Annotated in this window: 77 protein-coding genes, 1 other RNA gene and 2 pseudogenes (1 of these 80 running past the window's edge); 55 read left to right on the forward strand and 25 right to left on the reverse strand. The window is 63.5% G+C overall.

Annotated elements, in window-relative coordinates; translation table 11 throughout:
* From LB543_RS10700 to LB543_RS10720, 5 genes are all read left to right on the forward strand, one after another.
* Positions 1–699: the 3' portion of an NAD(P)-dependent oxidoreductase gene (locus LB543_RS10700; protein ID WP_224614070.1), read on the forward strand. Its footprint begins 666 nt before the window's first position; the window shows 699 of its 1,365 coding nt (coding positions 667–1,365); the start codon falls outside the window, past its left edge; the stop codon is at positions 697–699.
* 2 nt (positions 700–701) lie between these two features.
* On the forward strand, positions 702–2,015 hold the full coding sequence (preA, locus tag LB543_RS10705; protein ID WP_224614071.1) for an NAD-dependent dihydropyrimidine dehydrogenase subunit PreA: 1,314 nt from the start codon (positions 702–704) through the stop codon (positions 2,013–2,015).
* Positions 2,016–2,128: 113 nt separating this feature from the next.
* A complete protein-coding gene (locus LB543_RS10710; protein ID WP_140811959.1) occupies positions 2,129–2,647 on the forward strand; it encodes an RrF2 family transcriptional regulator in 519 nt (172 codons plus the stop codon).
* A 28-nt stretch (positions 2,648–2,675) separates the two neighbouring features.
* Positions 2,676–3,134: a carboxymuconolactone decarboxylase family protein gene (locus LB543_RS10715; protein WP_224614072.1), complete on the forward strand. Its 459-nt coding sequence runs from the start codon at positions 2,676–2,678 to the stop codon at positions 3,132–3,134.
* A gap of 109 nt (positions 3,135–3,243) precedes the next feature.
* Positions 3,244–3,771: a DUF3592 domain-containing protein gene (locus tag LB543_RS10720; protein ID WP_224614073.1), complete on the forward strand. Its 528-nt coding sequence runs from the start codon at positions 3,244–3,246 to the stop codon at positions 3,769–3,771.
* An 11-nt stretch (positions 3,772–3,782) separates the two neighbouring features.
* On the opposite strand, the gene LB543_RS10725 is transcribed toward LB543_RS10720, so the two are convergent.
* Together LB543_RS10725 and LB543_RS10730 are read right to left on the reverse strand one after the other, a co-directional pair.
* Positions 3,783–4,505: an SDR family oxidoreductase gene (locus LB543_RS10725; protein WP_224614074.1), complete on the reverse strand. Its 723-nt coding sequence runs from the start codon at positions 4,503–4,505 to the stop codon at positions 3,783–3,785.
* Positions 4,502–5,341: an SDR family NAD(P)-dependent oxidoreductase gene (locus LB543_RS10730; RefSeq protein ID WP_224614075.1), complete on the reverse strand. Its 840-nt coding sequence runs from the start codon at positions 5,339–5,341 to the stop codon at positions 4,502–4,504. Before LB543_RS10730 ends, LB543_RS10725 begins: the two co-directional genes overlap by 4 nt.
* A gap of 103 nt (positions 5,342–5,444) precedes the next feature.
* On the opposite strand from LB543_RS10730, the gene LB543_RS10735 reads away from it, so the two are divergent.
* Positions 5,445–6,326, forward strand: coding sequence for a helix-turn-helix transcriptional regulator (locus LB543_RS10735; protein WP_224614076.1), 882 nt, complete (start codon positions 5,445–5,447; stop codon positions 6,324–6,326).
* 209 nt (positions 6,327–6,535) lie between these two features.
* Here LB543_RS10735 and LB543_RS10740 read toward each other — a convergent pair whose 3' ends face one another.
* Positions 6,536–7,171, reverse strand: coding sequence for a TetR family transcriptional regulator C-terminal domain-containing protein (locus tag LB543_RS10740; protein ID WP_224614077.1), 636 nt, complete (start codon positions 7,169–7,171; stop codon positions 6,536–6,538).
* A 226-nt stretch (positions 7,172–7,397) separates the two neighbouring features.
* Between LB543_RS10740 and LB543_RS10745 the strand changes: the two genes are divergently transcribed.
* Positions 7,398–8,726, forward strand: coding sequence for an aspartate aminotransferase family protein (locus tag LB543_RS10745; RefSeq protein WP_140759012.1), 1,329 nt, complete (start codon positions 7,398–7,400; stop codon positions 8,724–8,726).
* 107 nt (positions 8,727–8,833) lie between these two features.
* Here LB543_RS10745 and LB543_RS10750 read toward each other — a convergent pair whose 3' ends face one another.
* Positions 8,834–9,472 carry a TetR/AcrR family transcriptional regulator gene (locus LB543_RS10750; protein WP_224614078.1) on the reverse strand — a complete coding sequence of 213 codons (639 nt, stop codon included), beginning with the start codon at positions 9,470–9,472 and terminating at the stop codon, positions 8,834–8,836.
* A gap of 121 nt (positions 9,473–9,593) precedes the next feature.
* Between LB543_RS10750 and LB543_RS10755 the strand changes: the two genes are divergently transcribed.
* Entirely contained in the window at positions 9,594–10,844 is a 1,251-nt protein-coding gene (locus LB543_RS10755) for a Zn-dependent hydrolase (protein WP_224614079.1), read from the forward strand.
* A 66-nt stretch (positions 10,845–10,910) separates the two neighbouring features.
* Positions 10,911–12,362, forward strand: coding sequence for a dihydropyrimidinase (hydA, locus tag LB543_RS10760; RefSeq protein WP_224614080.1), 1,452 nt, complete (start codon positions 10,911–10,913; stop codon positions 12,360–12,362).
* A gap of 346 nt (positions 12,363–12,708) precedes the next feature.
* On the opposite strand, the pseudogene LB543_RS10765 reads toward hydA, so the two are convergent.
* Positions 12,709–13,112, reverse strand: a pseudogene (locus LB543_RS10765) (cupin domain-containing protein).
* 139 nt (positions 13,113–13,251) lie between these two features.
* Between LB543_RS10765 and LB543_RS10770 the strand changes: the two are divergent.
* From LB543_RS10770 to LB543_RS10795, 6 genes are all read left to right on the forward strand, one after another.
* Complete coding sequence (locus LB543_RS10770) at positions 13,252–14,043, forward strand: ABC transporter ATP-binding protein (RefSeq protein WP_140759008.1); 792 nt, start codon at positions 13,252–13,254, stop codon at positions 14,041–14,043.
* Entirely contained in the window at positions 14,036–14,569 is a 534-nt protein-coding gene (locus tag LB543_RS10775) for an endonuclease domain-containing protein (protein WP_411908758.1), read from the forward strand. Before LB543_RS10770 ends, LB543_RS10775 begins: the two co-directional genes overlap by 8 nt.
* Positions 14,570–15,448, forward strand: coding sequence for an ABC transporter permease (locus tag LB543_RS10780; protein ID WP_224614081.1), 879 nt, complete (start codon positions 14,570–14,572; stop codon positions 15,446–15,448).
* On the forward strand, positions 15,445–16,599 hold the full coding sequence (locus LB543_RS10785) for an ABC transporter permease (protein ID WP_224614082.1): 1,155 nt from the start codon (positions 15,445–15,447) through the stop codon (positions 16,597–16,599). The genes LB543_RS10780 and LB543_RS10785 overlap by 4 nt, the downstream gene beginning before the upstream one ends.
* A 40-nt stretch (positions 16,600–16,639) precedes the next feature.
* On the forward strand, positions 16,640–17,611 hold the full coding sequence (locus LB543_RS10790) for an ABC transporter substrate-binding protein (RefSeq protein WP_224614083.1): 972 nt from the start codon (positions 16,640–16,642) through the stop codon (positions 17,609–17,611).
* Positions 17,612–17,806: 195 nt separating this feature from the next.
* Positions 17,807–18,250 (forward strand): CHRD domain-containing protein, encoded by a 444-nt coding sequence (locus LB543_RS10795; RefSeq protein ID WP_140759003.1) that lies wholly within the window; start codon positions 17,807–17,809, stop codon positions 18,248–18,250.
* Positions 18,251–18,317: 67 nt separating this feature from the next.
* Here the strand turns inward: LB543_RS10795 and LB543_RS10800 are convergent, their stop codons facing one another.
* From LB543_RS10800 to LB543_RS10810, 3 genes are all read right to left on the reverse strand, one after another.
* Positions 18,318–19,967 (reverse strand): thiamine pyrophosphate-binding protein, encoded by a 1,650-nt coding sequence (locus LB543_RS10800; protein WP_224614084.1) that lies wholly within the window; start codon positions 19,965–19,967, stop codon positions 18,318–18,320.
* Positions 19,964–21,139 carry a CaiB/BaiF CoA transferase family protein gene (locus LB543_RS10805; RefSeq protein ID WP_224614085.1) on the reverse strand — a complete coding sequence of 392 codons (1,176 nt, stop codon included), beginning with the start codon at positions 21,137–21,139 and terminating at the stop codon, positions 19,964–19,966. Before LB543_RS10805 ends, LB543_RS10800 begins: the two co-directional genes overlap by 4 nt.
* A 99-nt stretch (positions 21,140–21,238) precedes the next feature.
* Positions 21,239–22,171 (reverse strand): alpha/beta fold hydrolase, encoded by a 933-nt coding sequence (locus LB543_RS10810; RefSeq protein ID WP_224614086.1) that lies wholly within the window; start codon positions 22,169–22,171, stop codon positions 21,239–21,241.
* Positions 22,172–22,356: 185 nt separating this feature from the next.
* Here LB543_RS10810 and LB543_RS10815 point away from each other — a divergent pair, with 185 nt between their 5' ends.
* Positions 22,357–23,364, forward strand: coding sequence for a ribonuclease T2 family protein (locus LB543_RS10815; protein ID WP_224614087.1), 1,008 nt, complete (start codon positions 22,357–22,359; stop codon positions 23,362–23,364).
* Between the two features lie 40 nt (positions 23,365–23,404).
* Here the strand turns inward: LB543_RS10815 and LB543_RS10820 are convergent, their stop codons facing one another.
* Positions 23,405–24,691, reverse strand: coding sequence for a sensor domain-containing diguanylate cyclase (locus LB543_RS10820; protein WP_224614116.1), 1,287 nt, complete (start codon positions 24,689–24,691; stop codon positions 23,405–23,407).
* 256 nt (positions 24,692–24,947) lie between these two features.
* Between LB543_RS10820 and ettA the strand changes: the two genes are divergently transcribed.
* The 3 genes from ettA to LB543_RS10835 all read left to right on the forward strand — a co-directional run bounded on the left by ettA (position 24,948) and on the right by LB543_RS10835 (position 28,655).
* Positions 24,948–26,597, forward strand: a complete 1,650-nt coding sequence (gene ettA, locus LB543_RS10825) for an energy-dependent translational throttle protein EttA (RefSeq protein WP_140758998.1) — start codon at positions 24,948–24,950, stop codon at positions 26,595–26,597.
* 47 nt (positions 26,598–26,644) lie between these two features.
* Positions 26,645–27,415 (forward strand): trans-aconitate 2-methyltransferase, encoded by a 771-nt coding sequence (gene tam / locus LB543_RS10830; RefSeq protein WP_224614088.1) that lies wholly within the window; start codon positions 26,645–26,647, stop codon positions 27,413–27,415.
* A gap of 118 nt (positions 27,416–27,533) precedes the next feature.
* Positions 27,534–28,655, forward strand: coding sequence for a beta-ketoacyl-ACP synthase III (locus tag LB543_RS10835; protein ID WP_224614089.1), 1,122 nt, complete (start codon positions 27,534–27,536; stop codon positions 28,653–28,655).
* Between the two features lie 17 nt (positions 28,656–28,672).
* Here LB543_RS10835 and LB543_RS10840 read toward each other — a convergent pair whose 3' ends face one another.
* The 3 genes from LB543_RS10840 to LB543_RS10850 all read right to left on the reverse strand — a co-directional run bounded on the left by LB543_RS10840 (position 28,673) and on the right by LB543_RS10850 (position 30,206).
* On the reverse strand, positions 28,673–29,239 hold the full coding sequence (locus LB543_RS10840; protein WP_224614090.1) for a methyltransferase family protein: 567 nt from the start codon (positions 29,237–29,239) through the stop codon (positions 28,673–28,675).
* Between the two features lie 116 nt (positions 29,240–29,355).
* Positions 29,356–29,772 carry a glyoxalase/bleomycin resistance/extradiol dioxygenase family protein gene (locus tag LB543_RS10845; RefSeq protein ID WP_224614091.1) on the reverse strand — a complete coding sequence of 139 codons (417 nt, stop codon included), beginning with the start codon at positions 29,770–29,772 and terminating at the stop codon, positions 29,356–29,358.
* Positions 29,773–29,783: 11 nt separating this feature from the next.
* Positions 29,784–30,206 carry a hypothetical protein gene (locus tag LB543_RS10850; RefSeq protein ID WP_224592100.1) on the reverse strand — a complete coding sequence of 141 codons (423 nt, stop codon included), beginning with the start codon at positions 30,204–30,206 and terminating at the stop codon, positions 29,784–29,786.
* Between the two features lie 119 nt (positions 30,207–30,325).
* On the opposite strand from LB543_RS10850, the gene LB543_RS10855 reads away from it, so the two are divergent.
* Together LB543_RS10855 and LB543_RS10860 are read left to right on the forward strand one after the other, a co-directional pair.
* Positions 30,326–30,967: a TetR/AcrR family transcriptional regulator gene (locus LB543_RS10855; RefSeq protein WP_224614092.1), complete on the forward strand. Its 642-nt coding sequence runs from the start codon at positions 30,326–30,328 to the stop codon at positions 30,965–30,967.
* 4 nt (positions 30,968–30,971) lie between these two features.
* Positions 30,972–31,589: an MOSC domain-containing protein gene (locus LB543_RS10860; RefSeq protein WP_140758992.1), complete on the forward strand. Its 618-nt coding sequence runs from the start codon at positions 30,972–30,974 to the stop codon at positions 31,587–31,589.
* 72 nt (positions 31,590–31,661) lie between these two features.
* Here LB543_RS10860 and LB543_RS10865 read toward each other — a convergent pair whose 3' ends face one another.
* The 4 genes and pseudogenes from LB543_RS10865 to tsaA all read right to left on the reverse strand — a co-directional run bounded on the left by LB543_RS10865 (position 31,662) and on the right by tsaA (position 33,955).
* Positions 31,662–32,501, reverse strand: coding sequence for an SDR family oxidoreductase (locus tag LB543_RS10865; protein ID WP_224614093.1), 840 nt, complete (start codon positions 32,499–32,501; stop codon positions 31,662–31,664).
* Positions 32,502–32,654: 153 nt separating this feature from the next.
* Positions 32,655–32,927: pseudogene (locus tag LB543_RS10870) on the reverse strand (aminotransferase class IV); the annotation flags it as partial.
* Positions 32,928–33,119: 192 nt separating this feature from the next.
* A complete protein-coding gene (locus LB543_RS10875) occupies positions 33,120–33,434 on the reverse strand; it encodes a DUF2293 domain-containing protein (protein ID WP_140758989.1) in 315 nt (104 codons plus the stop codon).
* Positions 33,431–33,955, reverse strand: a complete 525-nt coding sequence (tsaA, locus tag LB543_RS10880; RefSeq protein WP_224592108.1) for a tRNA (N6-threonylcarbamoyladenosine(37)-N6)-methyltransferase TrmO — start codon at positions 33,953–33,955, stop codon at positions 33,431–33,433. Before tsaA ends, LB543_RS10875 begins: the two co-directional genes overlap by 4 nt.
* Before the next feature lie 175 nt (positions 33,956–34,130).
* Here tsaA and LB543_RS10885 point away from each other — a divergent pair, with 175 nt between their 5' ends.
* Together LB543_RS10885 and metF are read left to right on the forward strand one after the other, a co-directional pair.
* On the forward strand, positions 34,131–35,153 hold the full coding sequence (locus LB543_RS10885; protein WP_140811934.1) for an ArsR/SmtB family transcription factor: 1,023 nt from the start codon (positions 34,131–34,133) through the stop codon (positions 35,151–35,153).
* Positions 35,153–36,070: a methylenetetrahydrofolate reductase [NAD(P)H] gene (metF, locus tag LB543_RS10890; protein ID WP_140758986.1), complete on the forward strand. Its 918-nt coding sequence runs from the start codon at positions 35,153–35,155 to the stop codon at positions 36,068–36,070. The genes LB543_RS10885 and metF overlap by 1 nt, the downstream gene beginning before the upstream one ends.
* A 432-nt stretch (positions 36,071–36,502) precedes the next feature.
* On the opposite strand, the gene LB543_RS10895 is transcribed toward metF, so the two are convergent.
* A complete protein-coding gene (locus LB543_RS10895) occupies positions 36,503–37,420 on the reverse strand; it encodes a DMT family transporter (RefSeq protein WP_224614094.1) in 918 nt (305 codons plus the stop codon).
* A gap of 251 nt (positions 37,421–37,671) precedes the next feature.
* Here LB543_RS10895 and LB543_RS10900 point away from each other — a divergent pair, with 251 nt between their 5' ends.
* Positions 37,672–38,892 carry an alanine racemase gene (locus LB543_RS10900; RefSeq protein WP_224614095.1) on the forward strand — a complete coding sequence of 407 codons (1,221 nt, stop codon included), beginning with the start codon at positions 37,672–37,674 and terminating at the stop codon, positions 38,890–38,892.
* A gap of 125 nt (positions 38,893–39,017) precedes the next feature.
* Here LB543_RS10900 and LB543_RS10905 read toward each other — a convergent pair whose 3' ends face one another.
* A complete protein-coding gene (locus LB543_RS10905; protein WP_224614096.1) occupies positions 39,018–40,196 on the reverse strand; it encodes a lytic murein transglycosylase in 1,179 nt (392 codons plus the stop codon).
* Positions 40,197–40,489: 293 nt separating this feature from the next.
* Positions 40,490–41,290 (reverse strand): GH25 family lysozyme, encoded by an 801-nt coding sequence (locus LB543_RS10910; RefSeq protein ID WP_224614097.1) that lies wholly within the window; start codon positions 41,288–41,290, stop codon positions 40,490–40,492.
* A 287-nt stretch (positions 41,291–41,577) separates the two neighbouring features.
* Here LB543_RS10910 and LB543_RS10915 point away from each other — a divergent pair, with 287 nt between their 5' ends.
* Positions 41,578–42,957 (forward strand): serine hydrolase domain-containing protein, encoded by a 1,380-nt coding sequence (locus LB543_RS10915; protein WP_224614098.1) that lies wholly within the window; start codon positions 41,578–41,580, stop codon positions 42,955–42,957.
* 27 nt (positions 42,958–42,984) lie between these two features.
* Here LB543_RS10915 and LB543_RS10920 read toward each other — a convergent pair whose 3' ends face one another.
* The 5 genes from LB543_RS10920 to LB543_RS10940 form a co-directional block, all read right to left on the reverse strand.
* Positions 42,985–43,293 (reverse strand): HigA family addiction module antitoxin, encoded by a 309-nt coding sequence (locus LB543_RS10920; RefSeq protein WP_140758980.1) that lies wholly within the window; start codon positions 43,291–43,293, stop codon positions 42,985–42,987.
* An 8-nt stretch (positions 43,294–43,301) separates the two neighbouring features.
* On the reverse strand, positions 43,302–43,598 hold the full coding sequence (locus tag LB543_RS10925; protein WP_140758979.1) for a type II toxin-antitoxin system RelE/ParE family toxin: 297 nt from the start codon (positions 43,596–43,598) through the stop codon (positions 43,302–43,304).
* 132 nt (positions 43,599–43,730) lie between these two features.
* Positions 43,731–44,396 carry a class I SAM-dependent methyltransferase gene (locus LB543_RS10930; RefSeq protein WP_224614099.1) on the reverse strand — a complete coding sequence of 222 codons (666 nt, stop codon included), beginning with the start codon at positions 44,394–44,396 and terminating at the stop codon, positions 43,731–43,733.
* The gene (locus tag LB543_RS10935) at positions 44,393–45,640 is read right to left on the reverse strand and encodes a DUF3419 family protein (RefSeq protein ID WP_224614100.1); all 1,248 of its coding nucleotides are present in this window, start codon (positions 45,638–45,640) and stop codon (positions 44,393–44,395) included. Before LB543_RS10935 ends, LB543_RS10930 begins: the two co-directional genes overlap by 4 nt.
* Positions 45,641–45,723: 83 nt before the next feature.
* Positions 45,724–49,356 (reverse strand): hydantoinase B/oxoprolinase family protein, encoded by a 3,633-nt coding sequence (locus LB543_RS10940; RefSeq protein WP_224614101.1) that lies wholly within the window; start codon positions 49,354–49,356, stop codon positions 45,724–45,726.
* A 184-nt stretch (positions 49,357–49,540) separates the two neighbouring features.
* On the opposite strand from LB543_RS10940, the gene LB543_RS10945 reads away from it, so the two are divergent.
* The 7 genes from LB543_RS10945 (at position 49,541) to LB543_RS10980 (ending at position 53,513) form a co-directional block, all read left to right on the forward strand.
* Positions 49,541–49,747, forward strand: a complete 207-nt coding sequence (locus LB543_RS10945; RefSeq protein WP_140758975.1) for a hypothetical protein — start codon at positions 49,541–49,543, stop codon at positions 49,745–49,747.
* Positions 49,748–49,906: 159 nt separating this feature from the next.
* The gene (locus LB543_RS10950) at positions 49,907–50,626 is read left to right on the forward strand and encodes a J domain-containing protein (protein ID WP_140758974.1); all 720 of its coding nucleotides are present in this window, start codon (positions 49,907–49,909) and stop codon (positions 50,624–50,626) included.
* Positions 50,623–51,378, forward strand: coding sequence for an N-acetylmuramoyl-L-alanine amidase (locus tag LB543_RS10955; RefSeq protein ID WP_224614102.1), 756 nt, complete (start codon positions 50,623–50,625; stop codon positions 51,376–51,378). Before LB543_RS10950 ends, LB543_RS10955 begins: the two co-directional genes overlap by 4 nt.
* A gap of 212 nt (positions 51,379–51,590) precedes the next feature.
* Positions 51,591–52,310: a transglycosylase SLT domain-containing protein gene (locus tag LB543_RS10965; RefSeq protein ID WP_263498662.1), complete on the forward strand. Its 720-nt coding sequence runs from the start codon at positions 51,591–51,593 to the stop codon at positions 52,308–52,310.
* A gap of 65 nt (positions 52,311–52,375) precedes the next feature.
* An RNA gene (gene rnpB, locus LB543_RS10970) (RNase P RNA component class A) lies at positions 52,376–52,775 on the forward strand.
* 177 nt (positions 52,776–52,952) lie between these two features.
* Positions 52,953–53,237, forward strand: coding sequence for a type II toxin-antitoxin system ParD family antitoxin (locus LB543_RS10975; protein ID WP_140812654.1), 285 nt, complete (start codon positions 52,953–52,955; stop codon positions 53,235–53,237).
* 42 nt (positions 53,238–53,279) lie between these two features.
* A complete protein-coding gene (locus LB543_RS10980; protein ID WP_224592141.1) occupies positions 53,280–53,513 on the forward strand; it encodes a type II toxin-antitoxin system RelE/ParE family toxin in 234 nt (77 codons plus the stop codon).
* An 8-nt stretch (positions 53,514–53,521) separates the two neighbouring features.
* On the opposite strand, the gene LB543_RS10985 is transcribed toward LB543_RS10980, so the two are convergent.
* Positions 53,522–54,637, reverse strand: a complete 1,116-nt coding sequence (locus LB543_RS10985) for a cystathionine gamma-lyase (RefSeq protein ID WP_224592144.1) — start codon at positions 54,635–54,637, stop codon at positions 53,522–53,524.
* A 407-nt stretch (positions 54,638–55,044) separates the two neighbouring features.
* Between LB543_RS10985 and mraZ the strand changes: the two genes are divergently transcribed.
* The 23 genes from mraZ (at position 55,045) to LB543_RS11100 (ending at position 82,404) form a co-directional block, all read left to right on the forward strand.
* On the forward strand, positions 55,045–55,518 hold the full coding sequence (gene mraZ / locus LB543_RS10990; RefSeq protein WP_140758165.1) for a division/cell wall cluster transcriptional repressor MraZ: 474 nt from the start codon (positions 55,045–55,047) through the stop codon (positions 55,516–55,518).
* The gene (gene rsmH / locus LB543_RS10995; RefSeq protein WP_224592146.1) at positions 55,515–56,531 is read left to right on the forward strand and encodes a 16S rRNA (cytosine(1402)-N(4))-methyltransferase RsmH; all 1,017 of its coding nucleotides are present in this window, start codon (positions 55,515–55,517) and stop codon (positions 56,529–56,531) included. Before mraZ ends, rsmH begins: the two co-directional genes overlap by 4 nt.
* A 4-nt stretch (positions 56,532–56,535) precedes the next feature.
* Positions 56,536–56,931: a hypothetical protein gene (locus LB543_RS11000; protein ID WP_140758163.1), complete on the forward strand. Its 396-nt coding sequence runs from the start codon at positions 56,536–56,538 to the stop codon at positions 56,929–56,931.
* Positions 56,928–58,652 carry a peptidoglycan D,D-transpeptidase FtsI family protein gene (locus LB543_RS11005; protein ID WP_140758162.1) on the forward strand — a complete coding sequence of 575 codons (1,725 nt, stop codon included), beginning with the start codon at positions 56,928–56,930 and terminating at the stop codon, positions 58,650–58,652. The genes LB543_RS11000 and LB543_RS11005 overlap by 4 nt, the downstream gene beginning before the upstream one ends.
* A 54-nt stretch (positions 58,653–58,706) precedes the next feature.
* On the forward strand, positions 58,707–60,155 hold the full coding sequence (locus LB543_RS11010; protein ID WP_224592150.1) for a UDP-N-acetylmuramoyl-L-alanyl-D-glutamate--2,6-diaminopimelate ligase: 1,449 nt from the start codon (positions 58,707–58,709) through the stop codon (positions 60,153–60,155).
* A complete protein-coding gene (locus LB543_RS11015; RefSeq protein ID WP_224614103.1) occupies positions 60,152–61,609 on the forward strand; it encodes a UDP-N-acetylmuramoylalanyl-D-glutamyl-2,6-diaminopimelate--D-alanyl-D-alanine ligase in 1,458 nt (485 codons plus the stop codon). Before LB543_RS11010 ends, LB543_RS11015 begins: the two co-directional genes overlap by 4 nt.
* A 17-nt stretch (positions 61,610–61,626) precedes the next feature.
* A complete protein-coding gene (mraY, locus tag LB543_RS11020; RefSeq protein ID WP_140758159.1) occupies positions 61,627–62,709 on the forward strand; it encodes a phospho-N-acetylmuramoyl-pentapeptide-transferase in 1,083 nt (360 codons plus the stop codon).
* 8 nt (positions 62,710–62,717) lie between these two features.
* On the forward strand, positions 62,718–64,118 hold the full coding sequence (gene murD, locus LB543_RS11025; protein ID WP_224614104.1) for a UDP-N-acetylmuramoyl-L-alanine--D-glutamate ligase: 1,401 nt from the start codon (positions 62,718–62,720) through the stop codon (positions 64,116–64,118).
* Positions 64,118–65,269, forward strand: a complete 1,152-nt coding sequence (gene ftsW, locus LB543_RS11030) for a putative lipid II flippase FtsW (protein WP_140812646.1) — start codon at positions 64,118–64,120, stop codon at positions 65,267–65,269. The genes murD and ftsW overlap by 1 nt, the downstream gene beginning before the upstream one ends.
* Before the next feature lies 1 nt (position 65,270).
* Complete coding sequence (gene murG / locus LB543_RS11035; protein ID WP_224614105.1) at positions 65,271–66,398, forward strand: undecaprenyldiphospho-muramoylpentapeptide beta-N-acetylglucosaminyltransferase; 1,128 nt, start codon at positions 65,271–65,273, stop codon at positions 66,396–66,398.
* Complete coding sequence (gene murC, locus LB543_RS11040) at positions 66,395–67,795, forward strand: UDP-N-acetylmuramate--L-alanine ligase (protein ID WP_140758156.1); 1,401 nt, start codon at positions 66,395–66,397, stop codon at positions 67,793–67,795. The genes murG and murC overlap by 4 nt, the downstream gene beginning before the upstream one ends.
* A complete protein-coding gene (gene murB, locus LB543_RS11045; protein ID WP_224614106.1) occupies positions 67,792–68,757 on the forward strand; it encodes a UDP-N-acetylmuramate dehydrogenase in 966 nt (321 codons plus the stop codon). The genes murC and murB overlap by 4 nt, the downstream gene beginning before the upstream one ends.
* Positions 68,758–69,057: 300 nt before the next feature.
* Complete coding sequence (locus LB543_RS11050) at positions 69,058–69,984, forward strand: D-alanine--D-alanine ligase (protein WP_224614107.1); 927 nt, start codon at positions 69,058–69,060, stop codon at positions 69,982–69,984.
* Positions 69,972–70,913, forward strand: coding sequence for a cell division protein FtsQ/DivIB (locus LB543_RS11055; RefSeq protein WP_224614108.1), 942 nt, complete (start codon positions 69,972–69,974; stop codon positions 70,911–70,913). The genes LB543_RS11050 and LB543_RS11055 overlap by 13 nt, the downstream gene beginning before the upstream one ends.
* Complete coding sequence (gene ftsA, locus LB543_RS11060) at positions 70,910–72,217, forward strand: cell division protein FtsA (protein WP_140758152.1); 1,308 nt, start codon at positions 70,910–70,912, stop codon at positions 72,215–72,217. The genes LB543_RS11055 and ftsA overlap by 4 nt, the downstream gene beginning before the upstream one ends.
* A gap of 66 nt (positions 72,218–72,283) precedes the next feature.
* A complete protein-coding gene (gene ftsZ, locus LB543_RS11065) occupies positions 72,284–73,969 on the forward strand; it encodes a cell division protein FtsZ (RefSeq protein ID WP_140812639.1) in 1,686 nt (561 codons plus the stop codon).
* Positions 73,970–74,248: 279 nt separating this feature from the next.
* The gene (lpxC, locus tag LB543_RS11070) at positions 74,249–75,199 is read left to right on the forward strand and encodes a UDP-3-O-acyl-N-acetylglucosamine deacetylase (RefSeq protein ID WP_140812638.1); all 951 of its coding nucleotides are present in this window, start codon (positions 74,249–74,251) and stop codon (positions 75,197–75,199) included.
* A gap of 262 nt (positions 75,200–75,461) precedes the next feature.
* Positions 75,462–76,331 (forward strand): outer membrane protein assembly factor BamD, encoded by an 870-nt coding sequence (locus LB543_RS11075; protein ID WP_140758149.1) that lies wholly within the window; start codon positions 75,462–75,464, stop codon positions 76,329–76,331.
* A 176-nt stretch (positions 76,332–76,507) separates the two neighbouring features.
* Entirely contained in the window at positions 76,508–78,181 is a 1,674-nt protein-coding gene (gene recN, locus LB543_RS11080) for a DNA repair protein RecN (protein WP_224614109.1), read from the forward strand.
* 134 nt (positions 78,182–78,315) lie between these two features.
* The gene (gene ligA / locus LB543_RS11085) at positions 78,316–80,520 is read left to right on the forward strand and encodes an NAD-dependent DNA ligase LigA (protein ID WP_224614110.1); all 2,205 of its coding nucleotides are present in this window, start codon (positions 78,316–78,318) and stop codon (positions 80,518–80,520) included.
* Positions 80,517–81,212 carry a DUF2461 domain-containing protein gene (locus LB543_RS11090; protein WP_140812634.1) on the forward strand — a complete coding sequence of 232 codons (696 nt, stop codon included), beginning with the start codon at positions 80,517–80,519 and terminating at the stop codon, positions 81,210–81,212. The genes ligA and LB543_RS11090 overlap by 4 nt, the downstream gene beginning before the upstream one ends.
* 170 nt (positions 81,213–81,382) lie before the next feature.
* Positions 81,383–82,111, forward strand: coding sequence for an AzlC family ABC transporter permease (locus tag LB543_RS11095; protein WP_224614111.1), 729 nt, complete (start codon positions 81,383–81,385; stop codon positions 82,109–82,111).
* Positions 82,108–82,404, forward strand: a complete 297-nt coding sequence (locus LB543_RS11100; RefSeq protein WP_224614112.1) for an AzlD family protein — start codon at positions 82,108–82,110, stop codon at positions 82,402–82,404. Before LB543_RS11095 ends, LB543_RS11100 begins: the two co-directional genes overlap by 4 nt.
* Positions 82,405–82,642: the final 238 nt, after the last annotated feature.

Consider the following 82,642-nt stretch of genomic DNA (forward strand, 5'->3'; position numbering starts at 1 on the left):
TCCGACCTGATCCGCAATTACGATGCGGTGTTCCTCGGCATGGGGCTGGGCGGCGTCAACGCGCTGCGCGCCGATGGCGAGGATGCGGCCGGCGTCACCAACGCGGTCGAATTCATTGCCGAACTGCGCCAGGCCAGCGACCTCTCTGGTCTGCCGGTCGGCCGCCGCGTCGTCGTCATCGGTGGCGGCATGACGGCGATCGATGCCGCCGTCCAGTCGAAGCTGCTTGGCGCCGAAGAGGTGACGATCTGCTACCGGCGCGGCCAGGAGCATATGAACGCCTCCGAATTCGAGCAGGACCTGGCCGCCGCCAACGGCGTCACCATCCGTCATTGGCTGCAACCGAAGCGGGTGATTGCCGAAGGTGGCAAGGTGTCGGGCATCGAACTCGAATACACCGCCCTCGACGGTGACAAGCTTGCCGGCACCGGCGAGACGCTGACACTGGTTGCCGACCAGGTGTTCAAGGCGATCGGCCAGAGTTTTGTGCCGGTCGCACTCAACGGCAGTGGGGCGTCGATCGACCTCGAAGCCGGCCGCATCAAGGTTGACGAGGAGGGGCGCACCTCGCTGGCCAAGGTCTGGGCCGGCGGCGATTGTATTTTTGGTGGTGATGACCTGACGGTCTCAGCCGTTGCGCAAGGACGCGATGCGGCGGAATCGATCAACCGGGCACTGGCATCGAACGGGAGGGCATGAGCATGGCAGATATCAGAAACAATTTCGTCGGCATCAAATCGCCAAATCCGTTCTGGCTGGCCTCGGCTCCGCCGACCGACAAGGCCTACAACGTCGTTCGTGCCTTCAAGGCCGGCTGGGGCGGTGTCGTCTGGAAGACGCTGGGCGAGGAAGGCCCTCCGGTGGTCAACGTCAACGGCCCGCGCTATGGCGCCATCTGGGGTGCCGACCGGCGCCTGCTCGGCCTCAACAACATCGAGCTGATCACCGACCGCGATTTGCAGACCAATCTGCGCGAGATGAAGCAGGTCAAGATGGACTGGCCCGACCGCGCGCTGATCGCATCAATCATGGTGCCTTGCGTCGAGGAAAGCTGGAAATCCATCCTGCCGCTGGTCGAGGAGACCGGCGCCGACGGCATCGAGCTCAATTTCGGCTGCCCACACGGCATGTCGGAGCGCGGCATGGGCGCGGCCGTCGGCCAGGTGCCTGAATACATCGAAATGGTGGTGCGCTGGTGCAAGCAGTACACGCGCATGCCCGTCATCACCAAGCTGACGCCCAACATCACCGATATCCGCAAGCCGGCGCGGGCCGCACATGCCGGTGGCACCGACGCGGTATCGCTGATCAACACCATCAACTCGATCACCGGGGTCGACCTCGACAGTTTCGCACCGATGCCGACCATCGACGGCAAGGGTTCGCATGGCGGCTATTGCGGGCCGGCGGTGAAGCCGATCGCCATGAACATGGTGGCCGAGATCGCCCGCGACCCCGAAACCCGCGGCCTGCCGATTTCCGGCATCGGCGGTATCACCACATGGCGGGACGCCGCCGAATTCATGGCGCTGGGCGCCGGCAATGTGCAGGTCTGCACGGCGGCGATGACCTACGGCTTCAAGATCGTGCAGGAGATGATCGCCGGTCTCGAAAACTGGATGGACGAGAAGGGCCACCGCTCGCTCGACGACGTCATCGGCCGCGCCACGCCCAATGTCACCGACTGGCAGTACCTCAACCTCAACTATGTCGCCAAAGCGCATATCGACCAGGACGCCTGCATCAAATGCGGCCGCTGCCACATCGCCTGCGAGGACACTTCGCACCAGGCGATCACCAGCATGGTCAACGGCGTCAGGCATTTCGAGGTGATCGAGGCCGAATGCGTCGGCTGCAATTTGTGCGTCAATGTCTGCCCGGTCGACAATTGCATCACCATGGAGCCGCTGGCGGCGGGCGTGATGGACGAGCGCACCGGCAGACCCGTGTCGCCGGTCTACGCCAACTGGACGACACACCCGAACAACCCGATGGCCAAGGTGGCGGCGGAGTAGCGAGCAGATATTCGACGAAAAAAGCGGCGCCTTCGGGCGCCGTTTTTTCAGTTCCCTATTGCAGATAAAGTTTATCCACGATAAAAGATATCCATGAATTGGAGATTGGCATCATGAAGCTGGGCGAGGGCGTTGAGGCGGCCATCCACTGCGCGGCCACCCTGGCGAGCGTCGACGGCAACAGCACCATGCCGGGCGCTGCGCTGGCGGAATCCTTTGGCCTATCGGCGAGCTATTTGCTGAAGCATCTCAACATGCTGACGGCGTCCGGTGTTCTGGAATCGGTGCCGGGTCCGGCCGGTGGCTACCGGCTGGCACGGCCTGCCGAGCGCATAACACTGCTTGACATCGTGCTGGCCATCGAAGGGCGCGAGCCGGCGTTTCGCTGCGGCGAGATCCGCCGCAACGGTCCGGTCAAGATCGATGCCTCGGCCTATGTCAAACCTTGCGGCATCAACGCCGCGATGTTGAAGGCGGAGCGCGCCTACCGGGCAGCGCTGGCCGAGGTGAAGTTGTCTGACATCGTGGCGGATTACGCAGCGGAAGGCGACCCCAGATCGTTTGCCGCGAGCTGCGCCTTCGTGGAGCGCCATCAGCGGCCGCAGAAATCCAGTTCAACCAACCAAGCCTAACCTCCCCAAGGATGCGAAAGGAAAGACGATGAAACAGAGAATGCAGTTTTTCGCCAAGGCGCCGGAAATCATGAAGGCGGTGTCGGCGCTCAACAAGGCGGTCGACGAATGCGGACTGGAGGTGAGCCTGCTGCACCTGATCAAGCTCAGGGCCTCGCAGATCAATGGCTGTTCCTTCTGCGTCGAGATGCACAGCCGCGAGGCCAGGCGCGACGGTGAGACCGAACAGCGGCTCTATCTGATCGCCGCCTGGAAGGAATCGCCGCTCTTCTCCGAGCGGGAACGCGCCGCCCTCGCCTGGACCGAGGCAGTGACGCTGATCGCCAAAAATGGTGTGCCGGACCAGCTTTACATCCGCACGCTGGAGCATTTGTCGGAAGAGGAACTGGTCAAGCTGTCCGTCGCGGTCGGCATGATCAACACCTGGAACCGGCTTTGCATCCCGTTCCATGCCATCCATCCGATGCCGGCCGCCAAGGCGGCCTGATCGTTCCATAATCATGCGGGTCTGTTGAGGGCCCGCCTCGCTTTGATCTCCGGCGGATTCGGCGCATATGATGGCTCTGCGTTAATCGCTCTGTCGCGATTGTCCTGTATTGGCAAATACAGGTTCGCCCGTCGGAGCGTTCATTGAGCAGAGCGGGACTGCATTCTGGGCACGCGTTTCGGAAGCCTTCCATCAGGCGCTGTTTCCGTTCCGAGCTGTTGCGGAAGCCGTTGGCGGGCATCCGAGCGATATTCAGATATGGTGCTTCCTGTGTGGCGTCTTCTTCCTGGTGCTCGTCGCCATACAGACCTATGGTGACATCGTGCTCAGGCGACGCGGCGCCTTTGCCACCGGCAAGGTGGTCAGGATCGACAAATCGAGCGATGGGCCGGATACGCCGGTCATCGAATTCACCGATCGGCTGGGCAAGACGTGGCGTTTCGAGTCGCATCTGCCAGTCAACACAACGACCAGGAATGTCGGCGCGCTGGTCGAGGTAATGTACGATCCCCTTCACCCAAAGCGGGCACGCGAAGTGGGCCGCTCGTTGACGAAGGCAGTTCACCTCGTTGTCTGGTATGCGGTCGTTGCCGGGCTGATGGTGCTTGCCTTCTTGCCCGGCCTCATTTCCAATTAACTGTTGGCGGTTCAAGCGGCAAACCGCAGGCCGCCGTCGCAGGTCAGCACCTGGCCGGTCATGAAGCTGTTGGAGACGAGGAAGGCTATCGCCGAGGCGACGTCCTCGGCGCGGCCGATGCGGCCGACCGGTGTTTTTTCGGCATATTCGGCAAAGACCGCCTGCCGCTGCTCAGCGGGCAGAAAATCCCACCATGGCGTGTCGATGACGCCGGGCGCCACGACATTGACGCGTAGCGGCTTCAGTTCTACCGCCAGGATCGGCGCGACGGTCAGCAGCATGCCGTTGATGGCGCCGATGCCGGCGACGCCCGGCATCGCGACTTGAGCCGACACCGCCGAAATGAAGGTGACCGATCCCGATTTGTTCAGCGTCGGCAAGGCAGCCTGCAGGCAGGACAGTTGCGGCCGCACCTTCTCGTCGACGCCGCCGCCGATGTCTGCAAGGTCGAGCGTCTCGAACGGGCCAAGACCCTTGCCGCCGCTCGCCGCCAGAACGAGGTGGTCGAACGGACCGAGCCGGCCGAAGAACTGGCGCACCTCATCCGGCTTCGAAGCGTCGAAGGCGGCCTTGTCGGCGGCGCCGCCAAGGCTTTTCCAGGCGCTGACGAGCTTGTCCTGGTTGCGTCCGGTGATGGTGACCTTCATGCCCGGGCCGAGCAGTTTGCGCGCTGTCGCCAGGCCGATGCCGGACGAGCCGCCGATGATGACTGTGTGTTCGGTCCTGCTGGTCATGATTGTTCTTCCTTCGATTTTGGCGAAGCCAACCCGACGAGGTCGAGGCTCAGGCTGCGCAATTGACGTCTTGCCCTGGCGTCATAGGCCTGGGCGTCGGCGCGGGATTCGCGCAGGCCGTCGAAATAGAGGCCGCTGCGCCCTTCGAGCGCGGATGAGGTGGCGAGGTTCAAGATGGCGTCGCCGCCGGTTTCGACCGAACTCCATGGCGTCACGCCCGCCTGTCGGACCATGGTGGTGTTCATGTAGCTCGCCGGATGCAGCGCGTTGACGGTGACGCCGCTGCCTTTCAACTGCTCGGCCAGATCGACGGTGAACAGGATCTGCGCCAGTTTGCTCTGGCAGTAGGCGCGCACGCCGCTATAGCCGTGGGTCAGCATGACGTCGTCGAAATCGATCGCCTGCTGGCCGGCGGACGCGACGTTGACGATGCGCGCCGGGGCGCTTGCCCTGAGCAGCGGCAGCAGTTCCGAGGCCAGCAGGAAGCCGGCGAGATAATTGACGGCGAAGCGCAGTTCGTAGCCATCGGCGCTTGTCTGTCGCTTGTCGCCAGCAGTGCCGACGCCGGCATTGTTGATGAGGATGTCGAGGCGGGTTGTGCTGCTGCGCACGGCCTCGGCGAGGCGTCTTACCTCCGCCAGCGAAGCGAGATCGGCCGCGAAAAACTCGGCCTTGCCGCCGGCGGCTTCGATCTCGGCGACAACAGTCTTGCCGCGTGTGGCATCGCGGCCATGCACCAGCACGCGTGCGCCGGCGGCACCCAGCCTTTGCGCCACGACCCTGCCGACGCCGTCGGTCGAGCCGGTGATGAGGATGGTCTTGTCTTTCAATTCCATGTTCAGAGCCTCCTGTTGTCGCTCTGAACGCAAGATGGGGCGCTTTGCCCGTGGCAAACAGTTCAAACTTTATCCTGGTATCAATACTGCTATAATAGCCGGCATGGACGTTCCCGCTGCCTCCACCCGATCAACCGACGAGAGCCGCCGGCGCGAACTCGGCGCCTTCCTGCGTTCGCGCCGGGAAAGGCTGACGCCATCGGCCACCGGCATCGCGACAGGTCCGCGACGGCGCACGCCGGGTCTGCGGCGTGAGGAAGTGGCGATGATCGCCGGTGTCGGCACCACCTGGTACACCTGGCTCGAACAGGGCAGGGACGTGCGGCCCTCGGTGGAAGTGCTGGTGGCGCTCTGCGAGGCTTTGCGCCTCGACGCCGTCGAGAAGCGGCATCTGTTCATTCTGGCCGGCCGCCAGCAGCCGGAACGTCGTGTGGCGGCGCCCGAGAAGGTCGACGCCACGCTGTTGCATATGCTGCAAAGCCTGGTGCTGCAGCCCGCCTATGTCGTCGGCCGGCGTTGGGACGTTCTTGCCTGGAACGAAGCGGCCGTGGCGGTGTTCGGCGACTATGGCCTGCTGGAGGGCGATAGCAGAAATATCGTCCACATTGTGTTCACCAACCCGCACCACCGCCGCCTGCTGGTCGACTGGGAAGAACTCGCCCGCGTGGTGCTCGCCTCGTTTCGTGCCGAAAGCGCCAAATATGTCGGCGATCCCGATTTCGACAGGCTGATCGCGCTGATGATGAACTCAAGTCCCGAGTTCCGCGACTGGTGGCCCCGGCGCGATGTGGCGCGAAAACTGACCGGCGTGAAGCACGTCCGGCATCCCAAGGCAGGCTTGATGGCTTTCGAGCATATGAGCCTGTCGATCGACGACGGCTCGGACATGCGGCTGATCGTCTACACGCCGCTCGCCGAGCAGAACTCGATCGCCAAGCTGCAACAATTGCTCGACGCGATGCCGGCCGAACGGCGCAGCGCCTGAGATCCCTCAGCGTCGTCATCCATGGGCGGAGCGGGAGCAAAGCGCCGTCGCGGAGACCCTGGGATCCATGCCGCGACCCAGATTGAAGAGCGCGGCGGAGCAGAATTCTGGATCCGTTGTGCCGCTTTAAAGTCAAGGCATGGATCCTATGGTCTGAGCCGCGTCGCTTCGCTCCTTGCTCCGCCATAGGATGACGAAAAGACGAGACCTCAGTTTTTAGGCTTCAGCCCATCGAGGAACAATTGCTCGAGGAAGCGGGCAGCGTCCTCGAAGCGACCGTCGCCGCCGCGGTTTGGTCCCAGCACGGCGCGGACCTGGACGTCGAAATCGGCATAATGCTGCGTCGTCGCCCAGATCGAGAAGATCAGGTGCCAGGGATCGGTCCGGGCGATCTTGCCGGCGCGCATCCAGCCCTTGATGACGGCGGCTTTCTCGTCGACCAATGTCTTCAACTCGCCCACCAGCAACGGCATGATGCGCGGCGCCCCCTGCAGGATCTCGTTGGCGAACAGCCGGCTCTCGCGCGGAAAATCGCGCGCCATTTCCAGCTTGCGCCTGATATAGCTCCTGAGTTCGGTCATCGGATCGCCGATGTCGTCAAGTTCCCTGAGCGGCGCCAGCCAGGTTTCGAGCAGCCGCTCCATCAATGTCTCGTGAATGTCTTCCTTGCGGCGGAAATAGTAGAGCAAGTTCGGCTTCGACATGCCGGCGGCTTCGGCGATCTGGTCGATGGTCGAGCCGCGGAAGCCGTTGGTGGAGAACACTTCGAGCGCGGCCTCCAGGATCAGTTCGCGCTTTTCCTGCTGGATGCGGGTGCGGCGAGGGGCTTGCGTGCTCGTGGTCACCGTTGCGGCCCCTCGCATAGACGGTCATCTGGACCAATTCTCTGGACCAGTTTTTCTCCAGCCTGTGGAACGCACTTCAGGAGCCGCATTTCCGCTAGTAATCCATTGACCGCCGACAGGGCGGTGCTAACGTTTGTCCAATCGGTCAAAATTTGCGTAGCATGAATGCGCGGCAAAGACCAAGCGTTGGACGCAGCGAAACAGGTTACAAGGGGAAGTCTTGGTCATGTCCAACCGGCTGAAAGTCACGCCGAACGATCTCAGCGCATTCTGGATGCCGTTCACGGCAAACCGGCAGTTCAAGCAGGCGCCGCGCATGTTCGTGTCCGCCAAGGACATGCATTACACGACCAGCGACGGCCGCAAGGTGCTGGACGGCACCGCCGGCCTGTGGTGCGTCAATGCCGGCCATTGCCGTCCGAAGATCACGGAGGCGATCCAGCAACAGGCCGCCGAACTCGACTACGCCCCGGCCTTCCAGATGGGTCATCCGATCGTGTTCGAGCTGGCCAACCGCCTGGTCGATGTCGCGCCCAAGGGCATGGACCATGTGTTCTTCACCAATTCCGGTTCGGAATCGGTCGAGACGGCGCTGAAGATGGCGATCGCCTATCACCGCGTGAAGGGCGAGGGCTCACGCACCCGCCTCATTGGTCGCGAGCGCGGTTATCACGGTGTCAATTTCGGTGGCATCTCGGTCGGCGGCATCGTCACCAACCGCAAGATGTTCGGCACGCTGCTGGGCGGCGTCGACCACATGCCGCACACGCACCTGCCGGAGAAGAATGCCTTCTCCAAGGGCGTGCCGGAGCATGGCGCGGAACTCGCCAACGAGCTGGAGCGTATCGTCGCTTTGCATGATGCCTCGACCATCGCCGCCGTCATCGTCGAACCGGTCGCCGGCTCCACCGGCGTCATCCTGCCGCCGAAGGGCTATCTCGAGAAGCTGCGCGAAATCTGCACCAAGCACGGCATCCTGTTGATCTTCGACGAGGTCATCACCGGTTTCGGCCGTCTCGGCGCACCGTTCGCCGCCGACTATTTCGGCGTCACGCCCGACATCATGACCACCGCCAAGGGTGTCTCCAACGGCGTCATCCCGATGGGTGCCGTGTTCGTGAAGAAGGAAATCCACGACGCCTTCATGACCGGCCCGGAGCACATGATCGAGTTCTTCCACGGCTACACCTATTCGGGCAATCCGATCGCCTGCGCCGCCGCACTCGGCACGCTCGACACCTACAAGGAAGAGGGCCTGCTGACGCGTGGCGAGGAGCTGGCGCCTTATTGGGAAGACGCGCTGCATTCGCTGAAGGGCGAGCCGCATGTCATCGACATCAGGAACATCGGCCTGATCGGTGCGATCGAGCTGGCGCCGATCGCCGGCAGCCCGACCAAGCGGGCCTTCTCGGCCTTCGTCAAGGCGTTCGAGCGCGGCGCGCTGATCCGCACCACCGGCGACATCATCGCGCTGTCGCCGCCGCTGATCATCACCAAGGGCCAGATCAACGAACTGATCGACCATGTGCGCGAAGTGCTGCGGTCGATCGACTGAGGCACTACCGCGGCCACCCTCCCGACGCAGGCGAGAGTCGCCGCAAACCGGCAGGTCAGCGCGGCGCCGCGCTGACCCGAACCTATTGTGGCAAAGGGCGGCCGCGGTCAGGCGGGCTGTGCGCCGATTCCGGTCAGGATCACCCGTTTGATATTTTCCTTGGCTTCCCGCCATTGCCGGTCGGACAGAGGCTTGCCGCCGTTGAGCGTCTCGATCTGATGGCCGAAATCGGCATAATGCTGGGTCGCCGCCCAAAGCATGTAGAGCAGGTGGCGCGGATCCACCGGGTCCATCTTGCGTTCCTCGATCCAGCGCCGGATGATCTCGACGCGGCCGTCGGTCCATTCGCGCAGCGTCGATTCCATATAGTCCTGAAGCACCGGCGCACCGTGCATCACTTCGGAAGCCCAGACCTTGGAGCCGTCCGGATGGCGGCGCGATATCTCCATCTTGGCGTCGATATAGGCACTGATGCCGTCTATCGGCCCGCGCGCCGCGTCGAAGCAATTGGCGGCCTGTAGCCAGATTTCAAAAATGTTCTGGACGACGGATCGGTAGAGCTCTTCCTTGGTGGCGAAATAGTAGTGGAGATTTGCCTTTGGCAAACCCGCCAGATCGGCGATCAACTGCATCGTGGCGCCGCCAAACCCCGCCTCGGCGAATACCTTTTCGGCGGCGACGAGAATGGCTTTTTCGTTCTCCCGGCGGATGTCCTGGCGCCGCATGGGGCGGGTGGCTTCGGTCATGTCTTCCCCAAGATTCTAGTTGACCGCTTGGTCAGGTTGTGTACTCTGAAAGCTGACCATACGGTCAGGATGCAAATCACTCAAGGGGCGACAAGACTCCTGGTGTAGATGGGAACTCGAGATGGCCGCACCCGGCGAAAATCTGCGAATCAATTCAGACCGCTTGTGGGATTCCATCATGGAGATGGCGAAGATCGGCCCCGGCATTGCCGGCGGCAACAATCGCCAGACCGTGACCGACGAGGACGGCGAGGGCCGGCACCTGTTCAAGCGCTGGTGCGATGCGGCCGGGCTCGAAATGGGCGTCGACGAGATGGGCACCATGTTTGCCCGCCGCGAAGGCACCGACCCCAGCCTGCCGCCGGTCTATGTCGGCAGCCATCTCGATACGCAGCCGACCGGCGGCAAGTATGACGGCGTTCTCGGCGTTCTCGGCGGCCTGGAGATCGTGCGCTCGCTCAACGATCTCGGCATCAAGACGAAACATCCGATCGTCGTCACCAACTGGACCAACGAGGAAGGCGCGCGCTTCGCCCCTGCGATGATGGCCTCCGGCGTGTTCGCCGGCGTGCTCGACCAGGCCGATGTCTACGAGCATGCCGACAAGAACGGCAAGAAATTCGGCGAGGAACTGGAGCGCATCGGCTGGAAGGGCACCGAGAAGGTCGGCGACCGCAAGATTCACGCCTTCTTCGAACTGCATATCGAACAGGGCCCGATCCTGGAGGACGAAGGCATCGACATCGGTGTCGTCACCCATGGCCAAGGGCTGAAATGGCTGCAGGTGACGCTGACCGGCAAGGAGGCGCATACAGGCTCGACGCCGATGCCCAAGCGCCGCAACGCCGGGCTCGGCATGGCTCGTGTAATCGAACTGGTGCACGAGATCGCCATGGACTACCAGCCCGATGCCGTCGGCGCGGTCGGCCACATGGAGGTCTATCCCAACTCGCGCAATATCATCGCCGGGCGCACCGTCTTCACCATCGACATCCGCTCGCCGGAGAAGGAAGTGCTCGACGCCATGGATGGCCGCATCCGCGAAGGCATCGACACGATCTGCGACGCGCTCGACATCCGATACGAGATCGAGCAGGTCGGTCATTTCGATCCGGTCACTTTCGACAAGGGCTGCGTCAAAGCGATCCGCGATGCCGCCGATCGGCTCGGCTATACGCACCGCAACATCGTCTCAGGTGCCGGCCACGACGCCTGCTGGATCAATCGCGTCGCGCCGACCGCCATGGTGATGTGCCCTTGCGTGGATGGGTTGAGCCACAACGAGGCGGAAGAGATCACCAAGGAATGGGCCGCGGCCGGAGCCGACGTTCTGTTCCACGCGGTGGTGGAGACGGCCGTCATCGTGGAGTGAGCCAAGAGATTTACCTTCAAACGTCGCTCACCAAGAAGCGCGAAGAGAAGAACAGGGAACAGCAAAATGACCAAAGTCATCAAGAACGGCACCATCGTCACCGCCGATCGCACGTGGAAGGCCGACGTGCTGATGCAGCACGGCAAGATCGTCGCCATCGGCTCGGGCCTGCATGGCGACCATGAGTATGATGCCACCGGTTGCTATGTGATGCCGGGTGGCATCGATCCGCATACCCATCTCGAAATGCCGTTCATGGGCACCTATTCCGCCGATGATTTCGAATCCGGCACGCGCGCGGCCCTTGCCGGCGGCACCACCATGGTGGTCGATTTCTGCCTGCCGTCCCCACAGCAATCGCTGCTCGAGGCCTTGCAGATGTGGGACAACAAGACCTCGAAGGCTGCCTGCGATTATTCCTTCCACATGGCGATCACCTGGTGGGGCAAGCAGGTGTTCGACGAGATGGCCACCGTCGTCGACAAGGGCATCACCTCGTTCAAGCACTTCATGGCTTACAAGGGCGCGCTGATGGTCGACGACGACGAGATGTACGCGTCGTTCCAGCGCTGCGCCGACCTCGGCGCACTGCCGCTGGTGCATGCCGAGAATGGCGATGTGGTCGCCGCTCTGTCGCAGAAGCTGCTCGCCGCCGGGAACAATGGCCCCGAAGGGCATGCCTATTCTCGCCCACCGGAAGTGGAGGGCGAGGCGACCAATCGCGCCATCATGATCGCCGACATGGCCGGCGTGCCGCTTTATGTCGTGCACGTCTCCTGCGAGCAGAGCCACGAGGCGATCCGCCGGGCGCGCCAGAAAGGCATGCGGGTATTCGGCGAGCCTCTGATCCAGCACCTGACGCTCGACGAGAGCGAGTATTTCGACAAGGACTGGGACCATGCCGCGCGTCGCGTGATGAGCCCGCCCTTCCGCAACAAGCTGCACCAGGATTCGCTGTGGGCCGGCCTGCAGGCAGGTTCGCTGCAGGTGGTGGCGACCGATCATTGCGCCTTCACCACCGAGCAGAAGCGCTTCGGCGTCGGCAATTTCACCAAGATCCCCAACGGCACAGGCGGCCTCGAGGACCGGCTGCCGGTGCTGTGGACCAAGGGCGTCAACACCGGGCGGCTGACGATGAACGAGTTCGTCGCCGTGACCTCGACCAACATCGCCAAGATCCTCAACATGTATCCGAAAAAGGGCGCCATCGTCGAAGGTGCCGATGCCGACATCATCGTCTGGGATCCTAGCGCCAAGAAGACGATTTCTTCGAAGAAGCAGCAGTCTGTCATCGACTACAACGTCTTCGAAGGCGTCGAGGTGACGGGTCTGCCGCGCTTCGTCTTCTCGCGCGGCGAGTTGTCGATCGAGGAAGCCGAGGTGAAGGCGAAGCCCGGCCATGGCCAGTTCGTCGGCCGCGAGCCGAACGCCGCGGTCAACCGGGCGCTGTCGACCTGGAAAGAGATCACCGCGCCGCGCAAGGTCGAGCGGACCGGCATTCCGGCGACCGGGGTTTGAGGATGCGGACTCTTGCTCCCGCGATGGCGGCAACCGCGATACTGACCTTGGATGGCAACACCCATATGGAAATGTCTCGGTGCCGATGATTGCCGAGGTCGGCGCCGCCCCTCATCTGCCTGCCGGCATCTTCTCCCCGTATAGAGACGGGGAGAAGGACGCCGTCGCGAAGGATTTCGCCAATCGCCTGCGTTGCCAGAAAGAGCACCGAGGTCGCACTCATCGCCCTTCTCCCCGTCACTATACGGGGAGAAGTGCCCGGCAGGGCAATGAGGGGCGGCGCCGGCCTGAGGCAATTGTTCTACCTGCATTCCCCATGCGGACTGCCCACCGGCCAATGCCGGTCTCAGGCGACCAGCGCATCCAGTTCCGGCAACAGGACGACGCTTTCCTGTTCGTTGGGGTCGGTGCGGGCGATGACGGCGGAGGAGGGGCGTTGCTCAGATTGGCAGGCAAATGCGGCACCCCTGCGGGAATGTAGAAGAGGTCACCGGCCTTGACGACGATGTGATGCTCCAGCCGGTCGCCATACCAGGTATGGACCTCGCCGGACAGCACGTAGATCGCCGTTTCATGGTTCTCGTGCAGATGCGCCTTGGCGCGGGCGCCGGGCGGCATGGTGAGCACGTGCATGCAGATGCCGGAAGAGCCGACCGACTCGGTGGCGATGCCGGCGAAATAGGTCAGACCCTGCTTGCCTTCATAAGTGCTTTCAGGGCGGATAAGATGACAAGTGGGTTTAGGCGACATCGGGAAACTCCGGGCGTCGGTTGAGTGGAACAAAGTCAGCAGGACTGAAGGCCAATGGGACGGGTCGAATGGAAAACAACATCGCGATAAAAGCAATCGGAATCGGGACGGCGCCGCGGGAACAGGCAGGCCGCAACCGATGACGGGAACTTCGCCAGCCGTCGTTTCGGCAAACAAACTTGGCCTCACCTTCCAGACCAATGACGGGCCGGTGCAGGCGCTGTCCAATGTCGACCTGACCATCGGCAAGGGTGAGTTCGTCTCCTTCATCGGGCCGTCGGGCTGCGGCAAGACCACTTTGCTGCGCGTCATCGCCGATCTGGAAAAGCCGACCTCGGGGGCGATTTCGGTCAACGGCATGACGCCGGAACAGGCGCGCGAGAAACGCGCCTATGGCTATGTCTTCCAGGCAGCCGCCCTATTTCCCTGGCGCACCATCGAACGCAATGTCGCGCTGCCGCTGGAGATCATGGGCCTGTCCAGGGCCGAGCAGGCGGAGCGCATCAAGCGCACGCTCGACCTCGTCAATCTCAGTGGCTTCGAGAAGAAGTATCCCTGGCAGCTTTCCGGCGGCATGCAGCAGCGCGCCTCGATCGCGCGTGCGCTCGCCTTCGACGCCGACCTCCTGCTGATGGACGAGCCGTTCGGCGCGCTGGACGAGATCGTGCGCGACCACCTCAACGAGCAATTGCTTGAACTGTGGGGACGGACGAACAAGACCATCTGCTTCGTCACCCATTCCATTCCGGAAGCCGTCTACCTGTCGACGCGCATCGTCGTCATGTCGCCGCGTCCGGGCCGGGTCAGCGATGTCATCGAATCGACGCTGCCGAAGGAGCGGCCGCTCGACATCCGCGAGACGCCGGAGTTCCTGGCGATCGCCGCGCGCGTGCGCGATGGGCTGCGGGCAGGGCATAGCTATGATGATTGAGTGGGGGCAGCATGAGCTTCCTCCTCTCCCCCACGGGGAGAGGGTGGCCGGAGCGAAGCGGAGGTCGGGTGAGGGGGCAGCGCCGACAGATCCGACCAAAAGGAAGGTCGGGGCAACCGAACGCGCCCGAAGGCTGCGGGTTGACGAGACCGAGGCTGAATACAGACTTTGGGGCGAACTGAGAGGCCGTCATCTCAACGGTTACAAATTTGTGAGGCAAGTGCCTCTCGGCCCCTTCATCGCCGATTTCGTTTGCCGCGAGAACGGCCTGATTGTCGAACTTGACGGCAGCCAGCACGCGGATTCCCCAGCCGATGCCGTGAGAACCGCTTGGCTGAACGGCCAAGGGTATTCCGTTCTGAGATTCTGGAACCACGAAGTGTTGGCCGAGCGCCGAGCGGTCCTTGATACGATCTTGGCTTGCCTTGACGGAAAGATTTCTACCCCCTCACCCGACCTCCGCTTCGCTCCGGCCACCCTCTCCCCGTTGGGGAGAGGAGGGCGCCAGCCCGGCGAGGATCGCTAGATGGACACCTTCCGCGACAAACTCATCCCGGTCACCTCGATCCTCGCCGGCGTCATCGTGCTCTGGTACGTTTTCGCCGTCATCCTCAACGCGCCGTTTCAGCGCGATCTCGACACCCGCGCAAAAGAAACGCCAGGCACTGTCGAATTCATCGGCAAGACGCTGTCGCAGCCGAAGCCGACGCTGCCGGCACCGCATCAGGTGGCGGTGAATTTCTTCGAGAACACTTTTCTGCGGCCCGTCACCTCGAACCGCAGCCTGGTCTACAACGCCTGGGTAACGCTGTCGTCGACGCTGCTCGGCTTTGCCTTCGGCACCGCGCTCGGCATCGTCATCGCCGTCGGCATCGTCCATGTGGCGACGCTCGACCGCAGCCTGATGCCGTGGATCATCGCCTCGCAGACCATTCCGATCCTGGCGGTGGCGCCGATGATCATCGTCGTGCTGGCGGCCATCGGCATCACTGGCCTGATCCCGAAGGCGATGATCTCGACCTATTTGTCGTTCTTCCCGGTCACCGTCGGCATGGTGAAGGGGCTGCGCTCGCCCGAACTTATGCATCTCGACCTGATGCATACCTACAATGCCAGCCGCGCGCAGACCTTTTGGAAATTGCGCGTGCCGGCCTCGGTGCCGTTCCTGTTCACCTCGATGAAGGTGGCGGTGGCGGCGAGCCTAGTCGGCGCCATCGTCGGCGAACTGCCGACCGGCGCGGTCGCCGGCATCGGCGCCAAGCTGTTGGCAGGCGCCTATTACAGCCAGTCCATCGACATCTGGTCGGCGCTGGTCGCCGGCTCCATCGTGGCGGCGCTGCTGGTGATGGTGGTTGGCATCGCCGGGCGCATTGTTGACAGCGCGATGGGCGGGAGGCCGGCATGAACCGGCTGAAACCTTCCTGGCAAGCGGCGTTGGCGATCCTGCTGTGCCTTATCGCGGTTGCGCTCGGAGCGATCGCGGCGCCAAAAGTGGATCCGCTGGCGCAGCCCGCGGGGACGTTGATCTATCCCTATGCAGCCACGAGCTGGCTGATCTTTGGCGCGCTGCTTCTCGCCGCTTTGATCCCGATGGCCAAAGTACCGTCCGTGGTCGAAGCCGTCGTGCTTTTCATCGGTGCGCATCTGGCGGCCTGGTTGCTCATCGGCGGCATTGCCGGCTTCGAAGGTCTGGCGCGGGCGCCATATTTCCTGCTGCTCGGGGCCGGCTGGCTGCTTGGCTGGCGTTGCGTCGCGGTCTTGTCTGGACTGCGCCCTACGGCAAGCTGGGCACGGACCGCGCTGCGCCTGATCATCCCTGCAATCTTCGGCGCGTGGATCCTGATCATCTGGGAGGCCGTCACGCGGGGCGCCGGCATTCCCTTCATCCTGTTGCCGCCGCCGAGCGCCATCGGCGCGCGCATCGCCAGTTCGCTGCCGGTGCTCGGTGCCGATGTCCGGCAGACCATCTTCAAGGCGGTGCTCTTCGGTTATGTCGTGGGCAGCGGCGCGGGCTTCGTCACCGCTGTTCTCGCCGACCGCGTGGCGTTCCTGCGGCGCGGGCTCTTGCCGATCGGCAACATGGTCTCGGCGCTGCCGATCATCGGCGTGGCGCCGATCATGGTCATGTGGTTCGGTTTCGACTGGCAGTCCAAGGCGGCTGTGGTCATCATCATGACCTTCTTTCCTATGCTGGTGAACACCGTCGCCGGGCTCGCCGCGTCCGGCCATATGGAGCGCGACCTGATGCGCACCTATGCGTCCGGCTATTGGCCGACGCTCGTCAAGCTGCGGCTGCCGGCGGCGGCGCCTTTCATCTTCAACGCGCTGAAGATCAATTCGACGCTGGCGCTGATCGGCGCCATCGTCGCCGAGTTCTTCGGCACGCCAGTCGTCGGCATGGGATTCCGCATTTCGACCGAGGTCGGGCGGATGAACATCGACATGGTCTGGGCCGAAATCGCAGTTGCAGCACTTGCGGGTTCGGTCTTTTATGGCGTGGTCGCCCTTGTCGAAAGGGCCGTCACGTTTTGGCATCCCTCTGTCCGTGGTGGATAGGGGCGGTGGGTTTAAGGCACTAACTTCAGAGGGTAAAAAAATGAAAAGACTTATTATTCCAGTTCTGGCCGGCGCGATGTCGCTGGCCGCTTTCCAGGCAATGGCCGCCGACAAGGTGACCTTGCAGCTGAAATGGGTCACGCAGGCGCAGTTTGCCGGCTACTATGTCGCCAAGGCCAAGGGTTTCTATGACGCCGAAGGCCTCGACGTCGACATCAAGCCGGGTGGCCCCGATATCGCGCCAGAGCAGGTGATCGCCGGCGGCGGCGCCGATGTGATCGTCGACTGGATGGGCGGCGCGCTCGCCGCGCGCGAAAAGGGCGTGCCACTGGTCAACATCGCCCAGCCGTTCAAGAAGGCTGGCATGGAGCTGGTCTGCCCGAAGGACGGCCCGATCAAGAGCGAAGCCGACTTCAAGGGTCATACGCTGGGCGTCTGGTTCTTCGGCAACGAGTATCCGTTCTACGCCTGGATGAACAAGCTTGGCCTAAAGACCGATGGCGGCCCCGATGGCGTCACCGTTCTCAAGCAGAGTTTCGACGTGCAGCCGCTCATCCAGAAGCAGGCCGACTGCATCTCGGTCATGACCTACAATGAGTACTGGCAGCTGATCGACGCCGGCTACAAGCCCGAACAACTCACCGTCTTCAACTACTCGGCCATGGGCAACGACCTGCTCGAGGACGGGCTCTATGCGTCGGAAGACAAGCTCAAGGATCCAGCCTTCGAGGACAAGATGGTGCGTTTCGTGCGCGCTTCGATGAAGGGCTGGAAATACGCCATCGACCACAATGACGAGGCTGCTGGCATCGTCATGGATGGCGGCGGCCAGGACGAGAACCACCAGAAGCGGATGATGAGCGAAGTCGCCAAGCTGATCGACAATGCCGATGGCAAGCTCGATCCGGCGACCTACGAGCGCACCGCCAAGGCGCTGCTCGACCAGAAGATCATCACCAAGGAGCCGACCGGCGCCTACACCACCGCCATCACCGACAAGGCGGTCAAATAAGCCCGGCAGGCGCGATCAACAGCGCCTGCGACCGTTTTGACGGCTGACACCAAAAGGGGGCGGGCGACCGCCCCTTTCCATTCGCTCCGATCACAAAACCGTGTGCGGGGATACATTATGCCAACCAGCCGTTGCATTGAAGCATGCGCGCGTCGGGGGACCGTGACGGATGCTTGTTGCAATCGGAGGTTCTTCATGCGCGCACACTCCTTCCTGCCGGCGCTATCGGCGCTCGCCATTTCCACCGCTTTCCTGTTCGCATCACCGGCCATGGCCGAGATGGTAAAATACAAGGCGACCCTGGATGGCGGCCAGCAGAGCCCGCCCGTCACCACCAAGGGCAAGGGGACGGCCACTCTCACCTTCGACACCACGAAGAAGAAGCTCAGCTGGAACGTGAAGTATTCCGGCCTCAGCGGCCCGGCGGTGGCCGCGCATATCCACGGCCCGGCGGCAATGGGTGAAAACGCGGACCCCGTGATCCCGTTCAAAGGCAAGCTCAAGAGCCCGATCAAGGGGTCGGCGACGCTGACGGATGCGCAGGCCGCTGATCTGGAGGCCGGCAAATATTACGTCAACGTGCATACGGCGGCCCACAAGGACGGCGAGATCCGCGGTCAGATCGAAAAGGCGATGTAGGAGGAGCCGAAGGAGCCGAAGCCCAGCGGGACTGACGGGCGCGCCAGGGAATTCAGCCTGGCGGCCCTCAAACCTTGTCGCGTATCTGGGTCATCGTCCGGGTCGGCGTGATTGCTTCGGGATCGAGCCTAATCTCGACGATCGCCGGCTTGCCGCTGGTTCGCGCGCGCTCGAAGGCAGGCGCGAAATCAGCTGTCTTCTCGACCGTCTCGCCATGGCCGCCATAGGCGCGGGCAAGTGCCGCGAAATCGGGGTTCTTCAGATCGGTGCCGACGACACGCCCGGGATATTCGCGCTCCTGGTGCATGCGGATGGTGCCGTAAATGCCGTTGTTGACGACAATCACGATGATCGGCAGGTTGTACTGTACGGCGGTGGCGAATTCCTGGCCGTTCATCAGGAAGCAGCCGTCGCCGGCAAACGCAACCACGGTGCGCTCCGGATAAAGCGCCTTGGCGGCGACCGCCGCCGGCGTGCCGTAACCCATCGAGCCCGACGTCGGCGCGGCCTGCGTGCCGAAGCGGCGGGAACGGTGGAAGCGATGAACCCAAGTCGCATAATTGCCGGCGCCATTGGTCAGGATGGTATCGTCGGGCAACACTTTTTCCAGATAGTCCATGATCGGACCCATCTGCACCGCGCCGGGGCCGGTCTGTGGTGGCGTCGACCATTCGAGATAGGCAGCGTGATGCCTGGGTGTCTCGGCCGCCCATGATGGCGTTCCGGCCGGCTTGCGCTTGGCGAAGGCCTCGACGAAAGCCGCTGGCGAGGCGTTGATCGCCAGCGTCGGGCGGTAGACCCGGCCGAGTTCGCCGGCATCGGCATGGACATGCACCAGTGCCTGGTCGGGATAGGGGCTTTTCAGCAGCGTGTAGTCGGAAGAGGGCATCTCGCCCATGCGGCCTCCGATCAGCAGCACGAGGTCCGCCTGCTTGATCGCTGTCGCCAGCTTCGGATTGATGCCGATGCCGACATCGCCGGCATAGTTCGGATGGAGGTGGTCGAACAGCATCTGGCGCCGGAAGGAACAGCCGACAGGAAGCGACCAGGCCTCGGCAATCTCATGCATCCGCGCCACGGCGTCAGCGTTCCAGCGCGTGCCGCCAAGGATGACGATGGGACGCTTCGCGCCGGCAAGCAGCGTCTCCAGTGCGTCGAGTTCGGCCTCGCCGGGATAGGTCTCGACCGGCGTGTGCGGAAGTGCTTGCGGCGCTTCGACGATGCTGGTCAGCATATCCTCCGGCAGCGAGACGACGACCGGGCCGGGGCGGCCCGACGTCGCTATCGCGAAGGCGCGGGTAACGAATTCGGGGATGCGCGAGGCGTCGTCGATCTCGACCACCCATTTGGCGATGTCGCCGAAGAACCTGACGTAATCAACCTCCTGGAACGCTTCGCGCTCCTTGGCGTGGCTGGCGACCTGGCCGATGAACAGGATGAGCGGAACCGAATCCTGCATGGCGATGTGGATGCCGGCGGAAGCGTTGGTGGCGCCGGGGCCGCGGGTGACGAAGCAGATACCGGGCTTGCCGGTCAGCCGGCCCTGGCAGTCGGCCATCATGGCGGCGCCGCCTTCCTGGCGGCAGACGATGGTGCGGATCGAGGAGTCATGCAGCGCGTCGAGCACCGCAAGGTAGGATTCGCCCGGCACGCAGAAGATACGGTCGGTGCCGTTGGCTTCGAGGGCGTCGACGATCAGTTGTCCACCGGTCTTCATTTCCCAGACTTCTCCAGTTCGGCAAGGATTTCGTCAGTGTGCTCGCCAAGGCGCGGCGAGGGGCGCTCGTAGACGAGCGGCGTTTCGGACAGCACCATCGGCGCGCGCACCGACGGCAGGCGATTGCCATGACCGTCGTCGAGATCGAGCCGCATGCCGCGGGCAATGGTCTGCGGATCGGCGAACATCTGGCCGATCGTGTTGATCGGGCTTGCCGGCACGCTGGCGGCTTCGAGCTTCGCCAGCAGCGGATCGCGATCAAAAATCTTCAGCGCCTCGATGATGCGTGCGCGAAGTTCCACGCGGTGGGCGACGCGGGCCGGATTGGTGGTGAAATCGGGATTGGCCGGCAAATCGTCCAGCCCGACCGCAGCGCAGAATTTGGCGAACTGGCCGTCATTGCCGACAGCCAGGATGATGTGGCCGTCCCTGACAGGAAGCACTTCGTAGGGGGCAATGTTCATATGCGCATTGCCCATCTGCACCGGCGACTTGCCGGAAACGAGATAGTTGAGGTTCTGGTTGCCGAGCGCTGAGATTTGCGTGTCGAACAGCGCCATGTCGATGTGCTGGCCTTCGCCGGTCTGTTCGGCATGGCGAAGCGCGGCCTGGATGGCGATGACCGAATAAAGGCCGGTGAAGATATCCGAGATGGCGACGCCGGCCTTCTGCGGCTCGCGGCCGGGCTCGCCGGTGATCGACATCATGCCGGCCATGGCCTGGATGATGAAGTCGTAGCCCGCGCGTGGCGCATAGGGCCCGTCCTGGCCGAAGCCGGTGATGGAGCAGTAGACCAGGCGAGGGTTGATCTTGCGAAGGCTGTCATGGTCGAGTCCGTATTTCTTCAGGCCGCCGAGCTTGAAGTTCTCGATCAGCACATCCGCCGTCGCGACCAGCCGGCGCACGGTCTCGGCGCCTTCCGGCGTCGAGAAATCGATGGCGATGGAGCGCTTGCCGCGATTGCAGGAATGGTAATAGGCGGCCGACAGGTTCTCGCCGTCATGGCTCATGACGAAGGGCGGACCCCATTTGCGAGTGTCGTCGCCGCCGTCGGGGCTCTCGACCTTGATGACATCGGCTCCGAGATCGGCAAGCAACTGCCCGGCCCAGGGCCCGGCAAGAATGCGGGCGAGTTCGACGACGCGGACGCCTTTCAGCGGGGGTTCGGCCATAAATCACCGTGTTTGCCGCAATCATCCTGATTGCTGCGAAAGCAGAGCCTCTATCAAGCCCGGCAGCGGCTGTCACGGTCCTTGCAATGGGCCAACCCGTCACGCTTTCAAGACAGTGTCCGCCCAGGCGGCGAAATCGTCCATGATGACGTCCCGGTTCACGTCGTTCAGGCTTTCGTGGCGGGTGTCGGCGTAAACCTTTGAAACCAGATTCGAAAAGCCTATCCTGCGCATGCGGCTGGCGAGATGGCTGATGCCTTTGCCGTAGTCCGAGGCCGGGTCCTTTTCGCCGCCGACGATGGCGACAGGGATGTCGCGGCGAATGGCGGCGAAGCCTGCATCCTTGCCGCCGTTCAGCGCCATGGCGATCACATCGCGCCACATCGAAATGGAGGCATCCCAGCCGCAGAGTGGATCGGCGATGTATTTCGCCACCTCCGCCTCGTCGCGCGACAGCCAGTCGAACAGCGTGCGATGGTTGGGCACCGCCTTGCCCCAGGCCTGGAAAGTCAGTTTCGGCAGCAGGCGCGACGGGACATCGGAGCCCAGCCGCATCCGTTCCCAGGCGAGAATACCGAGCGCCACCTGGCCGAGCAGGCCTTGCGAGAAATTGCCGTTCCAGATCGCCGCCGCATGAACGCGGCCAGAGTGGCGTAACAGGTAGTTCAGCGCCACGGACGCGCCCATCGAGTGGCCGAAAAGGATCACCGGCAGGTCAGGCTGCTCCCGGGCGATGAGATCGTGGACGGCGTCGACATCGGCGACCACCTTGGCCGGGCCGTCCATGTCGGCGAATCTGCCGAGCGGCGCATCGGGCGCCTTGGTCGCGCCATGGCCACGGTGGTCATGAACATAGACATGGAAGCCCTGGGCGGCCAGGAAACCGGCGAAGCGGTCGTAGCGCGCGGCATGTTCGGCCAGGCCATGATTGATCTGGACCACCGCGCGTGGAGAACTGTCGGCCTGCCGGACGAACAGATTGAGGTCGGCGCCGGTCGGCGAGCGAACCACGCGCTGCTGGCTGAATGGCATGCCCGCTGGTCTCCCCCTGGCTCCGCCCTCGTGATGTCCAACCTGTGCGCCGGTGCCAGATTTGCGTCAATCGGACCTGCCGACTTTTCCGCGACGATCTTTCTTGCCACCGGCCTGCAAAATATCGCAATTCTGACATGGAGACAGCTTCAGTCTGTCGCCCACTTTCCAGCAGGGGATTCTCCATGCGCGTTGCTGCTGTTTTCGGATTGGCCTTGCTGGCGGGATCGCTGGCAGGCGCGGCGCATGCCGACGTCAAGATGAGCGGCACCTTCGTGGCCGACGCTGCCTGTCCGGCGACGCAGGCGATCAAGAACGGCAAGAACCCCGGCAGTGTCTCGACCGATGCGGGCAAGACCTACCAATTGCTGGCCGGCAACAAGGACGCTCCGACCCACTACCTCATCCTGGTGCCGGGCGCCGATCCCGAGCGCCGCTGGGTGAAGGTGAGCTGCGGTCATCTCTCGGGCAGCAGTGCCGCGACCGTGCCGGCTGCACCGAGCGGGCAAGGCAAGCCCGCGCCCGCGGGAAAGCCCGAATATGTCTTCGCGTTGAGCTGGCAGCCGGCCTTCTGCGAGACCAAGTCGAACAAGACCGAATGCAAGGCGCAAAATCCCAGCGAGTTTGATGCCACCAATTTCACACTGCACGGCCTGTGGCCGCAGCCGAACGGCAATTTCTATTGCCAGGCTTCGGCCAGCGACAAGGCCAATGACAGTCCGGCCCACTGGCAGGACCTGCCACCGGTCAACCTCGATGCGGACACCCGCACCGAGCTCGACAAGGTGATGCCGGGCACCGCCTCGAAGCTGGAACGGCATGAATGGATCAAGCACGGCACCTGCTACGGCAAAAGCCAGCAGGAGTATTTTTCCGACGCCCTCCATCTGATGCGTGAGGTCAACAGCTCGCCTGTGCGCGACCTCTTCGCCAAAAATATCGGTGGCAAGCTGACAGCGGATCAGATCCGCGGTGCCTTCGACCAGGCCTTCGGCGCAGGGGCGGGGGACCGGGTGCGTGTGTCCTGCCTTATCGATCCGTCGAGTGGCCGGCGGCTGATCGGCGAACTGACGCTCGGCCTTGCCGGTCCGATCGGCCCCAACAGCTCGCTCAAGGACCTGCTGCTGGCCTCGGTGCCGACCAACAAGGCCGGTTGCCCGACCGGCACGGTTGATCCGATCGGCTTCCAGTAAGCGCGGGATCGCCAATTCCGGGAAGCCGTCGCGGAGGGAGCTAGACCTGAGCGGACCTGGTCCAGGCAATGGCGGCGTCGGCCCCATGCCCACCAGGTTCACCGACGACGCGGTCGCGACCGGTCGATTTCGCCTTGTAGAGGCGCTGGTCGGCAAGCGCGAACAGGTCGGCCAGGCACTGTGTCGTTTCGCTGACGGTGGAAACACCGGCGCTAACGGTCAGTTCGAAGCGGCTGGTGGCGGCCGATGCCTTGAGCGCGGTGCGGACGCTTTCGCCAAACAGCCTGGCGACGGAATGCGGACGCGAACTCAGGATGGCGAATTCCTCGCCGCCGATCCGGAACACCTGATCCTCGGCGCTCGCCGCTTCGCAAAGTACGCCTGCGACCGCCTTCAGCACCTTGTCGCCTTCGGCATGGCCGAATCGGTCGTTGATCGACTTGAAGTGATCGACATCGACGATGAGCAGGCTGAGCGGCCTCGCCGTGCGCAGGCTGGACTGGACGGCGGCTTCACCGTCGGCATCGAAGCGTCCCCTATGCAGCAGGCCGGTGAGGCCATCGCGGCCGACATGCTCGACCAACGCCTCATAGCGTTCGCGATAGGTCAGCGTCTCGAAAATGTCGGTCAGCCCGCGCGGCATCTGGACGTCCCGGACCTCGAACCATTTGAGATAGGCGACCAGCATGGCGCTGAAAGTCAGCGCCGCCGCCATCTTGGCGAACCAGCCGCCGAAGAAGACGGCGATCGGCGCGCCGGCAACGAAATGCAGCGCGGTGAAGAAGCCGGCCTGATCGAAGGTAAGCACGCAGGCGACCGAAACCAGAATGCGCGCGAACTGCGCCTTGCGCAAAGTGCGCCCAAGTTTTTCGTAGAGCAGGATGATCAGGATGGCGTCGATGACCAGCAGCGTCGTGCCCCACACCATCAGCCAGCCCATCTCGTCGATGAAGCCGATGTCGGGGAGCCGGCCATCGGGAAGTGGTGCGACGGCGTGCAGGCGAAGCAGCAGCACTAGCCCGATCATCAGCACATTGCCGAGCAGCAGGCCGTAGATCGGTTGGCGCACGGTGGCGGCGTCTTCCTTGATGTAAAGCAGAAGCAGCATGACCAGCTTTCCCGAAAACATGACCGCTGAGCCTGGCGAGACCAGGCCGAACGGCAGGGCGACGTAAAAGACGCTGGCGAGATAGGTTTCCAGGAAATGCATGACGCCGAGGGCGCAGACGAAGACGCCAAGGCCGATGCGCTTACGGAACCGGAAAAGCGTCACCATGACGCTGAAGTAGACGACCGCTTCGGCAAGGAGCAGGAAACTGTTCAGCAATGCCGTCGATCCGATCTCTCTCTCGAAATCGCGGCAAGCCGGCGATTCCAAACCCGATCCTTTTTTGACCCGCAAGGGTTAACCGGAGATTTCCGTGCGCCATCGACCGGTTGAAAACTTGGCTGTCGGTGCACACATGTCCGTGTGGTTGGCTCGACGTGGCAAAAGCGATTGCCGTTCGGCGCCGCATCGCCTACATAGCGGCCAACCTCCATTCAATTCGGCAAATCCAGTCAGTTTTTCAGGGAAAGCGCGCGTGGCACGCCAGTTCATCTATCACATGTCCGGCCTGTCGAAGGCCTACGGCACCAAGAAGGTGCTCGATAACGTTCATCTGTCCTTCTATCCGGACGCCAAGATCGGCATCCTCGGCCCCAACGGCTCGGGCAAGTCCACGATCCTGCGCATCATGGCCGGGCTTGACAAAGAGTTCCAGGGCGAGGCCTGGCTGGCTGAGGGCGCGACCGTGGGCTACCTCGCGCAGGAACCGCAGCTCGACAACAGCAAGACCGTGATGGAAAACGTCATGGACGGCGTTGCCAGGAAGACCGCCATCATCGAGCGCTACAACGAGCTGATGATGAACTATTCCGACGAGACGGCTGACGAGTCCGCCAAGCTCCAGGATGAGATGGACCGGCTCAATTTGTGGGATCTCGAGCAGCAGGTCGAGATGGCTATGGACGCGCTGCAGTGCCCGCCGCCGGATTCCGAGGTGACCAACCTGTCCGGCGGCGAGCGTCGCCGCGTGGCGCTGTGCCGGCTGCTTCTGCAACAGCCCGATCTGCTTCTGCTCGACGAACCGACCAACCATCTCGACGCCGAGACTACTGCCTGGCTGGAAAAGCACCTACGCGACTATCCGGGCTCGGTGCTGATCATCACCCACGACCGCTACTTCCTCGACAACGTCACCGGCTGGATTCTCGAACTCGATCGTGGCCGCGGCATCCCGTACGAGGGCAACTACACCAGATATCTCGACGCCAAGGCCAAGCGCCTGATCCAGGAAGGCCGCGAGGACGACGCCCGCCAGAAGTCGATCTGGCGCGAGCGCGAGTGGATCCAGTCCTCGCCGAAGGCCCGGCAGACCAAGTCCAAGGCGCGTATCAAGGCCTATGAGGAACTGGTCGAGCAGTCACAGAACCGCAAGCCGACCGACACGCAGATAGTCATTCCGTCGAGCGAGCGTCTCGGCAATGTCGTCATCGAGGTCGAAGGCCTCAATAAGGGCTTTGGCGACGAGCTCCTGATCGAGGATCTGTCGTTCAGGTTGCCGCCGGGCGGCATTGTCGGCGTCATCGGCCCGAACGGCGCCGGCAAGACGACGCTGTTCAAGACGTTCACCGGCCAGGAGAAGCCGGACGCGGGCACCGTCCGCATCGGCGAGACGGTCAGGCTCGGCTATGTCGACCAGAGCCGCGACGCACTCGATGCCAACAAGACGGTGTGGGAAGAGATATCCGGCGGCGCCGAGATCATCAAGCTCGGCAAGCACGAGGTCAACAGCCGCGCCTACTGCTCCTCCTTCAACTTCCGTGGCGGCGACCAGCAGCAGAAGGTCGGTAATCTCTCGGGCGGCCAGCGCAATCGCGTGCACCTGGCCAAGATGCTGAAGACCGGCGGCAATGTGCTGCTGCTCGACGAACCGACCAACGACCTTGATACGGAAACGCTGAGCGCGCTGGAAGACGCGCTGGAAGCCTATGCCGGCTGCGCGGTCATCATCAGCCACGATCGCATGTTCCTCGACCGCATGGCCACCCACATGCTTGCCTTCGAGGGCGACGCGCATGTCGAATGGTTCGAAGGCAATTTCGAGGAATACGAGAAGGACAAGCTGCGCCGCATGGGCGCGGAAGCGGCGGCTCCGCACCGTATGACGCACAAGCGGCTGACGCGGTAAGGCCTTCATTGGGCGGCGAATTTCTCAGGGATACGAGGAGAGCTCAAATGGCTGATTGGTCCGCCGCCCAATATCTGAAATTCGAGGACGAACGCACACGGCCGGCGCGTGACCTCGCGGCCCAGGTGCCGGTGGATTTTCCGCGCCGCGTCGTCGACATCGGCTGCGGGCCGGGCAATTCGACCGAACTTCTGGTCGAGCGTTGGCCGGATGCGCAAGTGAGCGGCTTCGACACGTCGCCTGACATGATCGAAAAGGCGAGGGCACGCCTGCCCGATGTCAGCTTCGACCTCGCCGATGCGTCGACATGGCAGCCGGCCGAGCCCGTCAACGTCATCTTCGCCAATGCCGTGTTCCAGTGGCTGCCCACGCATCCAGCGGTGTTCCAGCGGCTGATGGGTTTTCTGGCGCCTGGTGGCGCGCTGGCGATCCAGATGCCCGACAATATGGGCGAGGATTCGCATCGCCTGATGCGGGAGACCGCGGTGCAAATGCCTTTCGCGGCGAAGATAAAGGGCGCGGCCCGTGCGCCGCTGCCGCCGGTATCGTTCTACTACGACCTTCTGTCGCCGCTCTCCGCTCGGCTCGACATCTGGCACACCATCTACAATCATCCGCTGGCCGACGCCGAGGCGATCGTCGAATGGGTGAAGTCGACCGGGCTGAAGCCGTTCCTCGATCCGCTGGATGCGGACGAGCGCAAACTGTTCCTCGACAGCTATACGGCCAAGATTGCCAAGGCCTATCCGAAGACCGCTGATGGCAAGGTGCTGCTGCGTTTCCCCCGCATTTTCATTGTCGCCAAGCGGGCGGGGTAGGCTGGCGTAAGCCTTGGTTTAAGCCGGCGTAAACCGGCCGAGTGAGAAAAGTGTTGCGCCGAAGCGTTTCGGCGCCCACATGAAGCCGCGATGCCCGCGGACGGGACGGACTGGAAACATGCATCGCGTCATCATCAGCGGCATCGGCGCTGAAATTCCCAAGCCTGTCATCACGAATGAGGAACTGGTCGCCAGCTTCAATGCCTGGGTCGACACGGAGAACGCGCGGCGCCAAGCTGCCGGCGAGGCGCTGCTGCAGAAATCGGATTCCGACTTCATCGTCCATGCCTCGGGCGTGCGCGCCCGCCATGTGATCGAACGGGAAGGTATTCTCGACCCGACCCGCATGGCGCCGCGCATTCCGGCGCGTTCGGACGACGCGCTCTCGCTGCAGGCGGAATTCGGCGTCGCTTCGGCCAGGAAGGCGATCGAGCACGCCGGCATCGCGGCGTCGGACATCGATCTGGTGATCTGCTCGTCCTCGCATCAGCAGAGGCCGTATCCGGCGATCGCAATCGAAATGCAGCAGGCGCTGGGCACAAGGGGTGCCGGCTTCGATATGGGACTTGGCTGTTCGTCCGCGGCGGCTGCGCTGCACATGGCGGTCAATCTGGTGCGCTCGGGCGCGCACAAGCGCATCCTGGTGACCACGCCCGAAATCATCACCGGCCATCTCAATTTCCGCGATCGGCAGACGCATTTCATCTTCGGCGACGCTTCGGTGTCGATGGTCGTGGAGGGGCTCGCCCAGGGTGAGAAGCGGCCGGGCCGCTTCGAGGTGCTGGACACGCGCATCTGGACGCAGATGTCGAACAACATCCGCACCAATCTCGGCTACCACACGCGGACCGCGCAGGACGATCCCTACATGATCAACCTGGAAGGCAACCTCATCAAGCAGGTCGGCAACAAGGTGTTCAAGGAAGTCACCGTCGCCGGGCATAAATTCATCGTCGAATTCCTGGCCGAGCATGGGCTGACGCCACAGGCGGTCCGGCGCTTCTGGCTGCACCAGGCCAATGCGCGCATGAATGCGATGATCCTGAAGCTGGCATTCGGCCACGATGTCGGCCATGACCGCGCGCCCATGGTGCTGGAGCGGCTCGGCAATACGGCGGGCGCCGGCGCCATCGTCGCTCTGTCGGAAAACCATGCCGACATGAAGCCAGCCGATTTCGGCCTGATCTGCGCCTTCGGTGCGGGGTATTCGATCGGCGGCGCGCTGCTGAAAATGCTCTGATCGAGCGTCGCGCCGCGTCAGGCAGGTGCGAAGGGGACCAGCATCGGCACCCGCTTGGCGTAGTCGTCATAGGCGGGGCCGAGTTCGCCACGCAGGAAACGCTCCTCCAGCCTCGCCTTCACGACGACGCCGATGATGAGCAAGGCCGTACCGGCAATGCCCCAGACCGTGCCCTTCGCCGCCATGGTGGCGAGCACCGACAGCAGCAGCCCGGTATAGATCGGATGCCGCACCAGGCGATAGGGTCCGGTGTCGACCACGCGATGATCGGCCTTCGCGGTGACCGTGGCGGACCACAGCCGCCCCAGATGGATGCGCGCCCACCACGCGAAGCCGATGCCGACCGCGACCAGGGCAACGCAGGCCCAGGCTTCGGCAAGGGTCGGCGTCCACAATCTCAGCCTGCCTTCATAGCCATGCGCTGGAACGAACAGCAGGACGGTGCCGGCCAGCCAGAAGACGCGATAGCGAGCCTCCGCCCCGATGGTGGCGCGCTTTTGGGCTGGATCGGCCCATAGGGCAGCCGCCATCCATGTGACCACCCAGATCAACCAAAGCGCTGCGATCGCCGCTCCGGGACGCATGAGAACCTCCGCCGACGGTCTGGTCTTCACCATGAAGCCGACGCAGCGCGGCGGCAATGCGGCGCGGCGCCGTTTTTCGGTAAGAAGGTTGTGATCGAGCGGTCAGCGACTGGCCTCTATTCATTGGAGCAACTGAACATCCACTGCACGCCGAAGGCGTCGACCAGCATACCGAAGCTGCTCCCCCAATATTGCCGGGCAAACGGCACGGTGATCCGGCCACCCTCGGCCATGCGTGCGAAAAGCTCCTGGCGGGCGAAAACCTCTGGCGCTGCTGCGGGCCTATCGAATTCCAGCATCATGGCGGACCCCTTCATCGGCTCCGCGTCGTCATTGTCCGAGGCGTGGAACAGCACACCCGGACCTTCGAAGCGGGCATGCAGGACTTTTCCGCGCATGGCTTCGGTGCGCACCGGCATATTGTTGTCGCCCCAGCGCAGCAGGACCGTTGCCCGGCCAAGACCGCATTGTTCGTAGAAGGCCAGCGCAGGCTCGCAGTTGGTGGTGAAGAACAGCGACGGGGAGAGCCGCATCATCCTGTTCGTCACTGCGCGGCGGCGGTGGCGGCCGCGATGAGCGCGTCGCCGGTATATTGCCTGTCACCGATGCCCCAGCCGCCGTCGGGCGCATTGACGATGTTGATCCAGGTGTTTTCCGGCTTGTGCTCTGGGATACAGAGATCGGCGACGATGCCGGCGGCGGCGGTGATGAAATCCTTGCGGGCTTCGATCGAGCCAAGGGCGATATTGGGCAGCTTCAACTCGACCATAACGACCGGCCGGTTGGCGCCACCCGCGTAAATGTCGCGCGGCGGCAGGATATGGACGGTGCCGCCGACGATCGCGGTGAAGAACGAATTGCCGGTGGCGCCGGAGGCTTCGATGAGGGCAGCGCTCAGGCGCGGCAGGATTTCGCGCTCTCCCGCTGGGGTCAGTACGCCCTCCGGCGCGGTCACGGTGATCGGCATTGCTTTTCTCCTTGGGTTGCACGGCCCTCGCCGGGAGGTCATCTTCCGGTTTGCCTGGTTACGTATCGATTGATATGTTATGAGGGAAAGGTGAGTCAATAGGTTTCGTATCGATCACTATGGAAAACTCGGACAAACCACGCGGCGGCCGGCCGCGCGCATTCGACCCGGACCGGGCGCTCGATGCCGCGATGCATCTCTTCTGGGAGCACGGCTATGAAGCGACGTCGCTGGCCATGCTGCGCGAAGCGATGGGGCTGACGCCGCCACAGATCTACAACGCCTTCACCGACAAGGAGACTTTGTTTCGCAGGGCGTTGACGCGCTACCACGAGACCGAGATAGGCTTCGCGCTGGAAGCGCTGAGCGCGCCGGTGTCGACGGGGGAGGCGATCCGGCGCTTGCTGCTGGGCGCAGCGGCGGCCTATTCCAGGCCCGGCAAGCCGGGTGGCTGTCTTTTCGTCAGCGGCGCGCTGGCGGCCTCGCCGCAGGCGCAAGCCATTGCCGATGAGCTCAAAGCCTATCGCAAGGCGAGCGAGGCGGCGATCGCGGCGCGGCTGGCCAGAGGCAAGGCAGAAGGCGACTTGCCGGAAAACCTCTCCGTCGAAGGCTTCGCTAAATATATTGCAGGCGTCATGAACGGCATGTCGATCCAGGCGCGGGACGGCGCGTCGGTCGAAGAGTTGCGCATTTTGGCCCGAACCGCTCTTGCGGCCTTGCCGGCCGAAGGGCAAAACCAGGGCACGTCATCCAAGGAATGAAGCCATGCTGGATCTCTTTCCCGAGGCTGAAAAGCCGACCGAAATCATTCCGTCGAAGAAGCTTACCGCCCGCGCGGCGGCGCTGTATGTCGCGCCAGCGGACGATTTCCAGACGCGTCCGGTGGACGAATTGCGGCTCGACTTCGACGGCATTTCAGGCGACTTCCATGCCGGACCGACGCGGCGTTCCGGCGGGCGTGAACCCTGGTATCCGCGCGGCACCGAGATGCGCAACGAACGGCAGATATCGATCGTGGCAGCGGACGAATTGGCCATCGTCGCCGAACGGATGGGGCTGGCCGAAATCAAGCCTGAGTGGATCGGTGCCAATCTGGTGATCGAAGGCGTGCCGCATCTGTCGATGCTGCCGGCCGGCACTTTGCTGTTCTTCAAGGGTGGCGTGACCCTCAAGGTCGACGCCCAGAACGGGCCATGCCGCATCGCCGGGCGATCGATCGCCGAAAATGCTGGAATGGCCGACGTTGAAGCCGGCGCGCTGTTGTTTCCGAAGGCGGCGAAAAGGTTGCGCGGCGTGGTCGCCTGGGTTGAAAAGCCCGGCATCGTCAGGGCCGGCGAGCAGATTTCGGTGCGGGTGCCGGAACAATGGATTTATCAGGCATAGCCGCGCGCTCGCGTCGTGGCCGAGGTGGGAGCTACGCCGCCTGTGAGGCGGCGTAGCAGAAGTCGTCGGGCTTTAGCCCTTGCGGTTCTTGTTGGCGCCTTGCGCCATGACGGAAACGTGGTCCCATTTGTCCCAAGTGGCGAGGCGGTTGGCGTATTCCTGGCGTATCATCGGCAGGCCGCCATCGCCGAAGAATACCCGCAGCGGCGGCTCGGCCGCATCGACGATGGCCAGCATGGCCGGACCGGTCGCCTCGGGATCGCCGGCGACCGAGTTGGCGCGGCGCTCGGCCATCCTGGCGCGGGCAGGCGCATAGGCCTCGATCGGCTTGGAGACCTTGGCCGATGCTCCCGACCAGTCGGTGGAGAAGCCGCCCGGCTCGACCAGCGTGACATGAATGCCGAATTCCGCGACCTCGATGCTGAGTGACTGGCTGAAGGCTTCCAGCGCCCATTTCGAGGCATGATAGAGGCCGAGCGAGGCAAAGGCGTTGACGCCGCCGATCGACGAGATCTGGATGATGTGGCCCGACCGCTGCGCGCGCATGATCGGCAGGGCGGCCTGGGTGACCCAGAGAGCGCCGAAGACATTGGTCTCGATCTGATCGCGGGCTTCCTGCTCGCTGACTTCCTCGATGGCGCCGAAATGGCCGTAACCGGCATTGTTGATGACGACGTCGAGCCGGCCAAAGCGCTTGTGTGCTTCGGCGATTGCGGCATCGACGGCTTTCTTGGCGGTGACGTCGAGCTGAATCGCAGCGACGTTGTCGCCATATTTTGCCACGAGATCGGCGAGCGTGCCGACGTCACGGGCGGTCGCGGCAACGCGGTCGCCGCGCGCCAATGCGGCCTCGGTCCAGACGCGGCCAAAGCCTTTCGACGATCCGGTGATGAACCAAACCTTTGATGTCATGATGTGGAATCCTTGCCCCTGCGGGCACAATTTCTGGATGAAAGCGGAGGCTTCTCCGCTTTCGGGCATATACGGCCTGTCCCGTGATTTTCCAGAGGCGGGGGAAATCTTTTTGAACCTGGGGCTTTCCCGTAGAACAAGAAATCGTGTGGATCAGGGGTAATTCACCAAACTCGACCATGCCGGGTCGTCGTGCTTTTGCCAGTAGAGCGCCATCAACCGGCTGGTGATCGGCCCAACCTTGCCGTCGGCGACGTCGGCACCGTCGATCTCCGTCACCGGCATGATGCCGCCGGCGGTCGAGGTGACGAAGACTTCATCGGCTGCCTTGAGCGAGGCTACGCTGACATCGGCGGCCTTCGCGGTGAGCCCTTCCTCGCCACAGAGATCGAAGACGGTGCGGCGACTGGCCGTCGAGGAAGGCAATGCCTTCGGGATAGGTGTTGGGGTCGACATGGCGGTCGCTCACCACAGGCAGCGGCGGTGTATCCTGTGCGATTTGGCTCATCGGGGGCTCCTTGCCATCGCGTCACAAGCTATCGGCGGCAGGCCGAGCGCATAGAGCCAGTAGCCCGACTTCAGTCATCCTCGAGATGAAGATCCGGCCTGGCAATAGCTTCATTCCTCCTCGTCATCGGCGTCGAGCAGGCGGGTGGCGCGCCAGCGCGTGAGCACGATGTTGGTCCGCTCGATGACGAAGAAGCGCGCCGAGTCGCGGTCATAGCCCTCGGCCAGCAGCTTTTCGTAGTCGGTGTGCATGTGACGGATATGGGCGATCGTCGCCAGCCACACCGCGATCGTCGGCGGCAAGGTCTTCATATGCACCGAGCCGGCGTCGGCGCGGATCTTCTCCATGTCGGCATAGGGTGCCAGCGGCAGGAGTGTTGTCAGCGCCTTGGCGATGGCGCGGCGGCGACCGGTCGGCGCGGTCATCGCTCCTCGCGCCCCTCAACGGTCGCCTCGGCAATGGCGTCGGTCGAGGCGAAATAGGGTTTGATGTCGATGACCGGCGTGCCGTCGAGCACGTCGATGGCGTCGAGGTCGATGCGCCCGGTGGCAATGTCCAATCCGACGAGCTTGGCTACATGCAGGCCGATCGGGTTCGGCCGGGCTGGGGAGCGCAGGCCGAATACGCCTTTTGCTTCAGCCGCATGGCGAGGTTTCTGCACGATCAGATTCCGTGGCGCGTGATGCAGCCAGGACAGGATGACGACGTGGCTGGCGCGTTCCAGGCCTCGCAAGCCGCTGCGATAGGGCGCGTCGATGGTCAGCGCCGCCGGCTGTCCCGTCTCGCGCGCGGCGCGCATGTTTTTCGGGCAGCTTTCCCGGGTGGTCCAGGGCGAGGCGATGCGGCCGATGAAGACGATGCCGCCGTCAGGAGGCATCATTGCCGGATCCTGGTCCAGTCTCTGCTCGCCTTCGCGTGCCTCGAACATCTCACGCGGTTCAGTCATTGCCTGTCTCTTAGCTGGTTCATGCCATTGTCTCGAACCGCTAGACGTTTCGGGGTGACCTGGACCGGGAAATCACGCATGCGGCATTTTCTGGTCCGGAAGCGACATAGCGCTTGCAAGACTGCCAAAATCGACATAAACATATGTTTATATCTTTTTCAAAGAGAATACGCTGATGCATGTCTCGCTCGACACCATGGTGGATACGCTGAAGGCGGCGGCCGAATCCAGCCGCCTGCGCATATTGGCATTGTTGTCGCGCGGCGACCTCACCGTTTCCGACCTTACCGAAATTCTCGGCCAGTCGCAGCCGCGTGTCTCGCGACACCTGAAGCTGCTGCTCGAGGCCGGGCTGATCGGCCGCTACCAGGAAGGGTCGTGGGCCTTCTTCCGACTGTCGGACGCCGATTCGGCACGAGACTTCGTGATGGGGCTGGTTTCCGGCATTCGCGGAGCCGACCCGCGGGTAGAGCGCGATCTGGAGCGGCTGACCTCGGTCAAGCGCAAGCGCCAGGACCGCGCGACCGCGTATTTTTCGCAGAACGCGGCGAGTTGGGATCACATCCGATCGCTGCATGTGCCCGACCGCGCCGTAGAGGCCGCGATGCTGAAGCTGGTCGGCAAACGGCCGTTCCAGTCCATGCTCGACCTTGGCACCGGCACCGGGCGGCTGCTCGAAATCTTCTCGCCACTCTACCGGCGCGGCATCGGCATCGACATGTCGCGCGAGATGCTCACCGTGGCGCGCGCCAATCTCGACAAGGCCGGCGTCTCGAATGCGCAGGTGCGGCAGGGCGATATCTTTTCGCCGCCGGTCGAGCGCGATGCTTTCGATCTCGTCACCATCCACCAGGTGCTGCACTATCTCGACGATCCGGCCCGGGCCATCCATGAGGCGGCGCGGCTGTTGCGCCCGGCGGGCCGTCTGGTCATCGTCGATTTCGCGCCGCACGCGCTGGAGTTCCTGCGCGACGAGCATGCGCATATGCGCCTCGGCTTTTCCGACCGGCAGATCGGGGAGTGGTTCTCCGAAGCCGGCCTCGATCTCGAAGATGCCCAGGAATTCGAACCGCGCGGCGGCAACGAGGCCAGGCTCACCGTAAAACTTTGGCTTGGTCGCGACCGGCGCCTGCTGATCGCCGATCCTGCCAATGCCAGCCAGCAGACCAGAGTGAGCTCGATAGGGGAAATCGCCTGATGAACCAGTTTCGCTTTTCCCGCCGTCCCGATATCGGCGACAAGGTCAGGGTTTCGTTCGAGTTCTTCCCGCCGAAGAACGACGAGATGGAGGCCAGGCTGTGGGATACGGTCACGCGGCTGGAGCCGCTGCGGCCCAAATTCGTCTCGGTGACCTATGGCGCGGGCGGTTCGACGCGTGAGCGCACGGCGCGCACCATCGGCCGCATCCTGAAGGAAACCAGCCTGACGCCAGCCGCCCACATGACCTGCGTCGATGCCGCTCGCCATCAGGTCGACGCGGTGATCCAGGAATTCACCGACATGGGCGTGAAGCGCTTCGTCGCCTTGCGCGGCGATCCGGCGGAAGGCGTCGGCGCCGCTTACCGGCCGCATCCGGACGGCTATGCCAATGGCGCCGAGCTGGTCGGGGCGCTGAAGGACGCCGGCGATTTCGACATCTCGGTTTCGGCCTATCCGGAAAAGCATCCGGAAAGCCCTGACTTCGCCACCGACATCGACATGCTGAAGCGCAAGGTCGACAATGGCGCGACGCGGGCGATCACCCAGTTCTTTTTCGACAATGATCTCTACGAACGTTACGTCGAGCGCGCGCGCCGCGCCGGCATCTATATCCCGATCGTTCCCGGCATTTTGCCGGTGCATAATTTCACCCAGGTCGCCAATTTCTCGGCGCGTTGCGGCGCGCTGGTGCCGGCTTGGCTGGCCGAGCGCTTCGAGGGACTCCAGAACGATCCGCAAACGCATGCGCTGGTGGCTTCAGCCGTGGCGGCCGAACAGGTGCTGGACCTGGTCGAGCGCGGCGTCGGCGATTTTCACTTCTACACGATGAACCGGGCCGATCTGGTGTTCGCCGTCTGCCACATGATCGGCATCCGCTCGCATGAGGCGGAGGTGGCTGGTTCCGCTGCTGCATAAGGGTCGGCTGGAAAAGCAAAAGGCCGGGTAAAAACCCGGCCTTTCGAATTGGTTAGACTGTTTGGTGCTGGTCTTCCCCGTCTTGGCGGGTTCAGGGAAGGACGCCGATAATGAGGGCGCCGATGAAAGCAAACGCAGCACAAATCATCAATGCGTTGATTGGCCTCGTAAGTCCCATGACATAGCCTCCTCTTAAAGAGCTATGCCCTGGAGTCTAGGTTCATTTGTGCCACAGGCAAGCGGAAAATATGCTGCATTGCGACGTGATTGTGAAATTCGCGACCTCGGTTTTGCCGTTAGCCGTTGAAACTCTTCGGCAAAAACCCGCTTCAGACCTGTGAATAAATTATGGCGGTGGCGTGTCGATGCTGTGTCATGGCAGCGCTACCCCTGCGAAAGTCGGCTTCGACTTCGCGATTGCACATGCCGTGCCTAACGGCGACCGAACACTCGTCCGTCGATTGTGAGAAGACCGAGTCCGATCAGCACCACGCCGCCGATCTCGAACGCTTCCAGCCGCTCGCCCAGGAAAAGAAAGCCGAGCAGCATGGCACTGGCCGGCACGATCAGCGTGACCAGCGAGGCGTTGGTGGCGCCGGCCGAGGCGACGAGGTTGAAGTAGAGGATGTAGGCGAAGGCCGTGGACAGAAGCGCCAGCGCCAGCACCGCCGCCCATACCGGCGGCGAGGCCGAGAACAGGCCGGCCGGGCCATGAGCGAAGAGCACGATCGGGATCATGATGATGGTCGAGGCCGTCAATTGTCCGGTGGCGACGACCGGCGAGGGCACGCCCTTGAAGCGGCGGGCGACCATCAGCGCAATGCCATAGGACAGCGAGGCGCCGATCAGCGCGAATTTGGCCCAGACAGGGCCGCCGAGCCCGGCGAGCAGACCGGGACCGATCATGACAGCCGTGCCGGCGACACCGAGCGCGATGCCGGCGAGCTTGTTCCAGGACAACTTTTCGTCCGATGTCAGCGCGTTGGCGAGGATCAGCGTCCAGAACGGCGTCGTCGCGTTGAGCACCGAGGCGACGCCAGCGCCAAGCTGGGTCTGGCCGGCGAAGATCAGCGAGAAGGGGACGACGTTGTTGGTGAAGGCCAGCAGGAAGAACAGGCCGGCATGCGGCAGGGCGAGGCGGAAGGAGGGGCCGCGCAAGCCGAGATAGAGCTGCAGCGCGATCGCGGCGATGGCGACGCGAAACAGAACCAGCACCAATGGGTGAAGTTCCGCCACCGCGATGCGCGCGAAAAAGAACGAGCCGCCCCAGATGGCGCCGAGCAGAAGCAACTGCCCCCAGTCCCTGAGCGCCATCGGTCCACGTGCTGCGGATGAACCGGTCACTGCCATGCTAATTCTCCCCCAGACGGCCGGAATGCCAGCCATCAGGCGGAAGCCATATCCGGTTCGCTGGCAAGAGCCACCCGAAACCGGACCGATGGACTGCCGGTAAAGGCTAATGCCGCACCGAGACGCGCAAAGGACGCTGCAAGATTCGTTCCTGGCGCATGATCCTTTCCGAAAGTCGAAATTGACTTTCGGGGTCATGCGCTAGCCGCTAGCTTGGATTAATTGTGCGAGCTGAAGCCGGGGATTCGTCCATGCAGCGATTCGAGAACGCAAGCGAGGCGGCACTGGCGCTTCGTCCGGACGACCCCGTCTACTGCTTCCGCCCACAGGTGCTCAAGGCCGACGCCTTGCAGTTCATGGGGATGTTTCCCGGCAAGACCGCCTATGCGGTCAAGACCAATGGCGAGCAGATCGTGCTGAAGACGCTGGTCGAGGCAGGCGTCACCGCCTTCGACGTCGCTTCACCAGGCGAGTTCGCCGCCGTGCGCGCCATCTCGCCCGACGCCGAGATGCTCTACATGCACCCGGTCAAGGCGCAGTCGGACATCAAGCTGGCGCTGGAAAAATACGGCATTCGCGTCATCTCGCTCGACCACGAAGACGAGATCACCAAGCTGACCCGGGTGGTGCGGGCGCTCGATATCGACCCGGGCGCGGTCAGCGTTTTCGTGCGTGTGCAGACCAAGGGGCATGCCGCCTACGAACTGTCGAAGAAATTCGGCGCCGGGCCGGCCTATGCGGTCGAACTCGCGGAGCGGCTGAACCGCACCGGCTACAAGGTCGGCCTCTGTTTCCATGTCGGCAGCCAGATCGAGGATCCCGACACTTATGAGCGGGCACTGGCCTCGGCCGACTGGGTGCGCAACCGGCTGACCTTCGACATTGCCGGGCTCGATGTCGGCGGCGGCTTTCCGGCCGAATACGGCCATGATCCCAACCGCAAGCTGATCCAGATGCCGTCGCTCGGCCAGATCATGTCGCGGCTTTCCGGCGACCTGAAGGAATACCAGTTCGACCAGATACCGCTGGTGGCGGAGCCGGGCAGGGTGATCGTGGCGCGCTGCCTGTCGCTGATCGTGCGCGTGCTCCTGCGCAAGGGCAAGCGGCTCTACATCAATGACGGTATCTGGGCGTCGCTGTCGGATTCATGGACCGGCAAGATCACGCTGCCGGCACGCTTCATCCCCGATCCGGCGATCCGTACGCGCAATGGCGACGAGACCAAGATCGTGCCGTTCAAGGTGTGCGGCGCGACCTGCGATTCCGTCGACATCCTGTCGCGGCCGTTCTGGCTGCCGGAAACCGTCGACACCGGCGACTGGATCGAGATCGGCCATATCGGCGCCTACTCGCTGTCGCTCAGGACCCGCTTCAACGGCTTTTATCCCGACACCTTCGTCGAGGTGACGACGCCCTTCGACGAGGGCGACGCGCCGCAGGGGTTCGCGAGCTTGGAGACGATGGCGGATTAGGAAAAAGAAGTGAGTAGTCAGTAGTCAGTAGGGAATTTCCTATATTTCACTACTCACTACTCACTACTCACTACTCACTACTCACTACTCACTACTCACTACTCACTACTCGCTACTCACTCTCTTCACAGCTTCATCAGCAACTCCGGCGTCGGCCAGCCATCCACCGGCAGGCCTAGCCGCATCTGTTCCTTGCGGATGGCTTCGCGGGTGTTGGTGCCCAGAATGCCGTCGACCGTGCCGACGTCGTAGCCCCTGGCCTCGAGCTTGGTCTGCAGCGCCTTCATCTGCTCGTTGTCGAGACCCGGCTCGGGATCGCGCGGATCGAGCGGCGGCGCGCCCGCCAGCCGCGCGGCGAGATTGGCCGCGGTCAGCGCGTAGGTGAAGGACTGGTTCCATTCGAGATAGACGTCGAAATTCTCGTAGGTGAGGAAGGCCGGACCCTTGCGGCCCATGGGCAGCGCCAGGCCGGCCTTCAGGCCCTTATCGATCAGCGGCGAGCCGTCGGGGTTGGTGACGCCCCACTGCGCCCACTGTGTCAGCGGCAATTTGTTGGTGCGCCCGGTCTGGTCCCACGGCATCTCGTCGGGCACGCGCACTTCCTGGATCCAGGGTTCGTCGCGCTTCCAGCCGCGCGACAGCACCTTGTTGCCCGTGGTCATGATCACGTCCGGCGCGCTGTTTCTAAGATCGATCTTGCCGTCGCCATCGCCATCGACGCCGCGCGCGAGATAGTCGGACGGCAGGATCTGCGTCTGGCCGATCTCGCCGGCCCAGGCACCCGTGACATCTGCCGGCAGCACGCCGCGATCGATCAGTTCCAGCAGCGGCACCAGTTGCTGGCGGAAAAGCTGCGGACGGCGGCAGTCATGCGACAGCGTCACCAGTGCGCTCAGCGTATGGAAATCGCCCTGCACGGCGCCGAAATCCGTTTCAAGCGCCCAGAAGGCGGTGATGACAGGCGCCTGGACGCCGAACTGCTGGTCGGCGCGGGCGAAGATATCGGCGTATTTCTTCATGTTCGCCGCACCTTGCTTCAGCCGGTAGGCTGAGATCATGCGGTTGGAAAATTGGATGAAGGTTTGTGTGAAAACGCCCTGTGCGCGGTCGCGCGCCAGAGCCCTATCGTCGATCCTGGCGTCCTCGAGCGCGTCGAGGCCGACGGCGCCGACACCGGCCGCCTTCGCTTCCGCCGCCACGCCCTGTTTCCAGGTTTCGAAATCGCCGCCGCATTCCTGCGCCATCGCCGGCAAGGCCGTGGCGCACAAGAATAGCGCCGCGAGGGCTTGGGAACGCAGTCGCATCAGCTTCCTTTCGAAACGAAGAGGGCAATGTCGTGCCTGGCTGGAAGCCCAACGCCCTGAATTACCAGCGGTTGCACTCTACCGCTGGCAGTGTCGAAAAGCAGGCGGCAGGCCCGGTGTCAACGGGTCTTCTGCCGCAACCCGTCTTCCAGGCGGCTTTGCTGCCGTTGTCACGGTGTCAACGGGTCTTCTGCTTCAGCCCTATTTGAGACGCCTTCGCTGCCGTTCCCACGGTGTCAACGGTCTTCTGTCGGAGCCGCTATTCCAGGCGGCTTCGCTGCCCTGCTACAGCATCAGCGCGTGTTCTGCCGCAGCCACTTATTCCAGGCGGCTTCCGAGCCGTTGAAGACGTTGATGTCGGACTTACCGGTCATGCCGGGAACGATGCCGGTTCCGGTGTACTGCCAGAAGGTGAAGGGGTGGCTGCCATATTTCTCGCGCGGGTGGCCGGCGACGGAGCGCAGCCAGTAGGGGTAGCCGCGGAAGCTCGACAGGTCGTTGTCCTCGAAGAAATCGACCGAGGTGTAGATGATCGGTTTCTTGCCGTAATGGCGCTCGACGATCTCGAGGAAGGCGGTCATCTCAGCGCGCACCGTGGCCGCGTCGGGGCGCAGGCGGCAGGTCGGCGAGTTCGGGTTCCATTCCATGTCGAGAACCGGCGGCAATGCGGAGCGATCGACGGGGACATTCTGGATGAACCAGCGCGCCTGCACGGCGGCGGGCGTGCAGAAATAGAAGAAGTGATAGGCCGCGCGTGGAATCCCGTTGGCTTTGGTGCGCGCCCAGTGCTCGCTGAAATATTCATCGAAACGGTCGCCGCCTTCGGTCGCCTTGATGAAGGCGAAGGAGATGCCGCTGGCCTTGGCCATCGGCCAGTCGACCGATGTCTGGTATTTGGAGACGTCGGTGCCGTGGACGGCATAGTTCCACGGTGCGCCGCTGTCCCACTCATGCGGTTTGGAATCGGCAAAGCGCGGCGCGCGCACGGCCACCGTCGGACTGCTCGACGCGGACGACGACAGTGGCGAGAGATCGTCCACGGTCGAGCAGGCGCCGAGCAGCGTCAGCATGAAAAGGACCGCAAGACGGCGCATCGAAACTTCCAAGCCGGAATCAGCCGGTCGCTGATGGGTCTGTGCACCGATGGCCGAAGTTGACCTGGCCCCTCCAGGCGATCGCCCCACGCATCGCCCGGTCTATTCGTTTTTCGTGCATGTCGTTGTCGCAAAACCGCTGCGCACTTTTGGGCGACATGCATCCCTGTGATCGCCGATCATGGTTGATATCTGGTTTATGGCGCTCGACAAGAAGCTCGATTTTGCGGAAGCAATGGCGGCAATTCGATGACATAAAGGTCGGGCGAGTGCCTGGGAGGCAATGGATGCGGATCATCGTCAGGATCGTCAAATGGCTGCTTGGCCTGATCGTGCTGGCGGTCGCCGCGCTGTTTGCCTGGCTTTATATCGCGCCGCCGGAACTGATCCGCGTCGGCTCGGGCTATTCGGCCAAGATCGTCTGTTCCAACGTCTTCATCGCCGGGCGCGACGCCGACGAGGTGCTGGCCGTCGATGTGCAGGCGCCCGGCCACCCGCTGCTGCGGCTGATGCGGGTCTCGGTCGACAAGAACCGCGGTACGGTTTCCGCCGGCCTGCTCGGCTTCCTCGGCAAGAGCGAGGCGGTGGCCCGCGACGGGCTGGGCTGTGCCTCGGTTCCCGACGGCGATGTCGGCAAGGCGCGGCGCACGGCCGTCCATGCCGAACCGGCCGCGACAAGCCAGGATGCGCTGTGGCCCGAGGGCGAACGGGTGGATGCCTCGCAGAACCCCGAAGTCTCGAAGGTCGTCGCGGACGACGCGATGGCCGGCACCGGCATGCGCGCGATCGTCGTGGTCAAGAACGGCCGCGTCGTCGCGGAACGCTATGGCGACGGCTTTTCGGCCAAGACGCCTCTGCTCGGCTGGTCGATGACCAAGACGGTCAACGCCGCCATCATCGGCACGCTGGTCAAGGACGGCAAGATGGTGGTCGACAACAAGGGCCTGTTCGCGCCTTGGAAAGCGGACGGCCGCGCCGCGATCAGTCTTGCCGACATGATGGCGATGTCGAGCGGACTGGAGTTCAACGAAGACTATGGCGACGTCGCCGATGTCACGCGCATGCTCTATCTCGAACCCGACATGGCGGGCTTTGCCGGCTCCAAACCGCTCACCGGCGAGGTTGGCAAGGTGTTCTCCTATTCCAGCGGCACGGCGGTGATGCTGTCGCGCCTCTGGCAGGACGCGATCGGCGACAAGGCCAAGGCATTGACATGGCCGCGCACGGCATTGTTCGAACCGCTCGGCATGCACAGCGCGGTGTTGGAGACCGACGAGCAGGGCACGTTCGTCGGCTCGTCCTATCTCTACGCCACGGCGCATGACTGGGCTCGCTTCGGCCAGTTCCTGCTGCAGGGCGGGGTATGGAACGGCAACCAGATCCTGCCTTCCGGCTTCGTCGACTGGATACGCGAGCCGGCATCCGCCTCGAAAGTCTACGGCAAGGGCCAGCTGTGGATCGAGGCGCCGGGCGACGAGGAAAATCCCGGCGCCGGCGTTGCCGCCGGCCTGCCCAAGGACACTTACTGGATGGAAGGCCATGACGGACAGACGGTTGCCATCATTCCATCCGAGCAATTGGTGGTGGTGCGGCTGGGGCTAACGCCGGCCAAGCTCAATTATCGTCCGCAAGCAATGGTGGGCGCGCTGGTGAAGGCGCTGCATTAAGCGGCAGTCGATTGCTGCAAGTTTCTTCTATGCCGCAGTCGCCAAAGGCTTGGCGCGATCGACGCGCGCGCGCTCGTCGGGCGAGTTCATGACCGACCAGAGATCGCTACGGCGCTGCACGTTCAGCCAGAAATCCGGGCTGTTGCCGAAGACCCGCGCCAGAATAAGCGCGGTCGCAGCCGTCACGTTGCGGCGGTCGTTGCACAATTCGTTCACATGCTTGCGCTGGACCCCCATCGCTTCGGCCAAAGCCGCCTGTGTCAGGCCAAGCGGTTGCATGAATTCTTCCGTGAGGATTTCGCCAACTGTTGCAGGCTTGCGTGTGGTCATCAACATGTGTCACCTCATCTGTAACTATGGTCGTCGAGATAAATACCCGACGCTTCACCGCGTCCGCCGTCCCACCGGAAGATCAGCCGCCATTGGCTGTTGACGCGGATCGAATGGAAGCCATCGAGATTGCCGCGCAACTTCTCGAAATGGTTGCTGGGTGGCACACGCAAATCCAGATCGGTCATCGCGTCATCGATCATCTGGAGCTTGCGAAATAACCGGCTTTCAAGGTCGGACGGAATGTTGCGGGAGTGAATGTCTTCGACGAAGAAGGCCCGTAGCCATCCGTCCCGAAACCCGACGATCACTTTCGACCTCCAGCGTGGAGGTAATGTACCACCCCTTGGGCCATTCGGCAACCGTGATTGGCTAACCAGTCGATCCATCCGCGGGATCGTCCGTGGGACCTGAAACGTTGGTCGCCGATCATGTCTGCGATGTCAGATGCCGAGCTTGATGACCGCCAGCCATGCATAGCCCCGATAAAGCGTGCGGAAATGGAAGGTTGCGCCGGTTCGCCGAGATTCCGATTCCAGGACTCCGCGCAGGGATCCACGCGGTGTGACGTGGAATTTTTTCAGCCATCCGCGCAGCAAGGTGCGGAACCAGCCCGGCAGGCCTTCCTGCTGGCCGAAATCGACTATGTGCAGCGAGCCCGTCGGGGCGAGCGCGGCAAGTGCCGCCGACACCGTCTTCTCCCAGCCCGGGATCATCGACAGTGAGTAGGATACGAAGATGCGGTCGAACCGTTCGATGCCATAAAGCGCGCCTGCGTTGAAATCGGTGGCGTCGCCCCTTGCCAGCATGACGCGATCCGACAGGCCTTCGCGGTCGATCGCCTTGCCGGCCGTCTCCAGCATTTCGGCCGAAATATCGAGGCCGAAGAAGCGCGCATCGGGATAGCCGTGGGCGGCGAGAATAATGTTGCGGCCGGTGCCGCAGCCGAGTTCCAGCACGGTGCCGCCCGGCGGCACGTCGAGCCCCGCGATCAGCCGGTCGCGGCCGAGCAGGTAGTATTTGCGGGTCAGGTCGTAGATGTGGCGCTGCCAGCGGTAGACGCCGTCCATCAGTTCGGCGTGGTTGGCCGGCAGCTCCGTCGTGCTCATGCCGCGCGCTTCACATAGAGGTGGAAGCCGCCATAGATGGCGGAGCGGTCACGGGCCGAGAATTCGCGCGATGCTTCGTCCTGATAGTCCCACTGATCGAGCAGCGAGGTCGAGACGCGCCCCGGCAGTAGACTGGGTTCGGCGGCGGTGCGGAAGATGACGCGGGCCCCGGTGGAGGCGGTGCGGGTGATCTCCGACCACAGCGCGTTGAGCTGGTCGTCGGTCATCCAGTCCTGTGCGTCGAGCAGGATGAAGCGGTCGACGGCGCCAGCATCCTTGCCGGCGAGGAATTCGATCAGGTTGGCGTGATGGATGGCGACGCGGTCGATATTGCCGCGGATGGTCTCGTAGTTGCACTTTTCCAGATAGGCGGGCAAGGCGGCCTCGCCGGGCTCGGGATAGCGGCGCGCAAAGGCTTGCCAGGCGAAATAATTGTTTTCCAAGGGGAAATCACAGGCGAGTTTTTCCAACCGGGCCTTCAGAACGCTGGCCATGGTGCCGTCACCGGAAGTGATCAGCGAATCATACTGCGCCGGCGGGATGCCTAGACCGAACAGGGAAGCTTTTCGCGAGGTCGCCCATTTCAGAAGCTTCTTGTCGAAAACCGGCGCCAGCTCCTCGTTGAAGAAGCGGCGCTGTTCGCCGATGTTCCTGGCTTCCATCATGCGGGCCGGGTTGACGCCGAAGAATTTCGCCGTGCGGTGGCCCATGGCGATGAACAGGCCGAGCAGGCCGGTCTGGTAGAAATTGCGGTCGAAAACGCCGATGCGCCTGTTGCCACGCCAGTTGCGGCGCTCCCAATAGTGGCGGCTGACCGGATCGAGATGCGGGGCGATGAAGCGGTCGTAGGCTTCGGAATTGTGGCTTGTGTCCGCTGCACCGAAGAAGCGGAAGAGATCGCCCTGCGAAGGCAGATGGCGCACCGCCTCCAGCTTCATGCGGTTCAGCGCGATGTGGGCAGCGTTGAGGTCGACGGCGTCGATCCGTCCCGGCGAGCGGGTGAGGTATGCCAGGATGTTGCAGCCGCCCGAGGCGATGGTGACGACGCGGTGACCCTGGCCAAGCTGCATCGCGTCCATGTCGACGTCGGGGTCTTCCCAGATCTGCGGATAGACGAGGCCGGAAAACAGGAAGGCGAACAATCGCTCGGAGATTCCGGCTTTCGAAAGCGGGCGGTTCTGGTAGACGGCTTTTCCAACTTCCTTGCCGCGGCGAAAAACCAGATCCGAGGAGACGTCCGTCATAGCAATGTGATTCCCCATTTGCTTTGGCGCAAGCGGGTAACGCAGGCTGATGACAGGCCGGTGACAGCCTGTTGACGCCTTCTTTACAGTCTACCAAATCCCCCCGGCGTCGGCGTGGTCACAATGACAGCCTCGCCGGCATCGAGCACGGTCTGGTCGCAGGCCTTCAGCACGTCGATCGTGCCGTCGTTGCGGCGCACCCTGGTCGAGCCGACCTCGCCGTCGCCGCCGCCGTCCAGTCCTTGCGGCGGGCGGTTGCGGTGCGAGGACAGGATCGCGCATTCCATCTTCTCGAGGAAGCGGATGGTGCGTTTGGTGCCGTCGCCGGCATTCCATTTGCCCTTGCCGCCGGATCCCTGGCGGATATGAAAATCCTCCAGCACCACGGGAAAGCGCAGTTCCAGCACTTCCGGGTCGGTGAGGCGCGAATTGGTCATGTGGGTGTGCACGCCGGAGGTGCCGGCAAAGCCGCGGCCGGAGTTCATATGGCCGGCGGGGGAGCCGGAGCAGATCGTCTCGTAGTACTGGTACTTCTTGTTGCCAAAAGTCAGATTGTTCATCGTTCCCTGCGCGTTGGCCATCGCGCCCATGGCGCCGAACAGCGCGTTGGTGACGTGCTGCGAGGTCTCGACATTGCCGGCGACGACGGCGGCAGGGTAGGTGGGCTTGAGCATACAGCCATCGGGAATGACGATGTTGATCGGCCGCAGGCACCCGGCATTCATCGGGATCATGTCCTCGACCATGACGCGGAAGGCGTAGAGCACGGCGGCACGAGCGACCGGTTCGGGCGCGTTGAAATTGTTCTTCTCCACCTTCGACGTGCCGGTGAAGTCGACGGTCGCTTCGCGCTTTTGCCTGTCGACCGATATCTTGACCTTGATCACTTGGCCGGTGTCGGTCGGATATTCATACTCCGACGTGTCCGGCAGCCGCTCCAGCACGCGGCGCACGCTTTCGGCGGCGTTGTCCTGGACATGGCCCATATAGGCTTCGACGACATCAAGGCCGAAATGCCCCACCATCTTGCGAAGTTCCGCGACACCCTTCTCGTTGGCGGCAATCTGCGCCTTCAGGTCGGCAATGTTCTGGTGCGGGTTGCGGGCGGGGTAGCGGTGGTCGGTGAGCAGCTTGTGCAGCTCCGTCTCGCGGAATTTTCCGCGGTCGACGATGCGGAAATTGTCGAACAACACGCCTTCCTCGTCGACCGTGGTGGCGAGCGGCGTCATCGAGCCCGGCGCGGTACCGCCAATGTCGGCATGGTGGCCGCGCGAGGCCGCCCAGAAGAGGATGTTCTTCTGAGTGTTGTCGAAGACCGGCGTCACCACGGTGATGTCTGGCAGATGCGTGCCGCCATTATAGGGGGCGTTCAAGGCAAAGACGTCGCTGGGGTGGATGTCGCCGGAGTTCAGCCGGATGATGGTTTCGACCGAACGATCCATGGAGCCGAGATGCACCGGCATGTGCGGCGCATTGGCGACGAGAGCCCCGGTATGGTCGAAGACGGCGCAGGAAAAATCCAGCCTTTCCTTGATGTTGACGGAATAGGCGGTGTTCTGCAGCGTCACGCCCATTTGCTCGGCGATGGACATGAAGAGATTGTTGAAGACTTCGAGCATCACCGGATCGGCTTGCGTGCCAAGGGCAGCCGCACGCGCTTTCTTTTCCGTGCGGCTTATGACGACGTGATTGAGGTTGGTGATTTCGGCCTGCCAGCCCGGCTCGACGACGATGGTCTGGTTAGGCTCGATGATCAGAGCGGGGCCGGCGACCAGATTGGACGGTCCGAGGTTCTCGCGACGGTAGACGCCGGCTTCATGCCACTGGCCCTCCGTGTAGATGCGCCGGGTCTCGGAAGAGGCTGACTTGACCCTTCCCGGTCCGGCGGGCGCATAGGCTTCGGCGGTCGTCTGGCCGACTTCGGTGCCTTCGACGCCGACCGTCTCGACGATCATCGGTTTGTCGTCATAGACGAAGCCGAATTGCGCCTTGTGGGCGACTTCGAAATCGCGCCTGGCCTGGAAGATCGAGTCTGCTTCGAAATTCACCGGCAGTGCCGTGTCGGTGCCGTCATAGCGAATGTGCAGCACCGGCCTGGTGGTGACCGAGTCCTCGGCGATGCCTTGCGCCGCCAACTCCGCGACCACGGCCTTTTTCAAGGTGGCGATGAGGCCGCCGATTTCCGTCCTGGATTCTTCGGCAAGCGGCTTCAGCAGCGCCTGCTGGCGCGAGGCGAACACCGAGGCCAGGCCGATGCCATAGGCCGAAAGCAGGCCGGAGAAGGGATGGATCAGCACCGCCTCCATGCCGAGTGCGTCGGCGACCAGGCAGGCGTGCTGGCCGCCGGCGCCGCCGAAACAGTTCAGGAGATATTCGGTGACATCGTAGCCACGCTGCACCGAAATCTTCTTGATCGCATTGGCCATGTTCTCGACCGCGATGGTGACGAAGCCTTCGGCGACCGCTTCCGGCGAGCGGCCGTCACCGATCCCGGCGGCAAGAGCCGCGAATTTCGCGCGCACGGTTTCCGCGTCGAGCGGCGCGTCCTGGCCTGGACCGAAGATCGACGGGAAGAAATCGGGCCGCAGCTTGCCGAGCATGACGTTGGCATCGGTGACGGCCAGCGGACCGCCGCGCCGGTAGGCGGCGGGGCCGGGATTGGCGCCCGCGGAGTCCGGTCCGACGCGGAAACGGCCGGCCTCGTAATGCAGGATCGAGCCGCCGCCGGCGGCGACGGTGTGGATGCGCATCATCGGGGCGCGGACGCGCACGCCGGCGACTTCGGTGTCGAAGGCACGCTCATACTCCCCGTCATAGTGGGCGACGTCCGTTGACGTGCCGCCCATGTCGAAGCCGATGACCTTGTCGAAACCGGCGAGCTTCGCCGTCTCGACCATGCCGACGACGCCGCCGGCCGGGCCCGACAGCAGCGCGTCCTTGCCCTGGAACATGTCGGCGGCGGTGAGACCGCCAGAAGACATCATGAACATCAGGCGAGGGGATTCGTCGTTTTCTCCCGCCGCGCCCAGTTCTCCCGCCACCCTTTGTACGTAGCGTGAGAGGATGGGCGACAGATAGGCGTCGACCACGGCAGTGTCGCCGCGGCCGACCAGTTTGATCAGCGGCGAGACCTCGTGGCTGACCGAGACCTGGCCGAAGCCAAGCTTGCGGCAGACCTTGGCCACCGCCTTCTCGTGATCGGGATATTTCCAGGCATGCATGAAGACGATTGCAACGGCGTCGATGCCATCGGCCTTCGCTTGTTCTATGGCCGGCCGGCAACCCGATATGTCGAGCAGCCGTTCGACGCAGCCATCGGCGAGCACGCGCTCGTCGATCTCGATGACGCGCTCGTAGAGTTGCTCGGGAAGAATGATCTCCTTGGCGAAGATGTCGGGTCGCGCCTGATAGGCGATCCTGAGCGCGTCGCGAAACCCCTTGGTGATGAGCAACAACACACGGTCGCCCTTGCGCTCCAGAAGGGCGTTCGTGGCCACCGTGGTTCCCATCTTGATGTCGCCGATCAGGCCGGACGGGATCGTGGCGTCCGTTTCAAGGTCGAGCAGGTCGCGGATGCCCTGGATCGCGGCATCAGCATAGGCTTCGGGATTCTCCGACAAAAGCTTGCGCGGATGCAGTGTACCTTGCGGGTCACGGCCGATGACATCGGTGAAAGTGCCGCCGCGATCGATCCAGAAATCCCATTTCGCGGTCATGTCGCTGTCTCCGGTATTCCGTTTCCGGTGTCGTTGTTAAAGCGCCGAAGCGCCGGCAGCAACGTCGTCTGCATGCCATTGATGTTACAGGTGGAAACGCAACGTTACGAAACTCTTGGCCACCCAGGGCATTTCCTCTTCGACCGTTCACCGCAATGTGAGCGTGTGCTGAAGGAGAGATGTTATGAAAAAGCTCATTCTTGCGTCGGTATCGGCGCTTACATTGTTTGGCGTCGCGGCCTGCAGCGACAGCGGCACCGACAAGACCACGACTCAGAGCACCAATCCGCCGCCTGCCGAGCAGCCGATGAAGCCCGCGGCCCCGGCTGACAAGTCGACCAAGCCTGCCGAGCCGGCTCCGGCAACGCCAGCTCCTGCGCCCGCGCAGTAGTTTGTAGCCAGTACGTGTCTTGGGAGAAAGGCCGGCTTTATGCCGGCCTTTTCTCGTGGAGACCACCATCGGCACCGGCAATCGCCTTTTCGTGCACTTGCCCGGCAGCGGCCGTTATTGGCTTGATAGCGGGGACCGGTTGGCTTTATGAAGCTGGCCATGTCGATTTGGGACCGCCTCGGCGACTTCATCACGCGGGTTTCGTCTTCGACCACGTCTGGCGTCGCCGACGTGGTCGAGGCTGTGCGCACGGTTTTTTCCGGCGACGCCGACTTGCGCCGCCGCGTCGCCTTCTCGGTTGCGATGATCGCGCTTTCGGCCAAGATGGCCAAGGCCGACGGCATCGTCACCCAGGATGAGGTGCGAGCCTTCCAGGAAATCTTCGAAGTGCCGCCGAAAGAGACGCGCAACGTTGCGCGGCTGTTCCATCTCGCCCAGCGGGACGTGGCCGGTTTCGAAACCTATGCCGAGCGCATGGCGCAACTCTGCGGCTCCGGGCACTCCAATTGCGTGATGCTCGAAGACATACTCGACGGCCTGTTCCATATCGCCAAGGCCGATGGGCTGGTGCATGAGCGCGAAGGCATCTTCCTGCATCGTATCGCAGAGATCTTCCGCATCGATGAGACGCACTACGAATCGATCATGGCGCGGCACGTCAACCTTGGCGCCGGCGACCCCTATGTCGTGCTCGGCATCGAGCGCGGCAAGCCGTTCGAGGAGGTCAGAAAGCGCTATCGCAAGCTGGTGTCGGACAACCATCCGGACCGGCTGATCGCGCGAGGCCTGCCGCAGGAATTCATCAAGATCGCGACGACCAGGGTCGCGGCGATCAACGCCGCTTACGAGATGATCGAGCGGGGCCTGCGGCACGCATGAGCGGCTTCCTGCCCGACGAGCCGAGCGCCGAGGTCAGGGTATCGCCGAATTTCGGGCCAAGGCGCGACGCACAGAAGCCCGACATGATCGTGCTGCACTATACGGGCATGGCAACCGGTGCCGGGGCCGAAGCCTGGCTGTGTGATCCGGCGAGTGAAGTCTCATCGCACTATCTCGTCCATGAGAATGGCCACATCGTGCAGATGGTCCGGGAAAGCGACCGCGCCTGGCACGCCGGCCAGAGTTCCTGGTTCGGACGCACCGACATCAATTCCTGCTCGGTCGGCATCGAAATAGTCAATCCGGGCCACTCACTGGGCTATCCCAGCTTTCCGAAAAGTCAGATCACGGCGGTCATCGAGCTGTGCAAGGGGATTGCCGCGCGGCATGCGATCGTCGCCGAGCGGGTGCTGGCTCACTCCGACGTGGCGCCCGGTCGCAAGATCGACCCAGGCGAGAAGTTTCCATGGGCCGCGCTGTTCAAGGCCGGTGTCGGCCATCTCGTGCCAGCCGCTCCCGTCAGGCGCGGAACCGCGCTGATGCCCGGCGACCGCGGCGCCGATGTCGAGACATTGCAGTCGATGCTGTCGCTCTATGGCTATGGTGTCGAGATATCGGGCCTTTTCGATGATCGGACACGGGTCGTCGTTGAGGCCTTCCAGCGGCATTTCCGGCCGCGCCGGATCGACGGAGTTGCTGACGGCTCGACGATGCGCACGCTGCAGAAGCTGCTTGCTTCCATCCGGAATTGACCCTGGGGCAATTCCTGATCCAAGTAATCCTCCCTGGCCATAAAGTTACAAACTGTCACTTAAAGTGACTTGCCTCGCCTTCATTGTCGCCAAATCGGGCCTCAAAGGGCTTTTCGTACAGTTTGTCGGACGTCCAGCCCCCCGGGTGTTCCGATATTGATCAAGCGATGCCACGCGAAAATCTTCGCGCGGTCCCAACAGAACAGGATCACATGCAGAAATTGACCGTTTTAACGGCAGCTCTTGCTGCCGGGGTAATGAGTTTTGCCTTCAGTGCAGCCGACGCCGCGCCGTTCAGCCCGCGGGCCGACCAGGGCTTCGTCGCGGCATCCGCCAAAGGCAAGGCCATTTCGGCCAAGAGCAGCAAGAGTGCCAAGGCGACGACGAAGCGGGCTTCCGCGAAAGTGGAAAAGGCAAGCTGGACCAAGGCAAGGAAATCCTCTGCCAAGAGGCAGAGGAAGCGCGGCCGCAAAACCGTGGACATGACGACGACGGCATCGATCGGTCTCGGCAACGTCGCCGCGGCGACGGCGGCAGTGACGAGCGGCGGCCAGTATTCCGCGATTGTCGCCCGCTACGCGGCGAGCTACGGGGTTCCGGTGTCGCTGGCCCAGGCCGTCATCAAGATCGAGAGCAACTACCGGCCGAACCTGGTCGGCGGCGCCGGCGAGATCGGCCTGATGCAGATCAAGCCGGCAACTGCGCGGATGATGGGTTACAGCGGCTCGGCCAAGGGCCTGTTCGATCCCGACACCAACATCAAATATGGCATGAAGTACCTCGCCATGGCACGCGATCTCGGCGGCGGCACGACCTGCGGCACGATCCTGAAATACAATGCCGGCCATGGCGCTACCCGGATGAACCCGGTTTCGGCGGCTTACTGCAGCAAGGTCAAGGTTCAGTTGGCGGCTGTCGGCGCGCCGGCTTGACAAGAACCGGTCACGACCGGCTTTTTCGGTTGCGTTTTGTGGTGTGAACCCCTTTATACGCCCTGCCAGCTGGCCGGGCGGCCGCACCCGCAAACGCCGAAAGGCCGCGGGTGAGGAAAGTCCGGGCTCCATGGAGACACGGTGCCGGTTAATGGCCGGCGGGGGCGACCCCAGGGAAAGTGCCACAGAAAGCAAACCGCCCCGACTTTGTCGGGGTAAGGGTGAAAGGGTGGGGTAAGAGCCCACCGCGCGACTGGCAACAGGAGCGGCACGGTAAACCCCACCGGGAGCAAGACCGAATAGGGGCGGTGCGAGGGGAAACCCTCGAGGGCTGTTTCCGGCTCACCGTCCGGGTAGGTTGCGTGAGGCGCATGGCAACATGCGCCCAAGATGAATGGCCGCCACGTTCTCGCCTCGCAAGGGGCGAGGGCCATACAAAACCCGGCTTATAGGCCGGCTGGCAATTTCTCCACGATGTATGGATTAAATCTTTCGATATCAGAAGGTTGCGCCCTTGGGTGCAGCTTCTGATTCAAGGGCATGGCGCTACGTTGCGTCGCCGCAAGATAGAGATTTCGCCCACATTTCTTGAAACTGGTGCGATTAAATCGTACCATTACGACTCCTCACTAGGAGCCTATCATGGGTCAGGTCGACAAACGCAGCATCACGCTTTCACCGGAACTGGCGCAGGCGGTCGACGATGTGGTCGCGGCGGGAGAATACGCCTCGGCGAGCGAGGTGATCCGCGATGCATTGAGGCAATGGAAAAACCGCCGCGACCTGATGGGCTACACGGTCGAGGAACTGCGCAAGCTGGTGCAGGAGGGGATCGACAGCGGGCTTGCGCAAGACGGCCAGCCAATCATGGAACGATTGCGCGCGAAATACCTGAAGATGGCCGAGGCCAAAGGCTTTCAGGAGTGAAATACCGACTGCTTCCTCAAGCCACCGTCGATCTCGAAAGCATTGGGCCATGACCCGCGCGCTGCTGTTCGCCTCGTAGATGCGCTGGAAAGACGTTGGGATTTGCTGACCTTGCATCCTTTTTCAGGTGCGCCACGCGACGACATAGCGCCGGGTATCCGCCATCTGATTGTCGGCGAATATGTCACCTTGTACCGGGTCGGCGGTGATGCGATCGAAATTCTTCGCGTGCTGCATGGTCGCCGCAACATCGAAGCCGATGACCTCGGCTCGTAATCGATTTGTCAGCCACTGATCCTGTCCAGCGAGGCCTCGATCGCCTTCCAGAGTTCTTCCACGGGCTCACAGCCGACCGACAGGCGCACGAAGCCAGCCGGAACCGCGTCGCCTCGCTTAAGCCGCCGCTCGGCCGAGGTGTGGACGCCACCGAAGGAGGTCGCGGCCTGCATCAGGCTGCAATTGTTGATGAAATCCTCGGCTTTCTGCTCGGAAGCGAGTTCGAAGGAGATGAGGAAGCCGAAGCGCTCCATCTGGGCGCGGGCAAGATTGTGCGAGGGATCTCCTTCCAGTCCGGGATAGCGCAGGCCGGTGATCGCGCGATGCCCCTGCAGCCGCCTTGCGATCACCTCGGCTGACGAACACATGCGGTCGAAGCGCACGTCCAATGTTTCCAGGCCGCGATGCACCAGCCAGGCTTCGAACGGCCCGGGGATGCTGCCCGAGACCTCGCGCCAGCCGGTCACGGCGGCGATGATATCCGCATTGCGGCTGGCGACATGGCCGAACAACACGTCGGAATGGCCGTTGGGCGCCTTGGTGTCGGCAGCGACAACGATATCGGCGCCGTGATCGAGAGGGCGCTGGCCGAAGGGCGTCATCGTCGTGTTGTCGACCACCAGCAGCGCGCCGGCCTTGTGAACGGCTTCGGCGACAGCGGCGATGTCGCAGATGTCCAGCCCCGGATTAGCGGGCGTTTCGACGAAGGCCAGGCGGTAACCAGCGAAGCCGCCATCGAGGAAGGTCGATGTCGGCCTGACATCGTGGGTGACGCCGAGCGGCTTCAGGAAACGATCGGCCAGCGCCCTGGTGGTGTGATAGCCGTCCGAAGGCAGCAGGATATGGTCGCCGGCCTTGAGTACGGCAAAAAATGCCGCCGAGATCGCCGCCATCCCCGAGGGAAAACCGACGCAGGGCGCATCTTCCAAATGGGACAACATGTGTTCGACGGCATCCCAGGTCGGGTTGCTGAAGCGGCCGTACTGGTTGAAGCCGGTGGCATCGCCCGGTGCATGGAAGATGGCGGCCATGGTCAGGGGCAGGGGAATGGAATCGCCCATGGCAAGCCCGCTGCGACGCAAATGGGGCAGGGCTGCAGCGCGCGACTTCGCGGTTTCAGACATCGATTTCAAATCCCTTGGCGGTCGGTGAGATGGACGAGACGCTATGCCCGGCCGCGGCTCACGGCAAGGCGCCTCCAGTTGGGCCAGGCAGGCTCTAAACGCTTCGTTAGGCTTAATGGATCATAAAGACGAGGCGTGCTGTCAAAGCCTTTCTCGTCGGTGTGATGCGCGTGTTTGTGAAGCCTATTCCCGTTGACGCCCATAGTGCCCCATGATATCCCATTTTCATACCAAAGCCTTCGTTCCGCGTCAGGGTAAAGCGTACGCCAATCGGGCAGCCGCGGCGGCTGCGCGTTTGCCGGTTTTCGCCCGTGTGGACGAGGTGGGTGCGGGGCAGGCAACGCGCGGCGGTGGCGCGTGCGACACGACGAAGAGGGGTGCGGCGGCGCAAGCGGCTGCAACGTGTGATGGACCGGTTTCTGTCGAACACGGTGAGCAGGATCGATGCGAAGGGGCGGGTGTCCGTTCCTGCGCATTTTCGTGCCGTGGTGCAGAAGCGCGGCTATTCGGAACTCTATGCGCTGCGCTGCCTGGACCTGCCGGCGATGGATGTCGGCGGGCTAGACCTGCTCGACCGCTACGAGCAGCGCATCGCGCGGGAAGACCCGTTCCTGCAGACGGCGGACGACATGTCGTTCTTCTGCCATGGCGACGGCGCATTCCTGAAACTCGACCAGGACGGCCGTATCACCATGACCGACTTCATTCGCGAGCATGCCGGCATCTCTGCGGAAGTGGCCTTTGTCGGGCGCGGCAATTTCTTTCAGATCTGGGAGCCGGGGCGGCTTGCGGCCTATGGGGCGCAGGCGCGGGCCAGGCTTTTGCAGCTTCGGCAGGGGACGAAGGCTCACGAGGCCAAGGCTGGGGAGCGACCGGAATGACGGTGGGCCACGGCGATGATATCAACGCCGTTGGCGGATCGGTCCGCCACATTCCGGTCCTCCTTGGCGAAGTGCTGGAAGCGCTGGCGCCGGTGGAAGGCGACATCATCATCGACGGTACGTTCGGCGCCGGCGGCTACACCAAGGCCATCCTGGCCGCGGGCGCGTCCGTGGTTGCCATCGACCGTGATCCCGATGCCATAGCGGCCGGCCGCGACCTCGAGGCGCGGTCCGGGGGCCGGCTGAAGCTCGTGCAGGCGCCGTTCTCGACGCTCGACGAACACATCGAAAGCGTCGATGGCATCGTGCTCGACATCGGCGTCTCCTCGATGCAGCTCGACCAGGCCGAGCGCGGCTTTTCCTTCCGCAACGACGGACCGCTCGACATGCGCATGGCGCAGGCGGGCCTCAGCGCCGCCGATGTCGTCAACAGCTTCAAGCCGGGCGACCTTGCCCGCATCTTCGGCTTCCTCGGCGAGGAGCGTCATGCCGGCCGCATCGCCCGCATGATCGAGGCGCGCCGGGAAAAACGCCCGTTCGAGCGCACGCTGGAACTCGCCGACGCGATCGAGACGCATATCGGCCGCGCGCCGAAGGACAAGATCCATCCGGCGACGCGCGTCTTCCAGGCGCTGCGCATCTTCGTCAATGACGAGCTCGGCGAATTGGCCAAGGCGCTGTTCGCGGCCGAACGCGCGCTGAAGCCGGGCGGACGCCTTGTCGTGGTGACGTTCCATTCGCTGGAAGACCGCATCGTCAAGCGCTTCATAGCCGACCGAGCCGACGCCATGACCGGCTCGCGCCACATGCCGGAGGCGCAGGCCCGCACCGCGACCTTCCGCAAGGCTGGTGGTGGCGTGACGGCAGGTGACGCCGAGGTTGCGGCCAACCCGCGCGCCCGTTCGGCCAGGCTGCGTGCCGCGATCCGCACCGAGGCGCCGGCGCGCAGCGGCGATTTTTCGATCTTCGGCCTTCCAAAACTTCCCGGCATCGACCGGCCGGGGGAGAGGTAAGCACGTGTTTCGTACCAGCGATATCATCCTGATCGCCGTCATGGTTTCGGCCGCCGCCCTGACCTACAAGGCCAAGCGCGAGGCCGAGGACCAGTTGACGGCCGTGCAGAAGATCCATGCCGAGATACGCTACGAGGAAGACACGATCGACCTGCTCAAGGCCGACTGGAGCCTGCTCACCCAGCCGTCGCGGCTGCAAAAGCTGGCCGAGCTCTACAAATCGCAGCTCGCACTGGAGCCGGTCAGTGCCCGGCAGATCGTGGGCCTGGGCGACCTGCCGGCCAAGGCGCTCGACATCCAGGACATCCTGAATGGGCGCCAGGGCGCCATGGCCGACAATTCCGACAAGGCGCCCTCGGGCGACAAGGATCCCGTCGTGACCGGAGACATCGCCCAATGATCGGCAAACTGCTGAAGCGCTTCGCCGCGGTAGGCCGCGCCAGGACTGGCGGGGACGGGTCGATCGTGGTCGAAGGCGCCCGCAAGGCGACCGGCGGCAAGGGCAAGGCGCGCATCGTGATGACGATGGCGGTGTTCTTCGGCATCTTCTCTACCATATCGGGGCGGCTGGTCTATCTCGGTTTCCAGACACCGGACCTGTCGGGCGGCCCGCAGAGCCGGGTGACCGCGTCACGCCCGGATATTGTCGATCGCAACGGCGAGGTGCTGGCCACCGACATCAAGACGGCGTCGCTGTTCGCCGAGCCGCGCCGCATCGTCGATGCCGACGAGGCGATCGAGAAGCTGTCGACGGTGCTGCCCGAAATCGACTACGAGCAGACCTATCACAAGCTGAAGAGCGGCGCAGGCTTCGTCTGGCTGCAGCGGCAGCTGACGCCCAAGCAGCAGGCCGACATCATGCAGCTCGGCATTCCCGGCTTCGGCTTCCGCACCGAAAAGCGCCGTTTCTATCCGAGCGGCGAAACCTCATCCTACGTTGTCGGCCTGACCAACATCGACAACCAGGGCATCTCCGGCATGGAGAAATATATCGATGAGCAGGGACTGAGCGACCTGCAGGCATCGGGCCTGGCGGTGGCGAAGGATCTCAGGCCGGTGAAGCTTTCGATCGATCTGCGCGTCCAGCATGTGGTGCGCGACGAGATCGCCGCCGGCCTGGAGCGCTATCGCGCCATCGGCGCCGGCGCAGTCGTGCTCAACGTCAAGACCGGCGAAGTGGTGGCCATGGCCTCGGTGCCGGATTTTGATCCGAACAACCCCTATAATGCACAGGAAAAGGACCGGCTGAACCGGATGTCGGCGGGCCTTTATGAGATGGGGTCGACCTTCAAGAGCTTCACCTCGGCCATGGCGCTCGATTCCGGCAAGGCGACGATGTCAAGCCGCTTCGACGCTTCGCATCCAATCCGGGTCGGTCATCAGGCCATTCACGATTTCCACGGCAAGAACCGTGTGCTGTCGTTGCCGGAGGTGTTCCTCTATTCGTCCAACATCGGGTCGGCCAGGGAGGCCGAACTGGTCGGCATCGAGGCGCACCGTGAATTCCTGCATCGTCTTGGTATTCTGGAAAGGATGCAGACCGAGTTGCCGGAAGTCGCGCGTCCGACTGAACCGAAGGTCTGGAAACAGGTGAATTCGTTCACGATCGCCTTCGGCCATGGCGTGTCGACGACACCGCTGCAGGCGGCTGTCGGCTGCGCGGCGTTGATGAATGGCGGCTTCCTGATGAACCCTACCTTCCTAGTACGCACTCAGCAGGAAGCCATGGCCACCGCCAAGAGGGTTGTGAGCGAAAAGACCGTCGAGGGCATGCGCTACCTCTATTCGCTCAATGCCGAGAAGGGGTCGGCCAGAAACGCCCGGGTTCCCGGCTACCGCGTCGGCGGCAAGACCGGAACGGCCGAGAAGGTCATCAACGGCCGTTACTCGAAGGAGTTGAATTTCAACACGTTTGTCGCCGCATTCCCGATGGACGATCCGCAATATCTGGTGTTCACGATCGCCGACGCCCCGCATCCCGAAAAGCCCGGGATGACGGACGTCGCGGCCAACAATGCGGGGGTTATGGCCGGCAATATTATCAGGCGTGCAGCTGCCATGCTTGGCGTGAAGCCAGATTTCAGCCATGAAAATGGTGCAACGCTGGTTTCCTATCAGTGATTCTTGGGGCGCGCCGGCAACTGCGCGCTATTTTGTTGCGGTGAACGGGACTCGATGAAGCTCAAAGATCTAGCCGGTATCCTGCCAGTCGAAGGAACAGCTTCCGCCGATCTGGAGGTTACCGGCATCTCGTCGGATTCCCGCCAGGTAAAACCCGGCGTCGTCTTTTTCGCGCTCGCCGGAACCAAGGCCGATGGCGCGAGCTACGCCGCCGATGCGGCCCGGCGTGGCGCTGCCGCGATCGTCGCGGACAAAGCCCTTGCCGATCTGCCGGTTCCGGTGCTGGCGGTCGATGATCCGCGCCTGGCACTGGCGTTGAGTGCCGCCCGCTATTTCGGCAGACAGCCGCAAACCATGGTCGCCGTGACCGGTACCAGCGGCAAGACGTCGGTCGCCGCCTTCACCAGGCAGATATGGGAGCAGGCGGGATACGCAGCCGCCTCGATCGGTACCACCGGCGTGGTCGCGCCCGGCCGCAACGAATATGGTTCGCTGACGACACCCGATCCGGTCGCCCTGCACCAGTTGCTGAGGGAATTGGCCGTTGCCGGCGTCACCCACGCCTCGATGGAGGCCTCCAGCCACGGGCTCGACCAGCGCCGCCTCGACGGTGTGAAGCTCTCGGCTGGCGGCTTCACCAATCTCGGCCGCGACCACATGGATTACCATCCGACGATCGAGGATTATCATCGCGCCAAATTGCGCCTGTTCGATACGCTGCTGCCGAAGGGTGCACCCGCCGTCGTCTTCGCCGACGACCCGTGGTCGGAACCGACGATAAAGGCGGCGCGGACCGCCGGGCTCGACGTCCTGACGGTCGGCCGCCATGGCGACTTCCTCAGGCTGAAGCGGGTCGAGCACGAGCGTCATCGCCAGCGCGCCGAGGTCGAGGCCAACGGTGTGATCCACGAGATCGACCTGCCGCTCGCCGGCGATTTCCAGATCGCGAATGCGCTGGTTTCGGCGGGGCTTGCCATTTCCACCGGAACACCTGTCGCCAAGGCCTTGGCTGCATTGGAGAAATTGAAAGGCGCACCGGGCCGGCTCGACCTGGTCGGAACCACGGCGAGCGGCGCGCCGGTCTATGTCGATTACGCCCACAAGCCCGATGCGCTGGAGAATGTTCTGGCCTCGGTGCGTCCGTTCACCACCGGGCGCGTGATTGTCGTGTTCGGCTGCGGCGGCGACCGTGACCGGGGGAAGCGAGCGATCATGGGCGAGATCGCGACACGTCTTGCCGATGTCGTCATCGTCACCGACGACAATCCGCGCTCCGAGGCGCCCGAAACCATCCGCGCCGCCATTCTTGCCGCCGCGCCCGGCGCCATCGAGATCGGCGACCGGCGCAAGGCAATCCACGAGGCTGTCGGCATGCTGCATGCCGGCGACACGCTGATAGTCGCCGGCAAGGGCCATGAGGAAGGCCAGACGATCGGCTCGGAAACCCTGCATTTCTCCGATCACGAGGAAGTGCGCACCGCGCTCACGGAGCGTGCCGCATGAGTTTGCTGTGGACTTCGGAAGCGCTGGTTGCCGCCACGGACGGGCGGCCGCTCGGCCCGATGCCCGAAGGCATATCGGGCATTTCGATCGACAGCCGCAGCCTGCAGCCGGGCGAGGCTTTCTTCGCCATCAAGGGCGAGGCGATGGACGGCCATGACTTCGTCACCGCGGCCATCAAGGCCGGCGCCGGCGTGCTGGTGGTGGCGGAAGGCAAGCTGCCGTCTCTCGGTAGGTTGACCGCGCCGATCGTCGTCGTCGAGGATGTGCTGGTTGCGCTGGAGAAGCTCGGTGTCGCGGCGCGCGCCCGCTCGCAGGCCAAGATCATCGCGGTGACCGGCTCCGCGGGCAAGACCACGACCAAGGAGGCGCTTCGCCACGTGCTTTCGGCCGTCGGCAAGGTGCATGCCTCGGCGCAGTCCTTCAACAACCATTGGGGCGTGCCGCTGACGCTGGCGCGCATGGCGGCCGATTGCGACTATGCCGTGTTCGAGATCGGCATGAACCATCCCGACGAGATCCGGCCGCTGGTGAAGATGGTGCGGCCGCATGTCGCCATCGTCACCATGATCGCGGCCGCGCATCTTGGCTTCTTTCGCAACCTGGACGAGATCGCCAAGGCCAAGGCCGAGATTTTCGAAGGGCTGGAGCCTGGTGGTGCCGCGGTCCTCAACCGCGACGATGCGCGTTTCAAGCTGCTGGGCAAGATGGCACAGGCTGCCGGCGTCGAGCATGTCTATGGCTTCGGCGAGAATGCGCGCTCGACCTTCAAGCTGGCCAAGTGCGAGTTGCATGCCGACCATTCCGACATCGCCGCCAGGATCGGCGGTCACGATATGATCGCTCGTATCGGAGCTCCCGGCCGGCACATGGTGCAGAACGTGTTGGCGGTGCTTGGTGCCGCGCATCTGGTCGGCGCCGATCTCGACAAGGTGGCATTGGCGCTGGCCGATCTGTCGGCCGAGCGCGGGCGCGGCAAACGCCATGTGCTGCGGCACGCCGGTGGCTCGACTTCGAGCCAACCCGGTGGCTCGATCACGCTGATCGACGAAAGCTACAACGCCAATCCGGCCTCGATGGCGGCCGCCATGGCGCTGCTCAACGCGACGCCGGTGACGGGCGAGGGCCGACGCATCGCCGTGCTTGGCGACATGCTCGAACTCGGCGACCATTCGGCCAAGCTGCATGCCGCTCTTGCCGATCTCATCGTCGGCACGGGCACGCGGACAGTCTTTCTCGGCGGGCCGGAAATGCGGGCGCTGGCGGAAGCGCTGCCGGGCGACATCAGCACGGAATACCGCGCCGGCGTCGAGGAGTTGAAGCCGGTGCTGCTCGCCGCGCTGAAGCCGGGCGACGTGGTGATGATCAAATCGTCGAAGGGCATCGGTTTTGCAAAACTGGTCGATGCGCTGCTGGGCAAATTCCCGGCCGAGATGACAACAAGCAACCAGACCTAGTCGGGGACGAAAAGCGCATGTTCACACTGCTGGTCGATTTCGCGGACAAGGTCTCCGTCTTCAACGTCTTCCGCTACATCACGTTCCGCACCGGCGGGGCGCTGATCACCTCGGCGCTGATCGTTTTCATCTTCGGGCCGACCATCATCAATTCGCTGCGGCTCAGGCAAGGCAAGGGCCAACCGATCCGCGCCGACGGGCCGCAGACGCATTTCAAGAAGGCGGGCACGCCGACGATGGGCGGACTGATGATCCTGTCCGGCATCATCGGCTCGTCGCTTTTATGGGCGAACCTGTCGAGCATCTATGTCTGGGTGGTGCTTTTGGTGACAATCGGCTTCGGTTCGATCGGCTTTTATGACGACTATCTGAAGGTGACCAAGCAGTCGCATCTCGGCTTCTCCGGCAAGGCGCGGCTTGCGTTGGAATTCGTTATCGCCGGCATCGCCGCCTGGGTGATCATGCACAATGGCCAGGCGCCGTTCTCGTCGTCGCTGACATTCCCCTTCGCCAAGGAATTCATCATCAACCTCGGCTGGTTCTTCGTTCCGTTCTCCTGCTTCGTCATCGTCGGTGCCGGCAATGCGGTGAACCTGACCGACGGCCTCGACGGCCTGGCGATCGTGCCGATCATGATCGCGGCGGCATCCTTCGGCGTCATCGCCTATCTCTCTGGCAATGCGGTGTTCGCCGAATACCTGCAGATCCATTTCGTGCCCGGCACAGGTGAACTGGCGGTCGTGCTTGGCGCGGTCATCGGCGCCGGCCTCGGCTTCCTCTGGTTCAACGCGCCGCCGGCGGCGATCTTCATGGGCGACACCGGGTCACTGGCCATGGGCGGCCTGATCGGCACGGTCGCGGTCGCCACCAAGCACGAGATCGTGCTCGTCATCGTCGGTGGCCTGTTCGTGGTCGAGATCTTCTCGGTCATCATCCAGGTCGGCTACTTCAAGATGACCGGAAAGCGCGTTTTCCTGATGGCGCCGATCCATCATCATTTCGAAAAGCTCGGCTGGACCGAAAGCCAGGTGGTGATCCGCTTCTGGATCATCGCCGTCATCCTGGCGCTGGTCGGCCTCTCCACTCTCAAACTGAGATAGGCCGCCATTTGATCCCCGCCGCATCCTTCGCAGGCAAGCGTGTTTCGCTCTTCGGGCTCGGCGGCTCGGGGATCGCCACGGCGCGCGCGCTGATCGAGGGCGGCGCCGAGGTGCTGGCCTGGGACGACAATCCCGACAGCGTCGCCAAGGCGGCCGCCACCGGCATCGCCACCGGCGATCTGCGTGGCGCCGACTGGGCCGGCTTTTCCGCCTTCGTGCTGTCGCCCGGCGTGCCACTGACCCATCCCAAGCCGCACTGGACAGTGGAACTGGCGCGTGGGTCGGGCGTCGAGGTCATCGGCGATATCGAGCTGTTCTGCAGGGAGCGGTCGCAGCGTGCGCCGGATGCTCCCTTCATCGCCATCACCGGCACTAACGGCAAGTCGACGACGACCGCGCTGACGGCGCATATTCTTCAAGCCTCCGGGCGCGACACGCAGATGGGCGGCAATATCGGCCGCGCGGTGATGACGCTCGATCCGCCGAAGCCCGACCGGCACTATGTGGTCGAATGCTCGTCCTACCAGATCGACCTTGCGCCCTCGATCAATCCGACGGCCGGCATCCTGCTCAATCTGACGCCGGACCATCTCGACCGCCACGGCACCATGCAGCACTACGCTTCGATCAAGGAGCGGCTGGTGGCGGGCAGCGACACGGCGATCATCGGCATCGACGATTCCTGGTGCGCGCAGATCGCCGAGCGGCTGGAGCGGGCGGGGCGGCAGGTCATCCGCATTTCCAAGCGCCTGCCGCTGACCGACGGCTATTTCGCCGACGGCACCAATCTGATGGAGGCGGTGCATGGCCGCTACAGTCGCGTCGCCTTCCTCGAAGGCATCGGCTCGCTGCGCGGCCAGCACAATGCGCAGAACGCGCTGGCCGCCGTCGCCGCCTGCCTCAAGGTTGGGCTCGACCTCGGTGAGATACAGTCCGGACTGGAAAGCTTCCCGGGTCTCGCCCATCGCATGGAGCAGGTCGGCCGCAAGGATCATGTGCTGTTCGTCAACGATTCCAAGGCGACCAATGCCGATGCCGCGGCACCGGCGCTGTCCAGCTTCAGCCGCGTTTACTGGATCGCCGGCGGCCTGCCCAAGGAAGGCGGCATCGAGCCGCTGCGTGGCTTCTTCCCGCGCATCGCCAAGGCCTATCTGATCGGCGAGGCCGCCCCCGCTTTTTCGGCGACGCTCGGCGAGGCCGTGCCCTACGAGATTTCGGGCACCCTGGCGGCCGCTGTCGAGCATGCCGCGCATGACGCGGCTAAAGACGACGGCGGCGAGGCGGTGGTGCTGTTGTCGCCGGCCTGCGCCAGTTTCGACCAGTTCAAGAATTTCGAGGTCCGTGGCGAAGCCTTCAGGCAAGCTGCGAGCGCTATAGATGGTGTCAAACCCATCGGAGGGGCACGATAATGCAGAGCCGTCTCGACAAAAGTCCGGTCGCAACCTGGTGGTGGACCATCGATCGCTGGTTCCTGGCGGCGTTCCTGTCGCTGATGGGGCTCGGCATCGTATTATCCTTCGCGGCAAGCCCCGCGGTCGCCGAACGCATCGGCCTCGACAGTTTCCATTTCGCCACCCGGCAGATCATCTTCACCGTACCTGCGCTCGGCGTGATGCTGGCGGTCTCCTTCCTCGATTCCAGGCAGATCCGGCGCATGTCGCTGATCATGCTGTGCCTGATGCTGGTGCTGATGGTGGCGGTGCTCTATGTCGGCGTCGAGGTGAAGGGCGCGCGCCGCTGGGTGTCGCTCGCCGGCCTGTCGATCCAGCCTTCGGAATTCCTCAAACCGGCCTTCGTCATCATGTGCGCCTGGCTGTTCGCCGAACACAAGCGCCAGCCCGACATTCCCGGCAATCTGTTCGCCATGCTGCTGCTGGTGCTGGTCGTGTCGTTGCTGGTGGCGCAGCCGGACCTCGGCCAGACCATGCTGACCACCGGCACCTGGGGCATCATGTTCTTCATGGCGGGGCTGCCATGGCTTTGGATCATCGTGCTTGGCGCCGCCGGCGTCGGCGGCGTCTTCGCCGCCTATACGGTGTTTCCGCACGTCGCGCTGCGTATCGACAAGTTCCTTACCGGCGAAGGCGACACGTTCCAGGTCGACATGGGCCGCGATGCGCTGATCAATGGCGGGTGGTTCGGCGTCGGGCCGGGCGAGGGCACGGTCAAGCGGGTCATCCCCGACAGCCATGCCGACTTCGTCTTCTCGGTCGCGGGCGAGGAGTTCGGGCTGATCATGTGCTTCTTCATCATGTCGATCTTCGCCTTCATCGTGCTGCGCGGCCTCAACAGTGCGCTGAAGGAGCATGACGACTTCACCCGTTATGCGGTCGGCGGTCTGGTCACCGTGTTCGGCCTGCAAGCCGTCATCAACATGTGCGTCAACCTGCAGCTGGTGCCGGCCAAGGGCATGACGCTGCCCTTCATCTCCTATGGCGGCTCCTCGCAGATCGCCATCGCCATCTCGATGGGGATGGTGCTGGCGCTGACGCGCAAGCGGCCGGAAAAGCGCAAGCAGATGGGCTTTACCCTGCCGCAGCGCGCCATGCCGGCGGAGTGACATGGCCAGAGGCGTTATCCTTCTCGCGGCGGGTGGAACCGGCGGACATCTGTTTCCAGCCGAAGCGCTGGCGCATGAACTGATCGAGCGCGGCTGGGCGGTGCATCTGGCGACCGACACCCGGGCCGAGCGGTTTGCCGCCCATTTCCCGGCGGCGGCCGTCCATCCGATCCAGTCGGCGACGTTAGGCTCGAAAAATCCTTTCGCCCTGCTTGGCGCCTTCTGGAAAATCTGGAGCGGCGTGCGTCAGGCCTCCGCCATCATCGGCAGGATCAAGCCGGAGGCCGTCGTGGGCTTTGGCGGCTATCCGACCTTGCCGCCCCTCTACGCGGCGACGCGGCGCAAGGTGCCGACGCTGATCCATGAGCAGAACGCGGTGATGGGGCGCGCCAACCGGGCTTTGGCCGGCCGTGTCGATGCGATCGCCGGCGGCTTCCTGCCGCAGGATGAGAGTGCGGCCGGCGCCAAGACGGTGACGACCGGCAATCCGGTCAGGCCGGCTGTGCTCGAAGCAGCCAGGACACCTTACGTGGCTTCAACCGGGGACGAGCCTTTCCGCCTGCTGGTGTTCGGCGGCAGCCAGGGGGCGCAATTCTTTTCCGATGCGATGCCGGGGGCAATCGCGCTGCTTTCCGATGCACAGCGCAGACGCCTTGTCATTACCCAACAAGCTCGCGCGGACGACGTGGCGCGGGTGAAGGCGGCCTATGCCGCGCTCGGCGTCGCCGTCGAGGTCTCGCCGTTTTTTACCGACATGGCGGCGCGCATAGCGGCGGCGCATCTGGTGATCTCGCGTTCCGGCGCCTCGACCGTGTCGGAGATCGCCGTCATCGGCCGGCCGGCGCTGCTGGTGCCCTATCCCTTCGCGCTCGACCACGACCAGGCGGCGAATGCAGCAGCGCTTGCCGCCGCCGGCGGCGGCGAAGTGCACGTGCAATCGTCGCTCTCGCCCGAGCGTATCGCGGCACTGCTCGGCGCCCTGATGGACCACCCGGAGCGGCTGGCGACGATGGCCGCAGCGGCCAAATCGGTCGGCAGGCCGGACGCGGCACGGTTGCTCGCCGACCTCACAGAGGCTATTGCGTCCCGCAAAACAGTATCGGATTTCAGGAAGAGGACGCACCCATGAAGATGCCACAGACCATTGGCCTCGTGCATTTCATCGGCATTGGCGGCATCGGCATGAGCGGCATCGCCGAGGTGCTGCACAATCTCGGCTACAAGGTGCAAGGGTCCGACCAGGCCGACAGCGCCAATGTGCAGCGGCTGCGCGACAAGGGCATCGAATGCTTCGTCGGCCACAAGGCCGAGAATCTCGGTGACGCCGAGGTCATCGTCGTCTCGACGGCGATCAAGAAGTCGAATCCGGAACTGAAGGCAGCACGTGAAAAGCTGTTGCCGATCGTGCGCCGCGCCGAGATGCTGGCCGAGTTGATGCGTTTCCGTCAGGCTGTCGCCATCGGCGGCACGCATGGCAAGACGACGACGACCTCGATGGTGGCGGCGCTGCTGGAAGCCGGTGGGCTCGACCCGACCGTCATCAATGGCGGCATCATCAATGCTTATGGCACCAATGCGCGCATGGGCGACGGCGAGTGGATGGTGGTCGAAGCCGACGAAAGCGATGGCACCTTCCTCAAGTTGCCGGCAGAGATCGCCGTCGTCACCAACATCGATCCCGAGCATCTCGATCATTATGGCAACTTCGACAATGTGCGTGAGGCGTTCCGCCAGTTCGTCGAGAACGTGCCTTTCTATGGCTTCGGCGTGATGTGCACGGATCACCCGGAAGTGCAGGCGCTGGTCGGGCGCATCGAAGACCGGCGCGTCATCACCTACGGCGAGAACGCACAGGCCGATGTGCGCTTCACCAACCATCGCATGGCGGGTGCGACCTCGGAGTTCGATGTGATGATCCGCGACCGCAAGGGGCGCGGCCAGACGACGATAGCGGGCCTGCGCCTGCCGATGCCTGGCCACCACAATGTGTCCAACGCGACGGCCGCGATCGCGGTCGCGCACGAACTCGGCCTATCGGCCGAGGCGATCAGGAAGGGCCTGTCGTCCTTCGCCGGTGTCAAACGCCGCTTCACCCACACCGGTTCCTGGAACGGCGTCGACGTGTTCGACGACTACGGCCACCACCCGGTCGAGATCTCGGCGGTGCTGAAGGCGGCGCGCAGCGCCACCAATGGGCGTGTCATCGCCATTGCCCAGCCGCACCGCTTCACCAGGCTGCACGATCTGTTCAACGAGTTCTCCACCTGTTTCAACGATGCCGACACGGTGATGGTCGCCCCGGTCTACGCCGCCGGCGAAGAGCCGATCGACGGCGTAACCTCGGATGCGCTGGTGTCGCGCATCCGCGCCGGCGGCCATCGCGATGCCCGCTATATCGAAGGGCCGGCCGATATCGCGCCTGTCATCCGCGACATCGCCAAGCCCGGCGACTTCGTCGTCTTCCTGGGCGCCGGCAATATCACCCAATGGGCCTATGCGCTGCCGAAGGAGCTCGCCGCCTCATGATGAACGGCCAGGCCCTGATCGACAGACTTGGCGACCGGCTGGCCGGCCTGCGCGGCCGGATCACGCCGAATGCCGAGATGGACAAGATCACCTGGTTCCGGGCAGGCGGCCTTGCCGAGGCGCTGTTCCAGCCGGCCGACGAGGAGGACCTTGCGGCGTTCCTCAAGGCGGTTCCCGAAGAGATCCCCCTGACGATTGTCGGCGTCGGCTCGAACCTTCTGGTCCGCGACGGCGGCATTCCGGGTTTCGTCGTCAGGCTTTCCGCCAAGGGCTTTGGCGAGGCCGAAGTCGTTTCCCCGATCAGGATCAAGGCCGGTGCCGCCACGCCCGACAAGCGTGTGGCGGCGGTGGCGCTGGAGGCCGGCATTGGCGGCTTCCATTTCTACCACGGCATTCCAGGCGCCGTCGGCGGCGCGCTCAGGATGAACGCCGGCGCCAATGGCGTCGAGACGCGCGAGCGCGTCGTCGAGGTGCGGGCGCTCGACCGCGCGGGCAATGCCCAGACGTTGAGCAATGCCGAAATGGGCTATGCCTACCGCCATTCGGCGGCACCGTCCGGGCTGATCTTCACCTCGGCTGTGTTCGAAGGCTTTGCCGAGGACAAAGCGGCGATCAAGACGGCGATGGACGCGGTGCAGAACCACCGCGAAACCGTGCAGCCGATCCGCGAGAAGACAGGCGGCTCGACTTTCAAGAATCCCGAAGGCACCTCGGCCTGGAAGGAAATCGACAAGGCGGGTTGCCGCGGCCTGATGATCGGCGGCGCGCAGATGTCGCCGATGCATTGCAACTTCATGATCAACACCGGAACCGCGACCGGCTACGACCTCGAATATCTCGGCGAGACGGTACGCGCGCGGGTGCTCGAGCATTCCGGCATCCGCTTGCAGTGGGAGATCAAGCGCATCGGCAATTTCCGCTCCGGACATGCCGTGCAGGAGTTCCTCGGCCAGCTCCTTTAGCGCATCTTGAAGTTCACGTGATGCGTGAACTTCAACAGGAACGAAATGCAGTGAAACCGTTGCTCCGGGGACTCGGCGACACGGTTTTCGCATCCATTTTCTCAGAAAGTGAATCTCTCGGAATCATAAGTACTTGCCAGTGAATCAACTCTCTGATTCTCTGCCCTAAAGCGTTTCCTGATTTGAGTCGTTCGACGCGTTACCCGCGTTTTCCGTCTGGGGGGCAACCTGCCGGGAGACTCGGACTCAATGTTGCGGAAATCTTGGATTTTGGTCCGCGGTGAGAGGGGATGACGGGGAATGAAGAGCAAGCATGTGGCCGTATTGCTGGGAGGTTTCTCGTCCGAGCGGCCCGTGTCTTTGTCTTCCGGAAAGGCCTGTGCCGATGCGCTGGAGCAGGAAGGGTACCAGGTCAGCCGCGTCGATGTCGGGCGCGATGTCGGCTCGGTGCTTGCCGAGCTTAAGCCCGACGTCGCCTTCAATGCGCTGCATGGACCCTTTGGCGAGGACGGTACCATTCAGGGCATCCTCGAATATCTCGGCATTCGCTACACCCATTCCGGCGTGCTCGCCTCGGCGCTCGCTATGAACAAGGAGCAGGCGAAGAGGATCGTCAAACCGGTCGGCGTTCCCGTTGCCGAATCGAAGGTCGCCAATCGCTTCTCCATCCAGAACAAGCACCCGATGAAGCCGCCCTACGTGGTCAAGCCGGTCAGCGAAGGATCGAGCTTTGGCGTCGTCATCGTGTCGGAGGGGCAGTCGCATCCACCGCAGGTGATCGGGTCATCCGAGTGGAAATATGGCGATATCGTCATGGTCGAGCGCTACATCCATGGGCGCGAGCTGACCTGCGCCGTCATGGGCGACGTGGCGCTTGGCGTCTGCGAGATCATCCCGACGGGCCATTCCTTCTACGACTACGATTCAAAATATGTCGCGGGCGGATCAAAACACGAATGCCCCGCAAAAGTTTCACCGAATATTTACCAAAAAATACAGACACTGGCGCTCAAGGCTCACCAAGCTGTCGGCTGTCGGGGCGTTTCCCGGTCGGACTTCCGTTATGACGATCGTCACTCCGAAAATGGCGAGGTTGTATGGCTCGAGGTCAACACTCAGCCGGGCATGACGCCGACGTCTCTGGTGCCTGAAATTGCCGCCCATGCCGGGCATTCGTTTGGTGAATTGTTGAGTTGGATGGTGGAGGACGCTTCGTGTCTGCGTTGAAATGGGGACAGGGCAAGGTGAGGGGCGCGGCCGGGCCGTCGCTGTTCGGCCTGCCATTGTCGTTGGACCATTTCGTCCTGCCGCGCGTGCTTCGCCGCCCCGTGCGCATCCTGACGCGCCTGGGCGACGGTGAATTCCAGGCGCCGCGATTCTCCTCCGCGATCATGTCGGCGGTGCTGCTGGCCTCGAGCGGGGCCTATGGCGCCTACCTTGGCGGTCATGCCGACGGCATCATTCAAAGCATCACCGCCCGCACCGGCTTTGCCGTCGATCAGGTCAAGGTGGTCGGCAATCGTCAGACTTCGGAGATCGACATTCTCGACAGGCTCGAACTCGATGGCTGGACGTCGCTGATCGGCTTCGATGCCGAGGCCGCGCGCGAACGCATCGCGACCCTGCCGTGGATCCAGGTCGCCGCGGTGCGCAAGGTCTATCCGCACACGCTGGAGGTGCGTGTCGAGGAGCGTGCGGCCTTCGCGCTTTGGCAGCAGGGCAATGATCTCTCGGTCATCGAAAAGAATGGCGCTGTCATCGCGCCATTCTCGGGCGGCAAGCAGGTGCTCCTGCCCCTGTTGATCGGCGCCGGCGCGCCCGCGAAGGCGCCCGATTTCCTGGCCAGGGTCGAACAATATCCCGACCTGGCCAGCCGCATCAAAGGCTATGTCCGTGTCGGCGAGCGGCGCTGGGACCTGAAGCTGGACAACGGCATCACCATCAAGCTGCCCGAGGATGACGAGGACAAGGCGCTCGCCGAACTCGTCAAGCTGGACCATGACAAGGGGCTGTTGTCGCGCGACATCGCCGCCGTCGACATGCGCCTGACGGACCGGCTGGTCGTGGAGCTGACGCCGCAGGCGGCAACGCAGCGCGAGGCCGCGCTCAACGAGAAACCAAAGGCCCTCAAGCGCAAGCCGGAGACGAAGATATGAGCTGGCTTGGCGGTTCTGGCGATGCCTCGTCGCGCCGGTCGGGCACCCTGACGGTGCTGGATGTCGGCTCGAACAAGGTCTGCTGCATGGTGGCCAAGCTCAAGCCGTGCGATGACGGCAAACTGTTGCGTGGCCGCTCGCACCGGGTCCAGGTGATCGGCATCGGACACCAGAAATCGCAAGGCGTGAAGTCGGGCGTCGTCGTCGATCTCGATCGCGCCGAGCATGCCATCCGCCTCTCCGTCGATGCCGCCGAGCGCATGGCTGGGCTGACGGTCGACTCGCTGATCGTCAACATGACCGCCGGACGGCTGAAGAGTGAAGCCTTTTCGGCCACCATCAACCTTGGCGGCCACGAGGCCGACGAGGCCGACATCAAGCGCGTGCTCGGCGCCGGCGCCAAGCAGGCGCTCAAGTCCGAACGCGAGGTGATCCATTCACTGCCAGTCGGCTTCTCGCTGGACGCCGAGCGCGGCGTGCGCGATCCGCGCGGCATGGTGGGCGATGCGCTTGGCGTCGACATGCATGTGCTGACGGGTGACGCGGCGCCGATGCGCAATTTGGAGCTCTCCATCAACCGTTCGCACCTGTCGGTCGAACGCATGGTGGCGACGCCCTATGCCAGCGGGCTGGCGGCACTCGTCGACGACGAGCTGGAGCTCGGAGCCGCCTGCATCGACATGGGCGGCGGTACGACGACGATCTCGGTGTTTTCGGAAGGCAAGTTCGTTCATGGCGATGCCATCGCCATCGGCGGCAACCATGTGACGCTCGACATGGCCAAGGGCCTTTCGACCTCGCTCGATGCGGCCGAGCGGCTGAAGGTGATGCACGGCTCGGCGCTGCCGGGCAGCGCCGACGATCGTGACCTGATCTCGATCCAGCCGATCGGCGACGATGGCGATGTGCCGCTGCAGATTCCGCGTTCGGTGATGACGCGCATCGTGCGCGCACGCATCGACGAGACGCTCGAACTCCTGCGCGACCGGCTCAACAAATCCGGTTACGGCAATGCGGTCGGCAAGCGCGTCGTGCTCACCGGCGGCGCCAGCCAACTGGCCGGCCTGCCCGAGGCGGCACGCCGCATCCTGGGGCGCAATGTGCGCATCGGCCGCCCGCTCGGCGTGGCGGGCCTGCCCGAAGCGGCGAAAGGGCCGGCTTTCTCGGCTGCGGTCGGGCTTCTGATCTATCCGCAGATGGCGAGCTTCGAGAGCCATCCGGCGAAAGGCATTTCCGGTCTCAGGATGACCGGAACGGGCGGAAAACTGCATCGCATGAGTCAGTGGTTGAGAGACAGTTTCTAATTGACGGGGACAGCCCCATAGGCGGCCGCGGCGGCGAAGCGGCGTGAAAGGCAAAGGACGGAGACAATGACCATCAATCTGCAGAAGCCGGACATCACCGAGCTTAAGCCGCGCATCACCGTGTTCGGTGTCGGTGGCGGCGGCGGCAATGCCGTCAACAACATGATCACCGCCGGTCTGCGCGGTGTCGAGTTCGTTGTCGCCAACACCGATGCGCAAGCGCTGACCATGTCGAAGGCCGACCGGCTGATCCAACTCGGCGCGCATGTCACCGAGGGGCTCGGTGCCGGCTCGCAGCCAGAAGTCGGCCGCGCGGCGGCGGAAGAGTGCATCGACGAGATCATCGACCATCTCACCAACACCCATATGTGCTTCGTCACCGCCGGCATGGGCGGCGGCACCGGCACGGGTGCGGCTCCGGTTGTTGCGCGCGCAGCCCGTGAGAAGGGCATTCTCACCGTCGGCGTCGTCACCAAGCCGTTCCACTTCGAGGGCCAGCGCCGCATGAAGACGGCCGACTTCGGCATCGAGGAACTGCAGAAATGCGTCGACACCTTGATCGTCATCCCGAACCAGAACCTGTTCCGGCTAGCCAATGACAAGACCACCTTCGCCGACGCCTTCGCGATGGCCGACCAGGTGCTCTACTCCGGTGTCGCCTGCATCACCGACCTGATGGTCAAGGAAGGTCTGATCAACCTCGACTTCGCCGACGTGCGTTCGGTGATGCGCGAGATGGGCAAGGCGATGATGGGCACGGGCGAGGCTTCGGGCGAAGGTCGTGCGATGGCCGCCGCGGAAGCCGCGATCGCCAATCCGCTGCTCGACGAAACCTCGATGAAGGGCGCCAAGGGCCTGCTGATCTCGATCACCGGCGGCCGCGACCTGACCCTGTTCGAAGTCGACGAAGCGGCGACCCGCATCCGCGAGGAAGTCGACCAGGACGCCAACATCATCCTGGGCGCCACTTTCGACGAGGAACTCGAAGGCGTCATCCGCGTCTCGGTGGTCGCCACCGGCATCGACAAGTCGGCCGCTGAAATCGCCGCCGCGCCGATCTCGATCCGTGCCGCTCCGCCGAAGCCGGCTGCCCGGCCGGCCGTCGCCGCGGTGGAAAGCCGCCCGGCGCCGGTCCAGCACACGGTGTATGAGCCACGCGCCGCCGATCCGGTTGCCGAAGCCATCCAGTTGGCCGAAGCGAATGCCGCGGCCATGGCGCAGGCCCGTCCGACTCCGGTCGCCCATGCGGACGATTTCCGCCCGCAGAGCAAGATCTTCCAGGCGCCGCCCGCGCAGCCGCAGCCGATGGTGCAGCCGGTCGTCCAGCAGATGATGCAGCCGGCCCCGCAGCCGCGCGAAATCCTGCGCGAGGTTCAGCAGCCGGTGGCGATGGCGCCGCAGCGCATGCCGCGCGTCGAGGACTTTCCGCCGGTCGTGAAGGCCGAGGTCGATGCCAAGAGCCGTCCGGCCGATCATGAGAACAGCGGACCGATGGGTCTCCTGAAGCGCCTGACCAATGGCCTGACCCGTCGCGAAGAAGAGCCTGCACGCCTGCAGCCGGCGCAGCCGCGCGAGCCCAAGCTGCGCCAGGCCGCACCGGAAGTGCGCCGCCTCGCCAGCCAGGATGCGCAACTCTACGCCCCGCGCCGCGGCCAACTGGACGATCAGGGCCGCCTGACGCCGCAGACCAGGGCGACTCAGGACGACGATCAGCTGGAGATTCCGGCGTTCCTGCGCCGCCAGGCCAACTGAGCGGTTAACGGACTGTAACAGTTGTTAACAGGCAGGCAAGGAATTGCTTGCCTGTTAACGTTTAAAATGCTGCGTAATCAATCGGTTATGATGCCGTACATGTTCCAGTTCGCGGTTACAGAGAGTAAGAAACCGTGATTTGGAGTCTCCTTGCCGGAACATTATCTTCGCTGCCTACCATAGTCGGTTTGCCAGGATTTCGGGGGAGTAGCCCTGCTTGCCGATTTAACAAGAGCCGCGCCCTCGGGCTGGAGAAGCGGACCTAGGCATTACGGGCTCATGGGGATTGTCTTGCACGACTACCAGACGACAGTGAAAACGCGCGCGTCGCTTACAGGCACCGGCGTTCACAGCGGCAAAGAAGTTTCCATCAGTTTCCTGCCCGCGGATGCCGATACCGGCATCGTGTTCCAGCTCCTCAATGGAGATGGGCAGGGCCGTGAGTTCCGCGCCCTGTTTTCAGAGATCGGCGCCACCGACCTTTGCACCATGCTCGGCGATCCCTCGGGCGAGCACATCGCGACAGTCGAGCACATCATGGCCGCCCTGTTCGGGCTCGGCATCGACAATGTCATCATCGAGATCGACGGCCACGAGGTCCCAATCCTCGACGGCAGCGCCATGGCATTCGTCGAAGCCATCGACCAGGCCGGCATCGAGGTGTTGGCCGTCAAGCGCCGCTATATCAGGGTGGTCAAGCCGGTCCGCATCGAGAACGGGGCTTCCTGGGCCGAGTTCAGGCCCTATGAAGGGACCCGTTTCGAGGTCGAGATCGATTTCGAAAGCCCGGCTATCGGTCGTCAGCTCTTCGCATCGGACATCAATGCCGATATTTTCCGCCGCGACATCGCCCGCGCCCGCACGTTCGGCTTCATGAAGGACGTGGAACGGCTGTGGGCCGCCGGCTATGCGCTGGGATCCTCGCTGGAAAATTCCCTGGTGATCGGTGACGACAACCGCGTCATCAATATGGGCGGCCTGCGCTATCCCAACGAATTCGTGCGCCACAAGACGCTCGACGCCATGGGCGACCTGGCGCTGGCCGGCGCGCGCTTCATCGGCTGTTTTCGCTCCTATCGCGGCGGCCACAGGCTGAACGCCGCTGCGCTGCGGCGCCTGCTGTCGGATCGCACGGCCTTCGAGATCGTCGAGACGACACGCCGCGAGCGTGGCCGGGGCGCCGAAATGAACGCCGTCAACGCGCCGCTCTATGCGCCCTGGATGATCTGATTTCCTTTATCTTTTTCGGATTCCATGGCGGCGTGGGTGTTGCATGAATGCATCATCCATCAGCGAAATTGCATAGATTGATACGCTGCGGTCCGCCGCCACAAAAATGTGCGATTGGCTGGACATAGCGTTGCCGGGCAAGTCGGTTATGGTTTATGGCTGCTGCCGTCGATTAGTGCATGTCGCTCAAAAGTGGGGACCAGTTTTGGGACAACAGCATGCAAGAGGCATTGAAATAACGCCGAAAGGGCGCAATCCAATCATGTTCTTCAAGCGAGTCGGTCAATCGAAAGTGCCGCAGCGGTCCGTTTTCCTGGCGCTTTCGGTGGTTGTTCCATCGCTCTTTCTGTCGGCCTGCATGTCGTCGGAGAAAGATATCGACCTGTCGACCTATGTCGACCAGACCGAGCCGGCCGACGTGCTCTACAATCAGGGTCTCGCCAACATGAATGCGGGACGCCTGGACGAGGCGAGCAAGAAGTTCGACGCCGTCGACCGTCAGCACCCCTATTCGGAGTGGGCCCGCAAATCGATGGTGATGGGTGCGTTCGCCGACTATCGGAAGGGCAGCTACGACGACGCGATCCAGTCGGCAAAGCGATATTTGGCCCTTTATCCGTCCACGGATGACGCGCCCTATGCCCAGTACATCATTGGTCTCAGCTACTATCGCCAGATCAAGGACGTGACGCAGGACCAGAAGGAAGCACGCCAGACCCTGCAGACGATGCAGGACCTGGTGACGCGCTGGCCGACGTCGGAATATGTCGACGACGCCAAGGAAAAGATCCGCTTTGCCAACGACCAGCTCGCCGGCAAGGAGATGCAGATCGGCCGCTATTATCTGGAGCGCCGCGAATACATCGCCGCCGTCAAGCGCTTCCGCACCGTGGTCGAAAACTATTCCAACACGCGCCATGTCGAGGAAGCGCTCGCCCGCCTCACCGAAAGCTATTACGCGTTGGGCTTGACCTCGGAGGCCCAGACGGCCGCCGCGGTGCTCGGTACCAACTATCCCGACAGCTCGTGGTACAAGGATTCCTACAAGCTGCTGCAGAGCAACGGGCTGGCGCCGCGCGAAAATGCCGGATCGTGGATATCCAAGGCCGGGAAGCTGATCACCGGCGCGTGACCGCAGAGCTCCGAGCGCAGCGCGCTTTTTCGGATTGATCCGAAGCCCAAACAAAAAGATAGTGCGGCGCTGCGACTCCACCTGTCGGCGCCGCCTTTAATCTCTTTGTTCTCGTGCCTGTCGTTATCCCGAGACCGGGTCCACTTTCGGGCGGCATGCAATAGGTCCGGTTTCTCATGCTTTCCAGACTGTCGATCCGAGATATCGTCCTGATCGAAAAGCTGGACATCGACTTCCAGCCGGGTCTTTCCGTGCTGACCGGCGAAACCGGCGCCGGAAAATCCATTCTGCTCGATGCCCTGTCGCTGGCGCTCGGCGCGCGCGGCGATGCCTCGCTGGTGCGCCATGGCGCATCGCAGGGCCAGGTCATCGCCGTGTTCGATGTTCCGCGCAACCATCCGGTGCGCGCGCTGCTTGCCGAAAATGCCATCGAGGACGATGGAGACATCATCCTGCGCCGCGTGCAGACAGCGGACGGCCGCACCCGTGTGTTCGTCAACGACCAGCCGTCCTCCGTGACGCTGATGCGCGATGTCGGCCGCGCGCTGGTCGAGATCCATGGCCAGCATGATGAACGCGCTTTGGTCGATCCCGGCGCGCACCGCGACGTGCTCGATGCTTTCGGCGGCCATCTGGGCGCCGTCCGCTCGACCGGCGAGGCATGGCGGCACTGGCGCGCCTGCGAGCAGGAGCTGACGCGCCATCGCGCCAAGGTGGCCGCCGCCGCACGCGAGGCCGACTATCTGCGCGCCGCGGTTGCCGAACTGACCAAGCTCGACCCGCAGCCCGGCGAGGAAACCGAACTTGCCGAGCTGCGCGCCCACATGATGCGCGCCGAGAAGATCGCTTCCGAAATCCATGATGCGCAGGATGTGCTGTCGGGCCCGTCGTCGCCCTTGCCGCAACTGGCAAGTTTGCTGAGGCGGCTGCAGCGCAAGGCAACCGAGGCGCCCGGCCTGCTCGAGGACGTGGTCAAGTCGCTGGATGAAGCGATGCTGTCGCTCGACGCGGCGCAGTCCGGCGTCGACGCCGCGTTGCGTGCCACCGAATATGACCCGCAACGGCTGGAAAAAGCCGAGGAACGGCTGTTTTCGCTGCGCGCGGCCTCGCGCAAGCACAGCGTCGCCGTCGACGATCTGGCGCAGCTGCGCGACACGATGGTTGCCGATCTCGCCGATCTCGATGCGGGCGAGGAGCGCCTGCATGGACTGGAAAAGCAGGCGGCCGCCGCGCGCGAAACCTATGACATCGCCGCCGCACAGTTGTCCTCGCTTCGCCATGGCGCGGCGGTCGGTCTGACCAAGGCGGTGATGGCGGAATTGCCGGCGCTGAAGCTCGAACGCGCGGCCTTCATCGTCGAGATGAAGAGCGAGGCCGAGGCCCGCATGGAAGAGGGCATCGACCAGATCGAGTTCTGGGTGCGCACCAATCCTGGCACGCGGCCCGGCCCGATGATGAAGGTCGCGTCCGGCGGCGAGCTGTCACGCTTCCTGCTGGCACTGAAAGTGGCGCTTGCCGATCGTGGTTCGGCGCCGACACTGGTTTTCGACGAAATCGACACCGGCGTGGGCGGCGCGGTGGCCGACGCCATTGGCCAGCGGTTGGCGCGGCTGTCGAAGCGCGTCCAGGTGCTTTCGGTCACGCATGCGCCGCAAGTGGCGGCGCGCGCGGCGACACATTTCCTGATCTCCAAATCGGGCAGCACCGACCGTGTCGCGACCGGCATTGCCGAGATGGACAGGACCGCGCGGCAGGAGGAGATCGCCCGCATGCTGGCTGGGGCGACGATCACCGACGAGGCGCGCGCCGCCGCCGAGCGGCTGCTGCGCGAGAATACAAACGCGGCATGAGACTATCCGGCATCATGGGGCGAGTCAGGATATGGCTCCATCCTGCTGTTCAGGAATGATCTTTTCCGAAAACCGGTTCCCACCTTTCGGGATCATGCTCTATTGTGACGCGCCACCGTTCAGGGACAAAAAGCATGGCCGAAAAACCTGTCGATTCGCTCAGCGAAAGCGAGGCTGAAGCCGAACTCCAGCGCCTTGCCGAGGAGATCGCCGCTCATGACCGGCGCTACCATGCCGAGGACGCACCCACGATCACGGACGCGGAGTATGACGCGTTGCGGCGGCGCAATCTCGCCATCGAGGAGCGCTTTCCCGGCTTGGTGCGCGAGGATTCGCCCTCGCTCAGGGTGGGTGCCGCACCGGCGGAAGGCTTCACCAAGGTGCGCCATGCCGTGCCGATGCTGAGCCTCGCCAAGGCCTATACCGACGCTGACGTTACCGATTTCATCGAGCGTGGCCGGCGCTTCTTCGACCGCGACAAGGACCTCGACATCGCTTTCACCGCCGAGCCGAAGATCGATGGCCTGTCGGCTTCGCTGCGTTACGAAAAGGGCGTGTTCGTGCAAGGGGCGACGCGCGGCGACGGCGCTGTCGGCGAGGACATCACCGCCAATTTGAGGACAATCGCCGACATTCCCGCGAAGCTCAAGGGTTCAGGCTGGCCTGAAACCATCGAGATTCGCGGCGAGGTCTACATGACCTATGCGGAATTCGAGGCACTCAAGGCGCGCTCGGCGGCTGTCGGCGGCCAGGATTACGTCAATCCGCGCAATACGGCGGCCGGGTCTCTGCGCCAGAAGGATCCGTCCGTCACCGCCAGCCGCAATCTCAAATTCTTTGCCTATGCCTGGGGTTATACGACGGCCGATCCGGCACCAACGCAGTACGAATCAGTGCAGAAATTCGCCGATTGGGGTTTCAAGATCAGTCCGCTTATGGTGCGCGCGAAATCGGTCGAGGAACTGGTCGCGCATTATCACCTGATCGAGGAGCAGCGCTCGTCGCTCGGCTATGACATAGACGGTGTCGTCTACAAGGTCGATCAACTGGAGCTGCAGCGCCGCTGGGGCTTCGTCACCGGTGAGCCGCGCTGGGCCGTCGCGCACAAATTCCCCGCCGAACAGGCGATGACGACCGTGCAGAGGATCGACATCCAGGTCGGCCGGACCGGCACGCTGGCGCCGGTCGCGCGGCTTGCGCCGGTGACCGTGGGCGGCGTCGTGGTGGAAAACGTCACGCTGCACAATGAGGACTATATCAAGGGCCTGGACAGCACCGGGCAGCCGATACGCGACGGTATCGACGTGCGCATCGGCGACACGGTCGTGATCCAGCGGGCAGGGGATGTCATCCCGCAGATCGTCAGCGTCGTCATCGACAAGCGTCCTCCTGATGCCGTGCCGTACGAATTCCCGCACACCTGCCCGATCTGCGGCTCGCCGGCGACGCGCGAGATCAACGAGAAGACCGGCAAGGAGGATTCGCGCCGCCGTTGTACCGGCGAGCTGATCTGCCCGGCGCAGGCCGTGGAAGGGCTGCGCCACTTCGTGTCGCGTGGCGCCCTGGACATCGAAGGCCTCGGCGCGGAAAACATCGATACTTTTTTCAATGCCGGGCTGATCAAGACAGCCGCCGACATCTTCACGCTCAGGGAGCGCCGCCCCGCCGTGACCAAGGCGCTGGCCGAGCGGCGCGAGGAGCAGGCCAGGCAGCGCGAGGCGGCGTCCGGCAAGGCCCGCAAGAATGTGCGCAGCGTCGAGGACCGCAACTATGAGGGTCTCGACAAGCTGTTTTCGGCCATCGATTCACGCCGCGAGCCGGAGCTCGACCGCTTCATTTTCGCGCTCGGCATCCGCCATATCGGCGAGACGACGGCCGCCGTGTTGGCCCGCACGTTCTCCACCATCGAGGAGCTTATCCGCGTCGGCAAGGAGACGGCGGCGGCGGAGGATCCGCATGCCGTCTTCCCATCGATCAACGGCATTGGCGATACGGTGATCGATGCGCTTCGCGATTTCTTCGGCAATGAGCGCAATGACGACGTGCTCGACAAGCTGCTGGAGCAGGTCAAGCCGAAGCCGTACATCGTCACCGTCTCGGCCGACAGCAAGGTCGCCGGCAAGACGATCGTCTTTACCGGTTCGCTGGAAAAGATGACACGCTCCGAAGCCAAGGCAATGGCCGAGCGTCTCGGCGCCAAGGTGGCCGGCTCGGTTTCGGCCAAGACCGATCTGGTGGTTGCGGGGCCGGGTGCGGGCTCCAAGCTCAAGCTTGCCAGTGAACTGGGCGTCGAAGTCATCGACGAGGACAGCTGGCTGCAGCGGGTCGGCAAGTCGTGACGGGCGAAGCGTTCAAAGGGTTCGGCCCCAAGGCCATTCCGTTCCTGAAGGCATTGGATTTCCACCAGAGCCGCGAGTGGTTCCTGGAGAATCGCGACTTGTTCGAAAAGGAATTGCGCGACCCACTGGGCGATCTCGTCGAGACGCTGACGCATCGTTTTACCGAGGCGGGCCTCGGCCTGCGCGGCGATCGCAAGAAGTCGCTGTTCCGCATCAACCGCGATGTGCGCTTCGCCAAGGACAAGCGACCCTACAACCGGCATCTGTCGGCTATCCTGTCGCCGGACGGCACCAAGATGGAGCAGGGTGTGTTCTTCGTCCATATCGGGCTCGAGCGCTGCTTTGCCGGCGTCGCCTGGTGGCAGCCGGCGCCGGAACTGCTGACGGCCATGCGCAAGGCCATCACGAGCCATCCCGAAGCGTTTCGCGCCGTGGTGGCGGCGCTGAGGAAGAATGGCCTCGAACTCGATGCCGAAGGCGGCATGAAACGAACGCCGCGCGGCTTCGAAGAGGTCGCCGACAAGGACCTCGTCGCCGCCATCCGCAACCGGCATTTCGCCGTCCGCCACGCGATCGATCCGGCTGGTATCCACGGGCCAGAACTGGTCGAGGAACTTGTCGATTTCACCATGCGCGCCAAGCCGCTGCTCGATTGGGGCAGGGCGATCGAGGGCAAGACCGAGAAACAATGAGCTTCCACGCAAGCGTCGCGACGATCATTTCCGCTGATCGTTTGGCTCAACCGAATTCGTGTGACACGGCAAACCATGCCACCTAAATACCGCCACTCCCTTTGTTGTCGTGCATGTCGTTGTCCCAAAACCGCTACTCAGTTTTGGGCGACATGCATCAGGAGTGGCCGATGGCGACGGACGTGATTTCAGAGAGCGGCGGCAAAAGCGACTTCTGGCAGGGCGTGCGGCTCTCCATGCCGGTCGTGGTGGCATCGGCGCCGTTCGCGGTGCTGTTCGGCGCGCTCGCCGTCGACAACGGCTTCTCGGTCCTCGAAGCCTTCCTGATGAGCGCGCTGGTCTATGGTGGCGCCAGCCAGATGGTCGGCATCCAGCTGTTCGGCCAGCATGTCGCGCCGTGGTTGGTCGTGTTGTCGATCTTCGCCGTCAATTTCCGCCACGTGCTCTATTCCGCCGGCATCGGCCGGCGCATCGCGCACTGGCCCGTCATTCAGCAGGCACTCGGCTATTTCATCCTCACCGATCCGCAATTCGCGGTCGCCGAGGCACGGGCGCAATCTGGCCGGACCGTGGGCTTCGCCTGGTACCTGGGGCTTGGCCTGCCGGTCTATCTGTTTTGGATCGTCGAAAGCGCGCTCGGCGCGCTGTTCGGCAAGCTCATCCCCGACACCCATGCGCTGGGCATCGATTTCCTGCTGCCGATCTATTTCCTCGGCCTCGTGATGGGCTTTCGCAAGCGACCGCTGTGGCTGCCGGTGGTCGTCGCCAGTGCCTGCGCCTCGATCGTCGCCTACAAGACCGTAGGCTCGCCCTGGCATGTGTCGATCGGCGCCGTCGCCGGCGTGCTGCTCGCCGTCATCCTGCCGCCGCACCACAGCGGCGTGGAGACAAGGCCATGAGCACGACATTCTGGATCATCATCGCCGGCGCGATCGCCACCTATCTCACGCGCATCGGCGGGCATCTGGTCATCTCCCGCTTCGAAAACATTCATCCGCGCGTGGAAGCCGGTCTCAACGCCGTACCGGCTGCGGTGCTGACGACGCTGGTGGCGCCGGAACTGCTGAATGCAGGACCGGCGGAGTGGCTGGCTCTGGTGGTCACGGCCGCGGTTTCGTTGCGTGGCGGGCTGATGGCGATGTTTCTTGCGGGGGCGGTGGTGCTGATCCTGGCGCGGCAGTTCGTGGGGTAGGCGCGATCGATTTGAATCGTCAGCGCCGCCCCTCATCGCCCTGCCGGGCACTTCTCCCCGTATAGTGACGGGGAGAAGGATGCTGTCATCGACGGTTTCGCCAATCATCAACGTTTCAGGAAAGAACGGGGAGGCTGCAGCCAGCCCCTTCTCCCCGTCACTAGAGCGGGATGAGATTTATAAGAGTCGTGGGATTCCCAAATCATCGCAGTTCTGATTCAACATGCATGCTGGGAGG

It is taken from the genome of Mesorhizobium sp. ESP7-2, from assembly GCF_020164715.1.
GTDB lineage: Bacteria > Pseudomonadota > Alphaproteobacteria > Rhizobiales > Rhizobiaceae > Mesorhizobium.

Bases quoted from the DNA above. Each gene is read 5' to 3' on its own strand.
- preA (WP_224614071.1), top strand. From the start codon at position 702: ATGGCAGATATCAGAAACAATTTCGTCGGCATCAAATCGCCAAATCCG.
- LB543_RS10710 (WP_140811959.1), top strand. From the start codon at position 2,129: ATGAAGCTGGGCGAGGGCGTTGAGGCGGCCATCCACTGCGCGGCCACC.
- LB543_RS10715 (WP_224614072.1), top strand. From the start codon at position 2,676: ATGAAACAGAGAATGCAGTTTTTCGCCAAGGCGCCGGAAATCATGAAG.
- LB543_RS10725 (WP_224614074.1), bottom strand. From the start codon at position 4,505: ATGACCAGCAGGACCGAACACACAGTCATCATCGGCGGCTCGTCCGGC.
- LB543_RS10730 (WP_224614075.1), bottom strand. From the start codon at position 5,341: ATGGAATTGAAAGACAAGACCATCCTCATCACCGGCTCGACCGACGGC.
- LB543_RS10735 (WP_224614076.1), top strand. From the start codon at position 5,445: ATGGACGTTCCCGCTGCCTCCACCCGATCAACCGACGAGAGCCGCCGG.
- LB543_RS10745 (WP_140759012.1), top strand. From the start codon at position 7,398: ATGTCCAACCGGCTGAAAGTCACGCCGAACGATCTCAGCGCATTCTGG.
- LB543_RS10750 (WP_224614078.1), bottom strand. From the start codon at position 9,472: ATGACCGAAGCCACCCGCCCCATGCGGCGCCAGGACATCCGCCGGGAG.
- LB543_RS10755 (WP_224614079.1), top strand. From the start codon at position 9,594: ATGGCCGCACCCGGCGAAAATCTGCGAATCAATTCAGACCGCTTGTGG.
- hydA (WP_224614080.1), top strand. From the start codon at position 10,911: ATGACCAAAGTCATCAAGAACGGCACCATCGTCACCGCCGATCGCACG.
- LB543_RS10770 (WP_140759008.1), top strand. From the start codon at position 13,252: ATGACGGGAACTTCGCCAGCCGTCGTTTCGGCAAACAAACTTGGCCTC.
- LB543_RS10775 (WP_411908758.1), top strand. From the start codon at position 14,036: ATGATTGAGTGGGGGCAGCATGAGCTTCCTCCTCTCCCCCACGGGGAG.
- LB543_RS10780 (WP_224614081.1), top strand. From the start codon at position 14,570: ATGGACACCTTCCGCGACAAACTCATCCCGGTCACCTCGATCCTCGCC.
- LB543_RS10785 (WP_224614082.1), top strand. From the start codon at position 15,445: ATGAACCGGCTGAAACCTTCCTGGCAAGCGGCGTTGGCGATCCTGCTG.
- LB543_RS10790 (WP_224614083.1), top strand. From the start codon at position 16,640: ATGAAAAGACTTATTATTCCAGTTCTGGCCGGCGCGATGTCGCTGGCC.
- LB543_RS10795 (WP_140759003.1), top strand. From the start codon at position 17,807: ATGCGCGCACACTCCTTCCTGCCGGCGCTATCGGCGCTCGCCATTTCC.
- LB543_RS10800 (WP_224614084.1), bottom strand. From the start codon at position 19,967: ATGAAGACCGGTGGACAACTGATCGTCGACGCCCTCGAAGCCAACGGC.
- LB543_RS10805 (WP_224614085.1), bottom strand. From the start codon at position 21,139: ATGGCCGAACCCCCGCTGAAAGGCGTCCGCGTCGTCGAACTCGCCCGC.
- LB543_RS10810 (WP_224614086.1), bottom strand. From the start codon at position 22,171: ATGCCATTCAGCCAGCAGCGCGTGGTTCGCTCGCCGACCGGCGCCGAC.
- LB543_RS10815 (WP_224614087.1), top strand. From the start codon at position 22,357: ATGCGCGTTGCTGCTGTTTTCGGATTGGCCTTGCTGGCGGGATCGCTG.
- tam (WP_224614088.1), top strand. From the start codon at position 26,645: ATGGCTGATTGGTCCGCCGCCCAATATCTGAAATTCGAGGACGAACGC.
- LB543_RS10835 (WP_224614089.1), top strand. From the start codon at position 27,534: ATGCATCGCGTCATCATCAGCGGCATCGGCGCTGAAATTCCCAAGCCT.
- LB543_RS10840 (WP_224614090.1), bottom strand. From the start codon at position 29,239: ATGCGTCCCGGAGCGGCGATCGCAGCGCTTTGGTTGATCTGGGTGGTC.
- LB543_RS10845 (WP_224614091.1), bottom strand. From the start codon at position 29,772: ATGCGGCTCTCCCCGTCGCTGTTCTTCACCACCAACTGCGAGCCTGCG.
- LB543_RS10850 (WP_224592100.1), bottom strand. From the start codon at position 30,206: ATGCCGATCACCGTGACCGCGCCGGAGGGCGTACTGACCCCAGCGGGA.
- LB543_RS10855 (WP_224614092.1), top strand. From the start codon at position 30,326: ATGGAAAACTCGGACAAACCACGCGGCGGCCGGCCGCGCGCATTCGAC.
- LB543_RS10860 (WP_140758992.1), top strand. From the start codon at position 30,972: ATGCTGGATCTCTTTCCCGAGGCTGAAAAGCCGACCGAAATCATTCCG.
- LB543_RS10865 (WP_224614093.1), bottom strand. From the start codon at position 32,501: ATGACATCAAAGGTTTGGTTCATCACCGGATCGTCGAAAGGCTTTGGC.
- LB543_RS10875 (WP_140758989.1), bottom strand. From the start codon at position 33,434: ATGACCGCGCCGACCGGTCGCCGCCGCGCCATCGCCAAGGCGCTGACA.
- tsaA (WP_224592108.1), bottom strand. From the start codon at position 33,955: ATGACTGAACCGCGTGAGATGTTCGAGGCACGCGAAGGCGAGCAGAGA.
- LB543_RS10885 (WP_140811934.1), top strand. From the start codon at position 34,131: ATGCATGTCTCGCTCGACACCATGGTGGATACGCTGAAGGCGGCGGCC.
- metF (WP_140758986.1), top strand. From the start codon at position 35,153: ATGAACCAGTTTCGCTTTTCCCGCCGTCCCGATATCGGCGACAAGGTC.
- LB543_RS10895 (WP_224614094.1), bottom strand. From the start codon at position 37,420: ATGGCAGTGACCGGTTCATCCGCAGCACGTGGACCGATGGCGCTCAGG.
- LB543_RS10900 (WP_224614095.1), top strand. From the start codon at position 37,672: ATGCAGCGATTCGAGAACGCAAGCGAGGCGGCACTGGCGCTTCGTCCG.
- LB543_RS10905 (WP_224614096.1), bottom strand. From the start codon at position 40,196: ATGCGACTGCGTTCCCAAGCCCTCGCGGCGCTATTCTTGTGCGCCACG.
- LB543_RS10910 (WP_224614097.1), bottom strand. From the start codon at position 41,290: ATGCGCCGTCTTGCGGTCCTTTTCATGCTGACGCTGCTCGGCGCCTGC.
- LB543_RS10915 (WP_224614098.1), top strand. From the start codon at position 41,578: ATGCGGATCATCGTCAGGATCGTCAAATGGCTGCTTGGCCTGATCGTG.
- LB543_RS10920 (WP_140758980.1), bottom strand. From the start codon at position 43,293: ATGTTGATGACCACACGCAAGCCTGCAACAGTTGGCGAAATCCTCACG.
- LB543_RS10930 (WP_224614099.1), bottom strand. From the start codon at position 44,396: ATGAGCACGACGGAGCTGCCGGCCAACCACGCCGAACTGATGGACGGC.
- LB543_RS10935 (WP_224614100.1), bottom strand. From the start codon at position 45,640: ATGACGGACGTCTCCTCGGATCTGGTTTTTCGCCGCGGCAAGGAAGTT.
- LB543_RS10940 (WP_224614101.1), bottom strand. From the start codon at position 49,356: ATGACCGCGAAATGGGATTTCTGGATCGATCGCGGCGGCACTTTCACC.
- LB543_RS10945 (WP_140758975.1), top strand. From the start codon at position 49,541: ATGAAAAAGCTCATTCTTGCGTCGGTATCGGCGCTTACATTGTTTGGC.
- LB543_RS10950 (WP_140758974.1), top strand. From the start codon at position 49,907: ATGTCGATTTGGGACCGCCTCGGCGACTTCATCACGCGGGTTTCGTCT.
- LB543_RS10955 (WP_224614102.1), top strand. From the start codon at position 50,623: ATGAGCGGCTTCCTGCCCGACGAGCCGAGCGCCGAGGTCAGGGTATCG.
- LB543_RS10965 (WP_263498662.1), top strand. From the start codon at position 51,591: ATGCAGAAATTGACCGTTTTAACGGCAGCTCTTGCTGCCGGGGTAATG.
- LB543_RS10975 (WP_140812654.1), top strand. From the start codon at position 52,953: ATGGGTCAGGTCGACAAACGCAGCATCACGCTTTCACCGGAACTGGCG.
- LB543_RS10985 (WP_224592144.1), bottom strand. From the start codon at position 54,637: ATGTCTGAAACCGCGAAGTCGCGCGCTGCAGCCCTGCCCCATTTGCGT.
- mraZ (WP_140758165.1), top strand. From the start codon at position 55,045: ATGGACCGGTTTCTGTCGAACACGGTGAGCAGGATCGATGCGAAGGGG.
- rsmH (WP_224592146.1), top strand. From the start codon at position 55,515: ATGACGGTGGGCCACGGCGATGATATCAACGCCGTTGGCGGATCGGTC.
- LB543_RS11005 (WP_140758162.1), top strand. From the start codon at position 56,928: ATGATCGGCAAACTGCTGAAGCGCTTCGCCGCGGTAGGCCGCGCCAGG.
- LB543_RS11010 (WP_224592150.1), top strand. From the start codon at position 58,707: ATGAAGCTCAAAGATCTAGCCGGTATCCTGCCAGTCGAAGGAACAGCT.
- LB543_RS11015 (WP_224614103.1), top strand. From the start codon at position 60,152: ATGAGTTTGCTGTGGACTTCGGAAGCGCTGGTTGCCGCCACGGACGGG.
- mraY (WP_140758159.1), top strand. From the start codon at position 61,627: ATGTTCACACTGCTGGTCGATTTCGCGGACAAGGTCTCCGTCTTCAAC.
- ftsW (WP_140812646.1), top strand. From the start codon at position 64,118: ATGCAGAGCCGTCTCGACAAAAGTCCGGTCGCAACCTGGTGGTGGACC.
- murG (WP_224614105.1), top strand. From the start codon at position 65,271: ATGGCCAGAGGCGTTATCCTTCTCGCGGCGGGTGGAACCGGCGGACAT.
- murC (WP_140758156.1), top strand. From the start codon at position 66,395: ATGAAGATGCCACAGACCATTGGCCTCGTGCATTTCATCGGCATTGGC.
- murB (WP_224614106.1), top strand. From the start codon at position 67,792: ATGATGAACGGCCAGGCCCTGATCGACAGACTTGGCGACCGGCTGGCC.
- LB543_RS11050 (WP_224614107.1), top strand. From the start codon at position 69,058: ATGAAGAGCAAGCATGTGGCCGTATTGCTGGGAGGTTTCTCGTCCGAG.
- ftsA (WP_140758152.1), top strand. From the start codon at position 70,910: ATGAGCTGGCTTGGCGGTTCTGGCGATGCCTCGTCGCGCCGGTCGGGC.
- ftsZ (WP_140812639.1), top strand. From the start codon at position 72,284: ATGACCATCAATCTGCAGAAGCCGGACATCACCGAGCTTAAGCCGCGC.
- lpxC (WP_140812638.1), top strand. From the start codon at position 74,249: ATGGGGATTGTCTTGCACGACTACCAGACGACAGTGAAAACGCGCGCG.
- LB543_RS11075 (WP_140758149.1), top strand. From the start codon at position 75,462: ATGTTCTTCAAGCGAGTCGGTCAATCGAAAGTGCCGCAGCGGTCCGTT.
- recN (WP_224614109.1), top strand. From the start codon at position 76,508: ATGCTTTCCAGACTGTCGATCCGAGATATCGTCCTGATCGAAAAGCTG.
- ligA (WP_224614110.1), top strand. From the start codon at position 78,316: ATGGCCGAAAAACCTGTCGATTCGCTCAGCGAAAGCGAGGCTGAAGCC.
- LB543_RS11095 (WP_224614111.1), top strand. From the start codon at position 81,383: ATGGCGACGGACGTGATTTCAGAGAGCGGCGGCAAAAGCGACTTCTGG.
- LB543_RS11100 (WP_224614112.1), top strand. From the start codon at position 82,108: ATGAGCACGACATTCTGGATCATCATCGCCGGCGCGATCGCCACCTAT.